The 111,394-nt window shown below is 63.8% G+C and carries 112 protein-coding genes, 2 tRNA genes and 2 pseudogenes; 54 read left to right on the top strand and 62 right to left on the bottom strand.

The window, feature by feature from the left end:
• The 11 genes from SO139_RS03455 to SO139_RS03505 form a co-directional block, all read left to right on the top strand.
• Positions 1–353 (top strand): DUF5758 domain-containing protein (locus SO139_RS03455; protein ID WP_498539676.1); only part of this gene is annotated, 353 nt, incomplete at its 5' end.
• On the top strand, positions 353–802 hold the full coding sequence (locus SO139_RS03460) for a ProQ/FINO family protein (protein ID WP_498539677.1): 450 nt from the start codon (positions 353–355) through the stop codon (positions 800–802). The genes SO139_RS03455 and SO139_RS03460, both read left to right, overlap by 1 nt.
• Positions 802–1,098: an XkdD/Y8K6 family phage-associated protein gene (locus SO139_RS03465; protein ID WP_498539678.1), complete on the top strand. Its 297-nt coding sequence runs from the start codon at positions 802–804 to the stop codon at positions 1,096–1,098. Before SO139_RS03460 ends, SO139_RS03465 begins: the two co-directional genes overlap by 1 nt.
• Positions 1,095–1,337: a hypothetical protein gene (locus SO139_RS03470; protein ID WP_498539679.1), complete on the top strand. Its 243-nt coding sequence runs from the start codon at positions 1,095–1,097 to the stop codon at positions 1,335–1,337. Before SO139_RS03465 ends, SO139_RS03470 begins: the two co-directional genes overlap by 4 nt.
• Positions 1,334–1,492 carry a hypothetical protein gene (locus tag SO139_RS03475; RefSeq protein WP_498539680.1) on the top strand — a complete coding sequence of 53 codons (159 nt, stop codon included), beginning with the start codon at positions 1,334–1,336 and terminating at the stop codon, positions 1,490–1,492. The genes SO139_RS03470 and SO139_RS03475 overlap by 4 nt, the downstream gene beginning before the upstream one ends.
• Before the next feature lie 22 nt (positions 1,493–1,514).
• Positions 1,515–1,697 carry a hypothetical protein gene (locus tag SO139_RS03480; RefSeq protein WP_498539681.1) on the top strand — a complete coding sequence of 61 codons (183 nt, stop codon included), beginning with the start codon at positions 1,515–1,517 and terminating at the stop codon, positions 1,695–1,697.
• Positions 1,694–1,936, top strand: a complete 243-nt coding sequence (locus SO139_RS03485; RefSeq protein WP_498539682.1) for a hypothetical protein — start codon at positions 1,694–1,696, stop codon at positions 1,934–1,936. The genes SO139_RS03480 and SO139_RS03485 overlap by 4 nt, the downstream gene beginning before the upstream one ends.
• A 117-nt stretch (positions 1,937–2,053) precedes the next feature.
• On the top strand, positions 2,054–2,719 hold the full coding sequence (locus tag SO139_RS03490) for a hypothetical protein (protein ID WP_498539683.1): 666 nt from the start codon (positions 2,054–2,056) through the stop codon (positions 2,717–2,719).
• Between the two features lie 23 nt (positions 2,720–2,742).
• Entirely contained in the window at positions 2,743–3,051 is a 309-nt protein-coding gene (locus tag SO139_RS03495) for a DNA cytosine methyltransferase (RefSeq protein ID WP_498539684.1), read from the top strand.
• Positions 3,052–3,082: 31 nt separating this feature from the next.
• Positions 3,083–3,283 (top strand): DNA cytosine methyltransferase, encoded by a 201-nt coding sequence (locus SO139_RS03500; RefSeq protein ID WP_498539685.1) that lies wholly within the window; start codon positions 3,083–3,085, stop codon positions 3,281–3,283.
• Between the two features lie 529 nt (positions 3,284–3,812).
• On the top strand, positions 3,813–4,019 hold the full coding sequence (locus SO139_RS03505; RefSeq protein WP_498539686.1) for a hypothetical protein: 207 nt from the start codon (positions 3,813–3,815) through the stop codon (positions 4,017–4,019).
• 7 nt (positions 4,020–4,026) lie between these two features.
• On the opposite strand, the gene SO139_RS03510 is transcribed toward SO139_RS03505, so the two are convergent.
• From SO139_RS03510 to SO139_RS03520, 3 genes are all read right to left on the bottom strand, one after another.
• Complete coding sequence (locus SO139_RS03510) at positions 4,027–5,379, bottom strand: DUF6538 domain-containing protein (protein WP_498539687.1); 1,353 nt, start codon at positions 5,377–5,379, stop codon at positions 4,027–4,029.
• Between the two features lie 139 nt (positions 5,380–5,518).
• Positions 5,519–5,603 (bottom strand) — tRNA-Leu (locus SO139_RS03515).
• Between the two features lie 135 nt (positions 5,604–5,738).
• Positions 5,739–5,981, bottom strand: a complete 243-nt coding sequence (locus tag SO139_RS03520; RefSeq protein ID WP_018647371.1) for a FliM/FliN family flagellar motor switch protein — start codon at positions 5,979–5,981, stop codon at positions 5,739–5,741.
• A 67-nt stretch (positions 5,982–6,048) separates the two neighbouring features.
• Between SO139_RS03520 and lipB the strand changes: the two genes are divergently transcribed.
• Positions 6,049–6,786 (top strand): lipoyl(octanoyl) transferase LipB, encoded by a 738-nt coding sequence (lipB, locus tag SO139_RS03525; RefSeq protein ID WP_449378092.1) that lies wholly within the window; start codon positions 6,049–6,051, stop codon positions 6,784–6,786.
• Here the strand turns inward: lipB and SO139_RS03530 are convergent.
• A complete protein-coding gene (locus SO139_RS03530; protein WP_449378091.1) occupies positions 6,783–7,211 on the bottom strand; it encodes a tautomerase family protein in 429 nt (142 codons plus the stop codon). The two genes, lipB and SO139_RS03530, sit on opposite strands and share 4 nt — an antisense overlap.
• Before the next feature lie 113 nt (positions 7,212–7,324).
• Here SO139_RS03530 and SO139_RS03535 point away from each other — a divergent pair, with 113 nt between their 5' ends.
• Positions 7,325–8,176 (top strand): LysR family transcriptional regulator, encoded by an 852-nt coding sequence (locus SO139_RS03535; RefSeq protein ID WP_449378090.1) that lies wholly within the window; start codon positions 7,325–7,327, stop codon positions 8,174–8,176.
• 3 nt (positions 8,177–8,179) lie between these two features.
• Here the strand turns inward: SO139_RS03535 and SO139_RS03540 are convergent.
• Together SO139_RS03540 and SO139_RS03545 are read right to left on the bottom strand one after the other, a co-directional pair.
• A pseudogene (locus SO139_RS03540) lies at positions 8,180–8,401 on the bottom strand (DUF1731 domain-containing protein); the annotation flags it as partial.
• A gap of 1 nt (position 8,402) precedes the next feature.
• Positions 8,403–8,960, bottom strand: a complete 558-nt coding sequence (locus SO139_RS03545; protein WP_449378089.1) for a GbsR/MarR family transcriptional regulator — start codon at positions 8,958–8,960, stop codon at positions 8,403–8,405.
• 151 nt (positions 8,961–9,111) lie between these two features.
• On the opposite strand from SO139_RS03545, the gene SO139_RS03550 reads away from it, so the two are divergent.
• On the top strand, positions 9,112–10,629 hold the full coding sequence (locus SO139_RS03550) for a PAS domain-containing hybrid sensor histidine kinase/response regulator family protein (protein WP_449378088.1): 1,518 nt from the start codon (positions 9,112–9,114) through the stop codon (positions 10,627–10,629).
• Positions 10,630–10,631: 2 nt separating this feature from the next.
• On the opposite strand, the gene SO139_RS03555 is transcribed toward SO139_RS03550, so the two are convergent.
• The 4 genes from SO139_RS03555 to SO139_RS03570 all read right to left on the bottom strand — a co-directional run bounded on the left by SO139_RS03555 (position 10,632) and on the right by SO139_RS03570 (position 15,216).
• Positions 10,632–10,931, bottom strand: coding sequence for an acylphosphatase (locus SO139_RS03555; protein WP_449378087.1), 300 nt, complete (start codon positions 10,929–10,931; stop codon positions 10,632–10,634).
• Entirely contained in the window at positions 10,928–11,794 is an 867-nt protein-coding gene (locus SO139_RS03560) for an isocitrate lyase/PEP mutase family protein (protein ID WP_449378086.1), read from the bottom strand. The genes SO139_RS03555 and SO139_RS03560 overlap by 4 nt, the downstream gene beginning before the upstream one ends.
• Before the next feature lie 145 nt (positions 11,795–11,939).
• Positions 11,940–13,955: an acetyl-CoA carboxylase biotin carboxylase subunit gene (locus SO139_RS03565; protein ID WP_449378085.1), complete on the bottom strand. Its 2,016-nt coding sequence runs from the start codon at positions 13,953–13,955 to the stop codon at positions 11,940–11,942.
• Between the two features lie 190 nt (positions 13,956–14,145).
• Complete coding sequence (locus SO139_RS03570; protein ID WP_449378084.1) at positions 14,146–15,216, bottom strand: zinc-binding metallopeptidase family protein; 1,071 nt, start codon at positions 15,214–15,216, stop codon at positions 14,146–14,148.
• Between the two features lie 229 nt (positions 15,217–15,445).
• Here SO139_RS03570 and SO139_RS03575 point away from each other — a divergent pair, with 229 nt between their 5' ends.
• From SO139_RS03575 to SO139_RS03590, 4 genes are all read left to right on the top strand, one after another.
• Entirely contained in the window at positions 15,446–17,911 is a 2,466-nt protein-coding gene (locus SO139_RS03575) for a PAS domain S-box protein (protein WP_449378132.1), read from the top strand.
• Positions 17,912–18,134: 223 nt separating this feature from the next.
• A complete protein-coding gene (locus SO139_RS03580; RefSeq protein WP_449378083.1) occupies positions 18,135–18,575 on the top strand; it encodes an EamA family transporter in 441 nt (146 codons plus the stop codon).
• Positions 18,576–18,663: 88 nt separating this feature from the next.
• A complete protein-coding gene (locus SO139_RS03585) occupies positions 18,664–19,938 on the top strand; it encodes an MFS transporter (protein ID WP_449378082.1) in 1,275 nt (424 codons plus the stop codon).
• A 25-nt stretch (positions 19,939–19,963) separates the two neighbouring features.
• Positions 19,964–21,217 carry an arsenic transporter gene (locus SO139_RS03590; RefSeq protein ID WP_449378131.1) on the top strand — a complete coding sequence of 418 codons (1,254 nt, stop codon included), beginning with the start codon at positions 19,964–19,966 and terminating at the stop codon, positions 21,215–21,217.
• Positions 21,218–21,464: 247 nt separating this feature from the next.
• Here the strand turns inward: SO139_RS03590 and SO139_RS03595 are convergent, their stop codons facing one another.
• Together SO139_RS03595 and SO139_RS03600 are read right to left on the bottom strand one after the other, a co-directional pair.
• A complete protein-coding gene (locus tag SO139_RS03595) occupies positions 21,465–22,829 on the bottom strand; it encodes an MFS transporter (RefSeq protein ID WP_449378081.1) in 1,365 nt (454 codons plus the stop codon).
• Positions 22,830–23,054: 225 nt separating this feature from the next.
• Positions 23,055–23,816 (bottom strand): GntR family transcriptional regulator, encoded by a 762-nt coding sequence (locus SO139_RS03600; protein WP_449378080.1) that lies wholly within the window; start codon positions 23,814–23,816, stop codon positions 23,055–23,057.
• Positions 23,817–24,005: 189 nt separating this feature from the next.
• Here SO139_RS03600 and SO139_RS03605 point away from each other — a divergent pair, with 189 nt between their 5' ends.
• The 3 genes from SO139_RS03605 to SO139_RS03615 are packed head-to-tail and all read left to right on the top strand — an operon-like array spanning position 24,006 to position 27,051.
• A complete protein-coding gene (locus SO139_RS03605) occupies positions 24,006–25,205 on the top strand; it encodes a mandelate racemase/muconate lactonizing enzyme family protein (RefSeq protein ID WP_449378079.1) in 1,200 nt (399 codons plus the stop codon).
• Positions 25,206–25,215: 10 nt separating this feature from the next.
• Entirely contained in the window at positions 25,216–25,983 is a 768-nt protein-coding gene (locus tag SO139_RS03610; RefSeq protein WP_449378078.1) for an SDR family oxidoreductase, read from the top strand.
• A gap of 36 nt (positions 25,984–26,019) precedes the next feature.
• The gene (locus tag SO139_RS03615; RefSeq protein ID WP_449378077.1) at positions 26,020–27,051 is read left to right on the top strand and encodes an L-idonate 5-dehydrogenase; all 1,032 of its coding nucleotides are present in this window, start codon (positions 26,020–26,022) and stop codon (positions 27,049–27,051) included.
• A gap of 12 nt (positions 27,052–27,063) precedes the next feature.
• Here SO139_RS03615 and SO139_RS03620 read toward each other — a convergent pair whose 3' ends face one another.
• Positions 27,064–27,954: a DUF3280 domain-containing protein gene (locus SO139_RS03620; RefSeq protein WP_449378076.1), complete on the bottom strand. Its 891-nt coding sequence runs from the start codon at positions 27,952–27,954 to the stop codon at positions 27,064–27,066.
• A 193-nt stretch (positions 27,955–28,147) separates the two neighbouring features.
• Here SO139_RS03620 and SO139_RS03625 point away from each other — a divergent pair, with 193 nt between their 5' ends.
• Together SO139_RS03625 and SO139_RS03630 are read left to right on the top strand one after the other, a co-directional pair.
• Complete coding sequence (locus SO139_RS03625; RefSeq protein WP_449378075.1) at positions 28,148–29,539, top strand: sensor histidine kinase; 1,392 nt, start codon at positions 28,148–28,150, stop codon at positions 29,537–29,539.
• Positions 29,536–30,198, top strand: a complete 663-nt coding sequence (locus SO139_RS03630; RefSeq protein ID WP_449378074.1) for a response regulator — start codon at positions 29,536–29,538, stop codon at positions 30,196–30,198. Before SO139_RS03625 ends, SO139_RS03630 begins: the two co-directional genes overlap by 4 nt.
• An 11-nt stretch (positions 30,199–30,209) precedes the next feature.
• Here the strand turns inward: SO139_RS03630 and SO139_RS03635 are convergent, their stop codons facing one another.
• From SO139_RS03635 to SO139_RS03645, 3 genes are all read right to left on the bottom strand, one after another.
• Complete coding sequence (locus SO139_RS03635; RefSeq protein WP_449378073.1) at positions 30,210–31,052, bottom strand: hypothetical protein; 843 nt, start codon at positions 31,050–31,052, stop codon at positions 30,210–30,212.
• Positions 31,053–31,237: 185 nt separating this feature from the next.
• Positions 31,238–31,726, bottom strand: coding sequence for an SRPBCC family protein (locus SO139_RS03640; protein WP_449378072.1), 489 nt, complete (start codon positions 31,724–31,726; stop codon positions 31,238–31,240).
• Positions 31,719–32,114 (bottom strand): ArsR/SmtB family transcription factor, encoded by a 396-nt coding sequence (locus tag SO139_RS03645; protein WP_449378071.1) that lies wholly within the window; start codon positions 32,112–32,114, stop codon positions 31,719–31,721. Before SO139_RS03645 ends, SO139_RS03640 begins: the two co-directional genes overlap by 8 nt.
• 281 nt (positions 32,115–32,395) lie before the next feature.
• On the opposite strand from SO139_RS03645, the gene SO139_RS03650 reads away from it, so the two are divergent.
• Positions 32,396–33,451, top strand: coding sequence for a serine hydrolase (locus SO139_RS03650; RefSeq protein WP_449378070.1), 1,056 nt, complete (start codon positions 32,396–32,398; stop codon positions 33,449–33,451).
• Positions 33,452–33,520: 69 nt separating this feature from the next.
• Here the strand turns inward: SO139_RS03650 and SO139_RS03655 are convergent, their stop codons facing one another.
• Complete coding sequence (locus SO139_RS03655; protein ID WP_449378069.1) at positions 33,521–34,363, bottom strand: outer membrane protein; 843 nt, start codon at positions 34,361–34,363, stop codon at positions 33,521–33,523.
• 269 nt (positions 34,364–34,632) lie between these two features.
• Positions 34,633–35,337, bottom strand: a complete 705-nt coding sequence (locus SO139_RS03660; RefSeq protein WP_449378068.1) for an SDR family oxidoreductase — start codon at positions 35,335–35,337, stop codon at positions 34,633–34,635.
• Between the two features lie 97 nt (positions 35,338–35,434).
• On the opposite strand from SO139_RS03660, the gene SO139_RS03665 reads away from it, so the two are divergent.
• The gene (locus tag SO139_RS03665) at positions 35,435–36,274 is read left to right on the top strand and encodes a GNAT family N-acetyltransferase (protein ID WP_449378067.1); all 840 of its coding nucleotides are present in this window, start codon (positions 35,435–35,437) and stop codon (positions 36,272–36,274) included.
• Between the two features lie 40 nt (positions 36,275–36,314).
• Here SO139_RS03665 and SO139_RS03670 read toward each other — a convergent pair whose 3' ends face one another.
• Complete coding sequence (locus SO139_RS03670; protein ID WP_449378066.1) at positions 36,315–36,746, bottom strand: hypothetical protein; 432 nt, start codon at positions 36,744–36,746, stop codon at positions 36,315–36,317.
• A 670-nt stretch (positions 36,747–37,416) separates the two neighbouring features.
• Here SO139_RS03670 and SO139_RS03675 point away from each other — a divergent pair.
• Positions 37,417–38,169 carry a Crp/Fnr family transcriptional regulator gene (locus SO139_RS03675; RefSeq protein WP_474799784.1) on the top strand — a complete coding sequence of 251 codons (753 nt, stop codon included), beginning with the start codon at positions 37,417–37,419 and terminating at the stop codon, positions 38,167–38,169.
• Positions 38,170–38,220: 51 nt separating this feature from the next.
• On the opposite strand, the gene SO139_RS03680 is transcribed toward SO139_RS03675, so the two are convergent.
• The 3 genes from SO139_RS03680 to SO139_RS03690 form a co-directional block, all read right to left on the bottom strand.
• The gene (locus SO139_RS03680) at positions 38,221–38,412 is read right to left on the bottom strand and encodes a hypothetical protein (protein ID WP_449378064.1); all 192 of its coding nucleotides are present in this window, start codon (positions 38,410–38,412) and stop codon (positions 38,221–38,223) included.
• A 47-nt stretch (positions 38,413–38,459) separates the two neighbouring features.
• On the bottom strand, positions 38,460–38,666 hold the full coding sequence (locus SO139_RS03685; RefSeq protein ID WP_449378063.1) for a hypothetical protein: 207 nt from the start codon (positions 38,664–38,666) through the stop codon (positions 38,460–38,462).
• Between the two features lie 202 nt (positions 38,667–38,868).
• Entirely contained in the window at positions 38,869–39,345 is a 477-nt protein-coding gene (locus SO139_RS03690; protein WP_449378062.1) for a phasin family protein, read from the bottom strand.
• A gap of 820 nt (positions 39,346–40,165) precedes the next feature.
• Here SO139_RS03690 and SO139_RS03695 point away from each other — a divergent pair.
• Positions 40,166–42,019, top strand: a complete 1,854-nt coding sequence (locus SO139_RS03695) for an alkaline phosphatase family protein (protein WP_449378061.1) — start codon at positions 40,166–40,168, stop codon at positions 42,017–42,019.
• A gap of 48 nt (positions 42,020–42,067) precedes the next feature.
• Here the strand turns inward: SO139_RS03695 and SO139_RS03700 are convergent, their stop codons facing one another.
• Complete coding sequence (locus SO139_RS03700) at positions 42,068–42,682, bottom strand: hypothetical protein (protein ID WP_449378060.1); 615 nt, start codon at positions 42,680–42,682, stop codon at positions 42,068–42,070.
• 382 nt (positions 42,683–43,064) lie between these two features.
• Between SO139_RS03700 and SO139_RS03705 the strand changes: the two genes are divergently transcribed.
• Positions 43,065–43,724: a peroxiredoxin gene (locus SO139_RS03705; protein WP_449378059.1), complete on the top strand. Its 660-nt coding sequence runs from the start codon at positions 43,065–43,067 to the stop codon at positions 43,722–43,724.
• Between the two features lie 194 nt (positions 43,725–43,918).
• On the opposite strand, the gene SO139_RS03710 is transcribed toward SO139_RS03705, so the two are convergent.
• Positions 43,919–45,655 carry a methyl-accepting chemotaxis protein gene (locus tag SO139_RS03710; protein WP_449378058.1) on the bottom strand — a complete coding sequence of 579 codons (1,737 nt, stop codon included), beginning with the start codon at positions 45,653–45,655 and terminating at the stop codon, positions 43,919–43,921.
• 120 nt (positions 45,656–45,775) lie between these two features.
• Here SO139_RS03710 and SO139_RS03715 point away from each other — a divergent pair, with 120 nt between their 5' ends.
• Together SO139_RS03715 and SO139_RS03720 are read left to right on the top strand one after the other, a co-directional pair.
• A complete protein-coding gene (locus tag SO139_RS03715) occupies positions 45,776–47,215 on the top strand; it encodes a cryptochrome/photolyase family protein (RefSeq protein WP_449378057.1) in 1,440 nt (479 codons plus the stop codon).
• A 66-nt stretch (positions 47,216–47,281) separates the two neighbouring features.
• On the top strand, positions 47,282–47,527 hold the full coding sequence (locus SO139_RS03720) for a hypothetical protein (RefSeq protein ID WP_449378056.1): 246 nt from the start codon (positions 47,282–47,284) through the stop codon (positions 47,525–47,527).
• Between the two features lie 90 nt (positions 47,528–47,617).
• On the opposite strand, the gene SO139_RS03725 is transcribed toward SO139_RS03720, so the two are convergent.
• Both SO139_RS03725 and SO139_RS03730 read right to left on the bottom strand, forming a co-directional pair.
• Complete coding sequence (locus SO139_RS03725) at positions 47,618–48,490, bottom strand: DMT family transporter (protein ID WP_449378055.1); 873 nt, start codon at positions 48,488–48,490, stop codon at positions 47,618–47,620.
• A gap of 119 nt (positions 48,491–48,609) precedes the next feature.
• Positions 48,610–49,056 (bottom strand): hypothetical protein, encoded by a 447-nt coding sequence (locus SO139_RS03730; protein ID WP_449378054.1) that lies wholly within the window; start codon positions 49,054–49,056, stop codon positions 48,610–48,612.
• 288 nt (positions 49,057–49,344) lie between these two features.
• Here SO139_RS03730 and SO139_RS03735 point away from each other — a divergent pair, with 288 nt between their 5' ends.
• On the top strand, positions 49,345–49,605 hold the full coding sequence (locus SO139_RS03735) for a hypothetical protein (protein WP_449378053.1): 261 nt from the start codon (positions 49,345–49,347) through the stop codon (positions 49,603–49,605).
• Positions 49,606–49,654: 49 nt separating this feature from the next.
• On the opposite strand, the pseudogene SO139_RS03740 reads toward SO139_RS03735, so the two are convergent.
• Positions 49,655–49,765, bottom strand: a pseudogene (locus SO139_RS03740) (host attachment protein); the annotation flags it as partial.
• Positions 49,766–49,794: 29 nt separating this feature from the next.
• Positions 49,795–50,205 carry a DUF3775 domain-containing protein gene (locus SO139_RS03745; protein ID WP_449378052.1) on the bottom strand — a complete coding sequence of 137 codons (411 nt, stop codon included), beginning with the start codon at positions 50,203–50,205 and terminating at the stop codon, positions 49,795–49,797.
• Between the two features lie 243 nt (positions 50,206–50,448).
• Here SO139_RS03745 and SO139_RS03750 point away from each other — a divergent pair, with 243 nt between their 5' ends.
• Together SO139_RS03750 and SO139_RS03755 are read left to right on the top strand one after the other, a co-directional pair.
• Positions 50,449–50,709: a hypothetical protein gene (locus tag SO139_RS03750; protein ID WP_449378051.1), complete on the top strand. Its 261-nt coding sequence runs from the start codon at positions 50,449–50,451 to the stop codon at positions 50,707–50,709.
• A 116-nt stretch (positions 50,710–50,825) separates the two neighbouring features.
• Positions 50,826–50,999: a hypothetical protein gene (locus tag SO139_RS03755; protein WP_449378050.1), complete on the top strand. Its 174-nt coding sequence runs from the start codon at positions 50,826–50,828 to the stop codon at positions 50,997–50,999.
• A 158-nt stretch (positions 51,000–51,157) separates the two neighbouring features.
• Here the strand turns inward: SO139_RS03755 and hutU are convergent, their stop codons facing one another.
• The 3 genes from hutU to hutI are packed head-to-tail and all read right to left on the bottom strand — an operon-like array spanning position 51,158 to position 55,631.
• Positions 51,158–52,849: a urocanate hydratase gene (hutU, locus tag SO139_RS03760; protein WP_449378049.1), complete on the bottom strand. Its 1,692-nt coding sequence runs from the start codon at positions 52,847–52,849 to the stop codon at positions 51,158–51,160.
• A complete protein-coding gene (hutH, locus tag SO139_RS03765; protein WP_449378048.1) occupies positions 52,846–54,420 on the bottom strand; it encodes a histidine ammonia-lyase in 1,575 nt (524 codons plus the stop codon). Before hutH ends, hutU begins: the two co-directional genes overlap by 4 nt.
• Positions 54,417–55,631, bottom strand: coding sequence for an imidazolonepropionase (gene hutI / locus SO139_RS03770; protein ID WP_449378047.1), 1,215 nt, complete (start codon positions 55,629–55,631; stop codon positions 54,417–54,419). The genes hutH and hutI overlap by 4 nt, the downstream gene beginning before the upstream one ends.
• 84 nt (positions 55,632–55,715) lie before the next feature.
• Between hutI and SO139_RS03775 the strand changes: the two genes are divergently transcribed.
• The 6 genes from SO139_RS03775 (at position 55,716) to SO139_RS03800 (ending at position 61,685) form a co-directional block, all read left to right on the top strand.
• Complete coding sequence (locus SO139_RS03775) at positions 55,716–57,074, top strand: formimidoylglutamate deiminase (RefSeq protein WP_449378046.1); 1,359 nt, start codon at positions 55,716–55,718, stop codon at positions 57,072–57,074.
• Positions 57,071–57,802: a histidine utilization transcriptional repressor HutC gene (gene hutC, locus SO139_RS03780; RefSeq protein WP_449378045.1), complete on the top strand. Its 732-nt coding sequence runs from the start codon at positions 57,071–57,073 to the stop codon at positions 57,800–57,802. The genes SO139_RS03775 and hutC overlap by 4 nt, the downstream gene beginning before the upstream one ends.
• 80 nt (positions 57,803–57,882) lie before the next feature.
• Positions 57,883–58,827: an ABC transporter substrate-binding protein gene (locus SO139_RS03785; protein ID WP_449378044.1), complete on the top strand. Its 945-nt coding sequence runs from the start codon at positions 57,883–57,885 to the stop codon at positions 58,825–58,827.
• An 80-nt stretch (positions 58,828–58,907) separates the two neighbouring features.
• Positions 58,908–59,681 (top strand): ABC transporter permease, encoded by a 774-nt coding sequence (locus SO139_RS03790; RefSeq protein ID WP_027525944.1) that lies wholly within the window; start codon positions 58,908–58,910, stop codon positions 59,679–59,681.
• Positions 59,678–60,463 carry an ABC transporter ATP-binding protein gene (locus tag SO139_RS03795; RefSeq protein ID WP_449378043.1) on the top strand — a complete coding sequence of 262 codons (786 nt, stop codon included), beginning with the start codon at positions 59,678–59,680 and terminating at the stop codon, positions 60,461–60,463. The genes SO139_RS03790 and SO139_RS03795 overlap by 4 nt, the downstream gene beginning before the upstream one ends.
• Positions 60,456–61,685, top strand: a complete 1,230-nt coding sequence (locus SO139_RS03800; RefSeq protein ID WP_449378042.1) for a Zn-dependent hydrolase — start codon at positions 60,456–60,458, stop codon at positions 61,683–61,685. Before SO139_RS03795 ends, SO139_RS03800 begins: the two co-directional genes overlap by 8 nt.
• A gap of 65 nt (positions 61,686–61,750) precedes the next feature.
• On the opposite strand, the gene SO139_RS03805 is transcribed toward SO139_RS03800, so the two are convergent.
• From SO139_RS03805 to SO139_RS03850, 10 genes are all read right to left on the bottom strand, one after another.
• On the bottom strand, positions 61,751–63,418 hold the full coding sequence (locus SO139_RS03805) for a GMC family oxidoreductase (protein ID WP_449378041.1): 1,668 nt from the start codon (positions 63,416–63,418) through the stop codon (positions 61,751–61,753).
• Positions 63,415–64,962, bottom strand: coding sequence for an FAD-dependent oxidoreductase (locus SO139_RS03810; RefSeq protein WP_449378040.1), 1,548 nt, complete (start codon positions 64,960–64,962; stop codon positions 63,415–63,417). Before SO139_RS03810 ends, SO139_RS03805 begins: the two co-directional genes overlap by 4 nt.
• A 20-nt stretch (positions 64,963–64,982) precedes the next feature.
• Complete coding sequence (locus SO139_RS03815) at positions 64,983–66,095, bottom strand: ABC transporter ATP-binding protein (protein WP_449378039.1); 1,113 nt, start codon at positions 66,093–66,095, stop codon at positions 64,983–64,985.
• 4 nt (positions 66,096–66,099) lie between these two features.
• On the bottom strand, positions 66,100–67,047 hold the full coding sequence (locus SO139_RS03820) for a carbohydrate ABC transporter permease (protein ID WP_449378038.1): 948 nt from the start codon (positions 67,045–67,047) through the stop codon (positions 66,100–66,102).
• Positions 67,044–67,991, bottom strand: a complete 948-nt coding sequence (locus SO139_RS03825) for a carbohydrate ABC transporter permease (protein ID WP_449378130.1) — start codon at positions 67,989–67,991, stop codon at positions 67,044–67,046. The genes SO139_RS03820 and SO139_RS03825 overlap by 4 nt, the downstream gene beginning before the upstream one ends.
• Positions 67,992–68,132: 141 nt before the next feature.
• Positions 68,133–69,398: an ABC transporter substrate-binding protein gene (locus SO139_RS03830; RefSeq protein WP_449378037.1), complete on the bottom strand. Its 1,266-nt coding sequence runs from the start codon at positions 69,396–69,398 to the stop codon at positions 68,133–68,135.
• 152 nt (positions 69,399–69,550) lie between these two features.
• Complete coding sequence (locus tag SO139_RS03835; protein WP_449378036.1) at positions 69,551–70,324, bottom strand: enoyl-CoA hydratase/isomerase family protein; 774 nt, start codon at positions 70,322–70,324, stop codon at positions 69,551–69,553.
• Positions 70,321–71,910, bottom strand: a complete 1,590-nt coding sequence (locus tag SO139_RS03840) for an acyl CoA:acetate/3-ketoacid CoA transferase (protein ID WP_449378035.1) — start codon at positions 71,908–71,910, stop codon at positions 70,321–70,323. Before SO139_RS03840 ends, SO139_RS03835 begins: the two co-directional genes overlap by 4 nt.
• 8 nt (positions 71,911–71,918) lie before the next feature.
• Positions 71,919–72,914: a Gfo/Idh/MocA family protein gene (locus SO139_RS03845; protein ID WP_449378129.1), complete on the bottom strand. Its 996-nt coding sequence runs from the start codon at positions 72,912–72,914 to the stop codon at positions 71,919–71,921.
• Between the two features lie 5 nt (positions 72,915–72,919).
• The gene (locus SO139_RS03850) at positions 72,920–73,966 is read right to left on the bottom strand and encodes a LacI family DNA-binding transcriptional regulator (protein WP_449378034.1); all 1,047 of its coding nucleotides are present in this window, start codon (positions 73,964–73,966) and stop codon (positions 72,920–72,922) included.
• Positions 73,967–74,145: 179 nt separating this feature from the next.
• Here SO139_RS03850 and SO139_RS03855 point away from each other — a divergent pair, with 179 nt between their 5' ends.
• Positions 74,146–74,919, top strand: a complete 774-nt coding sequence (locus tag SO139_RS03855; RefSeq protein ID WP_498539688.1) for a 3-ketoacyl-ACP reductase — start codon at positions 74,146–74,148, stop codon at positions 74,917–74,919.
• A 122-nt stretch (positions 74,920–75,041) separates the two neighbouring features.
• Here SO139_RS03855 and rhaI read toward each other — a convergent pair whose 3' ends face one another.
• Both rhaI and SO139_RS03865 read right to left on the bottom strand, forming a co-directional pair.
• The gene (rhaI, locus tag SO139_RS03860; RefSeq protein WP_449378032.1) at positions 75,042–76,340 is read right to left on the bottom strand and encodes an L-rhamnose catabolism isomerase; all 1,299 of its coding nucleotides are present in this window, start codon (positions 76,338–76,340) and stop codon (positions 75,042–75,044) included.
• Positions 76,337–78,433 (bottom strand): bifunctional rhamnulose-1-phosphate aldolase/short-chain dehydrogenase, encoded by a 2,097-nt coding sequence (locus SO139_RS03865; RefSeq protein ID WP_449378031.1) that lies wholly within the window; start codon positions 78,431–78,433, stop codon positions 76,337–76,339. The genes rhaI and SO139_RS03865 overlap by 4 nt, the downstream gene beginning before the upstream one ends.
• Before the next feature lie 184 nt (positions 78,434–78,617).
• Here SO139_RS03865 and SO139_RS03870 point away from each other — a divergent pair, with 184 nt between their 5' ends.
• The 6 genes from SO139_RS03870 to SO139_RS03895 all read left to right on the top strand — a co-directional run bounded on the left by SO139_RS03870 (position 78,618) and on the right by SO139_RS03895 (position 85,597).
• Complete coding sequence (locus SO139_RS03870) at positions 78,618–79,430, top strand: DeoR/GlpR family DNA-binding transcription regulator (protein ID WP_449378030.1); 813 nt, start codon at positions 78,618–78,620, stop codon at positions 79,428–79,430.
• 2 nt (positions 79,431–79,432) lie between these two features.
• The gene (locus tag SO139_RS03875; RefSeq protein ID WP_449378029.1) at positions 79,433–80,974 is read left to right on the top strand and encodes a sugar ABC transporter ATP-binding protein; all 1,542 of its coding nucleotides are present in this window, start codon (positions 79,433–79,435) and stop codon (positions 80,972–80,974) included.
• A complete protein-coding gene (locus tag SO139_RS03880) occupies positions 80,971–81,957 on the top strand; it encodes an ABC transporter permease (RefSeq protein ID WP_498539689.1) in 987 nt (328 codons plus the stop codon). The genes SO139_RS03875 and SO139_RS03880 overlap by 4 nt, the downstream gene beginning before the upstream one ends.
• Positions 81,954–82,946: an ABC transporter permease gene (locus SO139_RS03885; protein WP_449378027.1), complete on the top strand. Its 993-nt coding sequence runs from the start codon at positions 81,954–81,956 to the stop codon at positions 82,944–82,946. The genes SO139_RS03880 and SO139_RS03885 overlap by 4 nt, the downstream gene beginning before the upstream one ends.
• Before the next feature lie 50 nt (positions 82,947–82,996).
• Positions 82,997–84,112: an autoinducer 2 ABC transporter substrate-binding protein gene (locus tag SO139_RS03890; protein ID WP_449378026.1), complete on the top strand. Its 1,116-nt coding sequence runs from the start codon at positions 82,997–82,999 to the stop codon at positions 84,110–84,112.
• A 117-nt stretch (positions 84,113–84,229) separates the two neighbouring features.
• Entirely contained in the window at positions 84,230–85,597 is a 1,368-nt protein-coding gene (locus tag SO139_RS03895) for an FGGY-family carbohydrate kinase (protein ID WP_449378025.1), read from the top strand.
• Between the two features lie 95 nt (positions 85,598–85,692).
• Here the strand turns inward: SO139_RS03895 and SO139_RS03900 are convergent, their stop codons facing one another.
• Positions 85,693–86,583 (bottom strand): LysR substrate-binding domain-containing protein, encoded by an 891-nt coding sequence (locus SO139_RS03900; protein ID WP_449378024.1) that lies wholly within the window; start codon positions 86,581–86,583, stop codon positions 85,693–85,695.
• Between the two features lie 118 nt (positions 86,584–86,701).
• Between SO139_RS03900 and SO139_RS03905 the strand changes: the two genes are divergently transcribed.
• Positions 86,702–87,574 carry a PhzF family phenazine biosynthesis protein gene (locus SO139_RS03905; RefSeq protein WP_498539690.1) on the top strand — a complete coding sequence of 291 codons (873 nt, stop codon included), beginning with the start codon at positions 86,702–86,704 and terminating at the stop codon, positions 87,572–87,574.
• Between the two features lie 88 nt (positions 87,575–87,662).
• Here SO139_RS03905 and SO139_RS03910 read toward each other — a convergent pair.
• The 3 genes from SO139_RS03910 to SO139_RS03920 form a co-directional block, all read right to left on the bottom strand.
• Positions 87,663–87,739, bottom strand: a tRNA-Arg gene (locus SO139_RS03910).
• 134 nt (positions 87,740–87,873) lie between these two features.
• Positions 87,874–88,365: a hypothetical protein gene (locus SO139_RS03915; RefSeq protein ID WP_449378022.1), complete on the bottom strand. Its 492-nt coding sequence runs from the start codon at positions 88,363–88,365 to the stop codon at positions 87,874–87,876.
• Between the two features lie 163 nt (positions 88,366–88,528).
• Positions 88,529–88,933, bottom strand: coding sequence for a hypothetical protein (locus SO139_RS03920; RefSeq protein ID WP_449378021.1), 405 nt, complete (start codon positions 88,931–88,933; stop codon positions 88,529–88,531).
• A gap of 324 nt (positions 88,934–89,257) precedes the next feature.
• Here SO139_RS03920 and SO139_RS03925 point away from each other — a divergent pair, with 324 nt between their 5' ends.
• Positions 89,258–89,641 carry a VOC family protein gene (locus SO139_RS03925; RefSeq protein WP_449378020.1) on the top strand — a complete coding sequence of 128 codons (384 nt, stop codon included), beginning with the start codon at positions 89,258–89,260 and terminating at the stop codon, positions 89,639–89,641.
• Between the two features lie 69 nt (positions 89,642–89,710).
• On the opposite strand, the gene SO139_RS03930 is transcribed toward SO139_RS03925, so the two are convergent.
• Positions 89,711–90,226 (bottom strand): hypothetical protein, encoded by a 516-nt coding sequence (locus SO139_RS03930; RefSeq protein WP_449378019.1) that lies wholly within the window; start codon positions 90,224–90,226, stop codon positions 89,711–89,713.
• Positions 90,227–90,474: 248 nt separating this feature from the next.
• Here SO139_RS03930 and SO139_RS03935 point away from each other — a divergent pair, with 248 nt between their 5' ends.
• Complete coding sequence (locus SO139_RS03935; RefSeq protein ID WP_449378018.1) at positions 90,475–90,825, top strand: GrlR family regulatory protein; 351 nt, start codon at positions 90,475–90,477, stop codon at positions 90,823–90,825.
• Between the two features lie 7 nt (positions 90,826–90,832).
• Here SO139_RS03935 and SO139_RS03940 read toward each other — a convergent pair whose 3' ends face one another.
• The 9 genes from SO139_RS03940 to SO139_RS03980 all read right to left on the bottom strand — a co-directional run bounded on the left by SO139_RS03940 (position 90,833) and on the right by SO139_RS03980 (position 104,055).
• Positions 90,833–93,520, bottom strand: coding sequence for a PAS domain S-box protein (locus SO139_RS03940; protein WP_449378017.1), 2,688 nt, complete (start codon positions 93,518–93,520; stop codon positions 90,833–90,835).
• A 90-nt stretch (positions 93,521–93,610) separates the two neighbouring features.
• The gene (locus SO139_RS03945) at positions 93,611–94,528 is read right to left on the bottom strand and encodes a DMT family transporter (protein WP_449378016.1); all 918 of its coding nucleotides are present in this window, start codon (positions 94,526–94,528) and stop codon (positions 93,611–93,613) included.
• Between the two features lie 75 nt (positions 94,529–94,603).
• Positions 94,604–95,401, bottom strand: coding sequence for an NUDIX hydrolase (locus SO139_RS03950; protein WP_449378015.1), 798 nt, complete (start codon positions 95,399–95,401; stop codon positions 94,604–94,606).
• Between the two features lie 4 nt (positions 95,402–95,405).
• Positions 95,406–96,359 carry a dihydrodipicolinate synthase family protein gene (locus SO139_RS03955; RefSeq protein ID WP_449378014.1) on the bottom strand — a complete coding sequence of 318 codons (954 nt, stop codon included), beginning with the start codon at positions 96,357–96,359 and terminating at the stop codon, positions 95,406–95,408.
• 128 nt (positions 96,360–96,487) lie between these two features.
• The gene (locus tag SO139_RS03960; protein ID WP_449378013.1) at positions 96,488–97,366 is read right to left on the bottom strand and encodes an SDR family oxidoreductase; all 879 of its coding nucleotides are present in this window, start codon (positions 97,364–97,366) and stop codon (positions 96,488–96,490) included.
• A 127-nt stretch (positions 97,367–97,493) separates the two neighbouring features.
• Positions 97,494–98,354 (bottom strand): MaoC family dehydratase, encoded by an 861-nt coding sequence (locus tag SO139_RS03965; RefSeq protein WP_449378012.1) that lies wholly within the window; start codon positions 98,352–98,354, stop codon positions 97,494–97,496.
• 148 nt (positions 98,355–98,502) lie between these two features.
• Positions 98,503–98,892 carry a Zn-ribbon domain-containing OB-fold protein gene (locus tag SO139_RS03970; protein ID WP_449378011.1) on the bottom strand — a complete coding sequence of 130 codons (390 nt, stop codon included), beginning with the start codon at positions 98,890–98,892 and terminating at the stop codon, positions 98,503–98,505.
• On the bottom strand, positions 98,892–100,049 hold the full coding sequence (locus tag SO139_RS03975; RefSeq protein WP_449378010.1) for a thiolase family protein: 1,158 nt from the start codon (positions 100,047–100,049) through the stop codon (positions 98,892–98,894). Before SO139_RS03975 ends, SO139_RS03970 begins: the two co-directional genes overlap by 1 nt.
• A 514-nt stretch (positions 100,050–100,563) precedes the next feature.
• Positions 100,564–104,055, bottom strand: a complete 3,492-nt coding sequence (locus tag SO139_RS03980; protein ID WP_449378009.1) for an indolepyruvate ferredoxin oxidoreductase family protein — start codon at positions 104,053–104,055, stop codon at positions 100,564–100,566.
• Between the two features lie 266 nt (positions 104,056–104,321).
• On the opposite strand from SO139_RS03980, the gene SO139_RS03985 reads away from it, so the two are divergent.
• Complete coding sequence (locus tag SO139_RS03985) at positions 104,322–105,539, top strand: cytochrome c (RefSeq protein WP_449378008.1); 1,218 nt, start codon at positions 104,322–104,324, stop codon at positions 105,537–105,539.
• A 196-nt stretch (positions 105,540–105,735) separates the two neighbouring features.
• Here the strand turns inward: SO139_RS03985 and SO139_RS03990 are convergent, their stop codons facing one another.
• Positions 105,736–106,377 carry a trimeric intracellular cation channel family protein gene (locus tag SO139_RS03990; protein WP_449378007.1) on the bottom strand — a complete coding sequence of 214 codons (642 nt, stop codon included), beginning with the start codon at positions 106,375–106,377 and terminating at the stop codon, positions 105,736–105,738.
• Positions 106,378–106,562: 185 nt separating this feature from the next.
• Here SO139_RS03990 and SO139_RS03995 point away from each other — a divergent pair, with 185 nt between their 5' ends.
• A complete protein-coding gene (locus SO139_RS03995; RefSeq protein WP_449378006.1) occupies positions 106,563–106,961 on the top strand; it encodes a hypothetical protein in 399 nt (132 codons plus the stop codon).
• Positions 106,962–107,017: 56 nt separating this feature from the next.
• On the opposite strand, the gene SO139_RS04000 is transcribed toward SO139_RS03995, so the two are convergent.
• The 3 genes from SO139_RS04000 to SO139_RS04010 form a co-directional block, all read right to left on the bottom strand.
• On the bottom strand, positions 107,018–107,827 hold the full coding sequence (locus tag SO139_RS04000) for an isocitrate lyase/PEP mutase family protein (RefSeq protein ID WP_449378005.1): 810 nt from the start codon (positions 107,825–107,827) through the stop codon (positions 107,018–107,020).
• Positions 107,828–107,909: 82 nt separating this feature from the next.
• Positions 107,910–108,260, bottom strand: coding sequence for an antibiotic biosynthesis monooxygenase family protein (locus tag SO139_RS04005; protein WP_449378004.1), 351 nt, complete (start codon positions 108,258–108,260; stop codon positions 107,910–107,912).
• A gap of 28 nt (positions 108,261–108,288) precedes the next feature.
• Positions 108,289–108,597, bottom strand: coding sequence for an NIPSNAP family protein (locus tag SO139_RS04010; RefSeq protein ID WP_449378003.1), 309 nt, complete (start codon positions 108,595–108,597; stop codon positions 108,289–108,291).
• Between the two features lie 259 nt (positions 108,598–108,856).
• Here SO139_RS04010 and SO139_RS04015 point away from each other — a divergent pair, with 259 nt between their 5' ends.
• Positions 108,857–109,555: an ArsR/SmtB family transcription factor gene (locus SO139_RS04015; protein WP_449378002.1), complete on the top strand. Its 699-nt coding sequence runs from the start codon at positions 108,857–108,859 to the stop codon at positions 109,553–109,555.
• A 315-nt stretch (positions 109,556–109,870) separates the two neighbouring features.
• Complete coding sequence (locus SO139_RS04020) at positions 109,871–110,113, top strand: GCG_CRPN prefix-to-repeats domain-containing protein (protein ID WP_449378001.1); 243 nt, start codon at positions 109,871–109,873, stop codon at positions 110,111–110,113.
• Between the two features lie 141 nt (positions 110,114–110,254).
• Here the strand turns inward: SO139_RS04020 and SO139_RS04025 are convergent, their stop codons facing one another.
• Positions 110,255–110,608, bottom strand: a complete 354-nt coding sequence (locus tag SO139_RS04025) for a twin-arginine translocation signal domain-containing protein (protein WP_449378000.1) — start codon at positions 110,606–110,608, stop codon at positions 110,255–110,257.
• A gap of 229 nt (positions 110,609–110,837) precedes the next feature.
• On the opposite strand from SO139_RS04025, the gene SO139_RS04030 reads away from it, so the two are divergent.
• Entirely contained in the window at positions 110,838–111,299 is a 462-nt protein-coding gene (locus SO139_RS04030; protein WP_449377999.1) for a VOC family protein, read from the top strand.
• Positions 111,300–111,394 lie beyond the last annotated feature (95 nt).

The following is a 111,394-nucleotide window of genomic DNA, read 5'->3' on the forward strand; positions in this document are numbered from 1 at the left end:
GCAGCGCGAACCTGGAAGGCATCAAAAATGCTGATCTGGTGATCGCACAAACGCGCATCCTGCCAGAAGGATCGCTCATTGGCTGGAAGAAGTGCCGAGGCGGCGTCATTGTCAAATTGCGCATTCCAGAAGAGGCCAAGCGCTCTCACGCGTTCGGCCGCAAGTGCCGAGCAGAGTTTGCCGACGTGCTCGAGGTGATTGGCGCCGAGGTTGGTATTAGCTCGCACGATAATTTCACGAAATATCGCGTTGGCGAGCGCGTGACGCCCGACTCATTCAGCGACGAGTGGGCCAAAGAATGCGCGCCCGGCATCCACTTCTTCATCACCAAGGCGGAAGCGGAGGCATACTGATGTCCACCTTGTCCCACCAACGCAATCGCATTTATCGCGCAACTGACTGGACATTGTATAGCCAGCAGCGCGCGCACTTGGCCGAGCTGTTTCCGGCGATTGCCGCTACCGGTCGAGAGAAGTGCCCGCTCGCCATCGGCATCAAATACGACCTTATTGGCGCCAACACCGGGCTATCGCCATCTGAAATCAAGCACTTCCTGCGCGCCTACACCTTCGGCCCGAAATATCTACGCGCGCTGAAGGTGGGCGCGTGGCGTTACGACCTGGATGGTACACGCAACGGCTGGGTGTCTCCGAACGAGGCTGCGCACGCTGCCCTGTGCCTGCGTACGCATTACGATATGCGCCGCTCTGGTCGTGTTGGAATGCGTGCTGTTGCTGAGGCGACAGCCGAGTACGCCGAAGAGCCGCCGTACGAATACCGCTTCGCGCGGAGGGCGGCGTGATGGCTGGGCATACGCAAGGGCCGTGGCTGCTAGACTGCACCACAAGGCACGCAGAGCATCTTCTAACGGGCGGCTACCACTCCATCGACGCGGGCGACAGTTGCAACAGCCCTGAACACGGCTTCGTCGGATTCAGCATCGCTGGCTTCATGTCGGATGCAGATGCCAACCTCATCGCAGCGGCGCCGGATCTATTGGCCGCGCTCAAGGAAATAACCGAAGAGGTCGGAACTTCCATGAAGGCTCATAAAATTGCCCGCGCCGCCATTGCTCGCGCGAAAGGAGGTGCGGCATGACCATTCAGGTAAAGCCAACATCACGTGGATTTATACTGGGTAGGTTTGCCGACCGATATAGCAACGAATGCAGCATTCAGGAAAGTTCGCTAGCCACCGAGGCGTGTATCTGGCTCGGTGCTGGCTACAATCGAATGCACCTCACCAAAGCCATGGCGGCCGACTTGATTCCGTTGCTGCAACATTTTGTTGCGACTGGCTACTTACCCGCTTCCGCGCAAGCGGAGCCCACAGCATGACCCCAGACGCAATCCACGAAACCGCCCTGCTCACCGTGAGTCGCTGGCAGCGCATGACTGCGCAGCAGGAGGCAGACGAACTGTTAACGCTATGGCAGCTGCGCCGCGAGCTGCCGCCTGAGCAGCGATTGGAAGGAGAGTGCTTTGAGGCTTGAGCCGGGAATGCGCGTGAGGTGCGTGGACGCCAGCCTGGCAGTCACGCAGTTTGAAATCGGCCAGTGGGTACGCAGCAAGCCTGTAGGTAGAGCGCCTGCCTTCGTAGGGCAGATCCTAGGGCGCAATGACCACGAATACGTCGTGCGCGACGACTGGAATCGGCGCTTTGCGCGCATAGCAGATGAATTGGAGAAGTTGCAGTGACCCATCCATTCGCCCCCGACATCCGCGCTCTGGATTGCAAGCTGCGCCGAGAGAAAGACCGGGTCACGCGCGAGGATCTGATGGCCGACATGGCACAGCTCAAGGGCGGCACCGACCGCCCGAACGGCAAACGTTTTATCGGGCGGCAGATGATGGTTTCGGCAGGGACATACAAGGCGCGGGATCCTGAGTGGCTGAAGGCGGCGAAGGCTCGCCTAGCCGCTCCGGGAGAAGGATGACATGGGCAACCACCTCTGCGTGCTGATAGCCGGAATCCTGATGTCAGGAGCGGTTGGCGCCGCGATCATCACCGCGGCTGGGATCATTTTCAATTTCGGGAAGTGGATGGCGGGATCATGAGCGAACAGAACGAACGTCTTGCCCAAGGGGCGAGCGGCAACGAGCTTTTGCCGTGCCCACTTTGCCAGAGCACCAACGTGCAACTTGGCGCGTGCTGGGTTGGCGAGCGCAAGCTTTCAGGGGAGCCGGCCGCGCGTTGTGCTGACTGTGGTTGCCGGGCGACAAAGGCAGCTTGGCAAACGCGCACAGCCGCTCGCACTCCGGCAGGATCCTCGGACCTGTCGTGTGCCGCCGACTTCCTCGATGACATTGAGGTTGACGAGAACGGCAAATGTGAATGGACCGCCGTCGCCAATGCGCAGACGTACATCCGCGCTGCCTTGCGATGCTGGCCGCACCAAGAGATTGCCCAGCTGCGCGCCGATTACGCGGAGCGCCACGCCGAAAACAACGAACTGTTTAAGCGCGCCGTACAGGCAGAAGCATTGGTCGAGAGTGCGTTGAAATGGGAACGCGCTGAGACTGCCGACATATGCGAACACGCCCACTACCTTGTGCGCCACAACGGCCATGAATGGGGCGACTTCGATCTTGCTGTGATGCACGGGCTGATGGTGAAGGCCCACCTGAAGCCAACCTATGTTCGCGGGCGGCCTGAGTGGGTCGCGAAAATCATCAGGCCGTCCATCACATCGACTGAAAGCAAGGACGGGGCGCGCTAACGCAAATGGGGGCACGGAAGAAAATGCTTGTTGCGGATTTGCTCTGCGGTGCTGGAGGCTCATCCACTGGCGCAGCGCGCGCGCTTGCGGATCTCGGCCTGGATATGGAGTTGGTTTGCGTGAATCACTGGGGCATCGCCCTGGAAACGCACAAGAAGAACCATCCCGAGGCGAGGTTTTACTGCCAGGACATCGCGACGGTTCGGCCGCACCTAATCGTCCCGGAGGGCTATCTCGACCTCCTGATGGCGTCACCGACCTGCACGCATCATTCGGTCGCACGTGGCGGCAACGCCGACAATCTGTGCCGCAGGTCGCGTCAACCTGGTTGAGGCCACGCCAGAGTACGACATTCTTTTCAGAATGCTCGAGCCTCACGAACTCGCGGCGGCGATGGGATTCACATCCGACGACCAATCGTATGAGTTCGCCGGCACCAAAACGGAGAAAATCAAGCAGATCGGCAACGCCGTATCGGTCGCCAAGATGAAGGCCTGTGTTTCTGCCATCATGGCTGATGCAGCCCAAGTTCCCGCCACCGCAACAAAGCAATGTGCAGCATGACCACCACAGCAGCAGATATACCCATCTGGTCCGACAACGAGCTGTCCCGCCTTTTGGGCGCACGCGACGGTTACATTCATGCCCTCTTGGACGTTCGCTCTATGCGGAAGCGGTTTGACGGCCAATACACCGGCAGATATCCGGCCCACCATCGGCGCAAGATCGCGCTGCGAGACGCCATCACTGCACCGCTACGCGAGTTGGAAGCGCAGCTGGATGCAGCCCAGCGTCGATGCAGCGAAGCATATGACCGCGAGTTCAAGAGGGCGCACCCGTGAACCTAGCCAAGCAGATTGACGAGGCGCGTGCGACGTTGGCGCGCCTTGAGCGGCAAGCGTCCGCAGCCACCTGCACCGAGATGGGGCGCCACGATTGGCAGAGCATCGGCGGATGCAATGCTGCCTGCGAAAAGGGACTGTTGCTGCTCAGTACCGGTTCATAAGTGCGTACGGTGTGGCGATTACGACTATGGCGAGAATGCCGAGGCTGAGCAGGTGCGCTCGGAGTGTGCCGAGCGGAGATTGTGGTCATGATCCCAACCAACGACAACGACGTTATAACCGTCGCTAGGCTGGAGTGGTGCTTGGACCGCGTGGCGCTCGTCATGGATCGGGCTGGCAGGAAAGCGGCTGTGTACCTGCCAATATATGAGCGGCTTGAATCTGAACTTGCCGCCCTCAAGGCAAAAGAAGATGGGCTTGCTCGAGCCAGGCAGAGACTGAAAAAGGCGGCCTAAGAGCCGCCTAAATTATTTCCGGGTCGAACGGATAGACGATTTTCAGCAACTCTTCCTGATACAGCTTCAGCGAGCCGCCAGAACCGTACTTAGGCCGGTCAACCGTGTGCCCCATAAGGATGTTGCGGAGCTCGTCATCCACCCTGGCCTCTTTCATCCGGTCCTCAAACGTGTGGCGCAGGGAATAGATGACGTGTTTCTTTGTAGGAAACAGGCCGTTCTCGCGGAAGAACTTTCGGGCCGCGGCTGAAAAGTTGCCCTCATTCTCTTTGTAGCTTGGGAATCCATTCGGAAATTTCTTCATCGACTCGAGCGCAACGCCAACAAGCGGAATGCTGCGGATGGATGAAACAGTCTTGATCTCGCGCGGATCGTCAGCATCCAACCGCGGCTCAACTACGATGTGAGGAACCTTGTCGTCCAGTTTGATGACTTCTGGATGCAGGTTGCAAATCTCGCCCCCGCGGGCACCGGTCTCCATCAGGATGAATATGATGCAGCGGGCCTCTTGGTTGAGGCCAGCCAGTGCGCCTGGCCGGAGGATCTTATCTTGAACCCATTCAATCGGGAACGGTGGGCGCGATCGCTTGAACTTCTCATTGAAGGTTAGGCCGTCAAACGGATTCAGCCTATCGATGTCGCCAAGGTGCTTAAAGTATTCGCCGTACAAAATCCGCATATCGCCCATGCGGCGCTTCCCCAGCGAGGCTGACTTTCTGTTGGCGCCCGCCTCTGGCGAAAGCTTCTTCACCCAGTGCTGATAGAACTGCCGCCCGTGGTCGCGCGTGATCTCCACCATGGGCAAGTCACCAGCCACCGCCACGAAAGCCTTGACTGCGACGTTCTTGACCTTTTTCCACTGTGCGCGCTGCTTCTCGCTTTTGCTGGCCAGTTCGGCTGCCCGGATCTCATCGCAGAAGATCTCAAACGCCTTCGTCACCTTGACCTTTGGTTGGTCAACGCCACCAAGCGCTGCCTCTTCGACGGCGTGCGATGTCCGCTTGTCGCCCATAGCCTCAACGCGCCTGACCATATCCAAGAGGGGCAGGCGCAGAACCTCACCAGCGGGCTTGTATGTCAGCCCTAGGGCCTCTGCGAGCAGCCGCGCCCTCTTGTATTCGGCAAGCTCCTGTTCAGTCGCGCCGCCATGGGTGAGCATTCCACCCCAGAGCGTGTTGTCTGCCTCCTCGAGGAGATCACGTTGCGAGCGCGCCTTGGCTAGGTCGTCGGTCTTGAGGGAGATTCGAATGAACGGCGCACGCTCATCGAGGTGCAGGACGTTCTTGGGGATTCGCCGCCAGTAGTACCAAACCCCATCGCGGGCGATCAAAAACCGGTCTGGCTTTTGCTGTCGGACCATTGCCCCATCCACCTGCCTGTATCACAAAATGTACCACATTTTGTATCACACATTCTGGCGAAACGGAAGGCGCGCTGGCTTAACCGACGGCATCAGCGTTGATTTCAAAGGGATTTTTTGGCTGACTGTTTCAGTTATGTGGTGCGCTCGGAGGGACTCGAACCCCCACGGTGTTACCCACTGCCACCTCAAGGCAGCGCGTCTACCAGTTCCGCCACGAGCGCTTTAAGAAGCCGGCTTGGGCTCGCGCCGGCCGGATCAACCGGCGCCGATCTAACAAATCCATCAGGGGGGTACAAGCCTGCTGAGGCCGCAAATTCCACAAGCTTCTGAGGAAAGTTTCGCCCCTGCCCGCGCCGTTACCGTGTCCCGGGCGAGCGAGGCAGCATCTGCTTGACCTCGACCGCGATCCGGTTGCGGTCGACCAGCACGACGCCGCTGGCGACGGGCAGATTATTGGCCAAAACCTTGACCTCGTCGGCCTCGGTTGCGTCCAGTTCGATGATGGCGCCGCGGGAAAGACGTAATACCTGATGGATCGGCATGGTGGTCGTCCCGAGGACGACCATGAGATCCACGGTGACTTTATCGAGAGTGGGCACGTCAGCACCGCCGCAACTGGAGACTCTGCATTTGCACCTGCGATGATCACCACGTTATGGTTAGCCAATGGTTAATAAGCCCGAAAACGACCGCGAAGACCTCGATTTGACCCCGTTTTCCGCCTTCTCGGGCCCGCCCGTGGCGTGGCGGATTTCGGACGCCCCCGTGCCTTATCCCGAAGCCGTCGCAGCCATGGAGGCGCGCGTCACGGCCATTGCGGCGGGCGAGGCGTCGGAACTCGTCTGGCTGCTCGAGCATCCCCCGCTTTATACCTCCGGCACCTCCGCCAAGGCCTCCGACCTGCTCGATCCGCGCTTTCCCACCTTCGCCACGGGGCGGGGCGGGCAACTGACCTATCACGGGCCCGGCCAGAGGGTCGCCTATGTGATGCTTGACCTCAAGCGCCGCCGGCCGGACGTGCGGGCCTATGTCGCGAGCCTGGAGGAATGGATCTTGCGCACGCTCGACGCCTTCAACGTCCGCGGCGAGCGGCGCGAGGACCGGGTCGGTGTCTGGGTGAAGCGGCCGGACAAGGGGCCCGGTCATGAGGACAAGATCGCCGCGATCGGCGTGCGGCTGAAGCGCTGGGTGTCGTTCCACGGCATCGCCATCAATGTCGAGCCGGACCTGTCGCACTTCTCGGGAATCGTGCCTTGCGGCGTCGCCGATCCCCGCTACGGCGTGACCTCGCTGGTCGACCTCGGCCACCTCGTGACGATGGCCGATGTCGACATCGCGCTCCGGCAGGCCTTTGAGGAGCTGTTCGGGCCCACCAAGGCCCTGCTCCCGGAGGCCGCGGCTTAAGCTGCCGCGCGCTCCGGCGCGACTTCGAGCTTGCCGGCGATATAGCGGCGTTCCTGGGTGAGGCCGCCGAAGCCGTAGGCATCGCCCCTCACCTCGTCGACATGCAGATAGGTCTCGTGGTGCAGAGGTCCGAGAAGCTCGGCCATGCGCCTGAACATGGCGGCGAGATAGGCGGCCTTCTCGTCCTTGGTGTTGGTGCCCTCGGAGACGTGGATATCGATCCAATAGCTGGCAAGCTTCTGCTCGGCGAGCGACCTGCCGCCGGCGAACCAGTCGCTCGCGTCGACCGATTTCACGATGATCGCCGTGACCTTGGGATCCTTATGCAGGATCTCTGCGGTGAGCTCGGACACGGTGCTGGCGATGTCGGCCTTGAGCGACGACGACTGGCGGGAGGTCGAATACGACACGGTGATCAGAGGCATGATTGGTTCTCCTTGAAAGGCGCGCTGGCTGCCGCGCGCGTCCAGGGAAAACTAGACCTCGCCCCATCATTTTGGTATCTTATTTATACTGATATCAATGATAACGTTCTATAATGACAGCCACACTCGACATCGCCACGGTGCAGGCCTTCCTGCTGATCGCCGACCTCCAGAGCTTTACGCGCGCGGCTGAGGCGCTCGGGACAACGCAGGCCGCTGTGAGCCTCAAGCTGCAGCGACTCGAAACGCTGCTTGGAAAACGCCTCGTCGAGCGCTCACCACGCGCGGTCAGGCTGACGGCCCACGGCGCAGGTTTTCTCGATCGCGCCCGCGCACTGGTGACGGCGCATGACCGTGCGCTGTCGGACGGGGCATCGGCCCCACAGTCCCTGTCGCTCGGCATTTCCGATCATGCCGCAGGACCCGAGCTCGTACCACTGCTCGAACGCCTGCACGCGATGACCTCAAACCTCACCCTCGCAGTCACCATCGGCTTCTCGCGGGAGATGCTTGATGCCTACGACAAAGGCGAGATCGATGCGGTGATCGTGCGCCAGGAAGGTAGCCGGCGCGGCGGCGAGAAGCTTGCCGAGGACGAGTTCGGTTGGTTTGCGTCAAGAGGCTTTACCGTGCCGAAGGGAGAGCCTCTGCCGCTCGCAACGCTCGCCCCGCCATGTGGCGTCCGCGCCGTCGCCGTGCGCGCGCTCGACAAGGCCGGCCTCGCCTGGCGCGAACGCTTTGTCGGCGGTGGCGTCACCGCAGTGGTTGCCGCGGTCCTCGCAGGCCTCGCCGTCGCACCGCTGGCGCGGCGGATCGCGCCGCCTGGGCTGGCCGATATCGGGCCGGCACACAAGCTGCCCAAGCTGGCGGCATCAAAGCTGATGCTGCACTCGAAGGTCAGCGACCCCGCCAAGCTCGCCGCACTGCGTACGGTGGCAGCGACCTTTCGCAGTGCCGCGACCTAAGCCTCACAAAATCGCCTCGAATGCACTGCGCAACGTCTCGTGCCGGAACACAAAACCGCGGCTCAGCGCCTTGTTCGGCAGCACACGCTGGCCACCGAGCAGGAGCTCGTCGGCAACACCGCCACCGATCCGGCGGAGCAGGCTTGCCGGAATGCGAAACACCGCAGGCCGATGCAGGCGGCGGGCAAGCTCGTCGGTGAACTTTGCGTTGGTGACGGGGATTACGCTATTTGGCTTTACCCAGCGGCAGCAGATTGGCGATCTTCTCGCCGAGCTTCATCAGCGCGATCAGCCGCGGGCGCGGTACTTTCAGCATCTGCATGAACCAGTGGTCGGCGAGCTCGGTGAAGGCGAGCATCTCCTTCAGCCGCTTGGCTGCGACCGGGCTGATCGCGGGATCATCGGCGGCATCCGTCACGCAGGCCCGCAGGGCCGCGACTGCAGGATCGATCTCCCGCTCCTTGCGTCGCGCCGCGATCCGCGCCGCCACCTCCCAGATGTCGGTCTCCGCCTCGAAATGATCGCGGCGGTCGCCGAGGATCGGCACACGGCGGATCAAATTCCAGGCCAGGAGCTCCTTGATCGAGTTGGAGACGTTGGAGCGCGCCATGCCGAGCGTCTCGGCGATGTCCTCCGCCGTCATCGGCACTTCCGCGAGATAGAGCAACCCATGGATCTGGCTGACGGAGCGGTTGACGCCCCACTCGTCTCCCATGTCGCCCCAGTGCAGGATGAAGCGCTCGACCGTGGCAGGCAATTTCTTCTTACCTGTTATTTCTGTCATAACAGAAATATCTGACGATATCGATTTCCTGTCAAGTTATCCTTGAGGCCTCTGGCTTGCATACTGTTCCCGACATTTGCCTAAAAAGGGTTCAGGCGCGCGGAACAATGACCGGCCCGCGGCGTTTGTTCCGGTCGAGGCGGGGTCCAGAATGGCGCAAAAGTTCAGACAACAGCGAGACTTGTTCGATAGCGAGCGCAGTTTCAGGCTGTTGGTTGAGGGGGTTGCGGACTACGCCCTTTATATGCTCGATCCCACCGGCGTCATCACCAGCTGGAACATCGGCGGCCAGCGCATCAAGGGCTATTCGCCCGAGGAAATCGTCGGCCAGCATTTTTCGCGCTTCTATACCGAAATCGATCGCGCCAGCGGCAAGCCCGCCCGTGCGCTCAAAATCGCGCGGGAACAGGGCCGCTACGAGGAGGAAGGCTGGCGCGTCCGCAAGGACGGCACCTTCTTCTGGGCGAGCGTCGTGATCGATCCGATCTACGAGAACGGCGAGCTCATCGGCTTTGCCAAGATCACCCGCGACATCACCGAACGCCGCAACGCCCAGCTCAAGCTCGAGGCGATGCAGAAGCAGCTCGCGGAGTCCCAGAAGTTCGACGCGCTCGGCCAGCTCACTGGCGGCGTCGCGCACGACTTCAACAACCTCTTGATGATCATCAGCGGCAGCCTTCACGTTCTCAAGCGGAGCGCCGAGCCCGACGCCAAGCTCGAGCGTGCGATTTCCGCGATCGACACGGCCACCAAGCGCGGCGCCGCCCTAACTGCCCAGCTCCTGACCTTCGCCCGGCGGCAGAGCGTCAATCCCCAGGCAATCCGTTTCGACGAGCGGATCGAGGCGATCCGCGAGGTGCTCCATGCCGGTCTCGGCAGCACCGTGCGGCTCGCCTTCGACATCGATCGGAGCGTCTGGCCGATCAAGGCCGACGTCTCCGAACTCGAGACCGGATTGCTCAATCTCGTGATCAATGCGCGCGACGCGATGCCTGACGGCGGCACCGTGACGATCGGCGCCCGCAATGCGGTGCTGTCCGAGCCGCTTCACGCCGGCGAGTTCGTGGCCATCAGCGTTGCCGACACCGGCCTCGGCATCCCCTCCGACGTGCTCGACAAGATCTTCGAGCCGTTCTTCACGACCAAGCCGGTCGGCAAGGGCACCGGGCTCGGCTTGTCCCAGGTGCACGGCTTTGCCCATCAGGCGGGCGGCACTGTGAAGGTGACCAGCGAACTCGGCAAGGGCACGACATTCACCATTTTCCTGCCGCGCGAGACGAGCGAACCACAACGCGAAGCCGCCACCGCGCCCTCGCGCGGCAGCGGCACCGTGCTTTTGGTCGAGGACAATCCGGACGTCGCGCTGGTCAGCATCGGGCTTCTGGAGCAGCTCGGCTATCAGGTGCGTCGCGTCTCGGATGCCGAGGAGGCACTGCGCGAGATTGAACTCGACGGCGTCGACTTCGTGTTCTCCGACATCGTGATGCCCGGCAAGATGGACGGGCTCACCCTCGCCCACCGCCTGCGTCAGCTCCGCCCCGGCCTGCCGATCCTGCTCGCGACCGGCTACAGCGACGCGGCCTCCGACGTGCGCGGTGATTTCCCGATCCTGCGCAAGCCCTACGAGATCCATGAGCTCAGCGACGCCATCGCCAAGCTGCCGCGGTGAACCTACATCGTCGGCAACACCGAAAACGCTTCCCCTGCCCGCCGCAGATTCAAATCGTCCTCATCTGCTGTTTCGCTGGTGACGTTATCGACGCGCGAGGACGGCGGACCATGCCGGCACAAGGCGACCATTTCGGCGACGCGGGTCGGCGCTCCCGCAAACAGCGCCTCCACGCTGCCGTCGCGCCGGTTGCGCACCCAACCTTCCAGTCCGCTCGCGCTCGCCTGGTATTCGACCCAGGCGCGATAGCCGACGCCTTGCACGCGGCCGCGGATCATGACCTGGAGGATGGCCCGGCTCATCTCTTCGACCCGAGGAAATCGGCACTGCGCGCTTTCACATCATCCTCGCGCATGATGCGGCCCGTCAGCTCCGACGATGCGAGGCCTTTGAGGTTTTTCGGCGGCGTGCCCTCGCGTAGCGCCTTCAGCGTGGCGTGGACGGCCTGCGCTGCCGCAACGATCGGTGCGTGGCCTTGCAGCGCGACGCGCACACGCTGGCCGACTAGATAGTCGAGCGCGTTCAGTTCGTCCGGCGCGCCGCCCAGCACGATCGGCAGACGCGTGGCGGCTGCGATCGCCTCGAGCTCGGCGCGCGACTCGATGCCGGTGAAGAACAAGGCATCGACGCCGGTGGCCTCATAGGCCTGCGCGCGCCTGATGGTGTCCTCGATCGAGGTGACTGCGGCGGCACCCGTGCGGCCCATGATGACCAGCGAGGGATCGCTGCGGCCACCGAGCGCCGCCTTCATCTTGCCGACGCCCTCTTCCAGCGAGATGAGCTGTGTCTTTGCTTCGCCAAACGCCTGCGGCAACAGTGTGTCCTCGATGGTGAGGCCGGCGCAGCCGGCGGCCTCGAGCTCTTGCACCGTGCGACGAACATTGAGCGCGTTGCCATAGCCGTGATCGGCATCGACCAGCACCGGCAGCGCGGAAGCCCGCGACATCCGCCGCATCTGCTCGGCAAGTTCGGTGAGGGTGATCAGTGCGATGTCGGGATCGCCGAGCACGGCGAGCGAGGCCACCGAGCCGCCGAACATGCCCATCTCGAAGCCGAGATCCTCGGCGAGCCGGATCGAGATCGCGTCATAGACCGAGCCGGGACGGATGCAGCCCTGCCCGGTGAGGATCGATCGCAGTTTTTCGCGGCGTTGGCGGAAGGCCATGGTTTCCTCGCTGCCAGTTCCTCATCCTGAGGAGCGCGGAACGCGCGTCTCGAAGGATGAAGGCCCGGCTCTTGGCCTCGCCCTTCGAGAGGCGCACGAAGAGCGCGCTCCTCAGGGTGAGGGTCTACCGCCGTGGCGTTGGCGGTCACGCAAACTCCAGGATCAGCGCGTCCACCGCGAGGGTGGCGCCAGCGCTGGCGTGAATCTTCTTCACCGTGCCGTCGCGCTCGGCGCGCAGCACGTTCTGCATCTTCATGGCTTCAACGACCGCAAGCGTCTCTCCGGCCTTGACCTCCTGCCCTTCGGCGACTGCGATTGAGACGACGAGCCCGGGCATCGGACAGAGCAGCTTCTTGCCCGTGTCGGAGGCCGTCGTCACCGGCATCAGCCGCGCCGAAGACGCTTCCGTCTCTGTCCAGACATAGACCGGCACCTCGACGCCCTGATGGGCGAGCCGAACGCCATTCGGAATGGGGCGCACCTGCACGGCGATGAAATGGCCGTCGATGGTGCCCTGCCAGACTGGCTCGCCCGGCTTCCACGGCGATTCCAGCAGATGGCCATTGCCCGCCTTGCCCTCGGCATCGAGGAAACGCACCGCGATCGCCTCGCCTTCGCGCGCGATCTCGAGTGCGATCTCCTCGCGGTCGAGCCAGACGGCGCGGCGGCGCTCGCGCTGCACGATGCGGCCGCCGAGCTGGCCGGAAATCTGGCGCTTGCGCTCGCCGAGCACGTGATCGATGGCGGCGCCGACGGCGGCGATCCGCCGCGCTATGTCGCCTTCAGGCACGCGCGCCGAGAAACCCTTCGGAAACTCCTCGGCGATGAAGCCGGTCGAGAGCCGTCCTTCGCGCCAGCGCGGATGGTTCATCAGCGCGGAGAGGAACGGAATGTTGTGGCGGATGCCGTCGACATAGAACGCGTCGAGCGCAGTCGCCTGCGCCTCGATCGCTGCGGCGCGCGAGGGCGCGTGGGTGACGAGCTTGGCGATCATCGGATCGTAGTGAATTGAGATCTCGCCGCCCTCCTGCACGCCGGTGTCGTTGCGCACGGTGATGCCGTCCTTGCTTAGCTCCGCCGGCGGGCGGTATTTCACGAGGCGGCCGATCGAGGGCAGGAAGTTGCGGAAAGGATCTTCGGCGTAAAGACGCGACTCCACCGCCCAGCCGGTCAGCGCGACGTCCTTCTGCGCGATGGCGAGCTTCTCGCCGGCAGCGACCCGGATCATCTGCTCGACGAGATCGATGCCGGTGACGAGCTCAGTCACGGGATGCTCGACCTGGAGGCGGGTGTTCATCTCGAGGAAATAGAAGCTCTTGTCCTGGCCCGCGACGAATTCGACCGTGCCGGCGGAATCATAATTCACCGCCTTCGCCAGCGCGACCGCCTGCTCGCCCATCTTGCGGCGTGTGGTCTCATCGAGCAGCGGCGACGGTGCCTCCTCGATGACCTTCTGGTTGCGACGCTGGATCGAGCATTCGCGCTCGCCGAGATAGATCACGTTGCCGTGCTTGTCGCCCAGCACCTGGATCTCGATGTGGCGGGGATCGACGATAAATTTTTCGACGAAGACGCGGTCGTCGCCGAACGAGGCCTTGGCTTCGGCTTTCGCCAGATTGAAGCCTTCGGCGACCTCGCTCTTCGAGTGCGCAATGCGCATGCCCTTGCCGCCACCGCCGGCGGACGCCTTGATCATCACGGGATAGCCGATCTCGTCGGCAATGCGCACCGCATGCTTGTCGTCTTCGATGACGCCGAGATAGCCGGGCACGGTCGAGACTTTTGCCTTGGCAGCCGCCTTCTTGGACTCGATCTTGTCGCCCATCGCCGCGATCGCGCCCGGGTTCGGGCCAATGAACACGATACCGGCTGCCTCCAGCGCACGCGGAAATGCCTCGCGCTCGGACAGGAAGCCGTAGCCGGGATGCACAGCCTGCGCGCCCGTCTTGCGACAGGCCTCCACGATCCTCTCGATCACCAGATAACTCTCGGCCGCGGCCGGCGGCCCGATCAGGACCGCCTCGTCGGCCATCTCGACATGCAGGGCATCACGGTCGGCCTCGGAATAGACCGCGACCGTCTCAATTCCCATCCGGCGGGCAGTCTTGATGACCCGGCAGGCGATTTCGCCGCGATTGGCGATCAGGATGCGTTTGAACATGCTTTTCTTGGTTCTTCGACCTTGGGCGGGACCCCTCCCTCACCCGTTCGGGCTGATGGGACAGGGCCGTGACATGTCCGTGGTACAGCAAAATGGGCCGGAGGCAACGGTCTAAATCCGCTCGCCGCCCTGGCGTACCAGCGATCCGTGCCTGCCCTTATCGCCTTCCCAAAGCCGGCCTTATCGATCCCTATCTGCTATCGACCTTTGCGGCGCCTCGCACCAATTCGTGGACAAAGCCCAACTTCCCGATCACAGCCGGTGACAGGATGAAGGGATAGAGGTCGCGGGCGCCCATCGCCCGGTTCACGCTGTTGATGGCAAAGGTGAAGGGCAGCCATGCATTGACGAGCTTCTCGACATTAGCCGCCACATAGGGGTTGAAGCGGATCCGCGCCGTCAGCTCGCCGTCCCGATCGATCCTGGGGCGCACCTCCATGCCGAACTCGGCAGCCATCTCGAGCGTGTCGACGATGTGGAGGTAGTGGGCCCAGGTCTCGGCGAAGTCCTCCCAGGGATGCGTGGTCGCATAGGCGGAGACGTAGTTCTGCTGCCAGTCCGGCGGCGGCCCCTCTGCATAGTGGCGCTGGAGCGCCTGCCCGTAGTCGATCTGTTCGTCGCCGAACGTCGCGCGGAATTCGCCGAGCTTGCCACCGTCGCGCACCAGCACGTCCCAAAAATAGTGCCCGACCTCGTGACGGAAATGCCCGAGCAGCGTGCGGTACGGCTCACCCATCTCGAGCCTGCGCCGCTCGCGTTCGATGTCATTGGCTTCGGTGAGCGCGATCGTGATAAGGCCGTTGTCATGGCCGGTCATGATCCGCTGGCCGCTGAAGGGATCATCGGCAAGGAAGTTGAAGATCAGCCCGTGCGCGGGATCTTCTGCCCGCGTCGTCAGCGGCAGCCTCCATCGCAGAATCGAATAGAACAGCCGGTGCTTGGCCACCTCGAGCTCGCGCCAGCCGGCAAGCTGCGTCCGATCGGACAGGTCGGGCACCGTGCCGTTGTGCCGGCAGGCGCGGCAGTAGAGATCGCTGCTGCCGGGCTCGGTCAGCCAGTTGCAGGCGTCGAACTGGGCATTGGCGCACAACAGGCGGCCCTTGCCCTTGTCAGCCAGCGTCGTCCAGGCCGTCCCGTCGGGCTCGATTGCGGAGAGCATCTCTTTCTCGGGAAGGAAGGCAACCCGGTGGCCGCAGCGTTCGCAGGCGCGGTTCTCGAAATAGAGGACGTTGCTGCATGCCTGGCAGACAAATAACTTCAAGGTTTACATCCCCCGGCAGGAATCTCTTGGGTCTATCTTGAACCTATTTCGAACCCATTCTGGGCTCGGCGACGACGCTTCGCGACGTTAATCGTTCCTGCGAACGGAACAAATTCCTCGGGCGTGACGTTGATCCTCCGTCCACACTTCTCCGACATCATTCGCCCCTTCATCGTTGCTATGGGTAGCCATCGCGCCCGGACTGTGTGAGAATTGCTCCGGCACGTGCATCACAGCGGCCGACCCCTTGAACGATCCTTTGCCCGAGACCATCGCCGCCGAAAGGCTGCGCCAGCATCTGGATGAGATCGCCCGCGAGCGCGACAACGCCTATCGCGCGTTGCAGGAGCGCGGGGCTGAGCTTGCGCGCATCCAGCGCATCGCCGGCGTCGGTGGCCTTGAGATCGATTTCCGTGATGGCGTCAGGAACCGCCGCACCCCCGAATATCTCCTGATCCACGGCCTTCCGCCGGAGGCCGCCAGCGAGACCTACGAAGACTGGGCTGGCCGCATCCATCCCGAGGACCGCGAGCGGACGGTCCAGCACCTCTTCGGCGTCCTCAAAAGCGAGAGCGAAGATTATTCGGACACCTACCGCATCACCCGCCCCAACGACGGCGAAGTGCGCTGGATCCGCGTCGTCGGCAAGATCGAGCGCGATGCGGACGGCCGCGCGGTGCGGCTGGTCGGCGCGGACCTCGACGTCACCGACCAGATGCTGGCGCAGGCGACCTTACGGGAAAGCGAGGAACGCTTCCGCCTGATCGCCGATAGCGCGCCGGTGCCGATCTGGGTCACCAAGCTCGACCGCAAGCGTTCTTTCGCCAACCAGGCCTATGTCGACTTCCTCGGCCTGCCCTTCGAGGAGGCGATCGATTTCGACTGGCGCAAGGTGCTGCACCCGGACGACCTGCCGCAGGTGCTCCAGCAATCCGTGCAGGGCGAGGCTTCGCTAAAACCCTTCGTGCTGGAAGCCCGTTACAGGCGCGCCGACGGCCAGTGGCGCTGGCTGCGCTCGGAATCCCAACCACGCTGGGACCCCAATGGCAAGCATATCGGCTTCATCGGCGTCGCCCACGACATCACCGCCGCCAAGCAGGCCGAGATCGAGCTCAGGCAGCTCAACGAAACGCTGGAAGAGCGCATCACCGAGCGCACCTCGCAGCTCGAAGCCAACGAGGCCCGGCTGCGTGCGATCCTGGAGACCAGCAACCAGTACCAGGGCCTGCTCAACCTCGAAGGTGACCTGCTCTACGCCAACACAACGGCGCTCGCGGGTATCCGCGCCGCTCCGCGAGACGTCATCGGAAAGCGGTTCTGGGAGACGCCGTGGTTCACCGCGACCGAAGGCATGTCGGCGATGGTCCGTAACGCCTTCGATACGGTCCTGACGGGCGAAGCGGTGCGGATGGAGATGCTGCTCCGTCTTCCCATCGGCGAACGCTGGTTCGATTTCAGCATCCGCCCCTTGCTCGACCAGCACGGCAAGATTTCCGGCGCCGTGCCCGAAGCCGTCGACATCACCGAGCGCCGCCGCGGCGAGGAGGCGCTGCGCCAGTCGCAGAAGATGGAGGCGATCGGCCAGCTCACCGGCGGCGTCGCGCATGATTTCAACAACCTCCTCACCATCATCCGCTCGGCCACCGACTTTTTGCGCCGGCGCGAGCTGCCGGAGGAACGACGGCGGCGCTACGTCGATGCGATCTCCGAGACGGTCGAGCGCGCCTCGAACCTGACGGCACAGCTGCTCGCCTTTGCGCGGAGGCAGCCTTTGAAGCCGCAGGTCTTCAACGTCGGCATGCAGGTCGAAAGCGTGGCGCAGCTGGTACGGCCGCTGGTCGGAGGCCGCATCGAGATCGCGGTCGACGTGCACGATCCAGACTGCTTTACCATCGCCGACATCGCGCAGTTCGAGACCGCGCTGATCAACCTCGCCATCAACGCACGCGATGCGATGAAGGACGAAGGGCGCCTGACGATCGCGGTCCGCAAGCTCAAGGGCATCCCTGCCTTGCGCGCACAATCCGCGCGCAGCGGCGATTTCGTTGCGATCTCGGTCCACGACACCGGCTCTGGTATCGCGCCGGAAAATCTCGAGGCGATCTTCGAGCCGTTCTTCACGACCAAGGAGGTCGGCAAAGGCACCGGGCTCGGCCTCAGCCAGGCCTTCGGCTTTGCCAAACAGTCCGAAGGCGACATCGCGGTCGAGAGTAGCGTCGGACAGGGCGCGACCTTCACGATCTACTTGCCGCAGGCGCCGAGCCCCACACTGGCCGCGGAAGGAGCGTCGCTGATGAGCGAACCCGCCGCCACGGGACGTGGCTATCGCGTGCTGGTGGTCGAGGACAATGACGACGTCGGCCGCTTCTCCACAGAACTGCTCGAAGACCTCGGCTATGTCGTACGCCGCGTCGCGAACGCCAATGCGGCGCTGGCCATCCTTGGCGAGAACGAATTCGCCGTCGATCTCGTGTTCTCCGACGTCATCATGCCCGGCATGAACGGCGTGGAGCTCGCCGGCGTGATCCGCGATCGCTATCCGGGCCTGCCGGTGGTGCTCACCTCCGGCTACAGCAACGTACTCGCCGAAAGCGCCCATCGCGGCTTCGAGCTGATCCAGAAGCCGTATTCAGTCGAGTCGCTGTCGCGCATCCTGCGCAAGGCGATGGCGGAAAAGGTCTCGGTGGCGAGGTGAGCAGAGGCCATCACACCCAGTCGTCATCCCGGACAAGCGCAGCGAAGCGGAGCGCAGATCCGGGATCCATAACCCCAGGGATTGTGGCGCGAGCTGGCAACCGCCAATCTTCGCCAAACTTAATCCTTGGGTTATGGGTCCCGGCCTACGCCGGGACGACGGCGCAGTATTTGGCTGCCTGCCCGCACAACGACAACTGAACGACAACGCATCAGGAATCCCCATGAAACCCGCCCTCCTCTCCGCCTGGCAGACCTGGGCGTTGCTCTCCGCCTGCTTTGCCGCGCTGACTGCGATCTTCGCCAAGGTCGGGGTGGAGAACATCAACCCGGATCTTGCAACCTTCATCCGCACCATCGTGGTGCTGCTCGCCTTCTCGGTGCTGTTGTTCCTCACCGGCCAATTCACCGCGCCGTCGGCGATCTCGTCAAAAACCTGGCTATTCCTGGTCCTGTCGGGACTCGCCACCGGCGCGTCCTGGCTTTGCTATTTTCGCGCGCTCAAGCTCGGGCCGGCAACGCTAGTGGCTCCGATCGACAAGCTCAGCGTCGTGCTGGTGGCGCTGTTCGCCTTCGCGTTTCTCGGCGAGCGCCCGACCGCGCAGGGCTGGATCGGCATCGCCATGATCGGCGCCGGCGCGGTGCTGCTGGCGGTCAAGTTGTAACAACGCGCTCGCGCTGATGTGAGCGAACCAATCTGCTCCGACATCGGTTTCTCGCAGGGCGAATTCTGCGCCTCGATCGAGATTCGCAATGTCGAAGCGCAGTTTGAGCGAAGAGGTGCAAGCCGGCCGCGCGCTGGACGCAGCGAATTTCTTCCTCGCCGATGTCCGCGACGGGCTTGGGCCCTATCTTGCCGTCTATCTGCTCACCGAGCAGCAATGGGACGAGGCGCGTATCGGCATCGTGATGTCAGTTGCGACAGTCGCCGGCATCGTGGCGCAGACGCCCGCCGGCGCGCTGGTCGACGCAACCAGGGCAAAACGGCTCGTGATGGTCGTTGCCGCGGTCGTCGTGACGGCATCCTCGCTCTTGCTTCCGGTGTGGCCAGGCTTCTGGGCGGTCGCGGTCTCACAAGGGCTGGCACACACGTCGGCGGTCGTGTTTCCGCCCGTGATCGCCGCCATCTCGCTCGGCGTCTTCGGCCACAGCGCGTTCACGGCGCGGATCGGGCGCAACGAGACCTTCAATCACGCGGGCAATGCGGTCGCCGCCGCCATCGCCGGCGTTGCAGCCTACTGGTTCGGACCAAGCGTCGTGTTCTATCTCCTTGGCGCCATGGCGCTCGCGAGCCTCGTCAGTATTCTCTGCATCCCGGAACGCGCCATCGACCACGATCTCGCACGCGGCCTACACAACAGCGAGGCTAGCGAAGCCCGCGAGCAACCCTCGGGTTTCAGCATCCTCCTCACCTGCCGGCCGCTCCTTATCTTCGCAATCTGCGTCACGCTGTTCCACCTTTCCAACGCGGCGATGTTGCCGCTCGTCGGCCAAAAGCTTGCCCTCGGCGACAAACACCTCGGCACCAGCCTGATGTCTGCCTGCATCGTGGCGGCGCAAATCGTGATGGTGCCGTTCGCGATGCTGGTCGGCGCGAGGGCCGATCGCTGGGGCCATAAGCGCTTCTTCCTTGGCGCTCTCCTGATCCTGCCCATTCGGGGCGCGCTCTATACCCTTTCCGACAACCCGATCTGGCTGGTCGGCGTGCAGCTTCTCGACGGCGTCGGCGCAGGCATCTTTGGTGCGATTTTCCCCGTCATCGTCGCCGACCTCATGCGCAACACTGGCCGCTTCAACGTCGCGCAGGGCGCCATCATCACCGCACAAAGCATCGGCGCGGCCCTGTCCACGACGCTGGCCGGCCTGGTCGTGGTCGGCGTCGGCTATAGTGCGGCTTTTCTCACCCTCGGCGCCGTCGCCGCAATCGGCGCCATAATCTGCTTCGTCGCCCTCCCCGAGACGCGGTGTCCACAGTCGCGTCCGCAGGGGAAGACAGCGCAGCCGGCTTCGGCTATCGCTGCACAATAACCATCGAACGAGGACCACATTGCCGATCGCGCCGCATGCCGCCTATTGGGCCTGGAGCATCATCGTGCTTGCGACCGCAGGCGTCATCTTCCGTCCCTTTCGTCTGCCCGAGGCGATCTGGGCCGTGGCGGGCGCCCTGGCGCTGGTGCTGTTCGGTTTCCTGAGCTGGGACGACGCGCTGACCGGCGTCGAAAAGGGCGTCGACGTCTATCTGTTCCTGATCGGCATGATGCTGATCGCCGAGCTCGCCCGGCTCGAGGGCCTATTCGACTACCTTGCGGCGCTCGCCGTCGAATATGCCCGGGGCTCGCCGCAGCGGTTGTTTCTGCTGATCTACCTCGTCGGCACGCTGGTCACGGTCTTCCTGTCGAACGACGCGACCGCGATCGTATTGACGCCGGCGGTCTACGCAGCGACACGCGCGGCCGGCGCCCAGCCGCTGCCTTACCTGTTCGTCTGCGCCTTCATTGCCAACGCCGCGAGCTTCGTGCTGCCGATCTCGAACCCCGCCAACCTCGTGGTGTTCGGCGCGCACATGCCGCATCTGGCCGAATGGCTCCGCCTCTTCGCGCTGCCCTCGCTCGCCTCGATCGTGCTCACCTACGTCGTTCTCCGCCTCACCCAGCATCGCGCGCTGAAGGAGGAGGCCATCGAGCACAAGGTGGCACACAAGAAGCTCAGCCGTGGCGGCAAGCTGACCGCGATCGGCATTGTCGCGATCGGCATCGTGCTGATCACGGCCTCCGCGCTTGACAAGCAACTGGGCCTGCCCACCTTCATCTGCGGCGCGGTGACGACCGGCCTCGTCCTGCTGCTCAGCCGTCAGTCGCCCCTGCCGGTGCTGAAGCACGTGTCATGGAGCGTGCTGCCGCTGGTCGGCGGACTCTTCGTGATGGTGGAGGCGCTGATCAAGACCGGCGTGATCGGCCATCTCAGCGCGCTCCTGCATGAGGCTGTCGGACAATCCGTGCCCAAGGCCGCCTGGAGCGTCGGGATTGCGACCGCGATCGCCACCAACATCGCCAACAACCTGCCGGTCGGGCTCGTCGCCGGATCGATCGTCGCCAGCGACCACCTGCCGACATCGGTCGTCAGCGCCATCCTGATCGGCGTCGACCTGGGGCCGAATTTCTCGATCACCGGCTCGCTCGCCACCATCCTGTGGCTGGTCGCCCTGCGCCGCGAGAAGATTGAGGTCGGCGCCTGGCCGTTCCTCAAGCTGGGCCTGCTCGTCACGCCACCGGCCCTGATCGCGGCGCTCGCGGCCGCGATCAGGTGAGCGTGGTCAGTCATTATCGCAGCCCCGAAGCATGACGAGATCAGGTTCGGCACGGCCCTCGACACAAAAGTCGAAAACAACCCCATGCAAAGTAGCCGACGATCGTCGCGCCACGCCGTACGTATTTTCCGAAATAATTTGACACGTCGGGCAAATCAGAGGCACTATGCCATCATCGACGCAAGACACGACGGCTCGCCTGGGCTGAGCCGCCAGTATCCCAGCGTGCCGTTGCTTGAGTAGTCCTTCAGTCGTTGTCGTAACCATAGACCTCCGGCAGGATGAAGATCGCAGCGAGCAGACCGATCAGTGGGAAGATCGCGACGAACAGCGTGGCATTCGCCTGCCCGATCGCCGAGAACAGCGCGGGGAAGAGGAAGATTGCCAGGAACGATGGCAGCTTCACAAACATGTAGGCGAAGCCGCTCGCGGTGCCGCGATACTTCGGCTTGGCGACCATGGTCGGGATCGTCATGCAGTTCGAGGCATCCCAGTAATGACCCCAGAGCATGGCGGCCGCGGCGAACGGCAGCAGGATCTTGTTGTCGGTGTACAACGCAAAGGCCGCGACCAGCAGCGAGGCCAGGACGATGGAGAAACCAGCGATCGCGATGCCGCGATGGCCGAGCTTCGGCGTCAACAGCGGTCCGACCCAGCCGGACAGCGCGGCGAAGCAGAACAGCGCCATCGTCACCAGATTGTTGCCGAGGACGCTGGACACACCGACCATCACGAACAGCACCGGCAGGTAGAACGCGAAGGTCGAGAACTCGCTGCCTTGCGCGAAGCAGGCAATCCAGCCGTAGATCGTGGCGCGCCAGCGGATCGGATCCTTCTTGAGATCGGCGAGGAACGCGCGGGTGCTGACCTTCGGCACCTCCACGTCCTGATCCGGCAGCATCGCGAGATTGTCGTTGAACATCTCGCGGGCAACCTGCTTGGCTTCGCGGTAGCGTCCCTTCTGCACCAGCCACACCGCCGTCTCCGGCACGTCGTGCCGCATGATCAGGATGATCAGCGCGGGAAACGCACCGAGCCCGAGCGTCACGCGCCACAGCGTCTCGTGCTGCATGTCGATCAGGAGGAAGAGGACAATGACACCGATGGTGAGGACTTCACCAACTGCGAACATGAACTGCCAGCGGTTGCCCATGACCTCGCGCTCGCCCTTGGCCATGGATTCCATGATGTAGGTGTAGCCGGTCGAGATATCGGAGCCGAGCGGGATGCCGAGCAGGAAACGGATCACGACGAGCCAGCCGACGCTCGGCACGAAGGCCTGGGCCAGCGCCAACACGATGAACATCACCATCGTGACCAGGAACATCACGCGGCGGCCGATCTTGTCGGACATCCAGCCGCCGAGCAGTGCTCCGATCAGGGCGCCGCCTTGCGTGCCTGCGGCGGCGAGACCGAGCATCAAGGGATCGGGATTGTATTGCTCGCGGATGAAGATCAGCACGAAAGCGATCGAATAGAGATCCCAGGCTTCGACCAGGATCGAAGCCATCATCAGCCAGCCGACCTTGTTCCCCTTGGGACTGTAGTTGGTGATGAGGTAGCGGACCGCGGCCTCGCTCGCGGTCGGTTGTGGCATGGCCATCGTTGACATTTGTTTCTCCCTGTTCCCTAGAGTTGATGGGATCGATTTGGCGGCAGACTCGCTGCACCTCTCCCGCTTGCGGGGGAGGTCGGCGCGTGCAAACGCGCCGGGTGGGGGCTCTCTCCACACGGGGAGTATCTCCATCGCGGAGACACCCCCACCCCAGCCCTCCCCCGCAAGCGGGAGAGGGAGCGGACTTTCTCCGTGGTCGCAGTCAGACCCAATCTCATCGCCTTACGTGCCGAGCAGCGGCTCGATGCTGCAATCGAGCAACCGCGGATCGATTCCCGCCTCCATCCCGCCGAACATCGCATTCATGAAGTCGATCAGCGCGTCGCTGGCCTCCACCGCCGCTTCAACGCGGCGATTGGCGATGGCGTTCAAGATGTCGAGATGGCGGTCGATGGTGCCGGACAGGTCGGTCTGCCCCGGCATGTGGCGGTGATGGATGAAACCGATGCGACGATAGAGCGTGTGCAGCGGCCGCATCGTATGCGCGAGGAACGGCTCGCCGCCAGCCTCCAGGATCAGCGCGTCGATGCGGCGGTCGAGACTGTTGAACTCGTCCAGCGTCAGCTTGGCCCGACGCTCGCGCAGCACGCGTTCGATATGCAGGGCCTGGTTGCGATGCGACAGGCTGGCGCGATCGGCCGCGAGGCGGATCACGAAGCGCTCCATGTCGCGGCGAAGGCCCAGCAGCATGCGCTCGCGCGCCAGATCGATCGGCGCGACCTGCAAGCCATGACGCGGGCGAATGATGATCAGCGTGTCGGCGGCAAGCGTGTTGACGGCGTGGTGCACCGGCGTGCGGCCAAAGCCCGTGATGTGCTGCAATTCGAGCATGGTCAGGAACTGACCCGGCCTCAGCTCGCAATTGACGAGCAGATCCTCGATCTTCTGATAGGCCAGCTCGACGAAATTGACGCGGTTGCGCCGGCCGATTGCGCCTTCCCGCTCCGGATTGACCAGCTCGAGCGCGCGTTTGCGCCGCACCATGTTTTCCTCCCATCGACCCCGCCTCGTCCCCGGGTGAGATCGCGTCTTGTTTGTGACATGCATAAAACATGTTGTGATATATTACAAGTGGGCGTATGACAGCGCACCAAGCTGCGGGGCAACCGTGGCAGGAGACCAAGGAAGAACAACAAGACGCGCTACTGCGCCGTTGGACGGGAGGATGTTGCCGTGAAGATCACGTCGATCGAGACGTTGCGCACCGAGGAATTCGCCAATGTGATCTGGGTGCGCGTCCACACCGATGCCGGCGTCATCGGCTTGGGCGAGACCTTCTATGGCGCAGGCGCCGTCGAAGCGCAGATCCACGACACCTTTGCCGGCCGCCTGCTCGGCCGCAATCCCCTCCATATCGAGGCGATCCATCGCGACATGCTCAATCTGCCGATGGCGCAGTCCTCGACCGGCGTCGAATATCGCGCGGCCTCCGCGATCGACATCGCGCTGTGGGACCTCTTCGGCAAGGTCTGCGGTCAGCCCGTGCACCAGATGCTCGGCGGCCTCTGCCGCGACAAGCAGCGCATCTACAACACCTGCGCCGGCACCAAATATGTCCGCTCCACCAACATCCGCCCGGTCTCGAACTGGAATCTCGGCGAGGTGCAAAGCCCCTATGAGGACCTCGACGCCTTCATGAACCGCGCCGATGCGCTGGCCGAAAGCCTTTTGGAAAGCGGCATCTCGGCCATGAAGATCTGGCCGTTCGATCCCGCGGCGCAGGAGAACAATGGCCTCTTCATCACCGCGGCCCAGATGAAGAAGGCGATCGAGCCATTCGAGAAGATCCGCAAAGCCGTTGGCGACAAGATGGAGATCATGGTCGAGCTCCATTCGCTCTGGAATCTGCCGACCGCAAAACAGATCGCGCGGGCGCTCGAGCCGTACAAGCCGACCTGGTACGAGGATCCGATCCGGATGAACTCGCCGCAGGCGCTCGCCGAATATGCGCGCTCGACCGACGTCTGGGTCTGCGCCAGCGAGACGCTCGGCTCGCGCTTCCCCTACAAGGACATGCTCGACCGCGACGCCATGCATGTGGTGATGGCGGATTTGTGCTGGACCGGCGGCCTCACCGAGGGCCGCAAGATCGCTGCGATGGCGGAGACCTATCACCGCCCCTTTGCACCGCATGATTGCATCGGCCCGGTCGGCTTCATCGCCGCGATCCACATGTCGTTCAGCCAGCCCAATACGCTGATCCAGGAATCTGTGCGCGCCTTCTACAAAGGCTGGTACAATGAACTCGTCACCATGATGCCTGTGATCAAGGACGGCTATGTCTTCCCGATGGAAGGGCCAGGACTTGGCGTCGACCTCCTACCTGCGGTATTCGACCGGTCGGATCTCACCGTGCGCCGCTCCAACATTTGAGGAATTTTAGATGAGCACTACCCTGTTCGATCTCTCCGGCCGCACCGCGCTCGTCACCGGCTCCTCCCGCGGGCTCGGCCGCGCGATCGCGGAGGGCCTGGCGAAGGCCGGCGCCAAGCTGATCATCAACGGCGTCGATCCGAAGCGTGTCGAGCAGGCGGTCGCCGAGTTTCGCGCCGCCGGGCACAAGGCTGAAGGCGCCGCCTTCAACGTCACCGATGAGCCCGCGATCGTCGCCAGTTTCGAGCGCTTCGATCGCGAGGGGCTCGCGGTCGACATCCTCGTCAACAATGCCGGCATCCAGCACCGCAAGCCGCTGGTCGAGTTCACCACCGACGAATGGCGCAAGGTGATCGAGACGGACCTGACCAGCGCCTTCGTGATCGGCCGCGAAGCCGCCAAGCGGATGATCCCGCGCAAACACGGCAAGATCATCAACATCGGATCGCTCGGCAGCGAGCTGGCGCGACCGACGATCGCGCCCTACACCGCGGCCAAGGGCGGCATCAAGAACCTCACCCGCTCGATGGCGGTGGAATGGGCCCAGCATGGCATCCAGGCCAACGCGATCGGTCCGGGCTACATGCTGACTGACATGAACGAGGCGCTGGTCAACAATGCTGATTTCAACAATTGGCTGATGGGGCGCATCCCCTCCAAGCGCTGGGGCAAGCCCGACGAGCTGGTGGGCGCCGCGGTCTTCCTCGCCTCCGACGCATCGACTTACGTCAACGGCCAGATCATCTATGTCGATGGCGGCATGATCGCCGCGATGTGATCGCGCCCCGCAACTGAACGAGCTGGAGGAGTACCCATGCGCGCCGTCGTCATTCACGCACCGAAGGACCTGCGGATCGACAGCTTTGCCGATCCGGCGCCCGGCCCCGGTGAAGTCCGTGTGAAGATCGCCAATGGCGGCATCTGCGGCTCCGACCTGCACTACTATCACCATGGCGGCTTCGGCACCGTGCGAATCCAACAGCCGATGGCGCTGGGCCACGAGATTGCCGGCGTCGTTGCCGCAGTCGGTGAAGGCGTCTCGCGTGTGAAGCCCGGCACGCGGGTCGCGGTCAATCCGAGCAAGCCGTGCGGCCAGTGCCTGCATTGCCAGGAAGGCATGCGCAACCAGTGCCTCGACATGCGCTTCATGGGCAGCGCGATGCGCAATCCCCACGTCCAGGGCGGCTTCCGTGAATACGTCACCGTCGACGCCGCGCAAGCCGTGCCGATCGCCGAAAAGCTGTCGCTTGCTGAAGCCGCGATGGCCGAGCCGCTTGCCGTGTGCCTGCATGCCGGCAAGCAGGCCGGTCCCCTCCTCGGCAAGCGTGTCCTGATCACCGGCTGCGGCCCGATCGGTGCGCTGATGATCTTGGTATCGCGCTTTGGTGGCGCCGCCGAGATCGTGGTCACGGACGTGGCCGACGCGCCGCTGGCGGTCGCCAGGAAGCTCGGTGCCACCCATGCCATCAACGTTGCGAACAACGCCGCGGCGCTCGATCCGTGGCGCGCCGGCAAGGGCGTGTTCGACACGCTGTTCGAGGCGTCCGGCAACCAGGCGGCGCTGCGCACCGCGCTCGACCTGCTTCGCCCCGGCGCGACCATCGTGCAGCTCGGACTCGGCGGCGAGATGACGCTGCCGATCAATTCCATCGTCGCCAAGGAGCTGCAGCTCCGCGGCACCTTCCGCTTCGATCCGGAGTTCGAGCTGGCGGTGCGGCTGATGGGCGAAGGCCTGATCGACGTGAAGCCGCTGATCTCGGCCTCGCTGCCGTTCGAGAACGCGGTCGCCGCCTTCGAGCTCGCCAGCGACCGGTCCCAGTCGATGAAGGTGCAGCTGACTTTCTGAGGCGCCCGGCGACTACTGGCCCTCGATCAGGCGATCACTGACCAGCCGCACGGCGCCGCGGTTCCAGGAATAGTCGGCGCCCATGCGCAAGCCGCTGTCGCCGCGCGCGACGACAGCGCCGGTCCTGACGTCCCGGACCTGGAATCCAATCGTATACTCGGTGCGGCTGACGCGCCGTACCACGCCGATCAGTGACTGGTCCGCCCCGAGCTTCCCGGCGATTTCTGCGTCACAGCCGCCGCAGTCGCGCAGCGCGTGGCGCGCAGCCGCCTCCCCGCTCGCGCCACTGACGTCGACCAGGCGGTAGCGGCCGGATTGCGCGAGGCGATCGCGCACGCCGTTCGTGACCTCGGCCAGATGCGCGGTGTCGGACTCGCTCAGGCCCGCTGACGGTGCGGCCGTGGTGTCCTCGAGCTCGAAAGCGAACACGGCAAGCGCTATCGGCGCGGGCTGCGCGAGCGCTGCAATCACCTCGCGGGAGACGAACGCCTCGGCGCGATCCCAGGCTTCGTCGTTGTCGCCGCGGAACGTGTAGAGCTTCTCGAACAGCACCTTTTTGGCGCCGATATCGATCACCGCCACCCTCGCCCACTGCACCAGCGTGCTCGTCTTCTGGACGCCGCCGACCACCCTGAATTTTGCATCGGCCTGTCCGGCGGGCGCGAGCTGATAGCGTTTGTCCGCCTCGACATCCCGCCGCAGCGCGACCATGAAGGCGCCGAGCCGCTTCTCGTGGGCGGCGGTCTGGTCGACCGGCTCGCCAGACGTATCGAGATAGCCGAAGTCCTCGATGATCACACCGACCGGCGCTGCCATAGCCGCCTCGGTGCCCGCACTTGCCGGTCGGACACCCAGCAGCACAGCGATCAGAAGAGCTGAAAGGATCAACCGGGAGAGGTGCATGAACGGGCCTCGCGTCATGGAGCGGACCAGCGATGTTAGGCCGGCAACCTCAGGCGATGCAGCGGCGCCCATCCCGGCCGATGCCGGGAAAATTTCACGACGTTGCACCGCGGTAACGTGTAGCGCTTTTCGCCGCTGGCGTTCTGCCGTTTAATGCGGACGGGACAATACCGTCCGCGCCAGGTGCCCGCCGATGTGGAACCGCCCGAGATTCGATCTCAAGGTCCGTCTGACGTTGCGCGTAGCCGCCGTATCGGCCGCGTGCTTCGCAGCGATCTCCGCCTATTTCCTCATTACGGCCGACCGCGCGGTGCATGCGCGCATCGACGGGATCGCCGCCATCGTGGCGAAGACGCTGGAGCTGCAACAGGGCAAGACCCAGTGGGTGAATAGCCCGCGCTCGGACTTTCCGAACCTCGACCCCGTCTCGGCCTTCGTAATGACGCCCGGCCTGTGTCTCGCATTCCGTGGAGCGAACGGAGAGATGCTCCAGCGATTCTGTAGCGGCGCGCCGAACCCGGCGAGCGTGCCGCCGCAGGCGTTCGCGGCTTTCTATCGCAACGTATTCGACCCGGGCCGCGAAGCGGCACGGCCTGTGATCGCGCGGGGAGCGAAACTCGGTGACGCCGTGGTCTGGTTTGATCCGGCGGTGCAGACCGCGGAGGCCTGGCACGAGGCTGGTCGCCTGATGACCGTGCTTGCAATCACGCTGCCGCTGCTCTGTGCCCTGGTCTACGCAGCTCTGGCGCGCGCGCTGCGTCCGACTCAGGTCGTTCGCGCCGGCCTCGAGCGCATCGCCGCCAACGACCTCGACGCACGGCTGCCGCCCTTCGACCTTGCGGAGCTCTCCGCCGTCCGCGACGTCTTCAATCATCTTGCTGCGAGTCTTGCCACAGCGCTGTCCGAGCGCAGCGAACTGACGCGCAGGCTGATCGCGCTCCAGGACGAGGAGCGCCGCCATCTCGCGCGCGAGCTGCACGACGAGTTCGGCCAGTCGCTCGCCGCAATCCGCGCGCTCGCCGCATCCGCCCGTCAGACCGCGGCGCAGGACTGCCCCGCCTTGCTGGGAGAGTGCGACAGCATTGCCCGGACCACGACCGACATGATGGAGACGCTGCGCGGCGCGCTGTTCCGCCTGCGCCCGCCCGATGTCGACGAGCTCGGCCTCGTCACGAGCCTCGAAGGCCTGGTGTCCGGATGGAACGGCCGCAGCCGCGGCCGGCCGCGCTTCGATATCCGCTTCGAGGGCAACTTCGAGAGCCTCCCCGCTTCCATCAGCGCCAATCTCTACCGCATCGTGCAGGAGGCGCTCACCAACGCGGCCAAGCACGCCGGCGCCACGAAGGTCAGCCTGCATCTGGCGATGGGCGCAAACGAGATCGCGCTCGCCATCGACGACGACGGCCGGCCGAGCGATGCCGCCGTCAAATCCGGCATGGGCCTGCTCGGCATGCGCGAGCGCGTCGCGGCGATGCGCGGCCGGCTCAGCTTCACGGCCGGACCGGACGGCGGCTCCGCCTTGCGCGTCGCGATTCCGGTCATGCCTGCCGACGCGCAGCTCGAAGCTCTGGAGGATGCGGCATGAGCGAGGCCGACTGGGCCATCATGTTGGTCGACGACCACGCCGTCGTCCGCGAGGGCTATCGCTCCGTCCTGCAGAAGCAGCCGGGACTGCGCGTCGTCGCCGAGGCCTCCGACGGCGCGGAAGCCTATCGGCTGTTCAAGGAAAGCCCGCCTGATCTCATCATCATGGATCTGAGCATGCCGGGGATCGGCGGCCTCGAGGCCATCAGGCGGATCAGGCAGTGGGACAAGGCCGCAAAAATCCTCGTCTTCACCATGCATCAGAACGCCGGCTTCGCCGTGCAGGCGATCCGCGCCGGCGCGAGGGGCTATGTCACCAAGACCAGCCCGCCGGAGACGCTGGTGCGCGCGGTGATGGACGTGCTCGCGGGGCGGGTCGCGATCAGCCCCGACATCGACCACGAGCTCGCGCTGAGCCGGCTTGCCGGCGAGAGCTCGGCGACCGACGTCCTCACGGCGCGCGAATTTGAGGTGCTGAGGCTTCTGCTCGCCGAACGCTCAACCGAGGAGATCGCCGAGACGCTGCACGTCAGTCCCAAGACGGTCGCGAACCTGCACTCCCTGATCAAGGGCAAGCTCGGCGTCGAGTCGGATATCGAGCTCGTCAGGCTGGCGCTGCGCCAGGGCATTTTGACCCAGATCGATCTCGGCGAGGTCTGAACCGTCGCGGCTCAAACGAGGTAGCGCGTCAGATAGCCTTCCATCGCATAGAGCGCGCACAGCGCAAGGCTCGACCACACCGCGGCGCTGAAATAGAGCGCCATCCAGGCAAGCTCGCCCTTCCAATGCGCGACGTCATGCGTCACGACCCAGCGGGTGGCGACGTCATGAAGGCCTTCGAGCAAGCCGAGCAGCCTGCCGCCCTCGGGATGCCCCGCCCGCCAGCGGCTGAGATACATCGGCACGTCGACGGTGACGAGGAAGGCGAGGAAGCAGGCGATGCCGATGATGCCCGCGAGCAGCGCCCAGCGCACCGATCCCTGGAATTCCGGCATCAGCCGACACAGCGCGATGCCCGCCAGGAAGAACGTCACCGCCCACAGCGAGTTCTCGATCGCGTTGTAGAGATAGTTGGTGGTTACAACTGCGTACCAGGAGAAGCACTCGGCGATGATGATCACGGGCACGATGATCCACGCGATGTTCACCGCGGTCTCCGCCCCCGTCATGCCGCCGAGCTGATGCAGGATAATGGCCCATTGCGCGGCGAAGCAGACTTCGGCCACGGTCGCGACCGAACGGCCGACAAACACGCTCGAAAGCCAGGTGTCGAACAGGCAGATGCGCTGCACGTCGGCGCGCGGCAGGAACGAACGGAACGCGCAGCCGAACACATAGCCGGCGCAGAGCAAGAACATCAGCCCGATGTTGGAGCCGCCGCCGACGCTGTCGGTCGGAGTCGGATAGAACTCGCGGTACAGCATGAACCAGACGAAAATGTTGACGCTGCTGACAAGCGTCAGGCCCCCCCACCACCACGCCAGAGGATTCGACCGCGCCTGCCACTGCAACATAAATCGCTCCACATAAGTCGATTTGACATCTAGCGGTAGCAATTCTGTCATAAAGCGGTAACGTGAGGCGACAAAAATCTGCGTGACGGCACTGTCATAATTGCGCTGTGCGCTGTCACAATTCACGACAGCGATGCGCTCTCGCCGGGGGCACCTCTTTCGAAGCACCCCCCGACTGACAGCGCTCAGCCCTTCAGGCTGGCCACATACGCTGCAAGCTTGTCCAGCGTCTGGTAGCCTAGCTCGACGGCGCCGAAGCCGATCACGGTCTCGCGCTGCGCGGCCGTCGGGTGCAGTTGCCGCAGCGTCAGCACGGTCTTGTCACCATGGGCATCGAAGGTGACCGTCATGCGGAACATGCCGGGGTCCTCGTCCTTGTCCGCGCCGTGATCGACCTCGATCAGCCGCGGCTTGTCGATGCGCAGGAAGCGCATGCGGTTCGGATAGACCGTGCCGTCAGGTGCGATCATGTCGAAGCGCCAGACCCCGCCGACGCGAACGTCGATCTCCTTGCTTTCGATCCGGAAGCCCGCCGGTCCAAACCATTGCGGCAGATGCCTTGGGTCGGACCACGCCTCGAACACCAGCTCGCGCGGCGCGTCGATGACACGCGACAGCACGATCTCACGATCGAGCGACCATTGCGATAGAGCTGGGTTGGCTGAGCTAGTCATTACGCGAAACCTTTCCCTTGGTTGTCGGCGACGGGCGCTTGCCGCCCCGCCCCTTCCTGGTCGTCTTCAACGTCATCACATAGGCCTCGAACCGGTCGAGGCGCGCTTCCCAGATCGCCCGCTGCTGCTGGAGCCAATCCTCCGCGCCCGCCATTGCCTCCGGCCGCAGCCGGCAGGTGCGCACGCGTCCGGACTTTTCGGACACGACGAGGCCACTCTCCTCGAGCACGCGGATGTGCTTCATGAAGCTCGGCAGCGCCATTGCGAAGGGATCGGCGAGCTCGCCGACCGACGCCTTGCCGGCGCACAGCCGCATGACGATCGCCCTGCGCGTGGGGTCCGAGAGCGCGCCGAAGACCTGGTCGAGTCGAGACAATTGGTTAGCCATGTGGATAACTATAGATCAAACGCCGACCGGCGTCAATTATTGTTAGCCGCCCGGCTTACTTTCTCACCACAGTCGCGGAACCCTTCCCCGCGCAATCGTGAATTGGGAGGCGCGACATTTGCCGATAAGAGTGAAGCGGGGGCGATTCGAACTGATCATCAGACCGCGTGCACTCTCCTGTTCACTCACCGCGCCCTGCCATCAGCCGGCGGTCCCTTGCCAAGGCCGCGCTGCTGCCATTCGCATTTGGATTCGCCCGCCTCGGCCACGCGGACTCCGACATGATACCTATGTTGCGGGACATCGTGGCGACTGAGCTCGCGTCGACGGCGACGCCGGATCATCCCGGTGGCCTTTCCGCCGCGCTCTATGCGGGCGGTCACGTCGACTTCTTCAACTACGGCCTCGCCGACGACGCCACCAGGCGTCCGATCACATCGGACACGCTGTTCAACCTCGCATCCCTGCGAAAGACCTTTGAGGCGACGCTGGTCGCGCTCGGGGTGCGCCGCGGCGAATTGCGGCTCGACGAGCGCGTGGCGATGTACCTGCCCGAACTCGACAGCGACTACATCCGCCGCGTCACGGTCGGCGAACTCGTCACGCATACGTCTGGATTGTTGCTGCCGACGGATCATCCGCCGTGGCCGAACGAGTCGTTCGGCTTTGCACAGTTCCTCGACATGCTCAACGCCTGGACGCCACCAGAGGGCATCGAGCCCGGCAAGCAGCGCATCTACACCCATGCCGGTTATGTGTTGCTCCAGCTCGTGCTCGAGCGCCGCTATCGTATCCCGGTCTCCGAGTTGATCGCAAACCGCATCCTGAAGCCGCTCGGCATGAGCTCGACATTCGTGCCGGAACGCGCGTCCGACAATCGCGCGATGCTGAGTGATGCGCAGATGGCGCGCGCCGTGCAGGGCTATTCCGATCAGGGCACGCCGATCGGTGCGCCCGGCAATCAGCAGAGCTATTTCGACTTTCCGGGCACTGGCCAGATGTTCTCGTCGGCGCGCGATCTCTCGATCTTCGTCGCGGCCTGCGCGGACGGCAGGTCGATCGAGCCCGAGCTGCGCGAGGCCATCCGGATGACGCAGCACGAGAGTTTTCGCGTCGACGAGAAATTCGGCCAGGCCATGGCCTGGGAAACCGTGCATCTCGATGGTGTGACGGTCCTCGACAAGCCGGGCGGCCTCAACAACGCCTCGGGCTATATCGGCCTCGTGCCCACGCGCAGGCTCGGTATCGTCCTGCTCGCCAATCGGGGCGAGTATCCGCATGAGATCGCGCGCTACAAAATTCTACCCACACTGGCGCGGCTGGTCTCGGGGCGGTGAGGCGCCGGGCGCACACGAAAAAAGCCCCGGCTGAGCCGGGGCTTTCATCAGATCTGCCCGTGTGGACGTTCAGTACCTCGCGACGACCGGGCCGCCGAACTTGTAGTTCACGCCGACGCGGACGATGTTCGATTTGAGATCGACCGAGTGGGTGAAGGTCTGGGTGGGCATCGGAAAGGCGGCGCCACCGAAGCCGAGTGCGCTGAGATTGCTGCTGGTCATGCTGGCGCGACCGAGGTCGACGTAGAGATATTCGGCCTTGAGTGACCAACCATTGCCGACCGCGTACTCGCCGCCGAGACCCGCGGTCCAGCCGACGCGCGTGTCGCGGATCGCGCCGGATTCGGTCGCGGACGCGAACGTGTCGGTGAAGGAGAAATTGGCCTTGACGTCGGCGATCGCGGCGCCGCCGGTGGCGTAGATCAGCCAGTTCGGCGTGGCGAGGAAGCCGATGCGACCGCGAATGGTGGCAAGCCAGTCGGAAGAGACCGATGAATTGATCGTGAAGCTGGTCGGGGCGCAGCAAGGATAAAACGCGGTGCCGCTCGAGCTGCCCTTGAAGCCGAAATAGTTGATGTCGCCTTCGAGGCCGAACACCGCACTGTTGACTTGCCAGTTGTAGCCGGCCGTGAAGCCGCCGGTTACACTGGAGCTGTTGATGTGCTGCGCGCCTACGGTGCCGATGGCAGTCACGCTCGAATCCGCGAAGTAATCGGCCACCGGGAATAGGGTCGTCGTGCTCGGGTCCGAGCTGCCCCACTGCCCGCCGACATTGCCGCCGATGTAGAAGCCCGTCCAGTTGTAAACCGGCGCCATCACGGGCGCCTTGGTGTAGCTCGGCGCGAGGTCGGCCGCGAACGCGGACGCGGTTCCAAACAGGGCCAGCGAAAGCGCCAGGGCAATTCTCTTCATTTCAATCTCCAGCTCTTCACGCGAGCGATGCGCGTCCCGAAGCATCCGGGCATCCGGCCGGAAGCGTCCGGCGCAGGATCGGGAATAATCTCCGCACGCGTTGCCGTCTTGTTCTGAGGCGCACTTCGCTTGGACTGGGACGAACTCATGGGATCATTGCGCGATGGGTGTTGCCGATCAGGCACATTCCAGTGCAACCCACGCCAATCGCACCACGCCTGCAGCGACAATCCCGTGCAGGTTCGAATTGGCTCGAGGCGCCCTCGGCCTCACACCGACCGTGTCAGCCCGCCATCGACGCGAATATTCTGCCCGGTGATGTAGGCGGCGCCATCGGAGGCGAGGAACGAGATCGTCGCGGCGATCTCCTCGACCTTGCCATAGCGCTTCATCGGCACGCTCTCGCGGCGCGCGTCCGTCGCCGGCAGGCTGTCGATCCAGCCCGGCAGCACGTTGTTCATGCGGATGTTGTCGGGAGCGTAGGTATCGGTAAAGATCTTCGTGAAGGCGGCAAGGCCGGCGCGGAACACCGCGGAGGTCGGAAACATCGCGCTTGGCTCGAACGCCCAGGCAGTCGAGATGTTGATGATCGCGCCCTGCTTCTGCGCCTGCATGATCGGCGTGACCAGCCGCGTCGGGCGGACCACGTTCAGGAGGTAGGTGTCCATGCCGGTGTGCCACTGCTCGTCCGTGATCTCGACGATCGGCGCGCGCGGCCCGTGGCCGGCGCTGTTGACGAGCACGTCGATGCGACCCCACTTTGCCATGGCGCCATCGACCAGGCGCTTGAGATCGTCGTTGGACTTGTTCGAACCGGTGATGCCGAGCCCGCCGAGCTCGTTCGCAAGAGCCTCGCCCTTGCCGGACGAGGACAGGATCGCAACGCGAAACCCGTCGGCAGCAAGCCGCCGTGCAGCGCCCGCCCCCATGCCGCTGCCGCCTGCGGTGACGAGTGCGACTCTCTCTGCTGCCATGTTGATCCCCGGCTTTGTCATGACTTGACGGCAGGTTTAAGCGCCGCCCGTCCGGACGTATAGTCCGATCACGAGGCCCTGCACACGATGATTGACCATGGGTGACCTGCAAATCCGCGCCATGCGCGCCGACGACATCGCGCTCGCCGTGGACTGGGCGGCGGCCGAAGGCTGGAATCCGGGGTTTTCAGATGCCGGCTGCTTCGCCGTCGTCGACCCTTCGGGTTTTCTCATCGGAGAAATTGACTGCACACCGGTCGCCACCGTCTCCTGTGTCAATTACGACGATCGCTTCGCCTTCCTCGGCTTCTACATCGTGCGTAGCGAGCTGCGCGGCCGCGGCTACGGCTTGCGCATCTGGAACGCGGCGATTGCGCATGCGGGCGCGCGCGTGATCGGGCTCGACGGCGTCGTCGCGCAGCAGGACAATTACAGAAAGTCCGGCTTTACGCTCGCCTACGCCAATATCCGCTATGGCGGGATCGTCGCCGCACCGGCACAGCCCACCGACGTCGTCGCGCTCGAGACGATTCCGCTGGCGCTGATGGAGGCGGACGACGCCACCGTCTTCCCGGCCCCGCGCAGCGCCTTCCTACGCGCCTGGGTCAGTGCGCCCGGCCATATCGGCCGCGCGCTGATGCGCGATGGAAATCTTGCCGGATGGGGCGTGATCCGCCCCTGCCGACACGGCCACAAGATCGGCCCGCTGGTCGCCAACGACCGCGCCGGCGCGGAGGTTATCATGCGGGCGCTGCTCGCCGGCTCAGGCGGCGGCGAGGTGTTTCTCGATGTCCCCGGCGGCAATCGCGAGGCGATCGCGCTGGCAGAAAGTTTTGGCCTTGCACCGACCTTCGAGACGGCGCGCATGTACACCGGCCCGATCCCACCGCTGCGGCTCGACCGGGTCTTCGGCGTCACCAGCTTTGAGCTCGGCTAGCGGCTGGCCTGCGCGCGCGGTGGTAACGAAGACGGCGCGCTCAGTAACAGCGCATGATGTTGACGGTCTGATCGCCGCTGCGACCGGGCACCGTCACGGTCTCCGTGGGACAGCTCGGCACATAGGGCCGATCCGACGGCACGACGTTCGGCGGATAGCGGTGGGTCCAGTCCCAGGGCACGTCATAGGTGTAGGTGTAACGGACGTCATTCGAGAGCGGCTGCACCATATCGGCAGCATAGGAGTCGCTCGCGGGAGGCCCGTAGAAGAAGCCACCGCCGCCCGGCCAAAGAACAAACGAATTCCGGCGATGGAACCGCGCCGACGGCATGATCGGCGGATGCACCGCCGGTGCCCCGACCACGCCACGGGCCGCGACGCCGCCCGATCTCGCAAAACTGTTGCTGGAGGCAAGAAGCAGCGCGGCTGCGCTCAGCGAGGCGAGCAACGCCCCATATGATCTATACGTCATGGTACGCACCAACTCGTTTGGCCTTGCGATGCTGCTCCCCGCCAGCACGCTAGGCCGAGCCGTCGGCCCCCCGCAAACCTATAATTAATTGTTGGTTAAGGCACGGGATTAACGGTGCTGGTTCCGCACCTCATCCCCCGGAGATCCTGACCGTGACGGCGCGCACGCGCGCGATCCGATCATCGGTCGCACAAGCTTCGAAACGGCCACTTTCGAAACGACCACGATCTGCACGACCGATATTCGGCTCGCGAGTTCCGTTGCGCCTCCCAAGACGCCCTGCGAGGGACGCGCTTCGTATTCCACGAATTTCAGATGGTGCCCATCAGCAGTCGGACACGCGGGAACCTGGCTCGCCCAGCGCGTCATCCCTACGGTGATACCCATTCCGGTTTTGCAATTTGTTTCCGGCGACTTATCTGCTTCAACCTCCATGCGCGTTATTTCGAAAGTGCTCCGAGCGAAAAATCAGACTCGCGAGAGCAGAATTGAGCCTTTGGTTTTGTTGCGATGAAGGCGTTTGGATGAAGGCGTTTGGATGTGAATTGGAAGCCAACGTCCGTCGAGAAAGCCGATACGAACATGCGTTAGAGCCGCGGTCGCTCGACATCGTTCGGAGGTGCGATGGGCGCCTCACGGGGAGTCACTTGCCGTGACAATCCCCAGCGGAATGGGCAACCGCCTTCTGGGAATGTTGCCGCAAGCCGACTTCGATCTGCTCGCTCCCGAACTCGACAGGGTCGCGCTCAATCAGGATGTAGTCCTCTCGCAAGCAGGCGAGCGGGTCGAGCATGTCTTTTTCCCTCAGAGCGGCGCGATCTCGCTCATGATCGAGATGGCAAATGGACAGGCGGTCGCCACCGCGTCGGTCGGGCGCGAAGGCGCAATCGGCATACTCTCCGTGTTCGGACCGACACCTTCGGTGATAACCGCCAGCGTTCGTCTGGCTGGAACAGCCTCGCGGATTCCTGCCGCGCGATTTCATGCTGCGTTTAATCGGAGCCCCGCGATACGGCAGGCGGTCCAGGTTCACATCACGTCGTTACTGACGCAATTTCAACTTGGCGTTGCCTGCAATGCACTGCATCCGGTCGGAGCCCGGATGGCCCGCTGGTTGCTTCAACTGCGCGACTGCACCGACAGCGACGTCCTTCCTCTCACTCAGGAGGCGCTGTCGCAGATGCTCGGAGTGCGACGAACTACAGTCACGCTCCTGATGCGCAATCTGCGCGAGTCCGGTGCGATCCGATCTGATCGACGGGGCAAGATCGAGGTTGATCGGCCGCGGCTCGCCGCAGCCGCATGCGAGTGCCACGCCAGCATGCGTCGCCAGATTGAGAAGATCTTCTCGACGAGCGCGGCCCGGCCTCGCGCTTGGGCCATGCCGGCCAACGTAAGGAATGACCGGGACAAGGCTGTTTGAGCGTTGTCCGCGCCATGCGCCATGCCCTCGATTTGGATTTCTCGGCGTCGACTATCTTGTGTCCGCCTGATGAGGCGCAAATTTGGATTGCGTCTCCAGCTTGCCTAGCTCGTGTAGGACCTTGGCCACCTCTCGCAGTTCGTTGCGCGCGGGGCCCGGCTTCAGCCGTCGCGCCTCGACGAGAAAATCCTTTGCTTGCAGCAGCAATGTGGACACTTCACCGGAAACGTTCCTGTTCGCCATGGTAGGCCCCCTATCACAATCATCGACGACAGCGTACGAGACTGGGCCTAAAGACCCATGCCGCGACGCCGCACACGGAGTGTCGGCTCGTCAACCCAAGCTTCCTGTGCGAACCAGGCATGCTCGACCGAGCAGATCGGACAGCGTGTGCGTCCGAAGAACACCGTGCTGCATCGAAAGCGCTCGCGATCCGTCGCGATCCCGGTCGGAATCGCGCGTCCGGTTTGCGGACATTTGACCATGAGCATACCCATCTCTTCCTCCTCCTCGGAATCGACCTGATTTATAGTTGGAGCAGGAACCAGCCGGTTGGATTGCGCCTCTTGTGTCGGTGCGTTCAGTTTGGGGGGCATCGCGCACCTTGCCATCGTCTGATCGAGCATGGAGTGGGGGCCATGCGCGTGGCGGGGCTTGTTCCAACCGGCCGGATTGCCCTCCTCTCCGAACCGCGGACGTTCAACTGGCCTTTTGGAAAACTTTGGCGACGTGCTGCCTGATTGGCTCACCCGAATGCGTTGCAAGCCTCTGCGCAAGCTCCCACAACTGCGTGTTCTGAGCCGCTGCAGCATCAAAAGCCCTGCGCGCTTCCGCCGCCGACGTGGTGAAAACGTCGGTCATCGACTTGCTGCTGGCGATACGAGCAAAGAAATCGATTGCGGAGCTGGCGTTCGCATTCGAAATCTCGATGACCTTGAGCCCGTAATCGGTCGCAGTCTTGGCGCTGTTCGAATAGGTCTCGCGAAGCGCTTCGTTCACCCCCTGCGAAACTGACTTGAGTTTCTCGCAACCCTCCTGCGTGCGAGCGGCTCGCTGCTCGGCAAGCTGGTCGAACAGGGGCTGCCAACCGACGTTCGGAAGCCCGAACGCGGGCAGTCCGAAACCATTTGAACCATTTGCTGCTTTCACTTCGGCTTTCGTTTCACTTTCACTCACGGCGCCTACCCTCTACTCAAGCGAAATCATTTCTCGCGACGCATGAATTGCACCGCGAGAGCCCACGGACACGAGCCTTACGCCCGTTTCCATATCGATCAGCTGTCTTGATGAGCTTCACATCCAGCCCGCACGATGACTATGCCCGACGAAGGTGAGGCCGTCCGTTCGATTTGCGACTCTCGCTTGGATTTTTTTCGCGAATGTCAATACAAACTCTAGTATGTCGGAGAGGTGACACAGTGCAAAGTGGGGATATCTGCGTCACGGCTGCCGGAGCTTGCGCGGCCGCAGCGAAACCGCAACGGGGGTGTCCGGAAAGAAACTGCGGCAGCATGGTATCGAAGTAATCGGGTGCCGCGCCCGACCGGTTGGCCCAGCCAGGATCGCTAGCGCTGCCCGACTGACAAATCACGGCAGGGGCTGGTCAGTTCGCGCGGTCCATATCGACTAGCGCAATTCTGAATCTGCATCTCCCCCGCCAGAGGGGGCCTATCAGGCCACGACCACAATTTCGGCTCGAGTTGAAGAACGGTGTCCCTGCACCTTGCCCGGTCATTGCGATTGCAGCGAAGCAATCCAGACTGCCACCGTGTTGGGGGTCCGGACTGCTTCACCGCAAGACCTTCTCGCAGTGACGGCGTCGAGACAGCACGAATCATCGCCGGATTGGCGACAAGCAGCTGATGACAACGAGCGGCCCTTCCCCATCATCCTTGCACAAACACTGCCCTTGTAACAAAAGCGTCACACAGCAAAACTAAACGAAGGCGGCGGCCGCGATCGGCCGCAAGCCGCCTCACCGCTGGGAGAGATTTCGATGCGCCGCTCAATCGTGTTGCTGTCCGCCGGACTGACCATGCTATCCACCGGACTTGCGTCTGCGCAGAACAACACGCCCCGTAACCTGATCCTGTTCATCCCGGACGGCCTGCGCGCGCTGAAGGTCACCCCCGAGACCGCGCCGGCGATGGCCGCCGTCCGCGACAAGGGCGTCAACTTCAAGAATTCGCACTCGCTGTTTCCGACCTTCACCATGGCGAACGGCTCGGCGATGTCGACCGGACACTATCTCGGCGACACCGGCGTGTTCTCCAACACGATCTGGACCGGCTACACTTCTGCCCCCGCCGGCGACACCGTGGTCCCGTTCATCGAGAACGACGCCGTGCTCGGCGACATCGACGAGCATTTCAAGGGCGACTATCTCAACGAAGAGACCATCCTGAAGATGGCCCGCGACAAGGGTCTCTCCACCGCGGCGATCGGCAAGCTCGGCCCGACCTACCAGTTCGACCACACCGATCATCCGGAAAAGGCCGGTCAGCACTCGATCGTGATTGACGATGCGACCGGCGGCAAGGCCGGCGTGGCACTGTCGGACGAGATGAAGGAGGCGCTGACCAAGGCGGGTCTCCCCCTCACCGCCCCCTCACGCGGCGACAATGCCAAGGCGGGCGACGCCAAGACGCCGGGCACGACGGTCGCCAACGTCGCGCAGCAGGCCTATTTCGCCGACGTCGCCAGCAAGGTCGTGCTGCCGATGTTCAAGGCGCGCAACAAGCCGTTCGTGCTGGTGTTCTGGTCGCGCGACCCGGACGGCACCCAGCATAACCAGGGCGACAGCCTCAATCAGATCATGCCCGGCATCAACGGCCCGAGCACGATGGCGAGCATCAAGAACGCCGACAACAACCTCGCCCAGCTCCGCAAGGCGCTCGACGAGCTTGGGCTGGCGGCCTCGACCAACATCATGATCCAGGCCGATCACGGCTTCTCGACCATCTCCAAGGAAAGCAAGACCAGCCCTTCGGCCAAGGTCAGCTATGACGACACCCCGAAGGACTTCCTGCCGATGGGTTTCCTGGCCCTGGACCTCGCCAAGGCGCTCGACCTGCCGCTGTTCGATCCGAATGACAAGAATGCGGCCGTCACCGGCAACGCGCATCCGAAGGCCGGCAACGGCGTGCTCGGCAAGGATCCCACCAAGCCCGATCTCGTCGTCGCGACCAACGGCGGATCAGACCTGATCTACCTGCCGAACAAGGACAAGAAGCTGGCGGCAAGGACGATCAAGGCGCTGCTCGATCAGGACTACGTTTCCGGCCTGTTCATCGACGACTCCCTCGGCCGTTTCCCCGGCACGCTGCCGCTGTCGCTGATCAATCTGCGCGGCAAGGCGGCGACCCCGACGCCGGCGATCGTCGTCAACTTCCGTTCCTATGCCAGCGATTGCGGCGAGGCGCCGACCAACTGCTCGGTGCAGGTCGCCGATACCGTGCTGCGCCAGGGCCAGGGCATGCATGGCAGCTTCAGCCGCGGCGACACCATGAACTTCATGGCGGCGATCGGCCCGGACTTCAAGGCAGGCTATGTCGACGAACTGCCGGTCAGCAATGCTGACGTCGGGGTGACGGCGGCCAAGATCATGGGGCTGCGCACCTCACAGAACGGCGGTCTGGTCGGCCGCGTGATGTCGGAGGCCTTGCCGAACGGCATCGTGCCGAAGGGCTATGTCGGCAACGTCAAGTCGAAGCCGTCGGAGAACGGCCTTCGCACCGTCCTCAACTTCCAGCGCGTCGAGAGTCAGCGCTATTTCGACGCAGCCGGCTTCCCGGGCCGCACGCTTGGACTCGAGCCTGAGAGCGGCAAACAAAAAACGGCGGGGAAATAACCCCCGCCGTTCGTTGGCGCATCGTGAGGACGTGCGCGAAATTACATGTCACATGCCAATGTCGAACACGTTCGGCAATTGGCCCGCCAGCGGCAGCGCGGTGGCACCCAGGAAGGTTGCCACCATCGCCATCAGGCGACGGTTGCCCTGGCGCTTGCCGCGCATCTGGCCGGCGATCCATTCCAGCATCTCGGTCTTGACCTTCGAGGCATAGGCCGGCGCCCAGCTCTCGATGTCGGTCTCGGGCGACAACGCGACGCTGCGCGGCGGCACCGGCAGGCCGGAGGCGCTGGCGGCGTGATGCGCGACGGCTTTCGCCAGGAGGTCGTCGAACCGGCCAGCATCGGTGCGCTCGGTCGCGGCCTCGTTGATCTCGAACAGCACCTCGGCTTCGGCGCGGCTGACCGGCTGATCGTTGACGGCGACGGCCGTCAGGATGCGCGCGCACCAGGCGGCATCATCGGCATCGAGCGAGCGGGAGAAATGCACCCGGCCCTTGGTGGTGGGCCCTTCGCCTGTGATCACGCCGTCGCGCACGATGCCGAGTGCATGGGCCGCGGTGTCACGGCAGGACGGTTCGAGGGACGGCGACTCAGCGGACTTGGAGTCAAGGGATTTGGACTCAAGGGACTTGGACTCACGGGACTTGGCAGCGGCAGACATAGTTCACTTCCAGACTTCTTCTGATCGACCAGCATTTCCATGCTGGGCCTGAACGGGTGGTTAACGATTGGATATGGTGATCGCGACTTTTCTACATGGTTGCCGATTGGTCGCCGTCGGGACCATTTCGGTTCTATCCAATGTCGGGCGGCGTGGTGGGGGTCATAAAAGGCAATATCGCGGCAATCCAGCCCTTTCCCGCCGGTGTGGATATTTCGCCGCAGCGGCGCGTGCGGCAAGAAGGTGCTAGAAGATCGGCGTCTTGAGAGAATGATTTCACATTTTACTTGAACGGGTTCACTTCGGACCTTCCCCGCCTTATATTCCGTCGAACCGCTTCAGAGCGAATTCATCAACAACTTCAATTAGATGAGGTAGAACAATGCCACTTCCGATCGGCGCCACCGCCCCCGACTTCGAAGCCGAAACCACCGAGGGGAAAATTAAATTCCACGACTGGATTGGCAACAGCTGGGCCCTCCTGTTCTCGCATCCCAAGGATTTTACCCCGGTCTGCACCACCGAGCTCGGCGCCCTCGCCAAGCTGAAGCCCGAGTTCGACAAGCGCGGCGTCAAGCTGGTCGGCCTGTCGGTCGATCCGATCGACCGGCATTCCAAATGGGCCGAGGACATCAAGGAAACCCAAGGTGCCGCCCCGAACTATCCGCTGATCGGCGACACCGACTTCAACGTCTCGAAACTCTACGAGATGCTGCCGGCCTCGACATCGGGCGATCCCCTCACCCGGACGCCGGCCGACAACCAGACCGTCCGCAACGTCTTCGTCATCGGCCCGGACAAGAAGATCAAGCTGGTGCTGGTCTATCCGATGACCACGGGGCGCAACTTCCAGGAAATCCTGCGCGCGATCGACTCGCTCCAGCTCACCGCCAAGCATCGCGTCGCGACGCCGGCCGACTGGAAGCACGGCGAAGACGTCATCATTGCCGGCTCGGTCTCCAACGATGAGGCCAAGACGATCTATCCGCAGGGCTGGAAGGAGCCGAAGCCCTACATCCGGATCGTGCCCCAGCCGAAGTGACGATTAGCGGTTGCGCCAAGCAACCGATAACCGTCATCCCGGGATGGCGCGTCTGCGCCAGACCTCGGAGCGCAATTGCGCTTCGCGGGGATCTCAAGATTCCACAATGCGCAATTGCGCATTGTGGTTCGGTGCTGCGCACCGCCCCGGAAGACCAGTGGAGTTAGGCCGGCCATCCGGTCCGCCCGCACCGCTCAAGCCGCGCGCACGCGGTCGAGGAATTTCTCGACCTCTGACTTCAGATTGAGGCTCTCGCCTGACAGCGCCTGAGCCGAAGCGAACATCCGGCTCGAGGTCTCGCCGGTCTCGTTCGCGCCCTTGGCCGCATGACGGACATTGGCGGCGACATCCGCCGTGCCACTTGCCGCAGCCCGAACGCTGCCGGCGATGTTGTGGGTGGCGCTCTTCTGCTGCTCGACCGCCGCAGAAATCGACGTGGCGATGGCGCTGATGCGCTCGATGGTCTGGCCGATCGCCTTGATGGCGGCGACCGACTCTTCGGTCGCGAGCTGCATGCTGGCGATCTGGCTGGAGATCTCGTCGGTCGCCTTGGCGGTCTGGCCGGCGAGCGTCTTGACCTCCTGCGCCACCACCGCAAAGCCGCGTCCCGCATCGCCTGCGCGCGCGGCCTCGATGGTGGCGTTCAGCGCCAGCAGATTGGTCTGCTCGGCGATCGAGGTGATCAGCTTGACGACGTCGCCGATGCGGGCCCCGGCGTCCGAAAGCTGCGCGATCCGATGGTCGGTGGCCTCCGCCTGCCGCACCGCCTCGGCTGAGATCTCGTTGGACTCCTGCACCCTGCGGGTGATCTCGGTGATCGACTTGGAGAGCTCATCGGAGGCCGCAGCCGCCGACTTCACGTGATCGGAGGCGGTCTCGGAGGCGCCGGCAGACTGTGCCGACAGTTCGGCCGTCGAACGCGCGGCATCGGTCAGTTGCCGCGCCACGCGCTCGAACTCGCTCGAGGAGTCCAGCACGTTGTTGAGGATGCCGCCGACGCTGCCACGGAACTCGTCGACGAAGTTGCGCAACTCGGACTTGCGCTGCTCGGCGGCAGCCGCCGTGGTCGCAGCCTGCTCGCTGCGCAGGCGCGCCCGCTCCAGCGAATTGCTCTTGAACACCGCGACCGTGCGCGCGATCTCACCGATCTCGTCCGCCCGGTCCTCGCAATCGATGGTGATGTCGTTCCGGCCATTGGCCAGCGCCGTCAGCGAGTTCGTCACCGAGCTCAGCGGCTTCGTCACACGGCGCACGACCAGCATGGTCAGAGCGAGCACCAGCAGCGCCGCGATGCCGGCGGCAATCGCCATGTTGCGGATCGCCTCCGCCATCATGCTCTCGAACTGCGCCATGGGGATGCCGACATAGAGGATGCCGACGATCTTGCCGGCCGCATCCGAGACCGGGAAATAGGCCGTCATGAAGGACTTGCCGAACAGCGTGGCCGGCCCCTTGTAGGCTTCGCCCTTGCGCAGGGGGCCCTGGCCGGGGTGATCGGCGGCAAGCTGGGTGCCGACGGCGCGGTCGCCATTCTCCTTCTTTACATTGGTCGAGCGGCGGACGAACTGCCCACTGGCCTCGTCGAACACGAACAGCGTGGCATTGCCCCCGACATAGGACACGGCGCGATCGACGATCGCGTGGTCCTTGAAATCGGGCATCTTGGGGATCTCGGCACGGACGACCATGCCGTCCCTCATCGTGATCTTGGCGTCGGGAACGATCTCGGCGAAGGCGAGCGCCAGCGTGCGCAGATTGACCTCGATGTCGCGCAGCGCACGATCGTTGAACTCCGACGTGAGAGACCAGTAGCCCGCACCGACCACGAGTGCCGTATTCACCGCAATCAGGAGCACCGCGCACAGCACCGCCTTGGTGCCGAGCTTGAACCTGAATTGCGGCAGGACCTTCCCAGTCAAAGGATTGGACATGAAACTCCCCCAAAAAAACACCGTATATTTGAGGGACCGGCTTACGATCGCATTAACGGTGGTTCGCAACAGCGGCCGGCGGCATGCTTTCCAAAAGGTTAACGAGGATCATTCCCGACCATGCCAAGCCCATCGCCGATCATCGTCTGGTTCCGCGATGACCTGCGGCTCTCCGACCACCCGGCACTCCAGGCCGCCGCGTGCACTGGCGCACCGGTGGCATGCCTCTATGTCCTCGACGACACCGTGGGACGGCCCCTCGGTGCCGCGGCGCGCTGGTGGCTGGCGCAGTCGCTGCGGTCGCTGGCGGCGGGCCTCGCCGCGATCGGCGGCGCGCTCACGCTGCGCAGAGGATCGGCGGTCAAGGTGATCCCTGAGGTGGCCCGCGAAAGCGAAGCGGTCGCCGTCTACTGGAACGGGATCGCGCAAGTGCCGCAGCAAGCTCTCGAGACAAACCTCAAGGGGAGCCTTGCAAAGCTCGGCGTGAATTCACAAAGCTTCCCCGGCGACCTCCTGGCTTCGCCAAGCACGATTCGCAACAAGGACGGCCGCGGCTTGCGTGTGTTCACGCCATTCTGGCGGCGCGTGCTCGCGCTGGGCGATCCACCAAAGCCTCTGCCCGCACCGAAAGCGCTGCGGGCAGGTCCGGCGCTTGCGGGCGATGCCCTCGAGAGTTTCGGGCTCGAACCGACGCGGCCCGATTGGGCCGGCGGCCTGCGCGCGAGCTGGCAGCCCGGCGAGACCCACGCCCACGGCCGGCTGCGCGATTTTCTCAAGACCGCCGCGCGCGGCTATGCCAGCGAGCGCGACCGGCCCGACCTGCCGGGCACCTCGCGGCTGTCACCCCATTTGCGCTTCGGCGAGATCAGCCCGCGCCAGCTCTGGCACACCGCGCGCTTTGCCGCCGCCGAGGACCCCGCCCTTGCGAGCGGTGTCGAGAAATTCCTCAGCGAGCTCGGCTGGCGCGAATTCTGCCGTCACCTCCTGTTCGACCATCCTGATCTTGCGACGGGGAACCTGCAACCCGGCTTCGATGCCTTCCCGTGGAAGCACGACGCGACGGCGCTCGCCGCCTGGCAGCGCGGCCGGACAGGATATCCTATCGTCGATGCCGGCCTGCGCGAGCTCTGGCACACCGGCGTGATGCACAACCGGGTGCGGATGGTCGCAGCGTCCTTCCTGGTCAAGCATCTCCTGGTCGACTGGCGACAGGGCGAAGAGTGGTTCTGGGACACGCTGGTCGATGCCGACGCCGGCAGCAATCCCGCCAACTGGCAGTGGGTCGCCGGCTGCGGCGCCGATGCGGCGCCCTATTTCCGCGTTTTCAACCCGGTGCTCCAGGGCGAGAAGTTCGATCCCGATGGCAGCTATGTGCGGCGCTGGGTGCCCGAGCTGAAGGATCTGCCGGCGAAGCTGATCCACCAACCCTGGAAGGCGACACCGATCGAGCTTGCGAGCGCAGGCGTCGAACTCGGCCGCGACTATCCGGGTCCGTTCGTCGATCATGCCAAGGGGCGTGAGCGCGCGCTCGCAGCTTACGCGAAAATTCGCAGAAGTTGAGCGTTGCTTTGACAGGTTGTCGAATCCCGTTATCGTCATGGCTCCGTTCAAACCCTGGGGGACGATATGAACGACGACACACCCGTCATTGAGCCGGCGATCGCAGCGACGCCCGAGCCGCCGAAAGAGGCAGCAAAGCCGAAGAAGGCCCGGAAAGCCGCCAAGAAGGTCGCAAAGAAAGTAGCGGCGAAGAAGACGGCGAAGAAAGCCAAGAAGACTTCCAAGAAGAAAGCCGCCAAGAAGGCTCCCAAGAAGGCTGTAAAGAAGGCCGCCAAGAAAGCCGCGAAGAAAAAGAAGAAGGCAAAACGCTGATCGCGGATCTAAGATCAGGCCTCCGGGTGCCCAGCGCCCGGCGGCCTGGCGTACGCTTCTCGCCCGCCGCGTCGAGGTCCGCCCGCGCGGCTAGAAGCGCCTGTTGACCAGGAATACCGCCGCCGCGCAGATCGCCATGCCGGCGACTGCCACCGCATCGAGCCTTTCTCCGAACAGCAGATAGGCCATCAGCGCCGTGACCGCCGGAACGAGATAGAACAGGCTCGCAACCGCGGTCGCGGCCGAATGCCGGATCAGCCAGTACAACAGGCCGATCGACCCGATCGAGAGTGCCACCGCGAGCCAGGCCAGCCCCAGCACGAACTCCCGCGTCCAGTGCACCACGCGGTCCTCGAAGGCGAAGGCGCCCGCCGCAAAGAACAGCGTCACTGCGACATATTGCACGAGATTGCCGGCCCGCCAGTCGATGTGGTTGCAGTAGCGGCGCTGGTAGAGCGTGCCGAGCGTGATGCTGATCAGCGAGACGACCGAGGCGAGCCATCCGAGGCCCGCCTCTCCGGTCATCGGACGATTGTGCAGGATCAGCACCACGCCACCGAGACCGAGCAAGAGCCCGCCCCATTGCAGCGGCGTCACCCGCTCGCCGAGCCAACGATTGGCAATGGTCGAGGTCAGGATCGGCTGGAGGCCCGGAATGAGCGCGGAAAGGCCGGCGGGAATCGAATGCGCGATCGCAATCGCGGTGCCCCCGAGATAGAAGCCGTGGACGAGAATGCCCGCGACCGCGCTGTGGGCAATGCCGGTCCCGTCCGGCCATTTGGGACGTGCAATTGCCGCGATGATCGCCATCAGCCCCACCACGATCGCCATGCGGATGGCGAGGTAGGTCAAGGGATCGGCGTTGTTGACGACGGATTTGGTGGCGATGAACCCGGTGCTCCACAGCACGACGAAGAGGACCGGCGCCGCACGCGCGGCCCAATTTTCTTGATTATGATTCATTGCCGCTCTCATTGCCCGACCACGCGCGGCGCGGCAATGCGAATATGGTCGGGTCTGATGCTGCGCTGCACGTGGGACGTGCTGGCTGCGTCGAGGACGACGTCAGCTGGCGCGGCCGCTCACCACTCGTCGGGACAGGGATCGACGATCTTCCAGAGATCGACCCCGTTCTTGATCTTCTTCATCTCGGTGGTGAGCCCACCGTTGCGCTGGATCCACTCCTTCACCGTGCCCGGGTAGTAGGACATCAGGTCGGACGTGCCCTCGGCGCTGGTCACCTTGATACCGAAGGTGAATGCCTTGTCGTAATAGGCCTGATGGAAGCCGAGGCTGGCGCGCGGCGTCACGCAGATCTTGTTCATCGGCACGATGCCCAGGACCAGGGTGCAGGCCGAATTGCAGATACCGTCGATGATGACCCGCTCGCCCTTGTCGCGAACACGCTTGTACTTGGCCTTGTATTCCTCGACGTAACCGCCGTGGTCGCGGGTAATGTGCAAATCCGCCCGCGCCGGCGCCGCGGCGACGCAGGTCAGCAACAACAGGCTGATGGGCGTGATGCGCATTGCAGAGTAACGGCTGAAGCCTTGTTTGAAGTGAGCCGACCTCAAAGAGACCCCCAAGCGGCCGGCCACCGGATACGAACGAACTGTTGGCCAAACTGTGTTGGGAATTCGTTAAGCATCCGGAAAAGGCCAAAAATGGGCAGGCCCTGGGGTTCGCCGGCGGTCCCGGCGGCCCCAAGGCGTGAATCTGTGGAATTTCACCCGGCCTACGGCCGCAAAGCGGATGCCCTGCGGATCGTGAATCGCTATAAGATCGTGGTCCGTTAGGTCGGGTTCCGGAGAATCAAGATGAGCAAGTTGAAGTGCCTTGCGGCGGTCGCCGCCCTGTCGGTAGTGACGCTCGCCCCGAGCCTGTCCGAGGCGCGCGTCCATCACCGGTACCACCATCACGTCAATCCGTTGCCGTACCCGATCAGCTACATCCACAATTACGGTCCGGGAGTCGCGCCGGGCAGCTTCGCCTACTACGACGGACCGTCGACCATTCAGTGCTACCAGAGCTCGGCTGCCTATATCGGCCAGGATAGGCGCCGGCACCCCTGCTACTGAGGGACGCCGACGCGCTGCCGGCGCGAGCGTATCGGGGCGCGCCGGACGCCTGCTTCTCGATCTCATAGACCGGCAGCATGACGAGGTCCTTGCTGACCTCGCCATGCAGAGCATTGCGTACTGCGGCCGAGTCATCAGCCCGGATCGTGCCAAGCGCGCGCCCGCGCGAAAACCATGCACGCCGGCCGGTCAGAGATGCTCTTCAAACTCCTCGAAGGACTTGCCGAACTGCGTCATCGCCTCCTCCAGATAGTCCGCGAGCATCGGCGTCGCGATCAGATAGGAGGCGGTACGATTGTTGTGGGACTGCGCGGCCTGGGTCTGCAGCTCACGCCAGGTCGAAAGGTCGCCGTCGCCGCGACCTAGCCACGTCAGCGCCACGAGATCAATCTGCTCGTCGACATTGAGGCCGCGGATGAAGCCGGCCAGCTCCGCGCGATCGGTCGCCTCTCCCCTGCCGCCGCGGCCATAGCTCATGTCGTCGTCGCCGCTGTCCAGGATGACGCCGCCACCGTCCGCCCCGCTGTCGGACTGGCGCGACTTTGCAATGATGAAGAAGACCTTCTCGGGCGAAATCGACAGGCTGGGAATGGTCAGCATGGTGGTTCACCTTCTTGAGGGACCGGCACGTCGCCGCTCCCCACACCACGCAGACTAGAGGCGCCGGAGCGCGCGCGAATTGCGCAAGATCAAGTATCAAAGCGGTGCCGCGCGTGAGCGATTATCCCGGCTCCGCGACCGCCCGGATGAAGATTCATTCATCAGCATTACATTTCGGCTCCGCCACAATTTGATCAGAACCTGTTCGATATCTTGCGGCCGATAAGCAAAGGAAGACACATCATGAAGTTTGGAATTGGCCTCGTTGCCGCGTCATTGTTCGCCGCGGTCGCGGCATCGCCGGCCGCCTCGGCCATGCCAGTTGCGCCTGCCCCGCAGGTGACGCCAGATGCAGAGCAGGTTCGCTTGGTCTGCGATGCCTGGGGGCGCTGCTGGCGGCAGCCGAGCTACTCTTATGGCTACGGCTATGCACCCTATTACGGACCCAGATATTATGGACCGCGCTATTACGGTCCACGCTATTATGGCTACCGCCGTTGGTGACCTTGAGGGGCCCTTCGGGGCCCCTTCGCATTTGCGGGATGGTGCCGTGGGACTGGGGCGATTCTAAAACTGATCTATATCAAGGACGAAATGAGCCATCCGTCCATGCTGTGCCGATGGCCGATTTGATCGTTTTTCGTTGCCCCCAGACGGGCATGAATGTGCAAACTCATTTGGAAAAGCAGCAGGGCGCCGAGGGACGGAATTTCGAGGCCTTCACCTGCCCCGCCTGCGCGCGCGTCCATTTCATCGATCTGGTATCCGGACAGCCGATGAGCCGGAATCGCTGAGCAACTCCGCGTTTGAAGTCTCGCACCCAACGTACATCCCGAAGGCCGCGAACCAGAGCATGATCCGGAAAAGTGTGAAGCGGTTTTCCCTCGCGACAAACGCGGAACGCGTTTGCGCGGAGATCATGCTCAAACATAACCTAAAGCGCGACGACGATTCATCCTAATCTCATCGCGCTCCAGCCTGCCAGGCTCGGCAGATCGAGCCCGTTTGCGCGAGCGCAGTCGATCGCGGTCTCGTAGCCTGCATCGGCGTGACGCATGACGCCGCTCGCCGGATCGTTCCAGAGCACGCGTTCGAGGCGGCGGGCGGCCTCCGCCGTGCCGTCGGCGACGATCACCATGCCGGCATGCTGCGAATAGCCGATGCCGACGCCGCCGCCGTGATGCAGTGACACCCAAGTGGCTCCGCTGGCGCAATTGAGCAGCGCGTTGAGCAGCGGCCAGTCCGACACCGCGTCCGATCCGTCGCGCATCGCCTCGGTCTCGCGGTTCGGGCTTGCCACCGAGCCGCTGTCGAGATGGTCGCGGCCGATCACGATCGGCGCCTTCACTTCACCGCGCGCCACCATCTCGTTGAAGGCGAGCCCGAGCCGATGCCGGTCACCGAGACCGACCCAGCAGATCCGCGCTGGCAGCCCCTGAAACTTGATGCGCGCCTTTGCCATGTCGAGCCAGTTGTGCAGGTGCGTGTCGTGCGGCATCAGCTCCTTCACGCGCGCGTCGGTCTTGAAGATATCCTCGGGATCGCCGGACAACGCCGCCCAGCGGAACGGCCCAACGCCGCGGCAGAACAGCGGCCGAATATAGGCTGGCACGAAGCCGGGGAAATCGAACGCGTTGTTCAATCCCATGTCCTTCGCCATCTGGCGGATGTTATTGCCGTAGTCGAGCGTCGGAATGCCCTGCGCGTGAAAATCCAGCATCGCCTTGACGTGGTCGACCATGGAGGACTTTGCCGCGAGCTCCACCACCTTGGGATCGTCCTTGCGCTTGGCCTCCCACTCCGCAAGCGTCCAGCCCTTCGGCAGATATCCGTTGATCGGATCGTGGGCGCTGGTCTGGTCGGTCACGATGTCGGGCCTGACGCCGCGGCGCACGAGCTCGGGGAAGAGGTCGGCGGCGTTGCCGAGCAGGCCGACCGAGACCGCCTTCTTGCTTTGCGCTGCCTCGGACATGATCGCGAGCGCTTCATCGAGCGTGCTCGCCTGACGATCGAGGTAGCCGGTGCGCAGGCGCATCTCGATGCGGCTCGGCTGGCACTCGATTGCGAGCAGCGAGGCACCTGCCATGGTCGCCGCCAGCGGCTGCGCGCCGCCCATGCCGCCGAGACCGGCGGTCAGGATCCATTTGCCTGCGAGGCTGCCGCCATAGTGGCGCCGCCCGACCTCGACGAAGGTCTCGTAGGTCCCCTGAACGATGCCCTGGCTGCCGATATAGATCCAGGAGCCGGCCGTCATCTGGCCGAACATCATCAGCCCGGCCTTGTCGAGCGCGTTGAAGTGATCGAGCGTGGCCCAGTGCGGCACGAGATTGGAGTTCGCGATCAGGACCCGCGGTGCATCGGCATGGGTGCGGAAGATTCCGACCGGCTTGCCCGACTGAACGAGCAGCGTCTGGTCGCCCTCGAGCTTGCGCAGCGAGGTGACGATCCGGTCAAAACTCTCCCAGTCGCGCGCCGCGCGACCGATCCCGCCATAGACCACGAGCTCGCCGGGCCGTTCGGCCACATCGGGATCGAGATTGTTCATGAGCATGCGGAGCGGTGCTTCCGTCAGCCAGCTCTTGGCGCTGATATCGGAGCCGCGAGGGGCGCGGATCGTGCGTTCATTGTCCAGTCGGCGGTTCATGAGGCGACCTCTGAGGCAAGCAGTGGAAACGGATCTCTCGCGAGCGCCGCGCTCGCAATGCGCGGCAGCGCGCCGGCCTCGACCAACGCCTTGGCCCTGGCGAGGTCGTCCGCCATGTAGCGGTCGGGCCCAAGCGCCGGCACCTCCTCGCGCAAGGTAGCGATGACGGCCGCGAGCGCGGGGCTGGTCAAATGCGGCAGGCGCAGCGTGATGCCTTGCGCCGCGACCAGAAGCTCGATGCCGAGGATGGAGGCGAGATTGTCCGCCATGTCGGAGAGCCGCCGCGCGGCATGCGCGGCCATCGAGACGTGATCTTCCTGGTTGGCGCTGGTGGGCGTCGAGTCAATGGAGCACGGCGCGGCGCGCTGCTTGTTCTCGGCATAGAGCGCGGCCGCCGTGACCTCGGCGATCATGAAGCCGGAGTTGAGGCCGGGATCGGGTGTGAGAAACGGCGGCAGGCCGAAATTCAGGGCGGGATCGACCAGCGTTGCGATGCGCCGCTCGCTGATGGCGCCGACCTCCGACAGCGCGAGTGCGATTCCGTCGGCGGCAAAGGCGACCGGCTCGGCGTGGAAATTGCCGCCCGACACGATCTCGCCGGTCTCGACCAGCACCAGCGGATTGTCCGTGACGGAATTGGCTTCGATCATCAAGGTGCGCGCCGCCTGCGCCAGCACATCGAGTGCGGCACCGGCGACTTGCGGTTGACAGCGCAGGCAATAGGGATCCTGCACTCGCTCGTCGCCTTCCAGGTGCGACTGACGGATATCGCTGCCGTCGAGCAAGGCCATTAGCGTCGCGCCGGCGGCGATCTGTCCGGCATGGCCGCGCAGCGCGTGGATCTCGGAGCGAAACGGCACCGTCGAGGCCATCGCCGCATCGACCGACAAAGCTCCCGTCACCAGCGACGCGCAGGCCAGCCCGTGCGCCCGCAACAGGCCGGAGATCGCATAGGCCGTGGAGAACTGCGTGCCGTTGATGAGTGCGAGGCCTTCCTTGGGACCAAGCGTCAATGGCGCGAGACCGGCGCGGGCCAGGGCCTCGCGGCCCGGCATGGTCGTTCCGCCAACCAGCGCCTGCCCCTCGCCGATCATCACCGCGGCCATGTGCGCGAGCGGCGCCAGATCGCCGGAGGCGCCGACCGAGCCCTGCTGCGGCACCAGCGGCAAGACGCCACGCGCCAGCATCGTTTCGAGCTGCGCGATGACCTCGCGCCGCACCCCTGATGCGCCGCGCCCCAGCGAGACGATCTTCAGCGCCATCATCAGCCGTACCACCGGCTCCGGCGTCGGCGGCCCCACGCCGCAGCAATGCGACACGATCAGATTGTGCTGAAGCGTCGCGGTCTGGTCGGGCGAGATGCGCTTCGAGGCCAGCTTTCCGAACCCGGTATTGATGCCGTAGGCCGGTGCAGGCGCTTGCGCGGCCGCAGCCACGATCGCCGATGCAGCGTCGACCGCAGGCCAGAACGACGCATCCAGCTCAACTGTCGTGCCCGCCAGCACCTGCGCGAGATCGCCGAGGCTGACACGGCCGGGTGTGACAACAATCGGTGTCGCAGCGCCGTTCACTGGCCTCTCCAGACGCGGCGATGCAACGGATTGAAGCCGATCCGGTAGACCAGCTCGGCCGGCCGCTCGACATCCCAGATCGCAAGGTCGCACCATTTGCCGGCCTCTAACGTGCCGACTTCCGACAGCATGCCCAGCGCGCGCGCCCCCTCGCGCGTCACGCCGGCGAGGCATTCGACGACCGTCATCCGGAACAGCGTTGCGCCCATGTTCATCGTGAGCAGAAGCGAGGTGAGCGGCGAGCTGCCGGGATTGCAGTCGGTTGCGAGCGCGATCCTGACGCCATGCTTGCGGAACAACTCAAGCGGCGGCTTCTTCTCTTCGCGGATGAAATAGAAGGCGCCGGGCAAAAGGACGGCTACCGTGCCGCCGTTAGCCATCGCCGCCACACCAGCTTCATCGGTGTGTTCGAGATGATCGGCCGAAAGAGCGGAGAATTTCGCGGCGAGCGCCGCACCGCCGAGATTGGACAGTTGATCGGCGTGCAGCTTCACCGGCAGGCCGAGCGCCCTTGCCGCCGCGAACACGCGCGCCGTTTGGTCTGCCGAGAACGCGATGCCTTCCATGAACGCATCGACGGCGTCGGCAAGCCTGGCCTGCGCCACCGCAGGCAGCATCTCGCGACACACCAGATCGATGTAGCGATCCTTGTCGCCACCGGCCTCAACGGGAAGCGCGTGCGCGCCGAGGAAACTGGTGCGGATCGCAACCGGCCGGACGCGCGCAAGCGCCCGCGCGGCACCGAGCTGCCGCATCTCAGTTTCGGTATCGAGACCATAGCCGGATTTGATCTCCAGCGTGGTCACGCCCTCGCCGATCAGCGCGTCGAGCCGCGGGAGTGCACTCGCAACGAGTTCCGCCTCGCTCGCAGCCCGCGTGGCCGCAACCGTCGAGACGATGCCGCCGCCGGCGCGCGCGATCTCTTCGTAGCTGGCACCCTTGAGCCGCAGCTCGAATTCGTGCGCGCGATTGCCGCCGTAGACCAGATGCGTGTGGCAGTCGACGAGGCCGGGTGTGATCCACCGCCCCGCGCAATCAGTCCACTCCTTCGCATCGGCGTCTGCCGGAAAATCGGAACGGCTGCCTGCAAAGACGATACGCCCCTCGCGCGCCGCGACCACGCCGTGCGCGATCTCGCCGAGATCGGGCAGAACATCCCGCATCGTGGCGAGGCGCGCATTGTGCCAGATCCGATCGAAGCGCTTTGCCATGCAGGTATCCCTTCGCTGCCGGACGCTTGACTTATATGTCTAGACATATAATCGTGGCGCGGTTCTGTCCAGCCGGCAGGAAACATGACCCGACTGCATTTCGCATCCGCGCTGCTACCCTCGGGCTGGGCCGACGACGTGCGGGTCGTCGTCACCGACGGGAACATCGCCGAGGTCACAGCGGGTGTCGCGCCTGCAGCCGGAGACGAGCGCCATCGACTCGCCATTCCCGGGCTAGCGAGCCTGCATAGTCACGCGTTCCAGCGCGGCATGGCGGGGCTCGCCGAGACGCGCGGCAACACCGCGGACACGTTCTGGACCTGGCGCGAGACGATGTATCGCTTCGCGCTCACCATGACGCCCGACGACGTCGAGAGCGTCGCCACCCTGCTCTATGTCGAGATGCTCGAGCAGGGGTTTACCCGCGTCGGCGAGTTTCATTATCTGCATCACGATCATGACGGCGCGCCCCACGCCAACCCGGCGGAGATGGCGACGCGCATCGCGCAGGCCGCCGAGACGGCCGGCATCGCCCTCACCCTGCTGCCGAGCTTTTACGCGCACGGCACGTTTGGCGGCGCCGCGCCACATGCCGGCCAGCGCCGTTTCATCTGCTCGGTCGATCAGTTCGCAAAATTGCTCACTGCATCGCGCGAGGCCATTGTCAGGTTGCCCGGCGCCAATATCGGCATTGCGCCGCACAGCCTGCGCGCCGTGACACCGGACGAGCTGGCAGCGATCGTGCCGCTTGCGGACGGTGGTCCGGTTCATATCCACGCAGCCGAGCAAACCAGAGAAGTCGAGGATTGCCTCGGCTGGTCCGGCAAGCGCCCGGTGGAATGGCTGCTCGAACACGCGCCCGTCGATCAGCGCTGGTGCCTGATTCACGCGACCCATATGACGCCAACGGAAGTCACCTCGCTCGCCAGGACCGGCGCGGTTGCGGGCCTCTGCCCCGTGACCGAAGCAAGCCTCGGCGACGGCATTTTTCCGGCGCGCGAATTCCTCGAGGCACAAGGCCGGTTCGGCATCGGCACCGATTCCAACGTGCTGGTCGGCGTTGCCGACGAATTGCGCCAACTCGAATATGGCCAGCGGCTCAAGCATCGCGAGCGCAACGTGCTGTCGAACGGAGCCGGCGCCTCGACCGGACGCGCCCTGCTCGACGGCGCGTTGGCCGGTGGGGGACAGGCCCTCGCACAAGCCGTCGTGGGGCTCAAAGTTGGCGCGCGCGCCGACATCGTCACTCTCGACACCACACATCCATCGCTTGCCGGACGCCGTGGTGACGCCATCCTCGACGGCTGGATCTTTGCGGCGGGCAAAGGCGCGATCGATTCCGTCTGGTCCGGCGGCAGGAAGGCCGTCGAGGGCGGGCAACACATGCTTCGCCGCTCGGCGCGGGAACGCTTCAACACGACGGTGCGGAGGCTCATCGCATGAGCCTCGCCACCGACAAGCTCGACGACAAGCCGACGCTTTACAAGCAGATCAGGCGCGACATCGAGACCAGGATTTTGACCGGCGAGTGGCCGCCGGGTCATCGCATCCCGTTCGAGCACCAATTGATGGCGCGCTATCGCTGCTCACGCATGACGGTGAACAAGGCGCTGTCGGAGCTTGCGCAGGCCGACCTGATCGAGCGGCGGCGGCGCGCCGGCACGTTCGTCCGCCGTCCGCAGCATCTGTCCGCGGTGCTCAAGATCGCCGACATTCGCGCGGAGATCACCGCGCTTGGCCGCGGCTATGGCTATCAGCTCGTCCAATGCACGCGCCGCGCTGCAAGTGCTGCCGATCGTGCCCGCCTCGGGGTGCGGAAGACCGGCAAGGTGATCGCGATCACCTGCCGCCACAGCGCCGATAACGTGCCGTTCGCGCTCGAGGACAGGCTGATCGATCTCGAGGCCGTGCCGGAAGCAGCACACGCCGACTTTGCAGCCGAGCCGCCCGGCTCGTGGCTGCTTCATCATGTCCCATGGACCGAAGCGGAGCACACGATCAGCGCTGTCGTTGCGGATGATCGCACCGCAGACGCGCTCGGCATCGCCGTCGGTGCGCCATGCCTGGTGATCGATCGTTACACCTGGCGCAGCGCGCGGACGCTGACCGCGGTGCGACTGCTCTATCCGGGCGAGTCACACCGTCTCGTCGCCCGTTTCAAGGGAGGTTGAGCGGCAATGTCGCAGCGGCACAATTCGTGCAACGTGATGAGATCAACTTGGTTCGGTACATCGATCGGAGGACAACAATCATGCGTAATACAAAAGCATTCGCAGCCATCATTGCTCTCGCGGTCGCGACGCCGGCGCTCGCCGACGACGTCAAGGTCGGCATCGGCATTTCCGGATGGACCGGCTTTGCACCGCTGACGCTCGCCAAGGAGGCCGGCATCTTCAAGAAGAACGGCCTCGATGTGACGATCAAGAAGATCCCGCAGAAGGATCGCCACCTCGCCATAGCATCGGGCGACGTCCAGTGCGCCGCGACGACGGTCGAGACCTGGATCTCCTGGAACGCCAATGGCGTCGCGACCAAGCAGATCTTCCAGCTCGACAAGAGCTACGGCGCCGACGGCATGGCGGTGCGCAACGATCTCGCGGCGATCAAGGACCTGAAGGGCAAGACGGTCGCCGCGTCCGCGCCGGGCACCTCACCCTATTTCGCGCTGGCCTGGATGCTCAAGAAGAACGGCCTGTCGGTGAAGGACGTCACGGTCGTGAACCTGGAGCCGGCCGCGGCCGCGCAGGCCTTCGTATCCGGCCAGAACGATGCCGCGATGACGTATGAGCCCTACCTTTCGACGGTGCGCGCCGCGCCCGACAAGGGCAAGATCATCGCCACCACGCTCGACTATCCGATGGTGATGGACACGTTCGGCTGCACGCCGAAATTCCTGAGCGAGAATCCCAAGGCCGCCCAGGCGCTGGCCGACAGCTATTTCGAGGCGCTCGACATGATCGCGAAGGATCAGGCCAAGGCCTATGAGATCATGGGCGCCGACGTGAAGCAGACCGGCGAGCAGTTCGGCAACTCGGCAAAGTATCTACGCTGGCAGGACAAGGCCGCGAACCGGAAGTTCTTCGGCGGCGAGTTCCTGGCCTTCAACAAGGACGCCGCGGACTTGCTGCTCGAGATCGGCATCATCAAGGCGGCGCCGAAGGTCGAGGATCTCTTCGACGCGAGCTTCATCAAGTAGTCACCGCCAGCGCCAAGCCGGTTCGCTTCGCGCGGAGCTAACCGGTACATGATATCGCCCGTCCGGAAACTTCGCCCGTGATGCGTCCCCTCGATCCCGTGACTGCAAAGCAACGTACGGCTTACGGCCTCGCGTTCTTCGTGCTGTTCGTTGCCCTGTGGTCCTGGGCGACCTTCGGGGGCCATGTATCAAAAACCTTCCTCGCGAACCCGCTGACCATGGTGCAGGAAGGCTTTGAGCTCCTGACCCGGCACGGCTTCCTGTTCGACATCGGCATGACGGTCTGGCGCGTGGTGGGCGGCTTTGCGCTTGCAGCCGTCATTGCCGTGCCACTCGGCGTGCTGATGGGCGCCTACAAGCCGATCGAAGCTTTCCTTGAGCCGTTCGTGTCCTTCGCGCGATACCTGCCCGCCTCCGCCTTCATCCCGCTTCTGATCCTGTGGGCCGGGATCGGCGAATTGCAGAAGCTGCTCGTCATCTTCATCGGCTCGGTGTTCCAGGTCATCCTGATGGTGGCCGTGACCGTCGGCGCCACACGGCGCGATCTGGTCGAGGCCGCCTATACGCTGGGCGCCAGCGACCGCGGCATCATCCGCCGCGTGCTGCTGCCCTCCTCGGCCCCGGAGATTGCCGAAATCCTGCGGCTGGTGCTGGGCTGGGCATGGACCTATGTCATCGTCGCCGAGCTGATCGGCTCATCGTCAGGCATCGGCCATATGATCACCGACAGCCAGGCCCTTCTCAACACCGGGCAGATTATCTTCGGCATCATCGTCATCGGCCTGATCGGCCTCGTCTCGGACTTCCTGTTCAAGGCATTCAATGCGTGGCTGTTTCCATGGAAGCTCGCATGACCAAGCTCAGGATCGATCAGGTTTCACGAACCTTTCCTGCCCGGGCCGGCCATGCGCCGACCAAGGCGCTCGAGCCGACCAGCCTGGACGTTGGCGACAACGACTTCGTCACCATTCTCGGTCCGTCCGGCTGCGGCAAATCCACCCTGCTCCGCATCGTCGCCGGTCTCGACCGGCCGACCAGCGGCAGCGTTCTGCTCGACGGGCGCGAGGTGAGCGGTCCCGGCGCGGATCGCGGCATGGTGTTTCAATCCTACACGCTGTTCCCCTGGCTCACCGTGCGGGAGAACATCGCCTTTGGCCTGCGCGAGCGCGGCATTTCGCAAGGCGAACGCGGCAAGATCGCGGACGCCTTCATCCGCCAGGTGGGGCTGTCCGGCTTCGAAAATCACTGGCCGAAGCAACTCTCCGGCGGCATGCAGCAGCGCACTGCGATCGCGCGCGCACTCGCCAATGATCCAAAGATCCTGCTGCTCGACGAACCCTTCGGCGCACTCGACAACCAGACCCGCGCGCTGATGCAGGAGATGCTGCTCGGGATCTGGGAGCGCGACCAGAAGACCGTGCTGTTCGTGACCCACGATATCGAGGAAGCGATCTTCCTCGGCAGCCGCGTCATCGTCATGAGCGCACGGCCCGGCCGTATCAAGGCCGAGATCGCCGTCGACCTGCCACATCCGCGCTCCTACAAGATCAAGACCACACCGGAGTTCGTCCATCTCAAGGAGCGCCTCGTCGAGGAAATCCGCACCGAGGCGTTGAAGGTTGCCGAACATGCCTGATCGTTCTGTCGCCAACGGCGAGCGCGTGCTTGCCGACCTCAACGGGCTCCGCGCCATCGGCGCCTACAAGACCGGCGTGCACAAGCCGACCCTGTCCGAGTCGCATCGCCGTTCGCTCGCATGGCTTGTCGAAAAGCTCCCCGAAGCGGGGCTCACCGGTACGATCGACGGCATCGGCAACGTCCTCGGCACGAGCACGCGCAGGGGACCGAAACTGCTGGCCGGATCGCATCTCGAAAGCCAGAACTACGCCGGCTGGCTCGATGGTCCGCTTGGTGTCGTCTATGCGCTGGAGGCCGCCCGCGTCATCAATTCCGATCCGTCGCTGCCCGGCGCGGTCGAGGTCGCGGCGTGGTGCGACGAGGAAGGGCATTTCGGGCATTTTCTCGGCTCGAGGTCCTATGTCGGCGGCGTCAGCGAAGCCGACATCGACGCTGCGCGCGACCGCACCACCGGGCAGAGCATGCGTGAGGCGCTATCCGATGCGGGTCTTGCCGGCCGCCCTCGCATCACTGCCGAACCAGGACGTCACATCGGATATCTGGAGGCTCATATCGAGCAAGGCGACGCGCTCGAGACGAGCGGCCTTGCGATCGGCGTGGTCACCTCGATCGTGGGCATCTGGCAGTATCGCATCAATTTCGTCGGCGAGCAGAACCACGCGGGCACGACCCGCATGGCCTCGCGCAAGGACGCAGGGCTGGCGCTGGCCAAATTCTGCGTGGCGATCGACGCGCGGTTTCCGGCCGTGGCCGGGCCGCGCACGGTGTGGACGACGGGCCGCATCACGCTCGATCCGGGGGCACCGAGCATCATCCCCGGCGGCGCCGAGATGCTGTTCCAGATCCGCGACGACGATCCGGCCGTGATCGCCCGGCTGGAGGCCTTGCTGCGGACGATGATCGATGAGACCAACTTGAGCGGCCCCTGTCACGCGACGCTGGAGCGGCTACGCACCGGCGTGCCCGCCAAAATGCATCCGCGCTTCCAGGAGGCCATCGAAGCTGCGGGCAAGGCCTTTGCGAACGGACGCTCCGTCCGCATGCCCAGCGGCGCCGGCCACGACGCGCAGGTTCTCGCCACCATCATGCCCGCGGCAATGCTGTTCGTGCCCTCGATCGGCGGCATCAGCCATCACTGGACCGAGAACACGGCTGACGCTGATCTCATCACCGGCGCGCAGGTGTTCGTAGACGCCTGCCGGCGCATTCTCGCGGGATGAGCGCGAAGCGGCCGTCGTCGCGCGACCATGTCGGTCGCTTGCAAGCCCTCGCCATATCTCGTTGCTCAATTTGCAGGGCAACCGAGCGGACCTTTCAAGACGTCACCTTCCGTCTTCGCCGCGTACGGCGCAGAAAGCGCCGTCTTCCCGAGAATCAGATCTGCCGCCTTCTCCGCTATCATGATGGTCGGCGCGTTCGTGTTCGATGAGGTGATACGCGGCATCACTGAAGCGTCGCAAATCCGCAGACCATCGAGGCCACGAAGGCTCAGCGACGGATCGACCACCGCCAGCTGGTCAGTGCCCATCCGGCAGGTGCCTACAGGGTGATGATCAGTCTTGCAGGTCCGATACGCATAGTCGGCGAGCGCGGCTTCGCTTGTGGCGGCAACACCGGGCATCCGCTCGACCATGACGAACGGCTCGAGCGCGGGTTGCCGGAGAATCTCGCGGGCCATCTTCAGCCCCTCGATCGCTGCCGAGCGATCACGCGCATCAGACCAATAGTTGGGATCAATCAAGGGCGTTGCGGAAGGATCGCCGCTCGCTAGCCGCACCTTGCCACGCGAGCTCGGCCGCAAGAACGCCGAATTGAGCGTGACGCCTGCATGCTCAAGCTTCTCCACGCCCGCCTCGATTCCCGAGCCGAGCCCGAGATGGAATTGCACGTCCGGCCATTCCAGCGCTCTCGTCGCCGGGTCGGCGTACCAGAAGCCCCCGGTCTCAAACAGGGTGGACGCAACCGGTCCGCGCTTGAACAGCAGATATTCCAGTCCCGCCCAGATCGTGCGGTGCAGCTTTACATAGCTGTCGTATGTGAAGTCGCCCTTGCACTCGGCAATCGCATAGAGGTCGAGGTGGTCCTGAAGATTCTCACCCACACCCGGCAAATCGTGGATCGGCCTGACACCGACTGCATTCAGATGGTCGGCCGGACCGATCCCCGACAGCAGGAGAAGCCGAGGCGATCCGATGGCGCCGCACGCAAGGATAACCTCTCGCTCGGCCCGAACCATCTCCCGTTGCCCTCGACGTACCGTTTCTAGTCCGACAGCCCGCCCATTCTCGACCACGATCCGCGTGCTGTAGGCGCCGGTCAGGACGGTGAGATTTGGTCGGCGACGGATCGGCTTCAGATAGGCGGTCGCGGTCGAGCACCGCCGCGCGTCTCGCACCGTCACCTGGTAGTGCCCGACGCCCTCCTGCCGCGCGCCGTTGAAATCGGGATTATAGGGCATCCCGTATTCCTGCCCCGCTCGCAGAAAAGCTTCGCTGATCGGCAGCGGGTTGATGGGCACCGAGACGCCGAGCGGACCACCGCGCGCATGGTAGGCGTCGACGAAGCGCTGGTTGTCCTCGGCGCGCTTGAAATACGGCAAGATATCCGAATAGCTCCATCCCGTCGCACCATCCGCTGCCCAGCCATCATAGTCTCGGGCATTACCACGGGTGTAGACTTGCGCATTGATGCTGGAGCCGCCGCCGAGCACCTTCGCCTGGGTATAGCGCAGCACGCGCCCGCCAAGATGGCGCTGGGGTACTGTCGAGTATCCCCAGGAAGCGATGCCCTTGGTCATCTTGGCAAAACCCGCCGGCATGCTGAACAGCGGGTTGTTGTCGCTGCCGCCAGCCTCGAGCAGGAGCACCCTGGTCGACGCATCGACGCTCAGTCGATTGGCGAGCACGCAGCCGGCGGAGCCGGCGCCGACGATGATGTAATCGTAAACCGTCATCTCATGTCCCCATGGATACGAAGATCATGGGTACGAAGATCATGAGTTCGAAGATCGGTCCTCGCAACATGATCTGCGACGCGCAACGCCTGGGCAGCGATCGTCAGTGACGGATTCACCGCTGCCGAAGTGGGCAGGAACGACGCATCGACGACGAACAGATTGGGATGATCAAAGGCGCGGCAGAACGGATCGAGTGGTGATGCCGCGGGATCGAGCCCGATGCGCACCGTCCCGCACTGATGCGAGGGCGTGCGCCGGTCGAACGCCTTTGACAGCACGATCGGGTAACCTGCAGCACGCAGCCGTTCCTTCAATGCCGCCACCAGCGCCAGATGGGTCGCCCAGTTCGAACGCTGCCAGTCGAGCCGGATCTTCGCGCCATCGACCGTCACGCGACTCTCCGCGCTCGGCAGATCCTCGCTCATCGCGTACCAGTCGACCGCATGCCGGCTCATCAGCCCAAGCGCCAATTCCGGTGCGAGCGGCATGCTGGCCTTCAGAATCGGCGCGGTGACACGTCCAAGCAACTGGATGTTGCCGAGCGGCGGCCCGCCGTGCCCGTCATCGAGATAGAAATCATTGATGCCGATCGTCTTCTGGTAGATCGAGTCGTTGACGACGCGCGGGTCGATCGCCAGCACGGCCGAAGCATTGTGGTTCATGAAATAGCGGCCGACTGCATCGGAGCGGTTCGCGATGCCGACCTTGGACGAGCGCAGAAGCAGTGAGGCCGAATTGACGGCGCCCGCCGCGAGCACGACGATCTCGGCACAGATCATCCTGCGCTCACCGGCCTGGATGACTTCGACGCCGGCGATGCGTTTGCCGTCCGGCTCGGCGACAAGCCGCTCGACCTGCGTACCTTCGCGCAGCTCGACATTGTCGTAGGCGAGAGCACAGGCAAGCCCGCAGGATTCGGCATCCATCTTGCCGTGCCCGGCGTCCGGGAATGCATCCCAGGGCGTCTTGGCGCGTTTGAGCCATGTCTCGATGTCGATACCAAGCGGCAGTGAAAACGGATTGAGCCCGATCTTCTTGAGCCGCTGCCGTACCGCTGATATCGCGGGCTCATCCGGCACCGGACCAAATGGATAAGGAGCCGAGTGAAAAGGCTCCGAGGAATCGTCCCCGAGCGCGCCGCGCACGTTGTAGAGCTGCTCCGCGCGGCTATACCATGGCTCCAGTTCGCAATAGCTGAACGGCCAGCCCGGCGTCGTTCCCTCGCGGTGCGCGATAGGCGCGAAGTCCTCCGCGCGGTAACGGATCAGCACCGCCCCGTAGAGCTTGGTATTGCCGCCGACATAATAGTAGTTGCCGGGGTTGAAGGCCTTCCCTGCCCCATCAAGCCAGGACTCCTGTGGCCGGAACACCCCGCGCTGGAAGATCGCCCTCGCGTCCCGCGCAGCCTCACAGTCGCGCAAACGCTGGCCGCGCTCGAGGATCACGATCCTTGCGCCGGTCGGCGCCAGACCCGCGGCAAAGGTCGCACCGCCCATGCCCGATCCGATGACGAGGACATCGGCTGTCTCCGTGGTCTTCATGCAGCTCTCGCAGCGCTCGATCAGATGCGGCGTGTCGTCTCTGGATCGAACAGCACCGCCTTGTCGAGGTTGAACGCGAAGGTGTGCTGTTGTCCGAGCCGGACGTCGGCATCGGCTCGCATGCGAGCGGTCACCTCCTTGCCCGCGACCCGGATGACGACATAGGTATCCGATCCGGCAGGTTCGATGATCTCCACACCTGCATCGAACCGGACCACCGATCTGGCGTTGCGGTCCATGCTTTCGTCATCGTTCACGGCCTCGGGACGAATGCCGAAGATCACCTTGGCACCGTCCTTGAGCGCGGTAGCATCCGCGCTCGCCGGTACCGGCAGCATGATCGATGAGCCATCCTTGCGCGCGAGCGCGATACGCTGCTGGCCATCCGCCTGGGTAACGGTACCCTCCAGCAAGTTCATCGCCGGCGACCCCATGAAGTCCGCGACAAACATGTTGGCGGGACGATTATAGATCTCACTCGGGCTTCCCACCTGCTGCAATTCGCCATTCTTCAATACGGCGATCTTGGTCGCCAGCGTCATGGCCTCGATCTGGTCGTGCGTGACATAAACGATCGTCGTACCGGTCGTCTGATGCAGACGCTTGATCTCGACCCGCATGTCGACGCGCAGCTTGGCATCGAGGTTCGACAACGGCTCGTCGAACAGAAAGACACTGGGGCGTCTGACGAGCGCCCGTCCCATGGCGACGCGCTGTCTCTGTCCGCCGGAAAGCTGGCTCGGCCGGCGCGACAGGAGATGTTCGATCTGCAAGGTCTTGGCGACCCCGGCCACCGCCTTGTCGCGCTCCGCTCGGGGAACACCGCGCATCTCCATGCCGAACCCGATGTTCTCGGCGACCGACATGTTCGGGTAGAGCGCATAGGACTGGAACACCATTGCGATGTCCCGCTTTGACGGGTGCAGGTTATTGACGACGGCACCGCCGATGCGGATTTCGCCCGAGGAGATCCCCTCAAGGCCTGCAATGGTGTTGAGCAGAGTCGATTTACCGCAGCCTGACGGACCGACCAGCACCAGAAAGCCGCCCTTCTCGAGCGTGATGTCGATCCCCTTCAGAACCTCGATCGTCCCGAAGCGTTTGCGAAGCGAGCTGATCTCGAGCGTGGCCATCTCTTCATCCCTTTACGGCGCCAGCCATCAGGCCGCGGACAAAATATCGACCGGCAATGACATAGACGAGCAGCGTCGGCGCGGCGGCGATGATCGCGGCCGCCATGTTGACGTTGTATTCGACCACACCCGTCGAGGTGTTGACGAGATTGTTGAGCGCAACCGTCATCGGTGCGGTATCGCCGGCCGCAAAGGTTGAGCCGAACAGGAAATCGTTCCAGATATTGGTGAATTGATAGATCACGGTGACGATGATGATCGGCGTGGAGTTCGGCAGCAGGATCCGGCGGAAGATCTGGAAGAAGCTCGCACCATCGATCATCGCGGCCTTGATGAGTTCGGACGGAAACGCCGCGTAATAGTTGCGGAAGAACAGGGTGGTGAATCCGAGGCCATAGATGACGTGCACGATCACCAGATTGACCGTCGCGTTGCCGAGACCGAACGACCAGCCGGTCAGGTCAGCCAGTTCGACCCCGATGCGGCCGAGCATACCGAGGATCACGGCCATCGGGATGATGACCGACTGGAAGGGGATGAAGCAGGCGAACAGCATCATGCCGAACACGAGCTTGTGGCCGGGAAAGCTCCACTTGGTCAGGACGTAGCCGTTCAATGCGCCGAGCAGAGTCGAGATCAGAACTGCCGGAACGACCATCTTCACCGAGTTGAAGAAATAGCCACTGATCCCGCGCGTCTCCGACACCCCGATGCGTGCCTCGCCCCATGCCATGGACCAGGGCGCGAACGTCAGGTGCCGCGGGAGAGCGAACATGTTGCCGCCGGTGACCTCATCCAACGGCTTGAGCGACGTCATCACCATGACCAGGAGCGGCACGAGATAAACGAGCGCGAACAGAAACAACAGGCCATAGATGACGATCCGTGTCGTCCGAGAATGACCCGGACCACGGCGCGCCGGCGCTGACGTGATCAGATCCGCGGCGCTCATCGGTTCTGCTCCCTGGTTTCGGAGTAGATGTAGGGCACCATGATCGCCGCGATCGTCATCAGCATGATCACCGCGCTGGCCGATCCAACCGCCATCTGGTTGCGAGTGAACGTATAGGAGTACATGAATGTTGACGGCAGCTCCGCCGCCCCGCCGGGGTTCTTGCCGGTCACCGACAGCACGAGGTCATAGGATTTGATCGCCATATGGGCCAGAACGATCAGGGCCGAGAAGAAGACCGGGCGTATGATCGGAATGACGATGCGGCGGTAGGTCTGGTAGGTCGAGGCGCCGTCGATCTGTGCCGCCTTGAGGATTTCGCCATCAACACCGCGCAGTCCCGCAAGAAACATCGCCATGACGAAACCCGAGCTCTGCCAGATGCCGGCGATCGCGACGCAATAGATCATCATCTTCGGATCGACCACCCAATCGAAATGGAAGCTGGTCCATCCCCAATCGTGCAAGGCGTTTTCCAGGCCGATACGCGGATCGAGAAACAATTTCCAGGCCGTGCCGGTCACGATGAATGACAGCGCCAGCGGATAGAGATAGATCGGCCGCAAAATGCCTTCGCCGCGAATCTTCTGATCGAGCAGGATCGCCAGCAACAGGCCGAGAAACAGGCAGAAAAAGATGTAGAGGCCGCCGAACAGACCCATGTTGACGAGGGCGGTGTACCAGTTCGACGGCGGGTCGGTCTCGAAGGTCCAGTTCCACAGCCGCACGTAGTTGGTAAAGCCGATCAGGTTTGTGGTCGGAAACGCCTTCGAACTCGTGAACGACAGAAACAGGGTCCAGAGATTGAAGCCGTAGACGAAGACCAGCACGAGCAGGAACGACGGCGCCAGCACAAGCCTTGGCAGCCAGTCCTGAAGCCTTCCGCGCAGAGACGGGCCGAGCTTCCGCCGGGCCATTGCGGTTGCCGCCTCGCGTTCGGTCATCGCGGTCATGATGATCCTCCGAAAGCCACACCCCGCCGCCGCGACGAGCCCTGACGGCGACGCAGGCGCAGCGATGACTTCGATTTCAATAGCCTCTCCCGTTTACAGAGCAGAGCAAACGGGAGAGGAGCCGCTGCGCCACTACTTGGCGGCGTTGATTGCCTTCACCAGCTCAGTTACGGCGATATCCGACGTCTTGATGCCGCCATGCATGAACTTCGTCACGACATCGTAGTACGCCGTGGCGATGGCTGGCGGCTGGGCGTAGTTCTGGGCGAGCGAGCCGAAGAACGTTCCCTTCGCGTTGGCCGCCTTGACGTCCGCGATGCCCTTCTTTCCGCAGATGTCGAAGGCCGCATCCGAAACATCCAGTCTCGCCGGCACGGAGCCCTTGATGACGTTGAACGCCGACTGGACTTCGGGGCTTATCGTCACCTCTGCGAGTGCAAGCTGCGCCGCCTGGCGGTCCGCCGGGACCTTGAAGAAGGCGAACATGTCGGAGTTATAGAACACCGATCCGTCCGTCCCCGGGAAGCGGTAGCACAGGAAATCCTTGCCGGCTTCCTTGTGGGCTGCTGCGAACTCCCCCTTGGCCCAGTCCCCCATCACCTGCACGAGCGCATCGCCCTTGATCACCATCGCGGTGGCCAGATTCCAGTCGCGACCAGTGTAGTTCGGGTCGACATAGTCGCGCAGCTTGGCGAGGTTGTCGAAAGCCTTCTTCATCGTGTCCGACTTGAGCGCGCTCTCGTCGAGATCCACGAACGCCTTCTTGTAGAACTCGGTGCCACCGGTCGACGCGACGATCGAATCGAACATCGTCGCTTCCTGCCAGGGCTGGCCGCCAAGCGCGAGCGGAACGACGCCGGCTTTTTTCGCCTTGTCGAGCAGTGCGACGAATTCGTCGAAGTTCTTGGGCTCCGTGCCGCCAATTTTCTCCATGACGGCCTTGTTCAGCCAGATCCAGTTGACGGAGTGGATGTTGACAGGAACGGCGCCCCATTTGCCGTTGGTCTTGGCGAACTTCTGCAGCGCCGCCGGGATGAGCTTGTCCCAGCCCTCCTTGTCGGCAAGCTTGGAGATATCGGCAAGCGAACCTTGCTCGGCGTACTCGAGCGCGTAGTAGCCAAGGATCTGCGATGCCGTCGGCGGATTGCCCGCGGCGACATTGGCCTTCAGTGTGGTCATCGCCGCGCCACCGCCGCCGCCAGCAACCGGCACGTCCTTCCAGGCGTATCCCTGCTTGGCGACGGCCTGCTTAATGACGTCGAGCGCGGCCGCTTCGCCACCTGACGTCCACCAATGCAGCATCTGCACTTCCTTGATGTCCGCCGCGTGCGCCAGCGTCCCATAGCTGATGGTGACGGCAGCCAAAGCCGTCGAGATCAGAAATGCGCGGAACTTCATACGCGTGTCCCTTCCCTTTTTTGGTCGTTTCCTGCCGGAAGCGGTCCGGCACCGTTTCGAGAGGCCGGTTCGGCTCTTGAATATCATTATCGTTGTCGTCTGCGGTTGCCGCCGAACCCATAAGAAGCGGCCCGCCTTCCGAAGCTCCTTTCCTAGTGTCCAACAAAACGAGGGGCGCGCTTGCCCCTGAAGGCGGCAACGCCCTCGGCGAGATCATCGGTCGTGGCGGTGAGCGCGCCAGCAAGCCCTTCGATGGGGGCGTCACTGTCCTCCCCTTCGGCCGCATTAATCATGGCCTTGACGATCTGCACGGCAAGTGGGCCGCGCGCGGCAACGTCAGACGCCAGGCTTTCGGCGCGTGTCAGTGCTTGGCCATCGTCGGTCACTTCGTCGACCAGACCGAGCTCGCAACCTTCTTCGGCGGTGAACAGACGTCCCGTGAGTGCCATGCGGCGCACGACGGAGGCGCCGAAGCGGCGAACCAGTCGCTGCGTTCCCGACCAGCCAGGCGCCATGCCCAGTCCCGTCTCCGGAAGCCCGAGCTTGATGCCGCGCTCGGCGATACGTATGTCCGCCACCGCGGCGAGTTCCAGTCCACCGCCGAATGCGTGGCCGGTGAGCGCCGCAATGAGCGGCACGCGCAGGCGCGCCAGCGCCTCGAACGCGCGATGGCCCGCACGCGTCCAATCGCGCCACATGTCGAGCGCCGGCAAGCCGCCCCAGGCTGCAATATCGCCGCCGGCGCAAAATGCCTTGCCTTCGCCGAACAGGATCGCCACGCGGGTCTCGCGCGAGGCCTCGATGGCCCGCGCCGCCTCGCCGAGCGCCTCGATCATGTCGCGATCAAGCGCATTGAGCTTATCGGGGCGCTTGAGGCCGAGACGGGCGATCGATCCCTGGAAGGTCAATTCGACAAACGGGCTCAAGCTGCCCTCCGCAATTCGAGGCCAATCGGTTCGGGACGGAACAGCACGGCCGGCATCAACTTGAGATTGCCCGCCACTCGCAGTGGGAATTCCGATTGTGCAAGCACGTCACGCTGCAAGTCAACACCGGGCGCGATCTCGACGACTGTGACGCCTTCGGGCTCGAGCCTCAAGACGCAACGTTCGGTGACGTAGACGATCTCCTGCCCCTGCGCGACCGCCTGCCTGCCCGAAAACGACACCTGCTCGACCTCGTTGACGAGCTTTTTGACTTTCCCTTCCCTGGCAATCCGCAACGAGCCATCGGCGATCTCGAGGCCTGCGCCCGCGGTGAAGTAGCCGGAGAACACGATCCGCTTGGCCCGCGCCGTGATGTCGACAAAGCCGCCAGCCCCGGCCGTCACATGGGGACGGAGGCCGAGCTTGGAAACGTTGACCGAGCCTGAGCGGTCGATCTGCAGAAACGAGAGCAGCGACATGTCGAAGCCGCCACCCTGGAAATAGGTGAATTGATGTGGCGACTGGACGATCGCCTCGGCATTCGACGCACAGCCGAACTGAAAATCGAGCAGCGGAACACCGCCGATGGCGCCCTGCTCGATCACCCAGGTGACCGCACCGTGCCGGCCTTCCTCGATCAGAATACGCGGGACGTTGGCCGAAATGCCGAACCCGATGTTGACGGCGTCGCCGTCGCGAAGCTCCATCGCGACGCGACGTGCGATGGCTTTGCCGACGTCGAATTTTGGCGTCTCGAACGAGGCGATTGGCCGAAAGATCTCACCGGAAATCGCGGGCTCATACGGCGTGTTCGTGGTCTGGAGTTGGTCCGGAGCCACGACGATCACATCGACGAGCACGCCTGGCACGACCACGTCATGAGGACGCAAGGTGCCGGCAGCCGCAAGGCGCTTGACCTGTGCGATCACGAGGCCGCCATTGTTGCGCACGCTCAGCGCCTGGTCGAGCGGCCCGAGAATGCCGCCCTCGTGCTCGTACGAAAGATTGCCGCGTTCGTCCGCAGTGGTGGCGCGAATGATCGCGACCTGCGGAATGATGCTCGGGAAGAACAGCCAGTCCTCGCCGGCGAAGTTCACCCGACTGACGATCGGCTCGGAAGCAGCCTTGCCGTTCATTGCGCAGCCTTCACGCGCTGGGTCGACGAAGGTGTCCATGCCGACCTTGGTCAGCACGCCCGGGCGCTTTGCAGCGGCTTCGCGGTGCATGTCGAACAGGATTCCCGACGGCACATTGTAGGCGGGAATGCTGTTCCCCGAGATCATCTCCCAGATCGCGGGGGGAGCGGCCGAGGAAGGGCCGGACGGATAAGAGCCGGCCAGGACCTTCTTGAGGCATCCAGGCTTGGCGATGTGATCGATGCCTTTGACGCCCCACATGTCGCCAGCAGCGATCGGATGCAGCGTCGTCAGGTTGCGCGGGTGGCCGTCGGCTTCAAATCTTGCGCCGATGGCGGCGAGCACCGCATCCGGGCAGCCCAGCCCGGATGACGAAGAGACCGTCACAACGGCACCGTCGGGTATCAGATGGGCCGCCTCAGAAGCGCTCAAGACCTTCGTTCGTGCCATAGTCCGCCTCAGGTCGCCAGATCGATGGGCGTCTCGTGCCCCGTTCGTGCAGCCTCACGCGTCGACAGCGCGAGGCTCAGAGACTTGATTCCATCCTCGCCCGTTGCAGAGGGTGCCCCACGGCCCGCGACCGCATCGCCGAAGAGGCGCACCGCCCGCAGATAGAGATTCTCGTGCGCGACCGTGAGCTGCCTCTCGCCGTCTTTGGTCCGCAGCAGGACCTCGCCTTTCGGCTGCTGGGTCATACAGTCGATCCCGATCAGCGACCCCTCTTCGCCGTGGACCTCGAAGCCGGTCACCGCGTATCTGGTCGTGAAGGCGTCGTGGAACTGGGCAATCAGCCCGCTTTCAAAGCGGACGACCCCCATGACGCCGTCTTCGAGACCTGCCTGGCCCATACCACCCCGCGAGGTCATCGCGGTCACGGCAACAGGCTCCTCGTCGAGCACGAAACGCATGGTGTCGGCATCATGAACGGTGATGTCGAGCACCACGCCGCCACCCGACCCCGGCCGCTCGATCCGCCAGCCCTGCAGATGCGGCGGCAGGTAGACCGAATGAAACACGCGGGCAAACAGCGGCTTGCCGATGTGGCCGGCCTTGATCGCGGCATGAATTGCGCGATGGGTGGCCGCATTGCGCAAATGATGGTTCGTCCCCATTTGCACGCCCGCCGCCTTGCAGGCCGCAACCATCCGCTTGGCATCCGCCAAATTCAGTGCGAGCGGCTTCTCACACAGAACGTGTTTTCCGGCCGCAGCTGCGGCCAGCGTTTGCGAGCAATGATGCTCGTTCGTTGTCGAGATATAGACCGCATCGATACCGCTTCCGAGCAACGCCTCGAGATCCGTCGTTGCGGTCGCGATTCCATTCTCGCCGGCAAAGCGCTGCGCGCGCTCCGGATCGCTGCTCATCACGGCTACCACCTCGCCATTCCCCCCGCGGATGGCCTCGATCACCCACTCGCGCGCGATCGTACTTGCACCGATCAATCCCCAACGCAGGCCACTCAAGATGCGATCCTCCGTTTGAATGTCGCTCCACAACTCTCCCGAACGACCAAGCGCGCTTCGCCGACATAGCTCTCGAGACGACGCTCGCCCTCGTTGATCTGCCTCAGCAACATCTGCGCTGCGCGTTCTCCGAGACTGCCGGCATCGACCGAGACGGTGGTCAGAGCGGGAGAGACATGACGGGCCTCGGCGGTGTCATCGAAACCGACGACGGCAACATCGCGCCCGACGGTCAACCCCTGTCGTGCGATCGCCAACATCGCGCCGATGGCCACGACGTCGTTGAAGCAAACCACCGCCGTCGGTCGCCTCTCCGACGACAACAGGCGCTTCATTGCGTCGAAGCCGCCATCCTTCGTTGGCATGCTCTCAATGATCCGCGCGGGCTCGACGGCAAGTCGCGCCTGCTCCATGGCGCCGGCAAATCCGGCGACACGGTCCTGGAAGACGACCATCCGGCCGACACCGCCAACGAAAGCGACATCGCGATGGCCGAGCTCGATGAGATGTTCGGTCGCCCGCGTTGCACCAGCCAGATTGTCGGAAACCACCAGCGAGGCCCGGGCTCCGATGATCCGCCGGATCGCGAGCACGATGGGCAAACGCGCCTCGAGCCGCGAGATCTCCGCCACATCGGTATCGAGCGCCGGACTAAGGATCAGGCCGGCGGCGCCATGCTCCCGCATTGAGCGCACCACCTCGGCCTGCCGGACGACGCTCTCGGCAGTATTGGCGATGAACGGAACAAACCCGGAGTTTTGCAGGGCTCGCTCGATGCCAATGGCAAGCTCGGCAAAAAACGGGTTCGACAGATCATTGATCACCATTCCGACGATGTCGGCCCTCGCGCGGCGCAAGCTCGCAGCACCACGGTTGTAGACATAGCCGAGAGCGTCCATCACGCCTGCCACGCGCTGGCGCGTCTCCTCTTTGACGAGAGGACTCCTCTTGAGCACAAGCGACACCGTCGACTTCGACACCCCCGCCGACTTGGCAATGTCGAGGATCGTCACCGCACGAGATTTGCGCCCCGCACGCGCCATGCCCTTCGCGAGCCTCCCTGAATTTGGAACGTTCCAAATACTCCTATTCTTCTTGACGCGCAAGGCTCGAAATTGCGGCTACTGCGGAATTTTGACCTCAAACGTCAGACGCTTCATATTATAGAACGTTCCAAATAGTGCCCGTTCGCTTCGGCGCGAGCGCATGGAAGGAAACCGATATGGATGATCAGCGACGACCTAGCGCTTTGGTGACGGGAGCGGGACGCGGCATCGGCCGCGCAATCGCGCTCGCTCTATCGGAAGCCGGCTTCTCGATCATCGTGAATGATCTTCCTGGCTCGGAAGATCTCGACGAGACGCTGGCAGCCATCCGCGAAGCAGGCGGGGATGCAAAGGCCATCAGCCTGGATATTTCGCGGGTCGAGCAGCACCATCAATTCGTGGACGACGCCTGGAATGCCTTTGGCGGCATCGACTGCCTCGTCAACAATGCTGGTGTATCCGTCAGCGTGCGCGATGATCTCCTGAAGATGACACCGGAGAGCTACGACCGCATCATGAATATCAACCTGCGCGGCCCCTTCTTCCTGACTCAGGAGGTCGCGCGGCGGATGATCGGCGCGCAATCGCAGCACTTTCGCAGCATCATCACGATCTCGTCGATCAATGCCGAGTTCGCCTCGATTGACCGCGGAGAGTACTGCGTCTCCAAGACGGGACTGTCCATGATGGCCCGACTTTTCGCGATCCGGCTTGCCGATCACGGCATCGGGTCCTACGAGCTTCGGCCAGGGATCATCCGAACGCAAATGACTGCCGTCGCCAAGGATAAGTACGACCGGCTCATTGGCGAGGGTCTCACGCCTATCAAGCGCTGGGGTGAACCCGAGGATATCGGAAAAGCCGTCGCCACCTTGGCGATAGGCCAACTCGGCTATTCGACGGGAGATGTCATCCACGTCGATGGCGGCCTGGCGCTGCGGAAGCTCTGACGGCGGATGGAGGCCTATCGCCTAAAGCGCGATGAGATTGGGACGCATCGTCATCGCGCTTTAGGTTATTGCTTGAGCATGATCCTTTCGGAAAACCGCTTCACACTTTTCCGGATCATGCTCTACACAATCCCCGCCGACGTTCCGGCGATGGCGGGACGCTCCCTCGCCTTTTGCGCGCGATAACCGGATGCGCGATAGGCCGCGATCGGCGCGATCGCACCGCCGGCGCGCAGGCGGGCAATGGCGAGCAGTGGCGAGACGTCGGTCGTGAAGGCGCGCTTCAATTCGAGATGTGCGCCGAGCGCGTCATTGGACTCTTGCGCCGCTTCGAGTGCTGCGCGATCGACGATGAGCGCCTGCGCATAGGCGCGCTGCAGCTCGATCGCCGATTGCATCAGGCTCTCGATCGGATCGGTCACGTTATGCGACTGGTCGATCATATAAGCTGGCGCAAAGCCTTCCGCCTTGCGACGCTCGGCGTCGATCAGCTCGTTGAAGACGAGAAACAGCCGGAACGGCTCGACCGAGCCGCTGTCGAGATCGTCGTCACCATATTTTGAATCGTTGAAATGGAAGCCTGCGAGCTTGCCGAAGCGAACGAGCCGGGCGACGATCTGCTCGATATTCACGTTCGGCGCATGATGGCCGAGATCGACGAGGCAATACGCCTTGGGCCCGAGCTCCTGCGCAACGGCAAAACTCGAACCCCAATCCGAGATCACGGTCGAGTAGAACGCCGGCTCGTAGAGCTTGTGCTCGAGGAACACCCGCCAATCAGCAGGGAGTGCGGCGACGATCTCGCGCATCGCGTCGATATAGCGGTCGAGCGCCTTGGTCAGATTCGATTGGCCGGCAAAGTTCGAGCCGTCGGCGATCCAGACGGTCAGCGCATTCGAGCCAAGCTTGCGGCCGATCTCGATGCACTCGATATTGTGCGCGATCGCCTGAGCGCGCACGCGCGCATCGGTATGCGACAACGAACCGAACTTGTACGAAAGCTCCTGCCCCGCCTGATCCTGGAACGTGTTGGAATTGACCGCGTCGAAGGCAAGGCCATGCGTCGCGGCTTTTTCGCGCAAGGCTGCATAGTCGTCGACCTTGTCCCACGGAATGTGCGGCGAGATCGCAGGGGTTGCCCGCGCCAGTTGCTGGATTACGGCGCAATCGTCGATCTTCTCGAAGACATTGCGCGGCTCACCTGGCCCCGGAAAGCGGGCAAATCGCGTCCCCCCCGTGCCGACGCCCCAGGTCGGAATGGCGACGCCGAAGGCCATGACCTTCTGGACCAAGGCGTCCGCGTCGATCCCGTGCCGCGCCAGTGTGCGCTTCAGGGCATCGAAGTCTTCAGTGGTTGCGTCTTCGAGCCGCGCGTTCTGCTTGGCGACGAAATCCGCGCTGATCGAGAACGGCGTGCTCATCGCGTGAAGGCCTGGGCGTTGCCGGCATCGACATTAAGAATGTTGCCGGTCGATTTGGCCGAAAGGTCGGACGCGAAGAAGTAGACACCCTCCGCAATATCCTCGGGGAAAACCGACAGTTTGAGCATCGAGCGCTGGCGATAGACTTCCTCGAGTTGATCTTCGGTGACCTTGTTGGACGCCGCACGCTGCTGACGCCACTCGCCTTCCCAGATCTTCGAGCCGCGCAGCACCGCATCCGGATTGACCGTGTTGACGCGAATGCCATGCGCCGCGCCTTCCAGCGCCAGGCAGCGGGCGAGATGGATCTCCGACGCCTTGGCTGCGCAATAGGCCGAAGCGCCCGCCGAAGCGGCAAGGCCGTTCTTCGAGGCGACGAAGATGATGGCGCCACCAATGTTCTGACGCTGCATCAGCCGGAACGCCTCGCGCGAGACAAGGAAATAGCCAGTGGCGAGAATGTCCATGTTCTTCTGCCACAGTCCAAGACTCGTGTCCTCCACCGGCGAGGCCGAGGCAATCCCCGCGTTCGAGACGACGATGTCGACACCGCCAAATGCGCGCGCGGCCTGTTCGAACGAAGCGACCACTGCTGCCTCGTCAGTCACGTCGAGCTTCACGCCGATCGCCGCGTCGCGGCCATGGCGTTTCGTGATCGCCGCAACGCGCTCGTTCAGCGCCTTCTCGTCGATATCGGCAATGACGAGGCAAGCGCCTTCATCGAGCAACCGCTGCGCGGTCGCTCCGCCAATGCCGCCGGCACCGCCGGTCACATAGGCGATCCGCCCGGCAAGCGATTTCGGCTTGGGCATGCGCTGGAGCTTGGCCTCCTCCAGCAGCCAATATTCGATGTTGAAGGCCTCCTGCTCGGCAAGGCCGACATAGGCACTGACGCCCGAGGCGCCACGCATGACGTTGATTGCGTTGACATAGAATTCGGCCGCAACGCGCGCCGTCGCCTTGTCCTTGGCAAACGTGAACATGCCGATTCCCGGAGCGAGATACACGACCGCGTTGGGATCGCGCATGGCCGGTGTGTCAGGATGTTTGCAGCGCTCGTAATAGGCCGCGTAGTCGCGCCGGTACGCGGCGAGGACGTCGTCGAGGCCAGCGATCACCTCGTCGAGATTGTCGCGCACGGGATCGTAGGGCAGCAGCAATGGCCGGATCTTGGTACGAAGAAAGTGATCCGGACAGGAGGTGCCGAGCGGCGCCAACTTCGTCAGCGCGCTGGCGTTGACAAACTCCAGCACCTCCGGGGCATCGGTGAAATGGCCGATCTTGCGCTCGTCGGAGGAGATCTTACCGCGGATCAGCGGCATCAGCCTGGCCGCAATCGCGCGGCGCTTCTCCGGCAAAGCTGTTTCGACCTTGGCACCGCCGAAAGCCGGCTTCTGTTCATGCAACGCAAGCCAATCAGCGGCCTGCTGAATCACGCGCAAGGTCATCTCGTAACAGGCTTTCGACGTCTCGGCCCAGGTGAAGAGCCCGTGGCCGCCGAGAACCACCCCGACATAGTCGGGATGGCGCGTGGCCATCTCGCCGAGTTTCAGGCCGAGATCGAACCCGGGCCGCTGCCACGGCAGGAATCCGAGCTTGCCGCCGAAAACCTCGCGGGTCAGACGCTCAGCGTCGACTGAGGCGGCAATGGCGATGACCGCGTCGGCGTGGACGTGATCGACATGACGGTGCGGCACGAAGGCGTGCAGGGGCGTATCGATCGAAGTCGCGCGCGGATTGAGATCGAAGGTGCAGTGATTGAACAAGGCGACCATCTCGTCCTCATGGGCGAGGCCGCGATAGAGGCCTTTCAGGCTCTCGAGCTTGTCGAGGTACAGCGTTGAAAAGCCGTCCCGCTTCATCGAGCCGAGGTCGCCGCCAGACCCTTTGACCCAGAGCACGCGTGTAGTCTCGCGCGTCAGTGGATCCTTCATCTCGATCTTGGCTGAGGTGTTGCCGCCGCCGAAATTGGTGATGCGCAGATCGGCCCCGAGCAGGTTCGAGCGGTACAGCAACTGACCTGCCTCATCGAGCCCGGCGGCGAGCGCGTCGTCCCAGAGATTTGGCAGGGGCGTGGCCGCGACCTCGCTCATTAGGCATTCTCCCTGTGCTTGATCTCTGGGCAGCTTAGGCCACGGATTCAATCAAGGTCAATCACCGACACTCAGCAGTGCGACGCAATATGATTGATGCGGCGCGATATTGAGCGAATTTGACGGTTTGCAGTTGACCACTCGTCGAGAGCGTGACCTATTTACGGGCAAAAGGGAGGGCGACGTGCACGAGCGGGAACGCTGGCAGGTCATCAAGGCACTCTTGCGTGAGCGGTCGCTGGTGCGCATCGCCGACGCTTGTCGCGCGACCGGCGTCTCCGAAGCCTCGATACGGCGCGATTTCGCCAGGCTTGCCGAGCAAGGTGTCGCGATAAGGGTGCACGGCGGACTCGAAGCCCTGCCGGAAACCGCCAACGCACCGGGCGACGTCCTCTCCCTTGCCACCCGCTCCTTCGACGTCAGCCAGACGCTCAACATCGACGCCAAGCGCGCCATTGCGAAAGCGGCAGTCGCCCTCTGCACCGACGGCGAGACGATCATCATCAATGGCGGCACGACGACGTACCAGATGGGCGAGTATTTGCGCGAGCGCCGTCTGAAGGTGTTGACCAATTCCTATCTGCTCGCCGACGCGCTGATCCACACGTCGAAATGCCGCGTCGCCTTGCCGGGTGGCGAGGTCTATCGTGAGCAGGGAATGATCGTCTCGCCTTTTGAAGAGGATGCGATCCAGCACTATTCGGCGACGCGGATGTTCATGAGCGCAATCTCGATCGGACCGCTCGGCGTGATCGAGGGCGATCCCCTGCTCGCCCGCGCCGAATCCAAACTGCTGAAGCGTGCCGACAAGCTGATCGTGCTGGCCGATTCCTCGAAGTTCGTCTCGCGCGGCAGCCTTGTCGTCTGCCCGCTCTCGCGCATCGATATGCTGATCACCGATTCCGATGCGCCGAGCGACGCACTCGACATGCTGCGCGCACATGGTGTCCGCGTCGTTGTCGTCGATGCGGGCGCTCAAACCATTGCGGCGGCGTGACCATGACAACGGACGCGCACAGTCATCCTCCTGCGGCGCCGCTTCTGTCGGTGCGCGCGGTCGAGAAATCCTTTCCAGGCGTGCGGGCGCTGTCCGGCGTCTCGTTCGACGCTGCCAAAGGCGAAGTCCACGCCTTGCTCGGCGAGAACGGCGCCGGCAAGTCGACGCTGATCAAGATCGTTTCGGGCGTGTTCCCGCCCGATCGCGGCGAGGTTCTCGTGGACGGCAAGCCGGTCGATCTCGCACGGCCGGACGATGCCCGGCGCGCCGGCATCGCCACGATCTATCAGGAGCTGCTGCTGTTTCCGGAGCTCACCGTCGCCGAGAACATCTTCATGGGGCATGCGCCGCGCGCAGGCCTCCGCCGGATCGACTGGCGGGCGATGCGGGAGAAGACAAATGCGCTGCTCGCCTCGCTCGAGATTCATGACCTGCAGGCAGACCGCATCGTCGGCTCGCTCAGCGTCGGCAATCGTCAGCGCGTCGAGATCCTGCGCGCGCTGTCGCAGGACGCGCGCATACTGATCATGGACGAGCCGACCGCGGCTCTGACCGAGTACGACGTGACGCGGCTGTTCGACATTGTGCGCAAGCTGAAAGCCCGCGGTGTCGCCGTGATCTATATCAGCCATCGGCTCGACGAGATTTTCGCGATCGCCGATCGTGTCACGGTGCTGCGCGATGGCGCCCATGTCGCTACCAAGCGCGTTGCCGACACGGACGCGGCCGAACTCGTGCAATTGATGGTCGGCCGCAGGATCGAAAGCCTGTTCCCGAAGATCACGGTTCCAATCGGCAAGCCGGTGCTGGAGGTGAAGAACCTCGAACGACGGCCACTGACGAGGAACGTCTCGCTCACGGTGCGCGCCGGCGAGATCGTCGGCGTTGCCGGCCTCGTCGGCTCGGGTCGCAGCGAGCTGGCGCAAACCATTTTCGGCGTCACGCCGGCCGATAACGGCGAAATCCGGATCGCCGGACACAAGGTCGACATCCGCTCGCCGGCACAGGCACGGTCTTTGGGCGTCGCCTATGTTCCCGAAGATCGCGGCACGCAGGGCCTGGTGCGGCCGATGACGGTGCGCGAGAACTTCAGCCTCGCCGCGCTTGGCAAGATCGCATTCGGCGGCTTCATCGATCGCGGCGCCGAACGAAAGCTCGCCGGCGACGGCGTCAAGCGCTTTGCGGTCAAGACGAGCTCGCTCGAGCAGACCGCCGGCAAGCTCTCCGGCGGCAATCAGCAGAAGATCGTGCTCGGCAAATGGCTCGCCAATGGGCCGAAGCTGTTGATCCTCGACGAGCCGACGCGCGGCATCGATGTGGGCGCCAAGGCCGAGATCCATCGGCTGATGGGCGAGCTTGCGGCCCAGGGGCTCGCCATCCTGATGATCTCGAGCGAGCTGCCAGAAGTGCTCGGCATGAGCGACCGCATCCTCGTGATGCGCGAAGGCCGTATCGTTGCCGAATTCTCGCGCGAAGAAGCAACCCAGGAGTCGATCGGCGCAGCGATGATGGGCAGTCATGACAACGCGGAGGAAGCGGCATGACGACCGTGACCTTGGCCGGCGCCGAGGCTGATCCGCGGCGGCGGCTGAAGGTGCTTGCCTCGCAGGAGGCTTTGCTCGCGATCGCAGTGATCGGACTCGCCATCGCCGTCGGCCTTTACAATCCGCGCTTTCTGGCGGCGCGCAATCTTTCCGACGTGCTGCTCGGCAACGCCTATATCGCAGTCGCGGCAGTCGGCATGTCGATGGTGATCGTTTCCGGCAACATAGATATTTCCGTTGGCGCGCTGATCGGCGTCCTGGCGACGATCAGCGGCACTCTGGCCGTGAACGGCGCGCCGATCGTGGTCGCCTGGCTCGCGGCGCTCGTTGCCGGCGTCCTCGTGATGGCCTTGCAGGGCGCCATCATCGCCTATCTGCGCATTCCGGCGATCGTGGTTACGCTCGGCATGCTGTCGATCCTCAAAGGCGGTCTGATCAGCGTCACCGGCGGCAAATGGATCACCGACCTGCCCGACAGCTTCCATCTCGCCGATATCGAGCTCTTCGGCGTGCTGCCGTTTCCGGTTTTTCTCACGATTTTGGTGACGATCCTGGCCGCCTTGTGGATGCGCTATTCGGCCTCGGGCCGCGCCATCTACGCGGTCGGCGGCAACGCCGAAGCGGCGCGGCTCTGCGGCATTTCGCAGCCGCGCACGATCGTGATGGTCTTCGCGTTGCACGGCTTCTTCGCCGGAGCGGCCGCCCTGCTCTACGCGACGCAGCTGCGCGTCATCCAGTCGACTGTGCCGCCCAATCTCGAGCTGACGATCATCACCGCGTCGGTCGTCGGAGGCGTCAGCATTCTCGGCGGCGTCGGCACGGTTATCGGCTCGACGCTTGCGGCCGTACTGATCGCGGAGATCGCCAGTGCGCTGGTCTTCATCGACGTCTCGCCCTACTGGATCCGCGCGGTCCAGGGCGTGCTCATCCTCGTGACCGTGATCGCCGACATTCTGCGGCGCCGTCGCATGGCCGGAGCATGAGCGCCATGAGCGAAATCCCACTTCCCCAGGCCGCCAAGCGTGTCGTGCCCTGGTGGCTGCTGCGCCACGAGACCATGCTCGCAGTGATCCTGCTCATTGCGCTGATCGTGCTCGGCGGCTTGAACAGTCGTTTCCTCACGCTCGACAATCTGCTCAATCAAGGCAGGCTGACCACCGAGGTCGGGCTGATCGCGCTGCCGATGACCTTCATCATCATCACCGGCGGCATCGATCTCTCGGTCGGCTCGATCGTCGGGCTGTGCGCGATCCTGCTCGGCTATTCCTGGAAGATTTTCGGCTTTCCCTTGCCGTTGGCGATCTGCTTCTCGCTACTCGTCGGCGCCGCGGCAGGTTTCCTCAATGGGATCGTCATCACTAGGGTGAAGGTACCGCCACTGATCATGACGATCGCGACGCTCGCGCTCTATCGCGGGCTCGCCGAAGGGATCAGCCAGGCGCGTTCGGTGCGCGGCTACCCGGAATGGTTCTACTTCATCGGACAGGAAAACCTGTTCGGCGTGCCGGCGCAGCTCTGGCTCTTGCTGATTGCGATCGTGGTCTCGGCGATCGTTCTTGACCGCACCACCTTCGGCCGGACGCTCTATGCGATCGGCAACAACGAGACCGCCGCGCGCTTTTCCGGTTTGCCGGTCGATCGCGTCAAGCTGATCATCTACACGCTATCGGGCTTCATGGCCGGCCTTTCCGCCTGTGTTCTCGTCTCGCGCGTGACCACGACCCGCTCGGACATGGGGATCGGCTATGAGCTCGACGTGATCGCGGCGGTGGTGCTCGGTGGCACCAGCATATTCGGCGGCATCGGCACGATCTGGGGCACGGTGGTTGGCCTCGCAATGATCCAGCTCTTGAAAAACGGACTGGCTCTGACCGGTGTCAAGGGCGACGCGACGATCGTGGTCATCGGCGCGGTGCTCATCCTTTCAACTCTTGTGGCGAGTTCGCTCCAGCGGCGCCGCGACGGCGTTTGATGGAGTGTCTGACCGCGAAAACAGCGGCTTAAACATGGGAGGACAACAAGATGAAGCTCGGATTAGCCTTTGCATTCCTCAGCGCGACGCTGCTGGCCGGAACGGCCTCGGCGGCGGACAAGAGATGGGACGGCGCGGACGACCTGCCGGTCAATCCGCTTGCCTGTTCTGCCGGCGAGGCGAACGCCGCGCCCGCGGCCAAGCCTTATGACGGCGGCCGGCCAACCAATGCGGCCGACAAAGCCGGCAAGCCGATCACGCTGGTTGACGTGCCGAAGCTGATCGGCATCGGTTATTTCAACGCGACCTCGAAAGGCATGCAGGACGCAGCCAAGGCGCTCGGCAATGTCACGGTGAAGACCGACGGCCCGACCGAGGCCAAGATCGACGAGCAGATCAAGTTCATCGACAATTACATCACCAGCGGCGTCGACGGCATTCTCTTCGCCGCCAACGATCCGGTGGCCATCGCGCCGGTCCTGAAGAAGGCTCTGTCGAAGGGCATCCATGTCGTCGGCTATGACGCCAATTCGACGCCGGACGCGCGCGAATGGTTCGTCAATCAGGCCGAGTTCAACGGCATCGCCAAGGCGATGATGGACTCGATGGCCAAGGAGGCCGGCGACGACAAGAGCTTCGCAATCGTCACCTCGACCTTCACGACGCCGAACCAGGCGCGCTGGATCGCCGAAATGTGGGCCTATGCTCAGAAGTGTCATCCCAAGCTGAAATGGCTGGAAACGGTCGAGGCGCAGGAGGACAATAACCTGTCCTTCAACCAGGCGACGACGCTGATCAACAAGCATGGCGACAAGCTGGCTGGCCTGTTCGGCATGACCTCGGTCGCGACACCCGCTTCGGCGGAAGCCGTGACCAAGGCCAAGCTCTGCGGCAAGGTGGCGGTGGTCGGCCTTGCCACCCCGAATGCGATGAAGCCGTATGTCAACGCGGACTGCGTCAAGTCGGTCGTGCTGTGGAATCCGGTCGATCTCGGCTATGCCGCGACCTACGTGATGCGCGCGGTCGTCGACGGCACCCTGAAGCCCGGCGCGACCTCGGTGGACGCAGGCAAGCTCGGCAAGCTGAACGTGGTCAATGGCAGCGAGATCCTGCTTGGCTCGCCCTTCATCTTCACGAAGCAGAACGTCAAGGACTTCGATTTCTGATCTGGACTCGTCGCCCGGCCGCAGAACGCGGTCGGGCGACGCCCTTTTGGTTTTCGCGTCGTGGCCATGACAAACCAGCCGTGACACTCATGACGTCGCCTGTTGAGATGTAGCTTAATGATGGGCCAGACGGTCGCAGTGCTCGACATCGGCAAGACAAATGTAAAGCTTGCCTTGTTCGACGACGGCCGACTTCTCTGGGAAAAGTCGGCGCCCAACCGCATTCGACCAGGCCCGCCCTATCCGCACGAAGACGTTGAGAGCGCGTGGAGCTTCTTCCTCGATGCGCTTGATGAGGCCGCACGCACGCATCAGATCAGCGCCATCGTTCCGACCGCGCATGGCGCAGCCGGGGCTTTGATCGGCGAGAGCGAGCTCGCCGCTCCGGTCATGGACTACGAATTCACGGGCGTAGAAGTGATCGAGCCCGACTATGCCAGTTTGCGGCCACCCTTTTCGGAGAGCCTGTCGCCGAAGCTGCCAGCGGGCCTCAATCTCGGTCGGCAGCTCGCCTATCAGAAGTGGCGCTGTCCGGACCTCTTTGCCAAAGGGAGATATTTCGTCGGCTATCCGCAATATTGGACCTGGCGCCTGAGCGGCGTCGCTGTCTCTGAAGTCACGACACTCGGTGCCCATACGGATCTCTGGGCGCCGCGGCAGGGACAAGTCTCGAGCCTCGTCAAAGCGCTCGGCGTCGACCACTTGCTGCCACCCCTGCGCCGCGCCTTTGATCCGCTCGGTCCGATCAAAGCCGAAATCGCCGCCGCATGCGGGCTGGCGCCGGAAACGCCAGTGTTTTGCGGTATCCACGATTCCAACGCTTCACTTCTGCCCTACCTCGTCTCGCGCCAGGCGCCGTTCACCGTGTTGTCGACCGGCACCTGGGTGATCCTGATGAGCGTGGGCCTTGCTCTCGATCAGCTCGATCCTCGCGACGACACGCTCGCCAACGTCGGCGCGCTGGGCCAACCGATCGCCTGCGGGCGCTTTATGGGCGGACGCGAATACGCCGTCGTCGCGGGCGGCAGCGGCAATCCTGATCGTGACGCGATCGCGCGCGTCATCGCCTCGGGGGCGATTGCCCTACCCTGCTTCTCCGGCCACGGCGGACCTTATGCGGCGACCAAAGGCCTGATCCGCGGCGAAGTCGCAACGCGCGATCGGACCGCGCTTGCGACGCTCTATTGTGCCCTGGTCAGCGATCTGATGCTGACGCGCATGGGAGCGAACAGCGGCGATCTCATCGTCGAGGGGGCCTTCGCCGGCAATCTTCCTTTCTGTCAGACTCTCGGCGCGTTGCGACCGACCCAGCGCGTCTTTGCCGCGGAAGACGCCGCGGGCACGGCCCGCGGTGCCGCAATGCTTGCGCATTGGCCGCCTTCCTACCCCATCGCGGCGCCAATGCCCGTCCCCGCAACTCCGATTTCCGGCCTTGACGCATATCGTGACGTTTGGACGGCGCAGATCAGCCTGATCGGTCGCTGACCGCATCGGCGGCGATGTGAGGTTATGGCTCCGCGATTCCTTGATCGTGCTATGCGATCACAGAACCGGTAGTGGCTGCGCGTTTGAGTGGGATGCTATCCTGTCGCGAGACCAGCTTGGAACCATGTCCGAAGCGCTGCGATGTCGGGGCGCTGCTCCAATCCCATTGCGCATGAAAAATGGTAGGTGTCGCCAGACAAGGTCTGCGCGAACGGCGCCTCCAGCAGGCCCGCTGCAAGAGCATCGGCGATCAGGAGCCGGCTGACTATGACGACGCCGTGGCCGGCAATCGCGGCCTGAACCGCCAGCATGCTATCGGAGAAACGGGGACCTGCATCGGTATCCACCTCCGTGACACGCGCCTGTGCGCACCAGCGGGACCAGTCCGGCGTTAGTGCCGGTCGGGTTCGCCCGTCGATATGGATCAGTGTCGAGCCTCGCAGATCGTCCAGGCGCGATATGCCGAGATGTGGGCTACACACGGGCGTGAACACGTCGACGCAAAGGGGCACGCTGATGGCACCGGGAAATGGCCCGCTCCCATAACGTATGGCTGCTTCGATACCTCCCGGCCGCAGTTCCTCGACGGCATTGGACGTATGCAGCCTGAGATTGATCTCCGGAACTGCCTGCCGCAGTGAATCCAGTCGCGGAATGAGCCAGTGGCTCAGGAATGCCGTTGTGGATGAAAGGGTGACGATCGTTCGTTCAGTGTCCGCCCGCAGCCGCGAGATGGTTCTCTCGATCTCGCCGAAACCGGTCGCGGTAGCCTCGTAGAGAGCTTGGCCCGGCCGGGTCAGCGCCACGGCCCTGAGAGTACGGTCCAGAACGCGAAAGCCCAGATAGGTTTCGAGTTGCCTGATCTGATGGCTGATGGCCGTGGGCGTCACCAGCAATTCTTCCGCTGCGGCCTTGAAGCTTTTCCGCCGCGCCGCCGCCTCGAAGGCGCGCAGCGACGACAATGGCGGCAGGCGCGAAGCGGCCATGATGAATCTGACTCATCTCTAAGCTGAGGATTTCGATTTTTCTCCTTTAGCACATTGGGATTATGATCCCAAAAAGGAACACGCAAATAAAAATTCTCATCAAGAAAAGAAGGAATCCATGGCTGACCTCGTCGTGGGACTAATCGATGTCTTCGCCGACAGGCCGTTGTCGGGCAATCCGCTTGCCGTGGTGCAAGGGGCCGACGATTTATCGGACGATGCGATGCGACGGATCGCGGGCGAGTTCAATCAGGCCGAAACGACGTTCATCATGCGCAGCATGTGCGCAGACTGGAAGCTACGGTCCTTCACCGCGAGCGGCGCAGAAGTATTCGGCGCTGGGCACAATGCGCTCGGTGCGTGGCTCTGGCTCGGAGAACATGGCGATCTGGGCCCGCTCACCCCCGCGCGGACATTCCGACAGGAGATCGGTTCGGATGTCCTGCCGATCGTCCTTGAATCGATCGATGGCCGTGTCCACGGCCGAATGCGTCAGGCGCCGTTGCGCTTGTCTGATCCACTGGAAGACATCGTACCGCTGGCTGCCGCCCTGCGCCTCGATCGCGGAGATGTCCTTCCTGAGCCGCCACCGCGACCTGCCGACACCGGCGCCGCTCATCTGATGGTGCACGTTCGCAATGCCGGCATTGTGGACAGGGCACGCCCCGATGCCGGTGCGTTGCTCGCTGTTCTGTCAGAAACCTCGGCGGAAGGCTGCTATCTCTACGCTCTCGATCCTGACGCGCCTGGCACAGCCTATGCCCGCTTCTTCAATCCGACGGTGGGACTGTGGGAGGACGCCGCGACGGGAACGGCTGCTGGCCCCCTTGCGGCCTCCCTCGCGGCCACGGGGACGTTGCAGGCCAACGATCTGACGATCGAGCAAGGCACAAAAATGGGCCGTCGCAGTATTCTGCGGATCAGGTTGACACCCGAACCGGAACTCTCCGGGACGGGGATCGTCGTCATGCGAGGCGTGCTCGTTCTTTGAAAGCTTCTGCCAGAAACCGCAAAAGCCGCCGTTCCATCGCTCGGTAGGAGGCGATGCCGGGAACTCGACGGCTTTTCGGCCAGCCTACTGGCGCGCTCGGAGAGATTCGAACTCCCGACCCTCGGAATCGAAATCCGATGCTCTATCCAGCTGAGCTACGAGCGCATCCTGCCCGGAACCGGGCGAGTTCCGAGTTCCGTCAGGCTGGGGAGCCCGACAGTTCGGCTGCATTGGGATTAGCAGAGAGGTTAACCGAGCAAAAGCCCCCACCTGCCCGATCCGGGCAGGTTAGAGGACGCTCACCAGGTCGAGTTGAAGAGCCCGAAATGGGGCTGCTGCGCGACGCGCATCGGCCTGCCGAACATCGGCTGCCCATAACCATAATATGTCGGCTGCCCATAGTAGTAGGGCTGTGGAGACCGCCTGGCGACCTTGCGCTTCGGCTGGACCGGCTTCTTGACCTCACCCCTGGGTTCCGTCGGAATGAACTGGGCGAAGGTCTCGCGGACACGTGCTTTGGCTGACGCGTCGCCGGTTGCCGACTGCGCAGGAGGTTGCGGAGCAACGCTTGCCATGTTCACCGGCGCTGTCGACGCAATCGTCGGCTGGCTGGTATCCAGCACCACACGTTCCGGCAGCTTGCGATCCGAGCGAATCCGGATCAGCGGCGCCTCGTTGCTCGATGTCACGATGCTCGGGCCCACCGGCCCTTCGGGCAACGTAAGATTCACGGCCAGCAGCAGCACAAGCAGTGCGCCGCCGACGAACATAAAATATCGGAGGATGGGCATCTGGCAGCGCTCCACCCGCACAACAGCACACGGGCCCTTCGCCTCAACCGGCGATCCTTTAATTTGTTCCTGTGCCGCCGCTTCGGTTCAACGACAACGCGAACTTTTTTTCGCGGTCGAACGGCACGACAGCAAGGTTTCCCCTATCGCGACAGATGGCCGTTTACACACGTCGCGCAGCGGCCAGCGAGCACTTGGCCTGACTGGCGTTTACGTTAACGAAGCCGATTTGCACATGCGCAAACGTCTTGCGGCTTTTCATGTTCACTGTTTCGGCAAGCACGCGCCTGCGATCGGTGAGATGGCTTCCGTCACGGCGGGCGAAGGTGCAGACAATCTCGACGTCCTTCACCGCATAGTCATTGTCATTTCGCAGCGTGAAGGTGACCAGCGCCCGCGATCCGAGCCCGCCACGGCGCCAGGTTTGCGACGAAATCCGCAGGCGATCGAGTTCGGCCGGCACTGATGCCGGGGTCGCTACAGCCGCCGCTGGCACAGACTGCGCAGGCTCAGGCTCGACGGTTGCCAACTCGATCCCATCGCTCTCATTGCCTTCGGAGGCAGCCATCAGCCCCCACGCGCCGCCGCCGACCAGGACCGCTGCCGCAAACCACAATGGGCTTCTTCGCCTCATCGAAAAAGCCGGCCTCAGCAACGCACCGAGTTTGACGAAACCGTTGAGATCGACGCGATAGAGCCCTGCGAGCATGGATGCGTCACCCGATATGCGACGACGCGCGTCTCGCGCGTGCCGTCCACATGCATAACCCGCAAGGCAGATTTGGGTTCCCGTAGGCACCCGAATCTCGGGTAACAGGGATGCGCGAGTGGCGATCGGCCCGGGGGATCGCTAACATGACCGCAAGCCGCAAAGCCCGACGGGAGGAATGAAATGCCTGTAGTCACCTGGGACCATGTCCATCTGCGCAGCCCCGATCCGGAGGCGACGGCGGCCTGGCTGCGGGACGTGCTGGGTGGCGAAATCGTGCGCGGCCCGGCGCGCATCGATGTCAAGCTCGGCGGCGCCAACATCTTCATTGCACCGCTCGAGCCCGGCAAGCCCATGAACCCGCCCCCGCCCCATCCCCATCAGGGCCTCGACCATTTCGGCGTCGCGGTGAAGGACATCGACGCCGTTGCCGCCGAGATGAAGGCGAAGGGCGTTGAGTTCACGCGCGAACCGACGACGATCCGGCCCGGTGTTCGCATCTGCTTCATTCGCGGCCCCGAGGGTATTTCAGTCGAGCTGCTCGAGCGCGACAAGAAATACACCTGATCCTGCGACGCGCAGCATCGCCCGATCCATCCGGCGCAGCTCCACCGAGCTACGCCGGAGCTGACATCGTCATGTCATGCTGCCCGGCATGAAGCAGCGGATCGTGACGCCCATGTAGCCGTAGATCGGCCATACCATGGTGCGCCCGACCCGGTTCGGCTCCGAAATCACGGCCTCTTCCGGGACATCGACCCACACCAGCTCCTGCTCCTGGCCGTTGATCATGAAGCCATAGCGCGGCACGCGAACACGGTAGTGCCCGTCCTTGCTTTCCCAGTCGGAATCCGAGATTGCCGACCCGTCGGCGTCGGAGCAACACGGCCCCTTGCCGCTGCGCAGGCCGTCAAACCACGCCTTCAATTCGGCATTGGTATTAACGAATTGACCGCGGTCGCGCGCGTGCCCGAAGGGGACCGCAAGCACCTCCAGGAGTATGGCACAACCGAGTTTCGCCGCGCGTCTCCAGCGCGTCGAGCTACCGATCTGCCCACGACTTGTTTCACGACTTGCTTCACAACTGACATTGTCTACACACGCATCGTATAGACGCGGCTCATCGCCGCCGGAATTGATCCAGTTGGTCACGTTCGTCTTGCTCCAGCACCCCGCGGCCGGTGCAACTAGGGTTTATGCATTTCGCGGGCCAACTTGATTCGCTTCACAGGGCCTCGCTGCTCCATGAGGCCGTCATACCCCTGTCACGCGCAAGCCGGGACAACTACGGCTTGGCGATAGGGCCGCAGGCGAACTGCCGCGTTGCACGAAGGATGGCGCTTTGGCATAAACATCGGACCGGCAGGCCGAGGGGCGAAGGCAGCCGGCCGCGGGACTTCATGAAGAACGGTCTTTATTCGATTCACGTGACGCTGCTCGATGGACGCGTCGGCAAGGGCAGCGGCGTAATCCTGTTTCGCGACGGCCAGATTCTCGGCGGCGATGCCTATCTCTATTACAGCGGCAGTTACACGGTGAAGGACAACACCTTCAAGGGCGAGGTGCTGGTGCAGCGGCACACCTCGCCGCGCGGCGACGACAATCCCCTGTTCGGCGGTCCGGCGCCGGTCGGCATCGGCGTCAGCGGCACCTTCACCGATACGCGCGCGGAGATGACGGGAACTGCGCTGGTTGGCAAGGCGAGCCTGATCTTTGGCGCCACGCTGCACAAGCTCGCAGACATCGATTAGGGATGCGCTATTCCGCGGCCAGCTCCAGCGGCGCAACGCGCGGCAGGATCATCTGGATGCGCGTGCCGCCGCCCTGCTCGGAGTCGAGATCGAGACGTCCGCCCAACCGGTTGGTGACGATGCTGTAGACGATGTGCAGGCCGAGGCCGGTGCCGCCCTGGTCGCGTCGTGTGGTGAAGAACGGATCGAAAGCGCGGCGCCGGACGTCCAGCGACATGCCGCAGCCATTGTCGGAGAAGATGATCTCGACATTGTCCTTGCCGGATTCGCGTACCCGGATGTCGATGAGACCCGGTCGCCCGTCGGGGAAGGCGTGCGCGACGGAATTGAGGAACAGGTTGGTCAGCACCTGGCCGTACGGGCCCGGATAGCTGTTCATGATCAGGTTGGGCTGGCACTCGACATTGAGCGTCAGGTTGTGCTTGCGCAGGCCCGGTCGCAGGCTCAGCACCACCTGCTCGGTGAGGTCGGCAAGGTCAAAGGTGCGCTGATCCGAATAGTTGCGGTCGGCGGCCACCTGCTTGAACGACTGGATCAGCTCGGCCGCGCGGTTGAGATTGGCGACGAGCTGCGAGGATGCATCGCGGCTGGTGTTGAGGTAGTCGTTGAGTGTCGAGCGGCGCAACCCGCCGCGCTCGACCTCGGACGAAAACACCGCCGTCTTTCGCTCCAGCGCGGACGCCACCGTCAGGCTGATGCCGACGGGATTGTTGACTTCATGCGCGACGCCCGCGACCAGCCGCCCGAGCGCCGCGAGCTTCTCTGCTTCGATCAGCGAAGCCTGGGTCTCGCGCAGATTGCGCAGTGCCGTCTCGGCGGCTTCCTTCGCCTTACGCATCTCCTGCTCGCCGCGTTTGCGCTCGCCGATGTCGAGCGCCACGGTGACGATCCGCTCGATCTCGCCATCGGCATCGAGCAGCGGCAGCTTGTTGACCAACCATTGCCGCATGTTGCCGGAGGAATCCTCGTACTCCTCCTCGTAGAAGCCAAGACCCTTGCGAAACTTCAACACCCGCTTGTCGTTCTCGTCGGTCTTGGCCGCGCCGTAGCGCGACATCAGGTCCGCGGTGGTGCGTCCAAGCGCGTCACCGGGCTCGATGCCGAAGATGCCGGCCATGTAACGGTTCATCAGCACGTAGCGAAGATCGCGGTCCTTGACGTTGATGACGGCCGGCACGGTGTCGATGACCTGCTGCAACAGCCGCCGGCCTTCGGCGATAGCGTCTTCCGCGCGCTTCTGGTCGGTGATGTCGCGCAGCGTCCCCTCGTAGCGGACGATCCTTCCCTCCTCGTCCCGGACGCCGCTCGCGCTGTCGGACAGCCACAGGATGTTGCCGCTGCGCTGGCGCACCTGGTACTCGAACTCGCGCACCATCCCGTCGCGTTCCATCAGGCGCTGATACTCCTCCCGCGCCTCGGCATGGACGTAGATCGTGTGAGCGATATCGCTGATGCTGTCGATGAGGTGCTGCGGGCTATCATAGCCCATCATCCGCGCCAACGCCGGATTGGCGTTGAGGAGATCGCCGGCCGGCGTGGTGACGTAAATGCCGTCGACCGATCCCTCGAATAGCTTGCGGTAGCTTTCTTCCGCGAGGCGCTGCTCGGTGAGCGCGCGGACCGCTGCCTCGCGAGCGGTGTCGGCTTCTTCCAGGGCGCGTCGGAACACCTCCGCGGCGCGCGCGATGTCGCCGATCTCGTTGTCGAGTTCGGCGGACGGGATGGATGTGTTCTTCTCGCCCGCCGCAAGAGCGCGGATCGATCGCGCGATCTGGGCCAGCGGACGCACCGTCCGGCGCACCACGAACCCGGCAGCAATGATGCCGATCAGCACGCCGATGGTGCCGAGCACGATGCTCTGCCACCTCGCCTCCGCCAGCGTCCGGGCGAAATCCCGCGACAGCACGTGCCCGCGCCGGGCGCTGACCTCGCGCAGCAACTCGGTGACGCGCCCGATCAGCCTGCCCTCGGTCCCCAGCACTTCGCTGTCAATATCGGCGATCTGGCGTTCGCGGACCGCGACGGCGGTGATGGCTTCGGAATAGTTATTGACCGCCGATCTCAGCCTGGCATCGGGAATGGTCAAGGTCCGCATGCCTTGCGCCGCCTGCTCGGCCGCCGACGGATTGCGGGCAAGCAAGCCGAGTGCGATCCGGCTCTGAGCCTCCGACAACCGGGACGCGAGCTCCCGATCGCCGGTTTCGGCAACGGCTGTGTCGAACGCCTCGCGCAGCGGCGGCAGGCCGGCGAGCAACTGCGCACGGCGATCGATCAAGGCCGAGATCCGGTCCAGCCCGCTCCGATAGGTCGCAAGGCGCTCGGTGACCCCATCGATCATGTCCTGCTGCTCGGGAGCGAGCTCGATACGGGTCTTCTTCAGGATGTCGCTCAGCGTCGAGGCGGCTTCCCCGAGCTGCTTGAACTGGATGCCGGCGCCGGGGTCGGTGACGAAATCGCGTGCAGCGAGCCGCAATTCGTTCATGCGGCGGTCGATATCCTCGGCGAGATCGCCGACGCTCTGCAGGCGCTGGAGCTCGGCGAAGGTCGAGTCGATATGGCGGATCGCGATCACACTCGCGGTCGAGGTGACGATGATCACGGCCAGCACCAGGATGAAGCTGCCGAACGTCAATTGACCGATCGAGAGCGAAAACGCTCGCTTCGGGTGCGAATTCGGCGTCAGTTCGGCAGGCATTTGGTCAGGACCGGACTCCATTCGGTCCCAATATACGACGTATTCCACCCCCGGGGGAACATGCCTCGACCGGCCGGCGGGACCGGTTTTTTACCATATCTTAGCCATCCGCACAGCGCTTCCCGGGATGGCCATGGCGGCGACGCCGATGACGACTGAGGTGAGCCCGATCCACGCCGTCTGGCTCAGGCTCTCGCCGAGGAACGCTACGCTGATGGCGACGCCGATCGGCACGCGCAGATAGGCCTGTGCGGTGGTGCCGACCGAACCGAGGGTCTGGATCAGACGGAAATAGATCACAAAGGCCGCAGCCGTCGAAAACACGGCGAGCGCCAGCAGTGCGAGGACGGAACCTGGCGAGGGCGACAGCGTCCAGGGCTGCTCGATGGCGAGCGAGGCCGGGATCAGGACGGCGGCGCCCGCGAGCAGCGAGCCTGCGGCCGGCGCCATCGGATCGAGCCCCCTGAAGCCGCGACTGAAGATGGCTGCGCAGGCGTAGCACAGCGTTGCCGCCACGATTGCGGTTTCGGCGACGAGGCCGCGGCCGATATCATGGAATGCATCGACGCCGACGATCAGGCAGATGCCGGCCATCCCGGCAACGACGCCGAACAGTTTTCGCGCCGTGGTGGCTTCGTGCCTTGTGACCAGGGCCGTAAACAGGAAGGTGAAGATCGGCGCTGCCGAGTTGAGGATGGTGGCGAGCGCCGCATCGACATAGCGCTCGCCCCAGGCGATCAGGGTCCAGGGAACCACGCTGTTGAGGCAGGCCTGGAAGGCAAAGCGGCGCCAGGTCGCAAGATCAGTCGGCATCGCGATGCCGCGCAGGCGCATGACCATCAGCAGCAGCGTGCCCGCGATCGCAGTGCGCGCCGCGATCAGCGTAATCGGCGCAATGGTGGCGACGCCGAGCTTGATGAAGGTGTAGGAGCCGCCCCAGAGCGTCGCAAGCAGGAGCAGCAATGCGAGCTCGACGGTGATTGTCGTGTTTTGGTGAGTGGCGTCCATGACGATTCCGTCCTGATATCGGACGGAACCTACCGCGCACCCAACTCCAAATACTTCGCTGCGTATCGAACTATGTCAGCCGAGCGCGCCGACCTCGAACACCTCTCCGTCGTAGCCGGCTTCGCGGGGGATGCGGAGCTGGCGACCCGTTTCAGTCTTCGTCATCACCGGCATCACCGTAACGATGGACATGCTGCGGGCATGGTCGAGAGCGGACGACACCGTCGGCTGCTTGGCAAGCCGGATCAGATTGCGTGTGGTTGGGAATGGCAGCTTGAAGCGGCCGCTTTCGCCGCCCGCCACGGCTTCGCGCGGGGAGACCCAGATCGAATCCGTCGACTCCCTTCCATCATGGGCGCCGAGCTGGTCGGGCGGCGCGGCGGCGAGGAAGAACCAGGTGTCGAAGCGCTTTGGCATGCCCTCCGGCGTGATCCAATGCGCATAGGGCACCAGGGCATCGAGCGCGAGCTGGAGGCCGTTGTCGGAGAGGATGCTGAGGAAGCTGATCTTGTGCTCGTTGAGTGCGACGCGATGAGCGTCCGCGATCGCGCCGGCACGCTTGGCACCGACCGGCGCGGAGGAGCCCTTCTCGCGCGCCAGCAAGATGCCGCTCTCTTCAAACGTCTCGCGGATCGCCGCGATCCGGAATCCGAGATCGGCATCCGAGAGCCCATCGCCGCCCGCATAAAGCGCAGGCCGCGCGATGATCTCCTTGTCGCCGGCATCGACGCTGCCGCCGGGAAACACCAGCGCGCCCGAGTTGAACTCGATCTGATGGTGACGCACCATCATGAAGACTTCGACTTCCTTAACAGCGCCGTCGCGCAGCAATAGGATCGTCGAAGCAGGGCGTGATGCGGCGGTTTCTGGCATGCAACTAACCTGCGGCGCTCGATTGCGGCTGGAGATTGGCGCGCTTGTCGATACGGGCCACGCGCGACAGCAGATAGTCGACCTCCGCTTTCGCCGCCGGCGTGATGGTCGCGCCAGGCTTGCGCTGCGCGCTTGAGGCGATGATACCGCGCTTCTGGAGCACGTATTTGCGCACCGCAAGGCCGGCGCCCGGCTGCTGCTCGTAGCGGATCAGCGGCAGATGGGCATCGAACAGGTCATGCGCGGCATCGCGCTTGCTTTCCCTCGAAAGGCGCACGACGTCGATCAGGAGTTCGGGGAAGGCATAACCGGTCATCGCGCCGTCGGCGCCACGTTCCATCTCGAAGTCCAGGAACAGGCCGCCATTGCCGCAGAGGATCGAGAGCGGCCGCAGCGAGCCGTCCTTCTGGAAATTGCGTAATGTTGAGATTTTTTCCAGGCCCGGCCAGTCCTCGTGCTTGAGCATGACGCAGTTCGGATTGTCCATGACGATCTTGCGGATCACCGCGGGGGTGAACACGACAGACAGGGTCAGCGGATAATCCTGAAGCACCCAAGGCACGTCGGGGCCGATCGCTTCGGCCGCCTGCTTGAAATAGCCAACGATCTGATCGTCGGTGCGCAAGGATGGCGGCGGCGCAATCATCACGCCGGCGGCGCCCGCCTCCATCGAGGCCTTTGCGAGCGAGCGCATGGTGGCAAAACCCGGCGCGGAGACGCCGACGATCACTTGCATCTTCTTGGCGCGCTTGACGAAGCGAACCGCCACCTGCTCGGCCTCGGCGGCATCGAGCTTCGGCGCCTCACCGAGGATGCCGAGCACGGTCACGCCATCACAGCCGGCCTGTTCGTAGAAATCGGTCAGGCGATCGATCGAGCGCTCGTCGATGCGACCGTCATCGTGGAATGGCGTCGGCGCGATCGCGAAAGTGCCCTTGGCTTCGGCGGTGAGTTTCATCAGTGCTCTGTCCTTTGTTCGTCATTCCGGGGCGATGCGCAGCATCGAACCCGGAATCTCGGGGTTCCACAATGCGCAATTGCGCATTGGGGTTCACGCTTCGCGTGCCCCGGAACGACAACGTCAGCCTAAAACCGCCGCGCCGACTTCTTGATCTCGTCCTCGGAGAAGAAGATCTCCCTGGCGTTATCGACGATGTCCTGGGCCTTCCAGCCCGTGTGCGGCGGTTTCCAGCCTTCCATCTCCATCATCCGCATTTCGCGCACGCCGCGAGGCCCGGACACGCCCAGCACCTTGCCGGTCTGATCGCCCGACAAATCGCTGACCATGTATAGCACGGCCGGCGCGATGCCGTCCGGCCCGAGCGCCGCACCGGGGTTCTCCTTATAGCGGGGCAGGTCTGCGGTCATGCGGGTCAGCGCGCCCGGCGCCAGCGTCCAGATCCGGATGTTGTATTTGCGGCCCTCGATCGCCAGCACGTTGGACAGGCCCCAGATGCCGCCCTTGGCCGCGCCGTAGTTGGTCTGGCCGAAATTGCCGATCAGGCCCGAGGTCGAGGAGGTGTTGACGATGACGCCGCCGCCATTTTCCCGCATCCAGCGAAACACCGGCAATGTGCAACAGAAGGTGCCCTTCAGATGCACCTTGATCACCTTGTCCCAGTCAGCCTCCTCCGCCTTGGCAAACGTCTGGTCGCGCAAGATGCCGGCGTTGTTGACGAGGATATCGGCACGACCAAAGTGCTTGATGGCGTCGTCGAACACCGACTGGCCGCCTTCCATCGTTGAGATATCAGCGCCGTTGGCGACCGCGCGGCCGCCTTCTGCCTTGATCGCGTCGACCACCTGCTGCGCCATCGACTTGTCGGCACCGGAGCCGTCTCGGGGACCACCGAGGTCGTTGACGACGACCGCCGCCCCTTCCCGCGCAAACAGCTTTGCGTAGGCTTCACCGAGCCCGCCGCCCGCGCCGGTGATCAGCGCAACCTTGCCGTCGAGTAGTCCCATGGTGGCTTCTCCCTATTTTTCTTTCTCGTGTCCCGAACGCGATGCAGCGTTAAACGCTGCGTCGCAGAGCCGGGACCTACTCCCTTGCGGCGGCAATGGGCGTCGCATCACCGCGTGCTGCGCCGCGTTAGCCAAGTACCGTCTTGCCGTTCTTGATCACGGTGACGCCGCGCGACTTCACCTTCGCCTCGAACGAGATCACGTTGCCGTCCTTCCACATGTCCATGGTCACGGTCTCGCCGGGATAGACGGGCGATGAGAACCGCGCGATGTGCTGGCGAAAGGCGCTTGGATCGTAGTCGGCATAGGTCTGGAGCACACCGCGGCAGGTGATGCCGTAGGTGCACATGCCGTGCAGGATCGGGCGCGGGAAGCCGGCCTTCTTCGCGAACTCGGGATCGGAGTGCAGCGGGTTGCGGTCGCCGCAGAGGCGATAGACCAGCGCCTGGTCGGGGCGCGTCGAGATGTCGACGGTTCTATCCGGCGCGCGCGATGGGATCTTGTGCGGATCGGGCTGGGTCAGGTTCGGCCCACCGAAGCCGCCGTCGCCGCGGGCGAAGCGCGAAGCGACGAGGGTTGCGAGCTTCTCGCCCTTCTCGTTCTTCAGCACAGTCTGGTGGCTGATCACCACGCCCTTGTCCTTGCCCTTGTCGTAGACTTCGAGCACCGAGGAGTCGGCGGTGATGTGGGCCGCGGCCGGCAAGGGCTGGTGGAACGTGATGTCGCGCTCGCCGTCGACCACCATGACGCGGTTGAGATTCATCTCGCCCGGCCCAGAGCCCCACGCCGCAACGGAAGCAAACGTCGGCACCACCTTGAGCGGCCGCGGCGTCAGCGCGCCCTCGTTGACGAAGGCGAGCTCGTTCTCGTCCATCGGATCAGCACCGAGCCCAATGCCATAGGCGTAGAGCATCACCTCGCGATCGCTGTAGGCGTATTTCTGGCCGAGGTTTTTGAGGGCTTTGAGTTCGTCGTATCTGACGGACATTTTTTCAGTTTCCTCCCGCTGCTTCCCATCCTCATGGTGAGGAGGCGCTCTTGCGCCGTCTCGAACCATGAGGATGCCCGGAAGCGTTTTCCACTGTGGCCATCCTTCGAGACGCTTGCTTCGCAAGCTCCTCAGGATGAGGACCGTGCTACACCGGCGTGAAGAACGGCAGCGGTGCGCCGTCGGTGGGCTTCCACGCCACCTTCACCTTCTGGCCGATCTTCAGCGTCGTCAGATCGCAATCGACGAAATTGGTCTGGAGTGAGGGGCCCTCCTTCAGCGTGACGTAGCCGATCGCATAGGGGCCGGTCGGCGATTTCCGCATCAGGCTGTAGGTGTAGATGGTGCCCTCGCCCGAAGACTCCTCCCACACCGTCTTGTCTGAGAAGCAGAACGGACAGATCGCGCGCGGGAAGTAGTGCGCTTCGCCGCAGGCGGTGCAGCGCTTGATCATGAACTTGCCTTGGCGAGCCGCGTCCCAGAACGGCGCACTCTCGGCGTTGGTCACCGGAGCCGGATATTTTCTCGTCTCGCTCATCACACGCGCTCCAGAATGGCCGTCGAGGCGGCATGGCGGACGCCCAACAATCCGCCGGTGCCGTGGGCGACGGCGAGATCGCAATTCGGAACCTGCACCTTCGGATGCGCCTCGCCGCGCAGCTGCCTGACGGCCTCGATGATCTTGGTCATGCCGCCGCGGTTGACGGGATGGTTGCTGCAGAGGCCACCGCCGTCGGTGTTGAAGGGCAGTTTGCCGACGCCCGAGATCAGATTGCCGTCAGAGACGAATTTGCCGCCCTCGCCCTTCTTGCAGAAGCCGAGATCCTCGAGCTGCATCAGCACCGTGATAGTGAAGCTGTCGTAGATCGAGGCGTATTTGATGTCCTTCGGCGTGATGCCCGCTTCTTCGAAGGCGCGCGGGCCGGACCACACGCCGGCGGAGTAAGTAAGGTCGAGATCCTTGCCGCCGCGCGGGCCCTTCATCGCTTCGCCATGACCGATCAGGCGCACAAGCGGCTTCTTCAGACTCTTGGCAATCTCTGGCGTCGTCACGATCAGCGCGCCGCCGCCGTCGGAGACGACGCAGCAATCCATGCGGTGCAGCGGATCGGAGATCATCGGCGAGTTCAAGACGTCCCCGACGGTGACGACGTCCTTGAGCATCGCATGCGGATTGTATTGCGCGTGATGGGAGGCTGCGACCTTGATCCAGGCGAGCTGCTCGCTGGTGGTGCCATAGTCGTGCATGTGACGCATGGCACACATGCCATAGGCATTGTGGGTGGTCGCGCCATAAGCGGACTCGAAATCGAGTTCGGCACCGGCCGCGCGCGGCGGCATTGGGCCGGTGCGCGGCTTGCCGGCGAGCGTGATCAGCGCGACCGAGCATTTTCCCGCGGCGATCGCTTCGGCCGCGTGGCCGAGGTGGATGATGTAGGAACAGCCACCGGTTTCAGTGGAGTCGACGTGGCGGAGCTTTTTCGTGTTCAGGCCGAGATAATCGACCATCGGCCAGGCGCCGCCCGGGGCATCGCCGGCGCAGAAATAGCCGTCGACGTCGTCCTTGCTGAGCCCGGCATCCTCGATCGCTCCCTTGGCGACCTCGGCGTGGAGCTGCGCGGTGGATTTGTCCGGCGCATGCCGGGTCGGGTGCTCATAGATCCCGGCAATGTAGGCCTTGCCCTTGATGGTCAAGTCGAGTCTCCGCTGGCGTTTCTTCTTGCTCCGTTTTTCTGACGCGCTGCGGCGGGCTTGGCAAGCGCGGAAATATTCCGTCAGGCGAGAGCGCAGCGGGTGGGCGCAAGTGCACCGATAGTCTCGTGTCCTGGACGCGCTGCAACGCGCAAGCGTTGCTGTGCAGAGCCGGGACCCACGCCGCTGCGAAGATCATTGCAACATGAGCCCCGGCTCTGCGGCGCACCGCTGAAGTAGCGCTGCGCTGCGTCCGGGGCACGAGAGCTTCGATCGGACGAAATCGTAAAGGTGATTTGCCCGACGGCTCGTCGCGATTTCATTTTTATCGAAATCAACCCCATGCAAAGTAGCAATGGGTATCTGGCCGGCCGCGCAATACAATAGATTGTGGTGCTGTAGGTAGGCAAAGCGCAGCGTGCCCACCTCTTCTGCCGAGGTCGCGGCGAGATGGTGGGCACGGCGCTTTGCGCCTTTGCCCACCCTACGGCAGATGCATTCGGGGCACGAACACACCCTACTCCGCCGCGATCTGGCGCGGTGCGGGTGGCGGGTTCGCCAAGTCCGCAGCGAGCTGGGCGTAGCGGGCTTTCGCGGCTTCCACCGCCTTTTCCTTCACGGGGCCGTAGCCGCGGATGCGATCGGGCAGCGACAACAATTCCACTGCGGTGTCGTGGGTGACCGACGACAACAGGCCAAGCACGGTGGCGACGTCCTTCTCGTAGCCATTGATCAGGTCGCGCTCGAGCTTGCGGTCGGCCGAGTAGCCAAAAATGTCCAGCGGGGTGCCGCGCAGGAAGCGGAGTTTCGCCAGCCAGCGGAAAGCGCCCAGCATCCACGGGCCGAAGGCGCGCTTCTTCGGGCGGCCCTGCGCATCGACGCCATTGCTGAGGATCGGCGGCGCGAGGTTGAAGCTGAACTTGAAGTCGCCTTCGAACTGGTCGCGGAGCTGCTGTTCGAACTGGCCGTCGGTGAAGAGCCGCGCGACCTCGTACTCGTCCTTGTAGGCGAGCAGCTTTGCATAGTTGACGGCGACTGCGCGCGGGAGCGCCTCGCCATAGCCGCCCTTTACAGCGGCATTGCGAACCTGGTCGACCAGCTTGCGATAGCGCTTTGCGAGGCGGCCGTTCTGGTAGGCGGTGAGATGCTTGGCGCGATGTTCGATGATCTCATCCAGCGTCATCGCCTCAAGGCTCTTTGGCGCGACGACCTCGTCCTGGCCCTTCAGCATGTCGGCGAGCCGCTTGGGATCGGCGACCGCGAGACGGCCGAGGCGGAAGGCTTCCTTGTTCATCTTGATCGCGACGCCGTTGACCTCGATCGCCTGCTCGATCGCCTCGGCGCCGACGGGCAAGAGGCCCTTCTGATAGGCGTAGCCCATCATCATCATGTTGGTGGCGATGGCGTCGCCCAGGAGCTGCTCCGCGGGCTTGGTGAAGTCGAAGAAGGTGGAGTCCTTGTGCAGCGCTGTCTCCAGCACCGCATTCAGCTTTCGGGTCTGGAAATTGAAGTCACGGTTCAGGATGAAATCGGCGGTGGGAATGACGTGGCTGTTGATGATGCCACGGGTGCGGCTGCTATCGCAGAGCGATATCGTATCCTTGGCGACCGCGACGACCTCGTCCGCGGCGAGCACGAGATCCGCCGTGCCCGTGACGATACGCGAGCATGTCACTTCCGCCGGATGATCCGACAGGCGGACATGGCTCAGCACCGCACCGCCCTTTTGTGCGAGGCCGGACATGTCGAGGATCATCGAGGCCTTGCCCTCGATATGGGCGGCCATGCCGAGCAGCGCGCCGATTGTGAGCACGCCAGTGCCGCCGACGCCGCCGACGGCGACGTTGTAGGGCTTGTCCAGCGCCGGACGCGAGGTGGGCTCCGGCAGCTCACCGATATCGGCCAGCTCCGCCGGTGCGCGATGGCGCGGCGCGCCGCCGTCGATGGTGACGAAGGACGGACAGAAGCCCTTGAGGCAGGAATAGTCCTTGTTGCACGAGGACTGGTTGATGGTGCGCTTGCGGCCGAACTCGGTCTCCAGCGGCTCGACCGAGATGCAGTTCGACTGCACCGAGCAGTCGCCGCAGCCCTCGCAGACCGCCGGGTTGATCATCACGCGGCGCGGCGGATCCTCCATCAGGCCGCGCTTGCGGCGGCGGCGCTTCTCGGCGGCGCAGGTCTGCACGAAGACGATCGCCGACGTGCCCTTGTACTCCCGGCATATCTTCATGACGTTCTCGAGCTCGTCGCGATGATACTTCTTCACGCCGGGCGCGATGGAGTTGGCCGGATACGCGTCGGGATTTTCCGAGACCAGGTAGATCTCGCTGATACCCTCGGCGTGAAGCTGGGCCATGATCTTCTGCGGCGAGAGATCGCCGTCATGGCGCTGACCGCCGGTCATCGCCACCGCATCGTTGTAGAGAATCTTGTATGTGATGTTGGCCTTGGAGGCGATCGCCTGGCGGATCGCAAGAATGCCGGAGTGGAAATAAGTGCCGTCGCCGAGGTTCGCAAAAATGTGGTTTTCGTTGGTGAAGGGCGCGATGCCGACCCACGGCACGCCCTCGCCGCCCATATGGGTGAACGTTTCGGTCGAGCGGTCCATCCACAGCGCCATGAAGTGACAGCCGATGCCGGCCATGGCGCGGCTGCCTTCGGGGACTTTCGTCGATGTGTTGTGGGGGCAGCCGGAGCAGAAGTAAGGGGTCCGGGAGACCGGCGCGGTGGCCTGCATCTGGGTCGCCTGGCGGCCGTTGAACCAGTCGGCCTTGGCGCGGAGCATCTCGGCGATCTCAGGGTTGAGATTAAGTCGAAGGAGCCGCTCGGTGATCGAGCTTGCAAGCGATGCGACGCTCAGCTCGGCGGCGAAGGTGAGGAATCGCTTGTCGTGGTCGTCCATCTTGCCGACGATGCGCGGGCGGACGTCGTCGCGCCAGTTGAACAGCTCCTGCTTGACCTGGTTCTCGACGATCTCGCGGCGTTCCTCGACGATGAAGATCTCCTCGAGGCCGACCGCGAACTGCCGTACGCCCTCCGGCTCCAGCGGCCAGGGCATGCCGATCTTGTAGAGGCGAAGGCCGATCTTGGCGGCGACCTCCTCGGTGACGCCGAGTTCGCGCAGCGCTTGCCGCACGTCCTCATAGCTCTTGCCCGACGCCATGATGCCGTAACGGGCGTTCGGGGAGTCCATCGTGACGCGGTTGACCTTGTTGGCGCGGGCAAAGGCGATCGCCGCATAGCCCTTGTAGTCCTGGAGGCGGCGGTCCTGCTCGAAGCGGTCGTCGGGCCAGCGCAGATTGAGGCCGCCGGGCGGCAGCTCGAAATCGGTGGGGATGATGAAGGGCTTCATCTCGTCGGTGAGATCGATCTCGGCGGTGGTCTCCACCGTCTCCGTGATCACCTTCATGCCGACCCAGCAGCCCGAATAGCGCGACATCGCGATGCCGAGCAGGCCCATCTCGATCATCTCATGAATGCTGGACGGATAGAGATAGGGCATCAGCGCCGAGATGAAGGCATGGTCGGACTGATGCGGGACGGTCGAGGACTTTGCCCCATGGTCATCGCCGGCAAGGCACAGCACGCCGCCGTTCTTGGCCGAGCCCGCAGCATTGCCATGGCGGAAGACGTCGCCGCAGCGGTCGACGCCGGGACCCTTGCCGTACCAGATGCCGACGACGCCGTCGTACTTGGCGCCGGGCGAGAGATTGAGCTGCTGCGAGCCCCAGATAGCGGTGGCGGCGAGGTCCTCGTTCACGCCGGGCTGGAACTTGATGTTGTACTGTTCGAGGTGCTTGCGGGCGGCGAAGAGCTGCTGGTCGTAGCCGCCGAGCGGCGAGCCACGATAGCCGGAGATGAAGCCTGCAGTGTTCAGACCCGCGGCGCGGTCGCGCCGGATCTGGGCCATGGGCAGACGGACGAGTGCCTGAATTCCCGTGGTGAAGACGTGTCCCGTGGATTGGGTGTATTTCTGATCGAGACTGATCGGACCCTGGTTGATGCCCATTTTTGTCCTCTTCGCCCTCTTAAGTCGTTGGCGTGCCCGTTGTTTTTAGCTAGGGCGCCTCGGGTGTCCGCGCCACTCTATGTCGGAATTTTAAGCCTCCGCATCACAAATCTGGACCAAAGCGGGCTACCCTCGAAAATCGCAATTTCGTGGCGGCAAGTCCGCCCGCCCTTTTCAATTTGTGTCAGCATACCCGGGGCGTCGCGAAACGACGTAACGCGTCTATAATGCGTCCCATGGCGATTGGTCGCAGGGGGAGGCCGGGAATGCGGACGATTCTGGCGTCGCTGGTAGCAGGGCTCACGTTGTGCAGTGCGGTCGTAGCGACCGCCAGCGAGCCGTCACCGGAGGCGATCGCCCACGGCAAGGCGCTGGTGGAAGCCGGCGACTGTGCGAGCTGCCACACCGCCGACCCCGCAAAACCGTTCGCGGGCGGTAAGCGCATCGACACGCCCTTTGGCGGGATTTATGCGCCGAACCTGACACCGGATCGCGACACCGGGATCGGAGGCTGGACGGACGCCAACTTCACCCGCGCGCTGCGCTTCGGCATCGCTCCGGACGGCTCGCATTACTATCCGGCGTTCCCCTACCCCTACTTCACCAAGATGACCAAGGACGACACGCTGGCAATCCGCGCGTATCTTTCGACGCAGGCGCCCGTCAGCAATCGCGTCAAGTCGCCGGAGCTGCGCTGGCCGTTTGGCTATCGATCGCTGATGCGCGCCTGGAACTGGCTATTCTTCAAGCCCGGCCTGTTCGAACCCGACCAGTTCAAGAGCGCGGCATGGAATCGCGGCGGCTATCTCGTCACAGGGCTCGGCCATTGCGGCGCCTGCCACACGCCCAAGAACTATTTTGGCGCCGACAAGCGCAAGCTGGCGTTTTCGGGCAACGAGGTGGATGGCTGGTTTGCACCGCGGCTCGATAGCGCCGTGCGAAGCGGGCTGAAGTCGTGGAGCGTCGACGAGATCGCCGAATATCTCCAGAGCGGACGCAATGCCAAGAGCCACGCCGACGGGCTGATGGCCGAGGTCATCGTCAACTCGACCTCGAAGATGAGCGATGCCGACGTGCACGCCATGGCTGTCTACCTGAAGGGGCTGCCCCCGGGACCGAACGAGCCAGCGGTGACGCCGCCATCGGACGCCGAGATGAAGACGGGCCAGGCGGTCTATGCGAAGCTCTGCATTGCCTGCCATGAAGCCGACGGCTCCGGTGCGCCGCGCATCTACCCGCCGCTGCCCGGCAATGCGCTGCTGCAATCGGACAATCCGTCCTCCACGCTCCGCGTCATTCTCGACGGCGCCCACACCGTGACGACGCCGCGGGCCCCCAACACCGGCGAGATGCCGGGCTACGCCAAACAATTGTCGGACGAACAGATCGCAGCGGTGACGAACTACATCCGCAACTCCTGGGGCAATGCCGCGCCGCTGGTCACGGCGGCGCAGGTCGGGAAGGCGCGGAGCCAGGGGCCGTAGTTAGTCCCCTCTCCCCGCTTGCGGTAGGCTCTGTGCGGGCTGAAGTTTCCGCCTCGTCATGGCCGGGCTTGTCCCGGCCATCCATGCCCGTTCGCGCGGCAAGAACGTGGATACCCGGGACAAGCCTGGGCATGACGGAGTTTGTGGATGCGCAAATGCGATTAAGCAGCCGCGCGCAGGGAGAGGCGAAGAAGCACTACTTCTCGTCCCCCGTGAACACGAACTTCGGCATCTCCCATTTGTAGCGGACCGCGAGCAGGCGGAAGCTGATGCCGAGCACGAAGGTGAGAATGGTCCAGAGCTCGTCGTTGATCTTCAGCCCGAACGCGGTGGCGTAGAACAGGCCCGTCACCACCGAGACGCTGGCGTAAAGCTCGGAACGAAACAAGAGCGGCACGTCGTTGCAGAGGACATCGCGCAAGACGCCGCCGGCACAGCCCGTCACCATGCCGGAGACGATCACGATGGGCAGCGAGGCATCCATCTGCCAGGCGACGTCGCAGCCCGTCATGGTGAAGACCACAAGGCCGATCGCGTCGAGCACGATGAAGGCCAGCTTGAGCCGATGCACGAAGTGCGCGAACAGAATCGTAATGAAGGCCGCGCCGCCGCTGAGCGCGAGATAGACGGGGTTTTGCACCCAGCCGAGCGGATAGTGGCCGAGGAAGAGATCGCGCAGCGTACCGCCGCCAAGCGCCGTGATGCAGCCGAGGAAGCAGACGCCGAGCCAGTCCATGCTGCGCCGACCCGCGGCAAGCGCAGCCGTCATCCCCTGCGCCGCGACCGCGACGAGGGAAAGGATATGCAGCACGCTGTCGCTGGGTGGCAGGCTCCACATCGGATGTCATCCCGTTTCGAGAGCGGAACTTACGTCGAAGGTTCCAGGATGAACAAGTTTCATCCGGAATGAACAGGTTCCCGATTCCAGCGCGCGCGGCAACATGCGACGAAAGCATGAGATCCCCCGGAACCGAAATTCGCATCCCCGGGTTGTCTGGTCAGTCCATTCGAGGAGATCAAGCGATGGCCGATGACCGTTTTCCGAATGACCCCTATCGTCCCATCGGTGAGGATGAGTATCTTCGCGCCGCGCGACGAGACGCCGACCTCCAGGCGGACCCCGAGCTTGGCGAAGGCCCCGCCTCCAGCGGCAAGATCGCGCTGTTTGCGGTCGCAATCGCGGTGGTGCTCGGCGCAGTGTTCTACGGCTTGAACAATACCAGCGTGAACCAGGCCTCGACCGAACCGCCGGCGAAGACCGCACAGACGACACCTGCAAATCCGGCCGCGCCTCCGGGCATGCGCGACGTGACGCCGAAGAGCAACACTGCGCCCGGCGTGACCACGGGTGCGGCACCGAGCCAACCGGCTCCGCCAGCCCCGGCTCCGACCGCACCGTCTGACGCCGGCAAGGCGCAGTAACGCTGCAGAAATACAAAAACGGCGGGACGCTAACGTCCCGCCGTTTTTGTCATGTATCAGCCGAACATCTTGTTCAGCTCGCCGCCGGGATAGCCGCTCCCGAGCTCGGCAAACGTGCCCTTCTCCGCCATCTCTTTCGCCGCGCGCATGAAGCCGCCCCAGGCGACGCGAGCGAGCGAGCCGCCGACGCTGATCCGGCGCACGCCGAGATCGGCGGCCTCTTGCAGGGACAGGCCGGAGGCGCCGATCAGGAGATTGAACGGCCTAGGATGGACCGCCTTCACCACGGCCGAAATATCCTCGCGCGTCTTCAGTCCGGGCGCATAGAGGCAATCAGCACCGGCATCGGCGTAGGCCGTGAGCCGGTCGATGACGAGCTTGAGGTCGCTCACGCCCCACAGATAAGCCTCGCAGCGACCGACCAGCAGCGCGCCGCTGTCACCGACCGCCTTGCGCGCCGCCTTGATGCGCTCGACTGCGAGCGCGCGATCATAGAGCGGCTTGTCCTTGTCGCCGGTGGAATCCTCGATCGACAGCCCGGCAACACCGGTCCGCACGCCGCGTTCAACATTTTCCGCGACCTTGTCCGGCTCGACCGCGAAGCCGCCCTCGAAATCCGCATTCACGGGGATGTCGATGGCCGAGCACAATGCTGCCAGATGCTGACAGACATCGTCGACGGTGACGCGGTTGTCGGCGCGCCCGATCGTCCAGGCAAAGCCGGCGCTCGATGAGGCGATCGCCTTGAAGCCGAGATGTTGCAGGGCCTTGGCGCTGCCGACGTCGAACGGGTTGGGCAGGATGAAGCAGCCGCTCTCGTGCATCCTCCTGAATGTCGCGCGCTTGTCCGCGGTCGTAACGTGCATGTTTCTCTCCCTTGTTGGCCGCGCAGACATAGGCACCCATCCGGGGCAGCGCTAGTGTGCGCCCGGCAACCCCAGTGCAGCGCTAGTGCGCATCGTGCACGGCGCGGCTGTCCTTCGGCGCCTCGTCGCGATTCTGCATGCCGTAGTCGCGGACGACGCTGGCAATCCGCAGGCGATAATCGGCAAAGAAGCTTCCGCGGCCCTTGGCTTGCGCGCGACGATGCTCCATCGTCTTGCGCCAGGCCTCCACGGCCGCCTCATCGCGCCAGAACGAAACCGACAGCACCTTGCCCTTCTCGGTCAGGCTCTCGAAGCGCTCGACCGAAATGAAGCCATCGATGGTCTGGAGGATCGGCTTCAGATCGGCCGCGAGATCGAAATAATGCTGCCGGTGCTCCGGCTTCGGCCAGACCTCGAAGATCACGGCGATCATGGGGCGCCTCCTTCGTCTTGGTTTGCGCCTACAATACCACCTTGCGCAGGAACGTCCGCTCCTCCGCGAGAATAAACCTGTTCTCCTCGGCGAAGTGGAAGTTCGCCAACCCCTCGGCGTCCTGGCGCAGCCGCGCGCGATAGGCCTCGTAGGCGCCTAAGCTTTCGAAGGAGATCAGCGCAAAGGCGATGTTGTTGGTTCCCTCGTGCGGCATGAAATAGCCAATGAGATCGCCACCGCATTTCGGGATGATGGTGAGCCAGCGTTTCGAATAATCCTCGAACTGCGCGCGCTTGAAGGGATCGAGCTGGTAGCGGATGAAGACGGTGATGGACACGGTGGGTTCTCCTTTTTTCCGTCATTGCGAGCATCGCGACGCAATCAACCGTGCCGGCCCTCATCCTGAGGAGCGCGGAACGCGCGTCTCGAAGGATGAAGGCCCGGCCGGTGGCCTCGCCCTTCGAGACGCGCGCAAGGGCGCGCTCCTCAGGGTGAGGATCGGCTTTCCGATTTGTCCGTCACTCTTCGCTCGCAATAACGAGCTGGCCACAGCCTACGCCCTTGCCGCACACCAATGCTTCGGTTATCATCGAAGCATGAAAGCAGGACCTGACATTGCCATGGTCGCTTCGCTCGTCGGCGACCCCGCCCGCGCCAACATGCTCACCGCGCTGATGAACGGCCGCGCGCTCACCGCAAGCGAGCTCGCGCAGGAGGCCGGGATCACGCCGCAGACCGCGAGCTCACATCTTTCAAAGCTCGAGGCCGGCGGCCTGATCGAGCCGGAGAAGCAGGGCCGGCACCGCTACTACCGCCTCACCGACCCCGACGTCGCTGGCGTGCTCGAGGGACTTGCGGGACTTGCCGCCCGCGCCGGCCACATGCGCGTGCGCACCGGGCCGAAGGATCCGGCGCTGCGGCGGGCGCGCATCTGCTACGACCATCTCGCCGGCGACCTCGGCGTGCAGATGCTCGACTCCTTACGCGAGCGGCGCCTGGTGAAGCAGAAGAAGCAGGACATCGAGCTCACGGTCGAGGGCGAGCGCTTCCTCGCAAAGCATTTGCAGATCTCGCCCGACATGCTCACCCATCCGCGCCGGCCGGTCTGCAAGGCGTGCCTCGACTGGAGCGAGCGGCGGCATCATCTCGCCGGCACGCTCGGCGCGGCCATGATGAAGCGCTTCACCGAATTGAAATGGGCGGCTCGCGATGCCACGCCCGGCAGCCGCGTGGTGAATTTCACCCGCACCGGCGAGAAGCAGTTTGCCGCGCTGTTCGGCAACGGGCACGAGTAATCACGCAAATCGCGTGAACTCACACAATGGCGTGTGACCGTCCCCGCGCGACCAGCGCGGTACGCGCTTGCGCGGAGATTATGCTCAAACAATAAGCCAATGCGCGATGACGATTCACCCCACTCATCACGCTTTGGCCCTACCCTGTCGCTTCAAGCAGCATGAACGGCGTCGTTCATGCCGCATTCAGGTCATGATTGCCAATTTGGATCGCGCCGCTTCGGCATGTCGCCAAAATTTAACATGCCGAATCGTACCTTTTGATTCATTGTGCGCCGCAAGCGCGTGACCCAAGGACCGAAAAAGGGAGCTCAAATGAAGTATCTTCTTGCCGCCATTATGCTCGCCGGCGTTGTCGTCGGTTTCAGCGAAGCAGCCAGCGCCGCTGGCGGTTGCGGGCCCGGCTGGTATCGCGGCCCCTATGGCGGCTGCCGCCCGATGGGCCGTACGGTCATGGTAGCACCCGCACCTGTCGTCGTCGCTCCGGTCGTCGTCGCCCGTCCGCGCGTCTGTCCGTGGGGCTTCCGCTGGTGGGCCGGCCGCTGCCGCCCGGTCTGATCTGATTTTGGCGTAACAGCATGGCCGCGCGTTCCACCGCGCGGCCATCTTCTTTTTGAACGCCTGAAGTTTTCGTGGGCGCGAAAAAGGGGATCGCCACGCGATCCCCTTTCTGATTCGACTGGCAGCTTGCAGCACGCCCTACCAGTGACGCCAGTGGCGACGGTGCCAGCGATGGCGCCATCCCCAGTGACGGCGACGCCATCCCCAGTGACGATGATGCCAACCCCAGTGTCGCCGGCGCCAGCCCCAATGGCGGTGATGATGCCAGCCCCAATGATGACCGCCGCCGTGCCAGCGCACCTCCTCGGGCTTGAGCTGACCGGCCTCCTCGCTGCTGGTGACAGCGGGATGGATCTCGGGATTGCCGCGCGGCAGGTTGGCCGGGCCTTCGATGGGCTGAGGCGCCAGGGGCGCAGCTTGCGCCGCCGCCGTCAATGCAGCGGCACCGGCGGCAACACCGAATGCGAGTTTCAAAAAGTGGCGGCGCTCCATGATGTCTTCCTCTTCAATCAGCGTTGAATGATGCAAAGGAAGTTTCGCGAAATGAACTCAGGCTGAACCTTGCATTCAGGTAGGTTGCGCGAAACTGACACGCGCGCAGCCGGGAACGCACAACGGCGGTCATACTTTGTCCAAAGAAGGGATCGAACATTCCGAACAAAACAGGGGCACGTGGGGTCGTCCTGCATGGATCAAGTCCATCAGACCAAAGGAGACAGCCATGGCAACACAGGTAAAGCCGGTTCCCGAAGGATACCACACTGTCACGCCCTATCTCGTCGTCGAGGGCGCGGAGAAGGTCATCGGCTTCATGAAAGACGCCTTCGGTGCGCAGCCTTTGTTCGAGCCGATGATGCGGCCCGACGGCAAGGTGATGCATGCCGAGTTCAAAATAGGAAGTTCCATCGTGATGATTGCCGACTCCTCGGAGCGAGCACAGGCAACGTCCACGATGCTGTATCTCTACGTGCCCAACGTCGATACGGTCTATCAGAAGGCGGTCAAGGCTGGCGGCACCCCCTTGATGGAGCCAACGGACCAGTTCTATGGCGATCGCAGCGGCGGCGTGAAGGATCCGGCCGGCAACCAATGGCACATCGGCACCCACATCGAGGACGTATCGCCGGCTGAGCTGAAGAAGCGCGCAGAGGAAGTCATGAAGCGGCAGAACAAGGCGGCGTAGGCAGCGACTGGCTTCGTAGTCGTTTGTGAAGAACGTTTCTGAGCACCGTTTTTACGCAAGGTGTGGTTGCGATAGGCGGCGACAGAGTATCCATA

This window comes from Bradyrhizobium sp. UFLA05-89, assembly GCF_059803475.1.

Bases quoted from the DNA above. Each gene is read 5' to 3' on its own strand.
- SO139_RS03460 (WP_498539677.1), top strand. From the start codon at position 353: ATGTCCACCTTGTCCCACCAACGCAATCGCATTTATCGCGCAACTGAC.
- SO139_RS03465 (WP_498539678.1), top strand. From the start codon at position 802: ATGGCTGGGCATACGCAAGGGCCGTGGCTGCTAGACTGCACCACAAGG.
- SO139_RS03470 (WP_498539679.1), top strand. From the start codon at position 1,095: ATGACCATTCAGGTAAAGCCAACATCACGTGGATTTATACTGGGTAGG.
- SO139_RS03475 (WP_498539680.1), top strand. From the start codon at position 1,334: ATGACCCCAGACGCAATCCACGAAACCGCCCTGCTCACCGTGAGTCGC.
- SO139_RS03490 (WP_498539683.1), top strand. From the start codon at position 2,054: ATGAGCGAACAGAACGAACGTCTTGCCCAAGGGGCGAGCGGCAACGAG.
- SO139_RS03495 (WP_498539684.1), top strand. From the start codon at position 2,743: ATGCTTGTTGCGGATTTGCTCTGCGGTGCTGGAGGCTCATCCACTGGC.
- SO139_RS03500 (WP_498539685.1), top strand. From the start codon at position 3,083: ATGCTCGAGCCTCACGAACTCGCGGCGGCGATGGGATTCACATCCGAC.
- SO139_RS03505 (WP_498539686.1), top strand. From the start codon at position 3,813: ATGATCCCAACCAACGACAACGACGTTATAACCGTCGCTAGGCTGGAG.
- SO139_RS03510 (WP_498539687.1), bottom strand. From the start codon at position 5,379: ATGGTCCGACAGCAAAAGCCAGACCGGTTTTTGATCGCCCGCGATGGG.
- lipB (WP_449378092.1), top strand. From the start codon at position 6,049: ATGGTTAATAAGCCCGAAAACGACCGCGAAGACCTCGATTTGACCCCG.
- SO139_RS03530 (WP_449378091.1), bottom strand. From the start codon at position 7,211: ATGCCTCTGATCACCGTGTCGTATTCGACCTCCCGCCAGTCGTCGTCG.
- SO139_RS03535 (WP_449378090.1), top strand. From the start codon at position 7,325: ATGACAGCCACACTCGACATCGCCACGGTGCAGGCCTTCCTGCTGATC.
- SO139_RS03545 (WP_449378089.1), bottom strand. From the start codon at position 8,960: ATGACAGAAATAACAGGTAAGAAGAAATTGCCTGCCACGGTCGAGCGC.
- SO139_RS03550 (WP_449378088.1), top strand. From the start codon at position 9,112: ATGGCGCAAAAGTTCAGACAACAGCGAGACTTGTTCGATAGCGAGCGC.
- SO139_RS03555 (WP_449378087.1), bottom strand. From the start codon at position 10,931: ATGAGCCGGGCCATCCTCCAGGTCATGATCCGCGGCCGCGTGCAAGGC.
- SO139_RS03560 (WP_449378086.1), bottom strand. From the start codon at position 11,794: ATGGCCTTCCGCCAACGCCGCGAAAAACTGCGATCGATCCTCACCGGG.
- SO139_RS03565 (WP_449378085.1), bottom strand. From the start codon at position 13,955: ATGTTCAAACGCATCCTGATCGCCAATCGCGGCGAAATCGCCTGCCGG.
- SO139_RS03580 (WP_449378083.1), top strand. From the start codon at position 18,135: ATGAAACCCGCCCTCCTCTCCGCCTGGCAGACCTGGGCGTTGCTCTCC.
- SO139_RS03585 (WP_449378082.1), top strand. From the start codon at position 18,664: ATGTCGAAGCGCAGTTTGAGCGAAGAGGTGCAAGCCGGCCGCGCGCTG.
- SO139_RS03595 (WP_449378081.1), bottom strand. From the start codon at position 22,829: ATGTCAACGATGGCCATGCCACAACCGACCGCGAGCGAGGCCGCGGTC.
- SO139_RS03600 (WP_449378080.1), bottom strand. From the start codon at position 23,816: ATGGTGCGGCGCAAACGCGCGCTCGAGCTGGTCAATCCGGAGCGGGAA.
- SO139_RS03610 (WP_449378078.1), top strand. From the start codon at position 25,216: ATGAGCACTACCCTGTTCGATCTCTCCGGCCGCACCGCGCTCGTCACC.
- SO139_RS03615 (WP_449378077.1), top strand. From the start codon at position 26,020: ATGCGCGCCGTCGTCATTCACGCACCGAAGGACCTGCGGATCGACAGC.
- SO139_RS03620 (WP_449378076.1), bottom strand. From the start codon at position 27,954: ATGCACCTCTCCCGGTTGATCCTTTCAGCTCTTCTGATCGCTGTGCTG.
- SO139_RS03625 (WP_449378075.1), top strand. From the start codon at position 28,148: ATGTGGAACCGCCCGAGATTCGATCTCAAGGTCCGTCTGACGTTGCGC.
- SO139_RS03630 (WP_449378074.1), top strand. From the start codon at position 29,536: ATGAGCGAGGCCGACTGGGCCATCATGTTGGTCGACGACCACGCCGTC.
- SO139_RS03635 (WP_449378073.1), bottom strand. From the start codon at position 31,052: ATGTTGCAGTGGCAGGCGCGGTCGAATCCTCTGGCGTGGTGGTGGGGG.
- SO139_RS03640 (WP_449378072.1), bottom strand. From the start codon at position 31,726: ATGACTAGCTCAGCCAACCCAGCTCTATCGCAATGGTCGCTCGATCGT.
- SO139_RS03645 (WP_449378071.1), bottom strand. From the start codon at position 32,114: ATGGCTAACCAATTGTCTCGACTCGACCAGGTCTTCGGCGCGCTCTCG.
- SO139_RS03650 (WP_449378070.1), top strand. From the start codon at position 32,396: ATGATACCTATGTTGCGGGACATCGTGGCGACTGAGCTCGCGTCGACG.
- SO139_RS03655 (WP_449378069.1), bottom strand. From the start codon at position 34,363: ATGAAGAGAATTGCCCTGGCGCTTTCGCTGGCCCTGTTTGGAACCGCG.
- SO139_RS03660 (WP_449378068.1), bottom strand. From the start codon at position 35,337: ATGGCAGCAGAGAGAGTCGCACTCGTCACCGCAGGCGGCAGCGGCATG.
- SO139_RS03665 (WP_449378067.1), top strand. From the start codon at position 35,435: ATGGGTGACCTGCAAATCCGCGCCATGCGCGCCGACGACATCGCGCTC.
- SO139_RS03670 (WP_449378066.1), bottom strand. From the start codon at position 36,746: ATGACGTATAGATCATATGGGGCGTTGCTCGCCTCGCTGAGCGCAGCC.
- SO139_RS03675 (WP_474799784.1), top strand. From the start codon at position 37,417: ATGGGCAACCGCCTTCTGGGAATGTTGCCGCAAGCCGACTTCGATCTG.
- SO139_RS03680 (WP_449378064.1), bottom strand. From the start codon at position 38,412: ATGGCGAACAGGAACGTTTCCGGTGAAGTGTCCACATTGCTGCTGCAA.
- SO139_RS03685 (WP_449378063.1), bottom strand. From the start codon at position 38,666: ATGGGTATGCTCATGGTCAAATGTCCGCAAACCGGACGCGCGATTCCG.
- SO139_RS03695 (WP_449378061.1), top strand. From the start codon at position 40,166: ATGCGCCGCTCAATCGTGTTGCTGTCCGCCGGACTGACCATGCTATCC.
- SO139_RS03700 (WP_449378060.1), bottom strand. From the start codon at position 42,682: ATGTCTGCCGCTGCCAAGTCCCGTGAGTCCAAGTCCCTTGAGTCCAAA.
- SO139_RS03705 (WP_449378059.1), top strand. From the start codon at position 43,065: ATGCCACTTCCGATCGGCGCCACCGCCCCCGACTTCGAAGCCGAAACC.
- SO139_RS03710 (WP_449378058.1), bottom strand. From the start codon at position 45,655: ATGTCCAATCCTTTGACTGGGAAGGTCCTGCCGCAATTCAGGTTCAAG.
- SO139_RS03715 (WP_449378057.1), top strand. From the start codon at position 45,776: ATGCCAAGCCCATCGCCGATCATCGTCTGGTTCCGCGATGACCTGCGG.
- SO139_RS03720 (WP_449378056.1), top strand. From the start codon at position 47,282: ATGAACGACGACACACCCGTCATTGAGCCGGCGATCGCAGCGACGCCC.
- SO139_RS03725 (WP_449378055.1), bottom strand. From the start codon at position 48,490: ATGAATCATAATCAAGAAAATTGGGCCGCGCGTGCGGCGCCGGTCCTC.
- SO139_RS03730 (WP_449378054.1), bottom strand. From the start codon at position 49,056: ATGCGCATCACGCCCATCAGCCTGTTGTTGCTGACCTGCGTCGCCGCG.
- SO139_RS03735 (WP_449378053.1), top strand. From the start codon at position 49,345: ATGAGCAAGTTGAAGTGCCTTGCGGCGGTCGCCGCCCTGTCGGTAGTG.
- SO139_RS03745 (WP_449378052.1), bottom strand. From the start codon at position 50,205: ATGCTGACCATTCCCAGCCTGTCGATTTCGCCCGAGAAGGTCTTCTTC.
- SO139_RS03750 (WP_449378051.1), top strand. From the start codon at position 50,449: ATGAAGTTTGGAATTGGCCTCGTTGCCGCGTCATTGTTCGCCGCGGTC.
- SO139_RS03755 (WP_449378050.1), top strand. From the start codon at position 50,826: ATGGCCGATTTGATCGTTTTTCGTTGCCCCCAGACGGGCATGAATGTG.
- hutU (WP_449378049.1), bottom strand. From the start codon at position 52,849: ATGAACCGCCGACTGGACAATGAACGCACGATCCGCGCCCCTCGCGGC.
- hutI (WP_449378047.1), bottom strand. From the start codon at position 55,631: ATGGCAAAGCGCTTCGATCGGATCTGGCACAATGCGCGCCTCGCCACG.
- SO139_RS03775 (WP_449378046.1), top strand. From the start codon at position 55,716: ATGACCCGACTGCATTTCGCATCCGCGCTGCTACCCTCGGGCTGGGCC.
- hutC (WP_449378045.1), top strand. From the start codon at position 57,071: ATGAGCCTCGCCACCGACAAGCTCGACGACAAGCCGACGCTTTACAAG.
- SO139_RS03785 (WP_449378044.1), top strand. From the start codon at position 57,883: ATGCGTAATACAAAAGCATTCGCAGCCATCATTGCTCTCGCGGTCGCG.
- SO139_RS03790 (WP_027525944.1), top strand. From the start codon at position 58,908: ATGCGTCCCCTCGATCCCGTGACTGCAAAGCAACGTACGGCTTACGGC.
- SO139_RS03795 (WP_449378043.1), top strand. From the start codon at position 59,678: ATGACCAAGCTCAGGATCGATCAGGTTTCACGAACCTTTCCTGCCCGG.
- SO139_RS03800 (WP_449378042.1), top strand. From the start codon at position 60,456: ATGCCTGATCGTTCTGTCGCCAACGGCGAGCGCGTGCTTGCCGACCTC.
- SO139_RS03805 (WP_449378041.1), bottom strand. From the start codon at position 63,418: ATGACGGTTTACGATTACATCATCGTCGGCGCCGGCTCCGCCGGCTGC.
- SO139_RS03810 (WP_449378040.1), bottom strand. From the start codon at position 64,962: ATGAAGACCACGGAGACAGCCGATGTCCTCGTCATCGGATCGGGCATG.
- SO139_RS03815 (WP_449378039.1), bottom strand. From the start codon at position 66,095: ATGGCCACGCTCGAGATCAGCTCGCTTCGCAAACGCTTCGGGACGATC.
- SO139_RS03820 (WP_449378038.1), bottom strand. From the start codon at position 67,047: ATGAGCGCCGCGGATCTGATCACGTCAGCGCCGGCGCGCCGTGGTCCG.
- SO139_RS03825 (WP_449378130.1), bottom strand. From the start codon at position 67,991: ATGACCGAACGCGAGGCGGCAACCGCAATGGCCCGGCGGAAGCTCGGC.
- SO139_RS03830 (WP_449378037.1), bottom strand. From the start codon at position 69,398: ATGAAGTTCCGCGCATTTCTGATCTCGACGGCTTTGGCTGCCGTCACC.
- SO139_RS03840 (WP_449378035.1), bottom strand. From the start codon at position 71,910: ATGGCACGAACGAAGGTCTTGAGCGCTTCTGAGGCGGCCCATCTGATA.
- SO139_RS03850 (WP_449378034.1), bottom strand. From the start codon at position 73,966: ATGGCGCGTGCGGGGCGCAAATCTCGTGCGGTGACGATCCTCGACATT.
- SO139_RS03855 (WP_498539688.1), top strand. From the start codon at position 74,146: ATGGATGATCAGCGACGACCTAGCGCTTTGGTGACGGGAGCGGGACGC.
- rhaI (WP_449378032.1), bottom strand. From the start codon at position 76,340: ATGAGCACGCCGTTCTCGATCAGCGCGGATTTCGTCGCCAAGCAGAAC.
- SO139_RS03865 (WP_449378031.1), bottom strand. From the start codon at position 78,433: ATGAGCGAGGTCGCGGCCACGCCCCTGCCAAATCTCTGGGACGACGCG.
- SO139_RS03875 (WP_449378029.1), top strand. From the start codon at position 79,433: ATGACAACGGACGCGCACAGTCATCCTCCTGCGGCGCCGCTTCTGTCG.
- SO139_RS03880 (WP_498539689.1), top strand. From the start codon at position 80,971: ATGACGACCGTGACCTTGGCCGGCGCCGAGGCTGATCCGCGGCGGCGG.
- SO139_RS03885 (WP_449378027.1), top strand. From the start codon at position 81,954: ATGAGCGCCATGAGCGAAATCCCACTTCCCCAGGCCGCCAAGCGTGTC.
- SO139_RS03890 (WP_449378026.1), top strand. From the start codon at position 82,997: ATGAAGCTCGGATTAGCCTTTGCATTCCTCAGCGCGACGCTGCTGGCC.
- SO139_RS03895 (WP_449378025.1), top strand. From the start codon at position 84,230: ATGATGGGCCAGACGGTCGCAGTGCTCGACATCGGCAAGACAAATGTA.
- SO139_RS03900 (WP_449378024.1), bottom strand. From the start codon at position 86,583: ATGGCCGCTTCGCGCCTGCCGCCATTGTCGTCGCTGCGCGCCTTCGAG.
- SO139_RS03905 (WP_498539690.1), top strand. From the start codon at position 86,702: ATGGCTGACCTCGTCGTGGGACTAATCGATGTCTTCGCCGACAGGCCG.
- SO139_RS03915 (WP_449378022.1), bottom strand. From the start codon at position 88,365: ATGCCCATCCTCCGATATTTTATGTTCGTCGGCGGCGCACTGCTTGTG.
- SO139_RS03920 (WP_449378021.1), bottom strand. From the start codon at position 88,933: ATGGCTGCCTCCGAAGGCAATGAGAGCGATGGGATCGAGTTGGCAACC.
- SO139_RS03925 (WP_449378020.1), top strand. From the start codon at position 89,258: ATGCCTGTAGTCACCTGGGACCATGTCCATCTGCGCAGCCCCGATCCG.
- SO139_RS03935 (WP_449378018.1), top strand. From the start codon at position 90,475: ATGAAGAACGGTCTTTATTCGATTCACGTGACGCTGCTCGATGGACGC.
- SO139_RS03940 (WP_449378017.1), bottom strand. From the start codon at position 93,520: ATGCCTGCCGAACTGACGCCGAATTCGCACCCGAAGCGAGCGTTTTCG.
- SO139_RS03945 (WP_449378016.1), bottom strand. From the start codon at position 94,528: ATGGACGCCACTCACCAAAACACGACAATCACCGTCGAGCTCGCATTG.
- SO139_RS03950 (WP_449378015.1), bottom strand. From the start codon at position 95,401: ATGCCAGAAACCGCCGCATCACGCCCTGCTTCGACGATCCTATTGCTG.
- SO139_RS03955 (WP_449378014.1), bottom strand. From the start codon at position 96,359: ATGAAACTCACCGCCGAAGCCAAGGGCACTTTCGCGATCGCGCCGACG.
- SO139_RS03960 (WP_449378013.1), bottom strand. From the start codon at position 97,366: ATGGGACTACTCGACGGCAAGGTTGCGCTGATCACCGGCGCGGGCGGC.
- SO139_RS03965 (WP_449378012.1), bottom strand. From the start codon at position 98,354: ATGTCCGTCAGATACGACGAACTCAAAGCCCTCAAAAACCTCGGCCAG.
- SO139_RS03970 (WP_449378011.1), bottom strand. From the start codon at position 98,892: ATGAGCGAGACGAGAAAATATCCGGCTCCGGTGACCAACGCCGAGAGT.
- SO139_RS03980 (WP_449378009.1), bottom strand. From the start codon at position 104,055: ATGGGCATCAACCAGGGTCCGATCAGTCTCGATCAGAAATACACCCAA.
- SO139_RS03985 (WP_449378008.1), top strand. From the start codon at position 104,322: ATGCGGACGATTCTGGCGTCGCTGGTAGCAGGGCTCACGTTGTGCAGT.
- SO139_RS03990 (WP_449378007.1), bottom strand. From the start codon at position 106,377: ATGTGGAGCCTGCCACCCAGCGACAGCGTGCTGCATATCCTTTCCCTC.
- SO139_RS03995 (WP_449378006.1), top strand. From the start codon at position 106,563: ATGGCCGATGACCGTTTTCCGAATGACCCCTATCGTCCCATCGGTGAG.
- SO139_RS04000 (WP_449378005.1), bottom strand. From the start codon at position 107,827: ATGCACGTTACGACCGCGGACAAGCGCGCGACATTCAGGAGGATGCAC.
- SO139_RS04005 (WP_449378004.1), bottom strand. From the start codon at position 108,260: ATGATCGCCGTGATCTTCGAGGTCTGGCCGAAGCCGGAGCACCGGCAG.
- SO139_RS04015 (WP_449378002.1), top strand. From the start codon at position 108,857: ATGAAAGCAGGACCTGACATTGCCATGGTCGCTTCGCTCGTCGGCGAC.
- SO139_RS04020 (WP_449378001.1), top strand. From the start codon at position 109,871: ATGAAGTATCTTCTTGCCGCCATTATGCTCGCCGGCGTTGTCGTCGGT.
- SO139_RS04025 (WP_449378000.1), bottom strand. From the start codon at position 110,608: ATGGAGCGCCGCCACTTTTTGAAACTCGCATTCGGTGTTGCCGCCGGT.
- SO139_RS04030 (WP_449377999.1), top strand. From the start codon at position 110,838: ATGGCAACACAGGTAAAGCCGGTTCCCGAAGGATACCACACTGTCACG.